The sequence below is a fragment of the Streptosporangium nondiastaticum genome, from assembly GCF_003011965.1.
In the GTDB taxonomy this organism is placed as follows: Bacteria; Actinomycetota; Actinomycetes; order Streptomycetales; family Streptomycetaceae; genus Streptomyces; species Streptomyces nondiastaticus.
In genome coordinates, this window is sequence record NZ_PXWG01000003.1 from 1 (window position 1) to 113,879 (window position 113,879).

97 protein-coding genes and 2 riboswitches are annotated in these 113,879 nt (G+C 73.9%); of the genes, 38 read left to right on the forward strand and 59 right to left on the reverse strand.

The genetic code is table 11. The features are described 5' to 3' along the window. From B7P34_RS02570 to B7P34_RS02590, 5 genes are all read left to right on the forward strand, one after another. Positions 1-357 (forward strand): class II glutamine amidotransferase (locus B7P34_RS02570; RefSeq protein ID WP_435693944.1); only part of this gene is annotated, 357 nt, incomplete at its 5' end. Next, positions 354-1,346 carry an L-histidine N(alpha)-methyltransferase gene (gene egtD, locus B7P34_RS02575; RefSeq protein WP_106674107.1) on the forward strand — a complete coding sequence of 331 codons (993 nt, stop codon included), beginning with the start codon at positions 354-356 and terminating at the stop codon, positions 1,344-1,346. The genes B7P34_RS02570 and egtD, both read left to right, overlap by 4 nt. Positions 1,347-1,355: 9 nt before the next feature. After that, positions 1,356-1,841 carry a universal stress protein gene (locus tag B7P34_RS02580; RefSeq protein WP_223267422.1) on the forward strand — a complete coding sequence of 162 codons (486 nt, stop codon included), beginning with the start codon at positions 1,356-1,358 and terminating at the stop codon, positions 1,839-1,841. Between the two features lie 70 nt (positions 1,842-1,911). Further along, positions 1,912-2,163 (forward strand): hypothetical protein, encoded by a 252-nt coding sequence (locus B7P34_RS02585; protein WP_106674108.1) that lies wholly within the window; start codon positions 1,912-1,914, stop codon positions 2,161-2,163. Positions 2,164-2,348: 185 nt separating this feature from the next. After that, positions 2,349-2,564, forward strand: a complete 216-nt coding sequence (locus B7P34_RS02590) for a dodecin (protein WP_106674109.1) — start codon at positions 2,349-2,351, stop codon at positions 2,562-2,564. Positions 2,565-2,688: 124 nt separating this feature from the next. On the opposite strand, the gene B7P34_RS02595 is transcribed toward B7P34_RS02590, so the two are convergent. Next, entirely contained in the window at positions 2,689-3,900 is a 1,212-nt protein-coding gene (locus B7P34_RS02595; protein ID WP_106674110.1) for an MFS transporter, read from the reverse strand. Positions 3,901-4,213: 313 nt separating this feature from the next. Here B7P34_RS02595 and B7P34_RS02600 point away from each other — a divergent pair, with 313 nt between their 5' ends. Both B7P34_RS02600 and B7P34_RS02605 read left to right on the forward strand, forming a co-directional pair. Further along, positions 4,214-6,541, forward strand: coding sequence for a GH92 family glycosyl hydrolase (locus B7P34_RS02600; protein WP_106674111.1), 2,328 nt, complete (start codon positions 4,214-4,216; stop codon positions 6,539-6,541). Positions 6,542-6,640: 99 nt separating this feature from the next. Next, on the forward strand, positions 6,641-8,083 hold the full coding sequence (locus tag B7P34_RS02605) for an amino acid permease (protein ID WP_106674112.1): 1,443 nt from the start codon (positions 6,641-6,643) through the stop codon (positions 8,081-8,083). Between the two features lie 29 nt (positions 8,084-8,112). Here the strand turns inward: B7P34_RS02605 and B7P34_RS02610 are convergent, their stop codons facing one another. The 3 genes from B7P34_RS02610 to B7P34_RS02620 all read right to left on the reverse strand — a co-directional run bounded on the left by B7P34_RS02610 (position 8,113) and on the right by B7P34_RS02620 (position 12,805). Beyond that, positions 8,113-8,979: an Fpg/Nei family DNA glycosylase gene (locus B7P34_RS02610; protein ID WP_106674113.1), complete on the reverse strand. Its 867-nt coding sequence runs from the start codon at positions 8,977-8,979 to the stop codon at positions 8,113-8,115. Positions 8,980-9,105: 126 nt separating this feature from the next. Next, positions 9,106-10,263 carry an FAD-dependent monooxygenase gene (locus tag B7P34_RS02615; protein WP_106674114.1) on the reverse strand — a complete coding sequence of 386 codons (1,158 nt, stop codon included), beginning with the start codon at positions 10,261-10,263 and terminating at the stop codon, positions 9,106-9,108. A gap of 142 nt (positions 10,264-10,405) precedes the next feature. After that, a complete protein-coding gene (locus B7P34_RS02620) occupies positions 10,406-12,805 on the reverse strand; it encodes an excinuclease ABC subunit UvrA (RefSeq protein ID WP_106674115.1) in 2,400 nt (799 codons plus the stop codon). 77 nt (positions 12,806-12,882) lie between these two features. On the opposite strand from B7P34_RS02620, the gene B7P34_RS02625 reads away from it, so the two are divergent. Beyond that, the gene (locus B7P34_RS02625; RefSeq protein ID WP_106674116.1) at positions 12,883-13,605 is read left to right on the forward strand and encodes a (2Fe-2S)-binding protein; all 723 of its coding nucleotides are present in this window, start codon (positions 12,883-12,885) and stop codon (positions 13,603-13,605) included. Here B7P34_RS02625 and B7P34_RS02630 read toward each other — a convergent pair. Further along, entirely contained in the window at positions 13,536-14,237 is a 702-nt protein-coding gene (locus B7P34_RS02630) for a PAS domain-containing protein (protein WP_223267423.1), read from the reverse strand. The two genes, B7P34_RS02625 and B7P34_RS02630, sit on opposite strands and share 70 nt — an antisense overlap. A 294-nt stretch (positions 14,238-14,531) precedes the next feature. Here B7P34_RS02630 and B7P34_RS02635 point away from each other — a divergent pair, with 294 nt between their 5' ends. After that, positions 14,532-15,854, forward strand: coding sequence for an NAD(P)/FAD-dependent oxidoreductase (locus B7P34_RS02635; RefSeq protein WP_223267424.1), 1,323 nt, complete (start codon positions 14,532-14,534; stop codon positions 15,852-15,854). Between the two features lie 52 nt (positions 15,855-15,906). On the opposite strand, the gene B7P34_RS02640 is transcribed toward B7P34_RS02635, so the two are convergent. Beyond that, a complete protein-coding gene (locus tag B7P34_RS02640) occupies positions 15,907-17,019 on the reverse strand; it encodes a HoxN/HupN/NixA family nickel/cobalt transporter (RefSeq protein WP_106674118.1) in 1,113 nt (370 codons plus the stop codon). A gap of 29 nt (positions 17,020-17,048) precedes the next feature. Continuing rightward, positions 17,049-17,268, reverse strand: a riboswitch (cobalamin riboswitch). Between the two features lie 250 nt (positions 17,269-17,518). After that, a complete protein-coding gene (locus tag B7P34_RS02645; RefSeq protein WP_106674119.1) occupies positions 17,519-18,748 on the reverse strand; it encodes an FAD binding domain-containing protein in 1,230 nt (409 codons plus the stop codon). 173 nt (positions 18,749-18,921) lie between these two features. On the opposite strand from B7P34_RS02645, the gene B7P34_RS02650 reads away from it, so the two are divergent. Both B7P34_RS02650 and B7P34_RS02655 read left to right on the forward strand, forming a co-directional pair. Next, complete coding sequence (locus B7P34_RS02650) at positions 18,922-20,496, forward strand: APC family permease (RefSeq protein WP_106674120.1); 1,575 nt, start codon at positions 18,922-18,924, stop codon at positions 20,494-20,496. A gap of 11 nt (positions 20,497-20,507) precedes the next feature. Next, entirely contained in the window at positions 20,508-21,107 is a 600-nt protein-coding gene (locus B7P34_RS02655; protein ID WP_106674121.1) for a hypothetical protein, read from the forward strand. Between the two features lie 133 nt (positions 21,108-21,240). On the opposite strand, the gene B7P34_RS02660 is transcribed toward B7P34_RS02655, so the two are convergent. The 4 genes from B7P34_RS02660 to B7P34_RS02675 all read right to left on the reverse strand — a co-directional run bounded on the left by B7P34_RS02660 (position 21,241) and on the right by B7P34_RS02675 (position 24,992). Further along, positions 21,241-22,452 (reverse strand): cytochrome P450 family protein, encoded by a 1,212-nt coding sequence (locus tag B7P34_RS02660; protein ID WP_106674122.1) that lies wholly within the window; start codon positions 22,450-22,452, stop codon positions 21,241-21,243. A gap of 200 nt (positions 22,453-22,652) precedes the next feature. Next, a complete protein-coding gene (locus B7P34_RS02665) occupies positions 22,653-23,864 on the reverse strand; it encodes an MAB_1171c family putative transporter (RefSeq protein WP_106674123.1) in 1,212 nt (403 codons plus the stop codon). Beyond that, positions 23,857-24,513: a hypothetical protein gene (locus B7P34_RS02670; protein ID WP_106674124.1), complete on the reverse strand. Its 657-nt coding sequence runs from the start codon at positions 24,511-24,513 to the stop codon at positions 23,857-23,859. The genes B7P34_RS02665 and B7P34_RS02670 overlap by 8 nt, the downstream gene beginning before the upstream one ends. Further along, positions 24,510-24,992, reverse strand: a complete 483-nt coding sequence (locus B7P34_RS02675; protein WP_106674125.1) for a helix-turn-helix domain-containing protein — start codon at positions 24,990-24,992, stop codon at positions 24,510-24,512. The genes B7P34_RS02670 and B7P34_RS02675 overlap by 4 nt, the downstream gene beginning before the upstream one ends. A 408-nt stretch (positions 24,993-25,400) precedes the next feature. Here B7P34_RS02675 and B7P34_RS02680 point away from each other — a divergent pair, with 408 nt between their 5' ends. Further along, entirely contained in the window at positions 25,401-26,336 is a 936-nt protein-coding gene (locus tag B7P34_RS02680) for a trypsin-like serine peptidase (RefSeq protein WP_106674126.1), read from the forward strand. A 40-nt stretch (positions 26,337-26,376) separates the two neighbouring features. Here the strand turns inward: B7P34_RS02680 and B7P34_RS02685 are convergent, their stop codons facing one another. The 5 genes from B7P34_RS02685 to cobN all read right to left on the reverse strand — a co-directional run bounded on the left by B7P34_RS02685 (position 26,377) and on the right by cobN (position 33,156). Continuing rightward, on the reverse strand, positions 26,377-27,147 hold the full coding sequence (locus B7P34_RS02685; protein WP_106674127.1) for a hypothetical protein: 771 nt from the start codon (positions 27,145-27,147) through the stop codon (positions 26,377-26,379). After that, positions 27,147-28,418, reverse strand: a complete 1,272-nt coding sequence (locus tag B7P34_RS02690; protein WP_106674128.1) for a VWA domain-containing protein — start codon at positions 28,416-28,418, stop codon at positions 27,147-27,149. The genes B7P34_RS02685 and B7P34_RS02690 overlap by 1 nt, the downstream gene beginning before the upstream one ends. A 10-nt stretch (positions 28,419-28,428) precedes the next feature. Beyond that, complete coding sequence (locus B7P34_RS02695; RefSeq protein WP_106674129.1) at positions 28,429-28,638, reverse strand: hypothetical protein; 210 nt, start codon at positions 28,636-28,638, stop codon at positions 28,429-28,431. A 125-nt stretch (positions 28,639-28,763) separates the two neighbouring features. After that, entirely contained in the window at positions 28,764-29,474 is a 711-nt protein-coding gene (locus tag B7P34_RS02700) for a Crp/Fnr family transcriptional regulator (protein ID WP_106674130.1), read from the reverse strand. A 10-nt stretch (positions 29,475-29,484) separates the two neighbouring features. Further along, positions 29,485-33,156 (reverse strand): cobaltochelatase subunit CobN, encoded by a 3,672-nt coding sequence (gene cobN, locus B7P34_RS02705; RefSeq protein WP_106674131.1) that lies wholly within the window; start codon positions 33,154-33,156, stop codon positions 29,485-29,487. 112 nt (positions 33,157-33,268) lie between these two features. Next, positions 33,269-33,342, reverse strand: a riboswitch (cobalamin riboswitch). Positions 33,343-33,502: 160 nt separating this feature from the next. On the opposite strand from cobN, the gene B7P34_RS02710 reads away from it, so the two are divergent. From B7P34_RS02710 to B7P34_RS02720, 3 genes are read left to right on the forward strand one after another with little or no spacing between them, the layout of a single operon-like run. Continuing rightward, positions 33,503-34,894: a precorrin-3B synthase gene (locus B7P34_RS02710; protein WP_223267425.1), complete on the forward strand. Its 1,392-nt coding sequence runs from the start codon at positions 33,503-33,505 to the stop codon at positions 34,892-34,894. After that, positions 34,891-35,541 carry a precorrin-8X methylmutase gene (locus tag B7P34_RS02715; protein WP_106674133.1) on the forward strand — a complete coding sequence of 217 codons (651 nt, stop codon included), beginning with the start codon at positions 34,891-34,893 and terminating at the stop codon, positions 35,539-35,541. Before B7P34_RS02710 ends, B7P34_RS02715 begins: the two co-directional genes overlap by 4 nt. After that, positions 35,538-37,061 carry a precorrin-2 C(20)-methyltransferase gene (locus B7P34_RS02720; RefSeq protein WP_223267426.1) on the forward strand — a complete coding sequence of 508 codons (1,524 nt, stop codon included), beginning with the start codon at positions 35,538-35,540 and terminating at the stop codon, positions 37,059-37,061. The genes B7P34_RS02715 and B7P34_RS02720 overlap by 4 nt, the downstream gene beginning before the upstream one ends. A 218-nt stretch (positions 37,062-37,279) precedes the next feature. Here the strand turns inward: B7P34_RS02720 and B7P34_RS02725 are convergent, their stop codons facing one another. After that, entirely contained in the window at positions 37,280-38,038 is a 759-nt protein-coding gene (locus tag B7P34_RS02725; RefSeq protein ID WP_223267427.1) for a cobalt-precorrin-6A reductase, read from the reverse strand. 99 nt (positions 38,039-38,137) lie between these two features. Here B7P34_RS02725 and B7P34_RS02730 point away from each other — a divergent pair, with 99 nt between their 5' ends. After that, positions 38,138-39,313: a cobalt-precorrin-5B (C(1))-methyltransferase gene (locus tag B7P34_RS02730; RefSeq protein WP_106674135.1), complete on the forward strand. Its 1,176-nt coding sequence runs from the start codon at positions 38,138-38,140 to the stop codon at positions 39,311-39,313. A gap of 9 nt (positions 39,314-39,322) precedes the next feature. Here B7P34_RS02730 and B7P34_RS02735 read toward each other — a convergent pair whose 3' ends face one another. From B7P34_RS02735 to cbiE, 3 genes are read right to left on the reverse strand one after another with little or no spacing between them, the layout of a single operon-like run. Further along, a complete protein-coding gene (locus tag B7P34_RS02735) occupies positions 39,323-40,567 on the reverse strand; it encodes a serine hydrolase domain-containing protein (protein ID WP_106674136.1) in 1,245 nt (414 codons plus the stop codon). Between the two features lie 47 nt (positions 40,568-40,614). Beyond that, positions 40,615-41,370 (reverse strand): precorrin-4 C(11)-methyltransferase, encoded by a 756-nt coding sequence (gene cobM, locus B7P34_RS02740; protein ID WP_106674137.1) that lies wholly within the window; start codon positions 41,368-41,370, stop codon positions 40,615-40,617. Then, on the reverse strand, positions 41,367-42,623 hold the full coding sequence (gene cbiE, locus B7P34_RS02745) for a precorrin-6y C5,15-methyltransferase (decarboxylating) subunit CbiE (RefSeq protein ID WP_106674138.1): 1,257 nt from the start codon (positions 42,621-42,623) through the stop codon (positions 41,367-41,369). Before cbiE ends, cobM begins: the two co-directional genes overlap by 4 nt. 131 nt (positions 42,624-42,754) lie before the next feature. On the opposite strand from cbiE, the gene tsaD reads away from it, so the two are divergent. Continuing rightward, the gene (gene tsaD / locus B7P34_RS02750) at positions 42,755-43,819 is read left to right on the forward strand and encodes a tRNA (adenosine(37)-N6)-threonylcarbamoyltransferase complex transferase subunit TsaD (RefSeq protein WP_106674237.1); all 1,065 of its coding nucleotides are present in this window, start codon (positions 42,755-42,757) and stop codon (positions 43,817-43,819) included. A gap of 323 nt (positions 43,820-44,142) precedes the next feature. Here tsaD and B7P34_RS02755 read toward each other — a convergent pair whose 3' ends face one another. Beyond that, positions 44,143-44,817, reverse strand: a complete 675-nt coding sequence (locus tag B7P34_RS02755; RefSeq protein WP_106674139.1) for a PhzF family phenazine biosynthesis protein — start codon at positions 44,815-44,817, stop codon at positions 44,143-44,145. A 10-nt stretch (positions 44,818-44,827) separates the two neighbouring features. After that, the gene (locus B7P34_RS02760) at positions 44,828-46,237 is read right to left on the reverse strand and encodes an SDR family NAD(P)-dependent oxidoreductase (RefSeq protein WP_223267453.1); all 1,410 of its coding nucleotides are present in this window, start codon (positions 46,235-46,237) and stop codon (positions 44,828-44,830) included. A 350-nt stretch (positions 46,238-46,587) separates the two neighbouring features. Here B7P34_RS02760 and B7P34_RS02765 point away from each other — a divergent pair, with 350 nt between their 5' ends. After that, entirely contained in the window at positions 46,588-46,830 is a 243-nt protein-coding gene (locus B7P34_RS02765; RefSeq protein ID WP_106674141.1) for a chaplin, read from the forward strand. Between the two features lie 64 nt (positions 46,831-46,894). Here the strand turns inward: B7P34_RS02765 and B7P34_RS02770 are convergent, their stop codons facing one another. After that, positions 46,895-47,095, reverse strand: a complete 201-nt coding sequence (locus B7P34_RS02770) for a hypothetical protein (RefSeq protein ID WP_106674142.1) — start codon at positions 47,093-47,095, stop codon at positions 46,895-46,897. A 47-nt stretch (positions 47,096-47,142) separates the two neighbouring features. Further along, positions 47,143-47,970 carry a SigB/SigF/SigG family RNA polymerase sigma factor gene (locus B7P34_RS02775; RefSeq protein ID WP_223267429.1) on the reverse strand — a complete coding sequence of 276 codons (828 nt, stop codon included), beginning with the start codon at positions 47,968-47,970 and terminating at the stop codon, positions 47,143-47,145. A 373-nt stretch (positions 47,971-48,343) separates the two neighbouring features. Here B7P34_RS02775 and B7P34_RS02780 point away from each other — a divergent pair, with 373 nt between their 5' ends. From B7P34_RS02780 to B7P34_RS02810, 7 genes are all read left to right on the forward strand, one after another. Then, complete coding sequence (locus B7P34_RS02780; RefSeq protein ID WP_106674143.1) at positions 48,344-50,764, forward strand: phosphoketolase family protein; 2,421 nt, start codon at positions 48,344-48,346, stop codon at positions 50,762-50,764. Positions 50,765-50,901: 137 nt separating this feature from the next. Then, on the forward strand, positions 50,902-51,903 hold the full coding sequence (locus tag B7P34_RS02785; protein WP_106674144.1) for a LacI family DNA-binding transcriptional regulator: 1,002 nt from the start codon (positions 50,902-50,904) through the stop codon (positions 51,901-51,903). Between the two features lie 27 nt (positions 51,904-51,930). Then, on the forward strand, positions 51,931-53,499 hold the full coding sequence (locus tag B7P34_RS02790) for a sugar ABC transporter ATP-binding protein (RefSeq protein ID WP_106674145.1): 1,569 nt from the start codon (positions 51,931-51,933) through the stop codon (positions 53,497-53,499). After that, positions 53,489-54,469 (forward strand): ABC transporter permease, encoded by a 981-nt coding sequence (locus tag B7P34_RS02795; RefSeq protein ID WP_106674146.1) that lies wholly within the window; start codon positions 53,489-53,491, stop codon positions 54,467-54,469. The genes B7P34_RS02790 and B7P34_RS02795 overlap by 11 nt, the downstream gene beginning before the upstream one ends. Further along, a complete protein-coding gene (locus B7P34_RS02800; RefSeq protein WP_106674147.1) occupies positions 54,466-55,383 on the forward strand; it encodes a D-ribose ABC transporter substrate-binding protein in 918 nt (305 codons plus the stop codon). Before B7P34_RS02795 ends, B7P34_RS02800 begins: the two co-directional genes overlap by 4 nt. Further along, positions 55,376-56,311 (forward strand): ribokinase, encoded by a 936-nt coding sequence (locus B7P34_RS02805; protein WP_106674148.1) that lies wholly within the window; start codon positions 55,376-55,378, stop codon positions 56,309-56,311. Before B7P34_RS02800 ends, B7P34_RS02805 begins: the two co-directional genes overlap by 8 nt. A gap of 169 nt (positions 56,312-56,480) precedes the next feature. Then, entirely contained in the window at positions 56,481-56,945 is a 465-nt protein-coding gene (locus B7P34_RS02810) for a hypothetical protein (protein WP_146166715.1), read from the forward strand. Between the two features lie 36 nt (positions 56,946-56,981). Here the strand turns inward: B7P34_RS02810 and B7P34_RS02815 are convergent, their stop codons facing one another. The 7 genes from B7P34_RS02815 to B7P34_RS02850 form a co-directional block, all read right to left on the reverse strand. Continuing rightward, entirely contained in the window at positions 56,982-59,102 is a 2,121-nt protein-coding gene (locus B7P34_RS02815) for a SpoIIE family protein phosphatase (protein WP_106674150.1), read from the reverse strand. Between the two features lie 108 nt (positions 59,103-59,210). Continuing rightward, positions 59,211-59,798, reverse strand: coding sequence for an ATP-binding protein (locus tag B7P34_RS02820; RefSeq protein ID WP_106674151.1), 588 nt, complete (start codon positions 59,796-59,798; stop codon positions 59,211-59,213). A 180-nt stretch (positions 59,799-59,978) separates the two neighbouring features. After that, positions 59,979-60,629: a DUF4360 domain-containing protein gene (locus tag B7P34_RS02825; protein ID WP_106674152.1), complete on the reverse strand. Its 651-nt coding sequence runs from the start codon at positions 60,627-60,629 to the stop codon at positions 59,979-59,981. 616 nt (positions 60,630-61,245) lie between these two features. Beyond that, complete coding sequence (locus B7P34_RS02835) at positions 61,246-63,264, reverse strand: ABC transporter ATP-binding protein (RefSeq protein WP_106674154.1); 2,019 nt, start codon at positions 63,262-63,264, stop codon at positions 61,246-61,248. 506 nt (positions 63,265-63,770) lie between these two features. Further along, the gene (locus B7P34_RS02840) at positions 63,771-64,715 is read right to left on the reverse strand and encodes a D-alanyl-D-alanine carboxypeptidase family protein (RefSeq protein WP_106674155.1); all 945 of its coding nucleotides are present in this window, start codon (positions 64,713-64,715) and stop codon (positions 63,771-63,773) included. 218 nt (positions 64,716-64,933) lie between these two features. Then, a complete protein-coding gene (locus tag B7P34_RS02845; RefSeq protein ID WP_106674156.1) occupies positions 64,934-65,695 on the reverse strand; it encodes a CbtA family protein in 762 nt (253 codons plus the stop codon). Positions 65,696-65,716: 21 nt separating this feature from the next. Further along, positions 65,717-65,944, reverse strand: a complete 228-nt coding sequence (locus B7P34_RS02850; protein ID WP_106674157.1) for a CbtB domain-containing protein — start codon at positions 65,942-65,944, stop codon at positions 65,717-65,719. A gap of 297 nt (positions 65,945-66,241) precedes the next feature. Here B7P34_RS02850 and B7P34_RS02855 point away from each other — a divergent pair, with 297 nt between their 5' ends. From B7P34_RS02855 to fes, 3 genes are read left to right on the forward strand one after another with little or no spacing between them, the layout of a single operon-like run. After that, positions 66,242-66,865: a histidine phosphatase family protein gene (locus B7P34_RS02855; protein WP_106674158.1), complete on the forward strand. Its 624-nt coding sequence runs from the start codon at positions 66,242-66,244 to the stop codon at positions 66,863-66,865. A gap of 14 nt (positions 66,866-66,879) precedes the next feature. Further along, positions 66,880-69,072, forward strand: a complete 2,193-nt coding sequence (gene fhuB, locus B7P34_RS02860) for a Fe(3+)-hydroxamate ABC transporter permease FhuB (RefSeq protein WP_106674159.1) — start codon at positions 66,880-66,882, stop codon at positions 69,070-69,072. Between the two features lie 50 nt (positions 69,073-69,122). Then, positions 69,123-70,352, forward strand: a complete 1,230-nt coding sequence (gene fes, locus B7P34_RS02865; protein ID WP_106674160.1) for an enterochelin esterase — start codon at positions 69,123-69,125, stop codon at positions 70,350-70,352. Between the two features lie 75 nt (positions 70,353-70,427). Here the strand turns inward: fes and B7P34_RS02870 are convergent, their stop codons facing one another. Genes B7P34_RS02870 through B7P34_RS02880 form a run of 3 tightly spaced genes read right to left on the reverse strand, consistent with a single transcriptional unit; the run spans position 70,428 to position 79,259 of the window. After that, complete coding sequence (locus tag B7P34_RS02870) at positions 70,428-71,846, reverse strand: DHA2 family efflux MFS transporter permease subunit (protein WP_223267430.1); 1,419 nt, start codon at positions 71,844-71,846, stop codon at positions 70,428-70,430. Then, positions 71,843-72,046 carry an MbtH family protein gene (locus tag B7P34_RS02875; RefSeq protein WP_106674161.1) on the reverse strand — a complete coding sequence of 68 codons (204 nt, stop codon included), beginning with the start codon at positions 72,044-72,046 and terminating at the stop codon, positions 71,843-71,845. The genes B7P34_RS02870 and B7P34_RS02875 overlap by 4 nt, the downstream gene beginning before the upstream one ends. Before the next feature lie 4 nt (positions 72,047-72,050). After that, positions 72,051-79,259: an amino acid adenylation domain-containing protein gene (locus B7P34_RS02880; RefSeq protein WP_106674162.1), complete on the reverse strand. Its 7,209-nt coding sequence runs from the start codon at positions 79,257-79,259 to the stop codon at positions 72,051-72,053. 142 nt (positions 79,260-79,401) lie between these two features. On the opposite strand from B7P34_RS02880, the gene B7P34_RS02885 reads away from it, so the two are divergent. Beyond that, a complete protein-coding gene (locus B7P34_RS02885) occupies positions 79,402-80,532 on the forward strand; it encodes a M20 family metallopeptidase (protein ID WP_106674163.1) in 1,131 nt (376 codons plus the stop codon). Between the two features lie 83 nt (positions 80,533-80,615). Here the strand turns inward: B7P34_RS02885 and B7P34_RS02890 are convergent, their stop codons facing one another. Beyond that, positions 80,616-81,617, reverse strand: coding sequence for an ABC transporter substrate-binding protein (locus B7P34_RS02890; RefSeq protein ID WP_106674164.1), 1,002 nt, complete (start codon positions 81,615-81,617; stop codon positions 80,616-80,618). A 173-nt stretch (positions 81,618-81,790) separates the two neighbouring features. Here B7P34_RS02890 and B7P34_RS02895 point away from each other — a divergent pair, with 173 nt between their 5' ends. Next, complete coding sequence (locus B7P34_RS02895; RefSeq protein WP_106674165.1) at positions 81,791-82,594, forward strand: ABC transporter ATP-binding protein; 804 nt, start codon at positions 81,791-81,793, stop codon at positions 82,592-82,594. Positions 82,595-82,667: 73 nt separating this feature from the next. On the opposite strand, the gene B7P34_RS02900 is transcribed toward B7P34_RS02895, so the two are convergent. From B7P34_RS02900 to B7P34_RS02910, 3 genes are all read right to left on the reverse strand, one after another. Continuing rightward, positions 82,668-83,216: a cupin domain-containing protein gene (locus tag B7P34_RS02900; RefSeq protein ID WP_106674166.1), complete on the reverse strand. Its 549-nt coding sequence runs from the start codon at positions 83,214-83,216 to the stop codon at positions 82,668-82,670. Between the two features lie 135 nt (positions 83,217-83,351). After that, the gene (locus B7P34_RS02905; RefSeq protein WP_106674167.1) at positions 83,352-84,020 is read right to left on the reverse strand and encodes a hypothetical protein; all 669 of its coding nucleotides are present in this window, start codon (positions 84,018-84,020) and stop codon (positions 83,352-83,354) included. Further along, positions 84,020-84,604 (reverse strand): RNA polymerase sigma factor, encoded by a 585-nt coding sequence (locus tag B7P34_RS02910; protein ID WP_223267431.1) that lies wholly within the window; start codon positions 84,602-84,604, stop codon positions 84,020-84,022. Before B7P34_RS02910 ends, B7P34_RS02905 begins: the two co-directional genes overlap by 1 nt. A gap of 201 nt (positions 84,605-84,805) precedes the next feature. Between B7P34_RS02910 and B7P34_RS02915 the strand changes: the two genes are divergently transcribed. After that, complete coding sequence (locus B7P34_RS02915; protein WP_106674168.1) at positions 84,806-85,639, forward strand: SAM-dependent methyltransferase; 834 nt, start codon at positions 84,806-84,808, stop codon at positions 85,637-85,639. A 184-nt stretch (positions 85,640-85,823) separates the two neighbouring features. Here B7P34_RS02915 and B7P34_RS02920 read toward each other — a convergent pair whose 3' ends face one another. The 5 genes from B7P34_RS02920 to B7P34_RS02940 all read right to left on the reverse strand — a co-directional run bounded on the left by B7P34_RS02920 (position 85,824) and on the right by B7P34_RS02940 (position 90,121). Beyond that, a complete protein-coding gene (locus B7P34_RS02920; RefSeq protein WP_223267432.1) occupies positions 85,824-87,032 on the reverse strand; it encodes a hypothetical protein in 1,209 nt (402 codons plus the stop codon). Positions 87,033-87,099: 67 nt separating this feature from the next. After that, the gene (locus B7P34_RS02925) at positions 87,100-87,486 is read right to left on the reverse strand and encodes a GntR family transcriptional regulator (RefSeq protein ID WP_223267433.1); all 387 of its coding nucleotides are present in this window, start codon (positions 87,484-87,486) and stop codon (positions 87,100-87,102) included. A gap of 51 nt (positions 87,487-87,537) precedes the next feature. Next, positions 87,538-88,524, reverse strand: a complete 987-nt coding sequence (locus B7P34_RS02930; protein ID WP_106674169.1) for an ABC transporter permease subunit — start codon at positions 88,522-88,524, stop codon at positions 87,538-87,540. Continuing rightward, a complete protein-coding gene (locus B7P34_RS02935; RefSeq protein ID WP_106674170.1) occupies positions 88,521-89,474 on the reverse strand; it encodes an ABC transporter ATP-binding protein in 954 nt (317 codons plus the stop codon). The genes B7P34_RS02930 and B7P34_RS02935 overlap by 4 nt, the downstream gene beginning before the upstream one ends. Positions 89,475-89,590: 116 nt before the next feature. Beyond that, positions 89,591-90,121 carry a CGNR zinc finger domain-containing protein gene (locus B7P34_RS02940; protein WP_189382397.1) on the reverse strand — a complete coding sequence of 177 codons (531 nt, stop codon included), beginning with the start codon at positions 90,119-90,121 and terminating at the stop codon, positions 89,591-89,593. Between the two features lie 134 nt (positions 90,122-90,255). Here B7P34_RS02940 and B7P34_RS02945 point away from each other — a divergent pair, with 134 nt between their 5' ends. The 3 genes from B7P34_RS02945 to B7P34_RS02955 all read left to right on the forward strand — a co-directional run bounded on the left by B7P34_RS02945 (position 90,256) and on the right by B7P34_RS02955 (position 92,110). Then, entirely contained in the window at positions 90,256-90,978 is a 723-nt protein-coding gene (locus B7P34_RS02945; protein WP_106674172.1) for an AzlC family ABC transporter permease, read from the forward strand. Then, positions 90,975-91,286, forward strand: coding sequence for an AzlD domain-containing protein (locus B7P34_RS02950; RefSeq protein ID WP_030365004.1), 312 nt, complete (start codon positions 90,975-90,977; stop codon positions 91,284-91,286). The genes B7P34_RS02945 and B7P34_RS02950 overlap by 4 nt, the downstream gene beginning before the upstream one ends. Positions 91,287-91,366: 80 nt before the next feature. Further along, the gene (locus tag B7P34_RS02955; RefSeq protein WP_223267434.1) at positions 91,367-92,110 is read left to right on the forward strand and encodes an RraA family protein; all 744 of its coding nucleotides are present in this window, start codon (positions 91,367-91,369) and stop codon (positions 92,108-92,110) included. A 283-nt stretch (positions 92,111-92,393) separates the two neighbouring features. On the opposite strand, the gene B7P34_RS02960 is transcribed toward B7P34_RS02955, so the two are convergent. The 14 genes from B7P34_RS02960 to B7P34_RS03025 form a co-directional block, all read right to left on the reverse strand. Then, positions 92,394-94,187 carry a prolyl oligopeptidase family serine peptidase gene (locus B7P34_RS02960; RefSeq protein ID WP_106674173.1) on the reverse strand — a complete coding sequence of 598 codons (1,794 nt, stop codon included), beginning with the start codon at positions 94,185-94,187 and terminating at the stop codon, positions 92,394-92,396. A gap of 135 nt (positions 94,188-94,322) precedes the next feature. After that, complete coding sequence (locus B7P34_RS02965; RefSeq protein ID WP_146166717.1) at positions 94,323-95,393, reverse strand: hypothetical protein; 1,071 nt, start codon at positions 95,391-95,393, stop codon at positions 94,323-94,325. Positions 95,394-95,840: 447 nt separating this feature from the next. Further along, the gene (locus B7P34_RS02970) at positions 95,841-96,827 is read right to left on the reverse strand and encodes a hypothetical protein (RefSeq protein WP_223267435.1); all 987 of its coding nucleotides are present in this window, start codon (positions 96,825-96,827) and stop codon (positions 95,841-95,843) included. Positions 96,828-97,456: 629 nt separating this feature from the next. After that, a complete protein-coding gene (locus B7P34_RS02975) occupies positions 97,457-98,863 on the reverse strand; it encodes an MFS transporter (protein ID WP_106674175.1) in 1,407 nt (468 codons plus the stop codon). Positions 98,864-98,971: 108 nt separating this feature from the next. Then, complete coding sequence (locus B7P34_RS02980) at positions 98,972-99,541, reverse strand: hypothetical protein (RefSeq protein ID WP_106674176.1); 570 nt, start codon at positions 99,539-99,541, stop codon at positions 98,972-98,974. Between the two features lie 247 nt (positions 99,542-99,788). Beyond that, positions 99,789-101,015 carry a cytochrome P450 gene (locus B7P34_RS02985; protein WP_106674177.1) on the reverse strand — a complete coding sequence of 409 codons (1,227 nt, stop codon included), beginning with the start codon at positions 101,013-101,015 and terminating at the stop codon, positions 99,789-99,791. 32 nt (positions 101,016-101,047) lie between these two features. Beyond that, entirely contained in the window at positions 101,048-101,230 is a 183-nt protein-coding gene (locus B7P34_RS02990; RefSeq protein ID WP_373300557.1) for a rubredoxin, read from the reverse strand. Beyond that, entirely contained in the window at positions 101,227-102,090 is an 864-nt protein-coding gene (locus tag B7P34_RS02995; RefSeq protein WP_106674178.1) for an alpha/beta fold hydrolase, read from the reverse strand. The genes B7P34_RS02990 and B7P34_RS02995 overlap by 4 nt, the downstream gene beginning before the upstream one ends. Continuing rightward, positions 102,087-103,190 (reverse strand): fatty acid desaturase, encoded by a 1,104-nt coding sequence (locus B7P34_RS03000; RefSeq protein ID WP_106674179.1) that lies wholly within the window; start codon positions 103,188-103,190, stop codon positions 102,087-102,089. Before B7P34_RS03000 ends, B7P34_RS02995 begins: the two co-directional genes overlap by 4 nt. A 14-nt stretch (positions 103,191-103,204) precedes the next feature. Continuing rightward, positions 103,205-103,504 (reverse strand): acyl carrier protein, encoded by a 300-nt coding sequence (locus tag B7P34_RS03005; RefSeq protein WP_106674180.1) that lies wholly within the window; start codon positions 103,502-103,504, stop codon positions 103,205-103,207. Positions 103,505-103,586: 82 nt separating this feature from the next. Continuing rightward, positions 103,587-104,534, reverse strand: a complete 948-nt coding sequence (locus B7P34_RS03010; RefSeq protein WP_223267436.1) for an acyl-CoA desaturase — start codon at positions 104,532-104,534, stop codon at positions 103,587-103,589. 15 nt (positions 104,535-104,549) lie between these two features. Further along, entirely contained in the window at positions 104,550-105,527 is a 978-nt protein-coding gene (locus B7P34_RS03015; protein ID WP_106674181.1) for an acyl-CoA desaturase, read from the reverse strand. Between the two features lie 12 nt (positions 105,528-105,539). After that, complete coding sequence (locus B7P34_RS03020; protein ID WP_223267437.1) at positions 105,540-107,273, reverse strand: fatty acyl-AMP ligase; 1,734 nt, start codon at positions 107,271-107,273, stop codon at positions 105,540-105,542. A 154-nt stretch (positions 107,274-107,427) separates the two neighbouring features. Beyond that, positions 107,428-108,237: a thioesterase family protein gene (locus B7P34_RS03025; protein ID WP_223267438.1), complete on the reverse strand. Its 810-nt coding sequence runs from the start codon at positions 108,235-108,237 to the stop codon at positions 107,428-107,430. Between the two features lie 307 nt (positions 108,238-108,544). Between B7P34_RS03025 and B7P34_RS03030 the strand changes: the two genes are divergently transcribed. The 4 genes from B7P34_RS03030 (at position 108,545) to mtnB (ending at position 111,930) form a co-directional block, all read left to right on the forward strand. Beyond that, complete coding sequence (locus B7P34_RS03030; protein ID WP_106674182.1) at positions 108,545-109,543, forward strand: beta-ketoacyl-ACP synthase 3; 999 nt, start codon at positions 108,545-108,547, stop codon at positions 109,541-109,543. 132 nt (positions 109,544-109,675) lie between these two features. Continuing rightward, positions 109,676-110,374, forward strand: coding sequence for a 2OG-Fe dioxygenase family protein (locus B7P34_RS03035; protein WP_106674183.1), 699 nt, complete (start codon positions 109,676-109,678; stop codon positions 110,372-110,374). Positions 110,375-110,572: 198 nt separating this feature from the next. Next, positions 110,573-111,298, forward strand: a complete 726-nt coding sequence (gene mtnC / locus B7P34_RS03040) for an acireductone synthase (RefSeq protein ID WP_106674184.1) — start codon at positions 110,573-110,575, stop codon at positions 111,296-111,298. Continuing rightward, a complete protein-coding gene (gene mtnB / locus B7P34_RS03045; RefSeq protein WP_106674185.1) occupies positions 111,295-111,930 on the forward strand; it encodes a methylthioribulose 1-phosphate dehydratase in 636 nt (211 codons plus the stop codon). Before mtnC ends, mtnB begins: the two co-directional genes overlap by 4 nt. Positions 111,931-111,949: 19 nt before the next feature. Here mtnB and B7P34_RS03050 read toward each other — a convergent pair whose 3' ends face one another. Together B7P34_RS03050 and B7P34_RS03055 are read right to left on the reverse strand one after the other, a co-directional pair. Next, the gene (locus B7P34_RS03050) at positions 111,950-112,576 is read right to left on the reverse strand and encodes a trimeric intracellular cation channel family protein (protein ID WP_223267439.1); all 627 of its coding nucleotides are present in this window, start codon (positions 112,574-112,576) and stop codon (positions 111,950-111,952) included. Positions 112,577-112,663: 87 nt separating this feature from the next. Then, complete coding sequence (locus B7P34_RS03055; RefSeq protein ID WP_106674187.1) at positions 112,664-113,686, reverse strand: terpene synthase family protein; 1,023 nt, start codon at positions 113,684-113,686, stop codon at positions 112,664-112,666. Between the last annotated feature and the right edge of the window lie 193 nt (positions 113,687-113,879).

Here is a 113,879-nt window from a genome sequence, read left to right on the forward strand (position 1 = left end):
GCCGAGGCGCTGCTGCGGCTCGCGGCCCGCTGCGACGCGGCCTTCGTGTGGGCGCTCGTCGAGCACCGGCTGCGCGGCGGCGACGCGCCCGGCGGCGCCCTGGCCGACACGGTCGCCGAGCTCGCCGAGGCCGCGCCCGGCTCGCGGCTGAACCTGCTGCTCACGGACGGCACCTCGATCGCTGCCACCACCTGGGGCGACACGCTCTGGTACCTGGCGGACCCGGCCGGCCGGACCGCGGTCGCCTCCGAGCCCTACGACGACGACCCCCGCTGGACCGAGGTCCCCGACCGCACCCTGCTCACCGCGACCCGCACCGCCGTCACCCTGACACCGCTCAAGGAGCCCTGCCCGTGAGCCCGTTCGCCCTGACCCGCACCCTCCCCGCCGACGCGACCGCGGCCGCCCTGCGCGCCGACGTCGCCACGGGCCTGACCCGCACCCCCAAGGAGCTCCCGCCGAAGTGGTTCTACGACGCGCGCGGCAGCGAGCTGTTCGACGAGATCACCCGGCTGCCCGAGTACTACCCGACGCGCGCGGAACGCGAGATCATCGTCGCCCGTGCCGGCGAGATCGCCGCGGCCACCGGCGCCCGCACCCTCGTGGAGCTCGGCTCCGGCTCCTCCGAGAAGACCCGCCACCTCATCAGCGCCCTGGCCGCCCGCAACTCCCTCGACCACTACGTGCCCGTCGACGTCAGCGAGAGCGCCCTGACCGGCGCTGCCGAGGGCCTGCTCGCCGACCACCCGGCCCTCACGGTGCACGCCCTCGTCGCCGACTTCCAGTACGGCCTGCACCTGCCCGCCACCCCCGCGCCGCGCCTGCTCGCCTTCCTCGGCGGCACCATCGGCAACCTCCGCCCGAAGGAACGATCCGCCTTCTTCGCCGCCGTCCGCGCCGAGCTGGCCCCCGGCGACGCCCTGCTCCTGGGCACGGACCTGGTCAAGGACGAGCGGACGCTGGTGCGGGCCTACGACGACGCGGCGGGCGTGACCGCCGCCTTCAACAAGAACGTCCTCACCGTCATCAACCGCGAACTGGAGGCCGACTTCGATCCGGACGCCTTCGACCACGTGGCCCTGTGGGACGCGCGGGAGGAGTGGATCGAGATGCGGCTGCGGGCCCGCGGCGCCCTCGTCGCGAAGATCCCCGCGCTCGACCTCGCCGTCCACTTCGCCGCGGGCGAGGAGTTGCGCACGGAGATCTCCGCGAAGTTCCGCGAGCCGGGGGTACGGGCCGAGCTCGCGGCGGCCGGGCTGGAGACCACGCACTGGTGGACGGACGAGGAGGGGCGGTTCGCGCTGTCGCTGTCGGCGCCCGTGCCGGTGCCGGGGCGCGCCGGTTAGCCTCGCCGTGTGAAGGATGAGGTGAACGAACCGCAGAACCAGGGTCTGCCGGCCGGCTTCGAGCGCGGCACGGACGGGCCCAAGGTGATCGTCGCCGGCGTCGACGGCTCCGACACGTCCTGGCGTGCCGCCGCCTACGCCGCCGGCCTGGCCCGCCGTCAGCGCGCGCTGCTCGCCGTCGTCTACGTGCAGCCGCTGCTGACGGGCGGCGCGGCGCTGGGCGCGCCCGTGGCGGAGACGACGGAGGAGGTCGCCGAGGAGCTCCTCGCCGAGATCCGCGACGCGGCCGAGCGGCTGCGCGGCGAGCCCGGGGTGCGCTGGGAGTTCCACACCTTCCGCGGCGATCCCTACCAGGGCCTCGTCCAGGCCGCCGACGACCTCAAGGCGGACGCGGTGGTGGTCGGCGCCTCGGAGCGCGCCGGCCACCGCATCGTCGGCTCGGTCGCCGTGCGCCTGGTGAAGGCGGGCCGCTGGCCCGTGACCGTGGTCCCGTAGGAGACGGAGGGGTGTCCCCGCGCGCAGGGGCGGGTAGCCTGCCGCTGCCCGCAGACAAGGAGGTCCGGCCATGGCCGACGAGGAAGAGGAAACGGAAGAGACGGAGGCGTCCGCCGCGGCGGACGGGGCGCTGGAGCTCACGGACCACGAGGGGGTCCTGGCGCTGCGCCTGTCCGGCGGGGACGTCATCCCCCGGGCCATCCCCGTCCTCGACGAGTCCGGGAAGCTCCTGGCCGTCTACACGGCGGGCCCGCCCGTCCCGCCCGCGGCCGCCTCCGCGCCCGACGTCCTCGCGGAGCGCTCGGTGGTCGAGTTGCGGTGAGCCGGGCGCCCGCGCTCGCCTCGCGGGGGCGCGGGGTGTCCCGGAGCGCCTGTGGGAGCCTCACCCGGCTCGTCCCGGGGGCGCGTGGCCGGTGCCACGCCAACGGCGGCGCTCGTCTCGCGGGCCGGCTTCCGGTCGGCCAGGGTGGTGACGGCAGGGCACCTCAGCCGTCTGGAGAAACAACGATGACGAACCACACGTACCGCGTGACCGAGATCGTCGGCTCGTCCCCCGAGGGCGTGGACCAGGCCGTCCGCAACGGTCTCTCCCGTGCGTCGCAGACGCTGAGGAACCTCGACTGGTTCGAAGTGGTCCAGATCCGGGGGCATCTGGAGAACGGTGAGATCGGGCACTACCAGGTCGGCCTGAAGGTCGGTTTCCGCCTGGAGAACGGCGACTGAAGGCCCTCGGAGCACGGTCAGGCCCCGCCTCCTCCGCGAACAGCGGGGCAAGGCGGGGCCTCGTGTCGGCCCGGGAGAGCAGCGAAGCGCTCGTGGACGTCCGCGCCGGGCCCGGCGTGGCGGCTCATGAGGCGGTGCGGGCGGGCGTGTCCCCGGCCCCCTCCCGCGCCGCCGCCGGCACCAGGTGCGCCTGCCCGGCGAGGATCACCAGCGTGCCCACGGCGACCCCCAGGACACCGCACGTCGCGGCCCACGCGGCCCCCGCCTCCTCCAGGACCGTGCCGGTGACCGCCGATCCCAGCGCCACGCCCGCCGTCATCAGGGTCACCAGCCACGCGAACGCCTCGGTGACGGTGCCCGCCGGGGCGAGCTCGCCCACCAGCACGAACACGACGGTGAGCACGGGCGCGAGGAACAGCCCGGTGAAGAGCATCAGGCAGGCCATGTACGGCGGGGCCGGCAGCAGGCACAGCAGCCCGTACCCGGCGGTCAGGCCGAGCATCATCAGCAGCGTCCGGCGCGGCGGCGCCACCCGCCAGCGCCGCACCGCCCCGTAGGCCAGGCCTCCGGTGAGCGCGCCGAGCGCGTTGAGGGAGAGCAGCGCCGGGGCGCCGCCGGGCAGCCGGTGTCCCTCCGCGTAGGAGACGACGAGGACGTTGAGCGTGCCGATGGCGACGCCCACGCCCGTGAGGCCCGTGATCAGGACGACGAAGCCCCGGCTGCGCAGCGGCCCCAGCCAGTCGGCGGACCTGGCGGGCGCCCGCCAGGCGCGGGCGGGCGGGGCGGTGACGACGACGAGCACTCCGGCGACGCCCAGGAGCGCGCCCGCCCACAGCGCCGCCGCGGGCGAGGCGACCGCCACGCCGCCGGCCACCACCAGCGGCCCGCCGACGAAGACCAGTTCCTGGGACGCGGAGTCCAGCGCGTAGGCCGACTCCAGCCTCCCGGGCGCGACGATGTCGGGCCACAGGGCCCGCAGGCACGGCTCCAGCGGAGGAGTGGCCGCACCGGCGAGCACGACCCCGCCCAGGACGGCCGCGGTGCTGCCGGGCGCGACGGCGACGACGGCGAAGCCCACGGCCGCCACGAGGGCAGTCGGCAGCAGGACGCGCGGCTGGCCCACCCGGTCCACCAGCCGGCCCAGCAACGGCCCGCCCACGGCGGAGGCGACCGCGAACGCCCCGACGGCCACGCCCACGAAGCCGTACGACGCGCCGGCCTGACGCAGCGCCAGCGGCACCGCGACGGCGGCCATCGCGCTCGGCAGCCGCCCGACGAGCGTGCCCAGGAGCAGTCTGACCACATGGGGGCCGCGCAGCAGGTCCGCGTACCTCACGGGGAGACCTCCCCGTCCGCCGAAGTCTCCGGCCGCAGGGCCCTGTCCGGTGGCGAGGTGCTCGCGGGTGGGTTCACAAGGCGATGGTTATACGTAACACCCGACCCGTCAAGGAATTTCCGGCAGGCTCGCACAGGGCCCGGCGGGGGGTGCGCGGAGTGGAGGCGCTCACTCCGGCCGGAGCGAGCCGCCAGTGGCCGTCGTCGCCACACCTGCCGCGCGGGGCATCATGACAGCACGTCAACCACTCGCTACCCTCGGCGCTGACAACGATGTCGGCATCCTACGTGGCGTCACCCGAGGGGCGTGGACGATGAGATGGACCGGACACCTGCGCTCGCGCACCTGCGCGGCCGCACTCGCACTCGCGGCGGCAGTGGGCGGGACCTCGCTCACCGCCCCGGAGCCGGCCGCGGCGGCCGGCGGGCTCACCGGCCTGGTGAACCCCTTCATCGGCACCCAGAACGAGGGGAACACCTTCCCCGGCGCCGCCGTGCCGTTCGGCATGGTGCAGCTCTCCCCCGACACCGGCCACAGCACGGGCTACGACTACAAGCACGACCACATCCGCGGCTTCAGCACCGTGCACCTCTCCGGCGTGGGCTGCCGCATCGGCGGCGACCTGCCCGTCCTGCCCACGACGGGTGACGTGCAGCAGACCGACAACGCCCGCTACGCGGCGCGGTTCAGCCACCGCGACGAGACGGCCCGCCCCGGCTACTACCGGGTCGGCCTCTCCTCCTACGGCGGCATCACCGCCGAGCTCACCGCGGGCTCCCGCACGGGCCACCAGCGCTACACCTTCCCCGCCACGGACAAGGCCAACGTCCTGCTCAACACCGGGCAGTCACTGCACCGCACCGTCTCCACGACCGTCGAGGTCCTCGACTCCCGCACCGTCCGTTCCGCCATCACCGGCCGCGGCTTCTGCCAGGACACCCGCCCGTACACGGTCCACACGATCACGCGCTTCGACCGGCCCTTCACCGCCTTCGGCACCTGGAACGGCGATCAGGTCTCCCAGGGGACCCGGAAGTCCACGTCCGCCGGCCGCAACGGCGCCTGGGTGCGCTTCGACACCACCCGCGACCGCACCGTGGAGGCCACCACGGCCATCAGCTACGTCGACGCGGCCGGCGCCGCCGGCAACCTCCGCGCGGAGGACGACGGCTTCGACCGCACCGCCCGCGCCGCGCGCGACGCGTGGGAGCGCCGCCTGGGCGCCGTCCGCGTCCAGGGCGGTGGCGAAGGACTGCGCCGCACCTTCTACTCCTCGCTGTACCGCGCGTTCCTCGCGCCCAACACCGGCAGCGACGCCGACGGCCGCTACACCGGCTGGGACCAGCGGATCCACCGCGCCCGCGGCTTCACCTACTACCAGAACTGGTCGCTGTGGGACACCTACCGCACCCAGGCGCAGCTGCTCGCGCTGCTCGCGCCCGAGGAGTCGCGGGACATGGCCCTGTCGGTGCTGCGGGTGGAGGCCGACGGCGGCTGGCTGCCCAAGTGGGGCTACGGCACGGTCGAGACGAACATCATGACCGGCGACCCGGTGACCCCCTTCCTCACCAACGCCTACCAGCACGGGCTGCTCAAGGGCCACGAGGAGGAGGCCTACAGGGTGCTGAAGCGCAACGCGGACGGCGTCCCGCCCAAGGACTCCCCGTACGTGGGCCGCGACGGCAACGACCGCTACATCAAGGACGGTTACGTCCCCTGCACGCCCTCCAGGCCCAAGGACAAGCCGGGCGACTCCGACCTGCACCAGGGCGGTTCGGCGACGCTGGAGTACGCGCTGGCCGACGGCGTGCTCGCGAAGATGGCCCGCTCGCTCGGCCACCGCGCGGACGCCGAGCGCTACGCAGCCCGCTCCCGGAACTACCGCAACGTCTTCGACCCGGAGACGGGGTTCTTCCGGGCCCGCGGCGCCGACGGCGCGTTCACCGGCCCGGCCGACCCGGCGAAGAGCATCTGCTTCCACGAGGGCACCGCGTGGCAGTACCAGTGGCTCGTGCCGCAGGACCTGCCCGGGATGGTGGACCTGATCGGCGGCAGGGCGCGGGCGAACTCCCGGCTGGACTCCTTCTTCGCCTACGACCGGCTCGTCCGCGACCCCGCGCGCACGGCCCGCGAGGTGTGGGTCCACGGCCCGTACGACTACTACAACGCCGACAAGTACAACCCGCAGAACGAGCCCGACCTGATCGCCCCGTACACGTACCTGTCGACCGGGCAGCCGTGGAAGACGACCGACGTCGTGCACGCCGCGCTCACCCTCTTCACCGACGCGCCCACCGGTATGACCGGCAACGACGACCTGGGCACGATGTCCGCGTGGATGGTGCTCTCCGCCATCGGCGTGTTCCCCGTGCAGCCCGGTGCGGACGTGTGGGGGCTCAGCACACCGGTGTTCGATCGGGTGGACGTCGACCTCGACGGCAGCCGGTTCACCGTGACCGCCCCGGGCACCTCGGACCGCGACCGCTACGTGCAGTCGGTCCGGCTGGACGGGGAGCGCTACGGGCGGACGTACCTGACGTCACGCCAGATCACCGGGGGCGGGCGGCTCGACTTCACGGTCGGCGCCGACCCCTCCGACTGGGGCACCGGGGCCGCCGCCGCGGCACCCGCCATCGGCTGAACCCCGCCCGCCGGCGCGGGGCGGCGCCTTCCGTCGCCGCCCCGCGCGGTCCATGATGACCGCGATGATCCGCCGTCAGCGCCGACGAGAGGACATGACATGGCCGGGCTCCGGACGGGACAGGGCATTCTGCGCCGCAAACCGATCGAGACGATCGAGGAGGCGGAGGAGGCCGAGGCGCACGGCGAGCACCTGACCCGGGCCCTGGGGCTCTGGCAGCTCACGGCCATCGGGGTCGGCGGCATCATCGGCGCGGGCATCTTCAGCCTCGCCGGCACCATCGCCAACGGCGTCGCCGGCCCGGCCGTGCTCGTCTCCTTCCTCATCGCGGGCGTCGCGAGCGCGGCGGCGGCCTTCTCGTACGCCGAGTTCGCCGGCCTGATCCCGCGGGCCGGATCCGCGTACACCTACGGCTACGCGGTCCTCGGCGAGATCGGCGGCTGGTTCATCGGCTGGGACCTCCTGCTGGAGTACACGGCGATCGTCGCGGTCGTGGCCATCGGCATCTCCGGGTACATCAACTTCCTGCTCGGCGAGACGAACGCCCACCTGCCGGCGTGGATGCTCGGCGCGCCGGGCACCGGCACCGGGCACCGGGTGGACCTGTTCGCGGCGCTGCTGTGCCTGCTGATCGCCTGGCTGCTCAACATGGGCATCAAGAGCGCGGCCCGCTTCGAGACCGTGGTCGTGGTCCTGAAGGTCCTCGTCGTGCTGCTGGTGATCGGCGTCGGCTTCTTCCACATCAACTCGGACAACTACACCCCCTTCTTCCCCTTCGGTCTCAGCGGCGCGTTCACGGGCGCGGCCACGGTCTTCTTCGCGGTCTTCGGCTACGACGCGATGTCCACGGCGGCCGAGGAGTCCAAGGACGCCCAGCGCCACATGCCGCGGGCCATCCTCTACTCGCTCGCCATCTCGATGGTGCTGTACGTGCTGGCCTGCCTGGTGCTCACCGGCATGCAGAACTACAAGGACATCGACAAGGCGAGCGGCTTCTCCACCGCCTTCAAGTCGGTCGGGCTCGGCGGGATCGCCGACGTCATCGCCGTGGGCGCCATCATCGGCATCCTCACCGTCATGTTCACCTTCATGCTCGGCGTCACCCGGGTCTGGTTCGCCATGAGCCGGGACGGCCTGCTGCCGAAGTGGTTCGCCAAGACCCATCCCACGCGGCACGTGCCGACGCGCGTCACCTGGATCGTGGGGGTGGCGTCGGCGGCCATCGCGGGCCTCGTCCCGATCGGGGAGGCGGCGGAGCTGACCAACATCGGCATCCTGCTGGCCTTCGCGGTCGTGTGCACGGCGGTGATCGTGCTGCGCTACCGGCGGCCCGAACTGCCGCGCTCCTTCCGCTGCCCGTGGGTGCCGGTCGTGCCGGGGATCGGGGTCGCCGCGTCGATCTGGCTGATCACGTACCTCGCGTGGCAGACGTGGGTGCGGTTCGCGGTGTGGTTCGTGGTGGGGCTGGTGGTGTACTTCGCGTACTCGTACAAGCACTCGGAGCTGAGGCATGCGGACGCGCGAGGGATCCCGCAGGACTAGCCGGCCGGGGGGAGGTTCCGGCGGATCTGCTACTTCAGCAACCGGGACAGCCGGCGGTCGGCGAGCGGCTTGCCGCCCGTCTGGCACGTGGGGCAGTACTGCAGCGAGGAGTCGCTGAAGGACACCTCGCGGATGGTGTCGCCGCACACGGGGCACGGGTGCCCGGCCCGCCCGTGCACCCGCAGGCCGCTCTTCTTCTCCGCCTTCAGCTCGGCCGCGGCGTGCCCCCGTGCCCGCTCCACCGCCTCGTGCAGCACGGTGCGCAGCGCCCCGTACAGGGCGGCGGTCTCGTCCTCCGTCAGGCTCGCGGCGAGCTTGAAGGGCGACATGCGGGCCGCGTGCAGGATCTCGTCCGAGTAGGCGTTGCCGATGCCCGCGATCACGCCCTGATCGCGCAGGACGCCCTTGAGCTGCCGCCGCTCGTCGCGCAGCAGGGCGGCGAAGACGTCCAGGGTGAAGTCCGGGGAGAGGGGGTCGGGGCCCAGCCGCGCGATGCCGGGCACCGCCGCGACGTCGTGCACGCAGTAGGCGGCCAGCCGCTTCTGCGTGCCCGCCTCGGTGAGGTCGAAGCCGCCGCCCCCGGCGAGCCGCACGCGCAGCGCGAGCGGGCCCTTGCCGGGGCGCGGGGGTGCCTCCGGCAGGGTGTCCTGCCAGCGCAGCCAGCCGGCGCGGGCCAGGTGGAGGACGAGGTGCGGTCCGTCGTCGCCGGTGGAGACGGCGAGGAACTTGCCGCACCGGCGCACGCCGGTGACCTCCCGGCCCTCCAGGGCCGTGAGCGGCGGGTCGTAGGTCTTGAGGACGCTCACGGCCACGGGCAGCACGCGCTCGACCGTACGGCCGACGAGGTGCCCGGTGAGGAACCCGGCGAGCGCTTCGACCTCCGGCAGCTCAGGCATGGCTCCAGTCTGCCGCAGGGCGGGGGCCCGGCAAGCGGGGCACGTGACGGGACCGCCGCAACGGTGATCGACCACTACGGCGCGTTCCGGCGGTGCCGGACCCGCCTCGGCCGGCACGCGGCGCGGTCAGCTGACGCGCGCGTCCCACTCGACGCGGTACGACGTCAGCCAGTCGTCGGCGCCGTCGGACGCCGCGGGGGTCCGCGGCTGTTCCGGCGGGGTCGCGACGCGCTCCGCCATCGCGGCGCTGAGCGCCACCACTCGCTCCACCCGCTCGCGCCGCAGCCGCTCGTACGCGGCGAAGGCCTCCGCCGGGCCGGGCAGGTCGCGCAGGCAGCGCGCGAGGACCACGCCGTCCTCGATGGCCATCGACGCGCCCTGCGCGGCGTTCGGCGCCGTGGCGTGCACGGCGTCGCCGACGAGGACGGCGCGGTCGCCGTGCCAGACGGGCAGGGTGGGGATGTCGTACGCGTTCACGCCGACGACGGCGTCGCCGGTGGCGGAGACGAGCTCGGTCACGGGCGTGTGGTCGCCGGCGAAGGCCGCGAGGACGCGCTCCCGCCAGCCGGCGGGGCTGATCGCGGCGAGCGCCGGGCGGGGCTGCTCGGGCGCGGGGATGTTGGCGAACCAGTACGTGGAACCGTCGGGCGCGCTCGTGCAGCCGAAGAAGGCGCGCTGGCCGTAAACCATCCGGTACGTGCGGTCCGGGACGGCGTGGGCGGCGTCGTGGGTGCGGCCGCAGACCGTGAGCTGGCCGGTGTGGCGGGGCGGGGGCGCCGCGGGGTCGAGGAGGGTGCGGGTGCGGGAGTGGATGCCGTCGGCGCCGATGAGGACGTCGCCCTCGGCGCGAGTGCCGTCCGCGAAGTACGCCACGACGCCGTCCGGTCCGGTCGTGGCGTCCACGAGCCGCTTTCCGTACGCGACGCGGACGCCCCGCCGGACGGCCTCGTCGCGCAGCGCCCGGTAGAGGGCGGCGCGCTGCAGGGTGCGCGGGCTGAGGCCGTCGTCGCCCGCGCCGGTGAGGGGCCGTGCGCCGAGCCGGGCTCCGGTGGGGCCGAGGAACTCCACGGTGTCGGCGGCGAAGGAGCAGGCGAGGACGGGCTCGTCGGCGCCGACGGCGCGCAGGGCGGCCAGGCCGTTGGCGAAGAGGACGAGGAACGCCCCGAGGTGGTCCGCACCGGTCGGATGCGCCTCGTGGACGGTCGCTTCGATGCCGGCGCGCCGCAGCGCCATCGCGGTGACGGGTCCGGCGATGCCGCCGCCGATGACCAGGGCGTGGGTCATGCTCCGAGCGTAAGGGGGAAGGGGGGCGGTGCGTCCAGAGCGCGTGGGGCGCTGCGCTGCCCAGCGCGGCGCCGGCGGGCGGCCGCACCGACGCGGCTTGACCGCCCGTCACCTCCGCGCCGCCCGGGCCTCCGTGCGGAGCTCAGCCCTCGCCCCCTCCCCCGGCCAGCGCCTGCGTCAGGTACCGTGCCGTCACGCTCCCGGCGGCCCCGGCGACTTCCCGCGGCGTTCCGGCCGCCACCACGCGGCCGCCCTCGGCGCCGCCTCCGGGGCCGAGGTCCAGGACGTGGTCCGCGCCCGCGGCGACCGTCATGTCGTGTTCCACCACGACGACCGTGTTGCCGGCGTCGACCAGGCCGTGCAGCTGCCGCATGAGCAGCTCGGTGTCGGCCGGGTGCAGGCCGGTGGTGGGCTCGTCCAGGACGTAGAGGGTGTGGCCGCGGTGGGTGCGCTGGAGCTCGGTGGCGAGCTTGATGCGCTGCGCCTCGCCGCCGGAGAGCTCGGTGGCGGGCCGGCCCAGCCGCAGGTAGCCGAGGCCGACGTCCTGGAGGGTGCGCAGGCCGCGGCGCGCGGCGGGCACGTCGGCGAGGAAGTCCGCGGCGGCGTCGACGGTCATGCCGAGGACTTCCGCGATGTTCGCGCCCCGGTAGGTGATCTCCAGCGTCTCGGGGTTGTAGCGCGCGCCGGCGCACGCCTCGCAGGGGGCGTACGAGCCGGGCAGGAAGAGCAGTTCGACGGCGACGAAGCCCTCGCCCTGGCAGGCCTCGCAGCGGCCGGCGGCGACGTTGAAGGAGAACCGGCCCGCGGTGTAGCCGCGTTCGCGGGCGCCCTCGGTGGCGGCGAAGACCTTGCGCACGGCGTCGAAGAGGCCGGTGTACGTGGCGAGGTTGGAGCGCGGGGTGCGGCCGATCGGCTTCTGGTCGACGCGCACCAGGCGGTCGACGGCGGCCAGGCCCTCGGCGGCGAACTCCGGCCCGCTGCCGTCGAGGTGGGCCGCGACGGCGTCGGCCAGGACCTGCCCGACGAGCGTGGACTTGCCGGAGCCGGACACGCCCGTGACCGCGGTGAACACGCCGAGCGGGAACTCGGCGTCGAGGCCGCGCAGGTTGTGCCGGGTGACGCCGCGCAGGCGCACCGCGCCGGAGGGCTCGCGGGGCGTGCGCGGCGAGGGGGCCTCCTCGGCGAAGACGAAGCGGCGGGTCATGGATTCCTTGACGTCCGCGAGGCCCTCGACCGGGCCGCTGTAGAGGACCTGCCCGCCGTGCTCCCCGGCACCCGGGCCGACCTCGACGATCCAGTCGGCCCGGCGCACGACGTCCATGTGGTGCTCGACGAGGAAGAGGGAGTTGCCCGCGGCCTTGAGCCGGTCGAGGACGGTCAGGAGGGCGGCGCTGTCGGCGGGGTGCAGGCCCGCGGAGGGCTCGTCGAGGACGTACACGACGCCGAAGAGGCCCGAGCGCAGCTGCGTCGCGAGCCGCAGCCGTTGCAGCTCGCCCGCGGACAGGGTGGGGGTGGGCCGGTCCATGGCGAGGTAGCCCAGGCCGAGCTCCGTGAGGACCTCGATGCGGGCCACGAGGTCCCCGGCGAGGGTCGCCGCGGCGCCGTCGCCGCCGAGGGCGGGCCGGAGCGTCTGCGCGAGGGCGGACAGCGGCAGGGCGGCGAGCGCGGCGATGTCCTGCCCCGCGAAGGTGACGGCGAGCGCCTCCGGGCGCAGCCGCCTGCCGCGGCAGGCCGGGCAGTCGGCGCTGACGAGGTGCCGCTCGGCGCGGGCGCGCAGCGGGGCGCTCTTGGAGTCGGCGACGGTGTGCAGGACGTAGCGGCGGGCGCTCATGTACGTGCCCTGGTAGGGGCGTTGGATGCGCTCGGCGTCGCGGACGGGGTGGACGGTGACGACGGGCTGCTCGTCGGTGAAGAGGATCCAGTCGCGGGCCTCCTGCGGGAGCTCGCGCCAGGGCCGGTCGACGTCGTGGCCGAGGGCGTCGAGGATGTCCCGCAGGTTCTTGCCCTGCCAGGCGCCGGGCCAGGCGGCGATCGCGCCCTCGCGGATGGACAGCGAGGGGTCGGGGACGAGCGACTCCTCGGTGACCCGGTGCACGACGCCGAGGCCGTGGCACTCCGGGCAGGCGCCGGCGGCGGTGTTCGGCGAGAACGCGTCGGAGTCGAGGCGCGCGGCGCCCTCGGGGTGGTCGCCCGCGCGGGAGAACAGCATGCGCAGGGAGTTCGACAGCGTGGTGACCGTGCCGACGGAGGAGCGCGAGGTGGGCGCGGAGCGGCGCTGCTCCAGGGCCACGGCCGGCGGCAGCCCGGTGATCGCCTCGACCCGGGGCGCACCCACCTGGTGGATCAGCCGGCGCGCGTACGGGGCGACGGATTCGAAGTAGCGGCGCTGGGCCTCGGCGTAGACGGTGCCGAAGGCGAGGCTGCTCTTGCCGGAACCGGAGACCCCGGCGAAGACGACGAGCGCGTCGCGGGGGATGTCGACGTCCACGGCCTTGAGGTTGTGCTCGCGGGCACCGCGCACCCGGACGTAGGGGTCGTGCATGAGGGGCTCCGGGGGCGCGCGGGCGGGGATCGGTGCCGAGTTTATGTCCCCGCCCGGCAAAATGGGATCATCGCCTCATGCGCCTGACCGAACTCGCATCCGTGGGACCCTTCTTCGCCCTGCGGACCGGCGAGGCGCCCGCCGGCGCCGCGGAATACGGGCCGCTGCTCGACGAGCGGACGGTGCGCGCCCGGGTGGAGACCGTCGCGGAGCGGCTGGGGACTCAGGACCGGCGCGTGGCCGCTTCCGTCGCCTACCAGGGCATCGCGGGGCGGCTGCTGTCGGTCGCCCTGGGCTCGGGGGTCCTCACCGGCGAGGTGCCCGCACTCGCCGGCGACCGGCTGCACTGGCACCCGGCCCGCACCGCGCCGGACGACCTGTGGCTGCCCGGGCCTGCGGCCCTGCCGCAGCCCGCGGACGGCGGGCTCGCGGACCTGATCCGCGCGCACGTCCTGCACGGCCCCCTGGCCGACCTGCACCGCATCACGCGCGCGGTCGTCCCGGTCTCCGGCCGCCTCCTGTGGGGCAACGCCGCGTCCTCGCTCGCCGGCTCCCTGCGCGTGCTGCACGCCTGGTGCCACGATCAGGGCCGGCCCGGGGACGCGGCCCGCGCGACCGCCCTCGCCCGCGCCGTGCTCGGCGACCCGCTCCTGCGCGGCACCGGCACCCTCGCGGCGGGCGGCCCGCCGCACGCCGCGCCGTCCTTCGTGCGCAGCACCTGCTGCCTGTACTACCGCGTGCTGCCGGGCGGGATGTGCGGCGACTGCGTGCTGCGGCACGCGCCGCCCCGCGTGCGCTGAGGGAACGTGGCGGGCGGCCACTCGCGCGTCGAGAGCACTCCGAGGACGTACGCCTTCGCCACGAGCGCCGTGCGGTTGGGCACGCGCCAGCGCCGGGTGAGCCGGGTCAGGTGGTAGTTGACCCCGTCCACGGTCAGCCCGACCGCCTTGCCGATGGCGGCCGTCGTCGCCCCCGCGGCGGCCAGGGCCAGGATGTGCCCCTCCACCACGCTGACCTCGGCGACCGGCTCCGCCGGCCGGGGGATCGTCTCGGTGGCGGCGGCCCGCACCCGCAGCACCGCCAGCAGCATGGGGCTCGGCGGGAAGCCGTCGCCGACGGGGTCCACGAGCAGCTCGCCCTCCCGTTCGACGCCGCCCGCGCCCGCCAGCCAGCGGACCTCGATCGGGTGACGCGGGCGGCGGCCGAGCCGCAGCGCCTCGATGTGCCGGTCGAGCCGGCCCGGCAGCCGGGGCCGGAACAGCTCGTGCAGGTTCCGGCCGCGCAGCCGGCCCGGTGACGTGCCCCACTCGGCGGCCATGGCCGGGTTCGCGACCGTGACCTCGCCGTCCGGCCGGCAGACCGCGATCGGCGTCGGGATGCGGTCGAGGAGCAGCAGGAAATGATTGCGCCAACTGATGTATTCGTCGCTCACCACGGTATGCCCGGCCCCTCGCTCGTCCCGTGCCCGTCCAAGGGCCTGTCCAGTGCTTGCCCGGCGGGCCGGGCCCGGGAGCGTCGGGCCGCGAACCACTGCACAATCGTGCAGTTCTGTATACGACCGGAATAAGCGACTTGCAGCGGGGCGGGTGACGGCGTCCGCGGCCGGCCGGTCGCGGCGTCCGGAGGCCCCGGCATCCGGCCGGCCCCGTTTGGACCGCTGCCCGGCGGACACCCGGAGAACGCGGACCACCGGAGAACCCACGCAACCGGAACCCAGGAGGCGGTCGTGAACAGCCGACCCCGGATCGTGATCGTCGGAGCCGGATTCGCCGGCTACCAGGCCGCCCGCGAGCTGTCCCGCAGGGCGCGCGGCGCCGCCGAGATCGTGCTCGTCAACCCGCACGACCACTTCCTCTACCTGCCCCTCCTCCCCGAGGTGGCGGCGGGCCTGCTCGAACCGCGCAGGGTGACGGTGTCCCTGACCGGGACGCTGCCGCGCGTGCGGCTGGTCCTCGGGCAGGTGGACACGGTCGACCTCGACGGGCGGCGCGTCGGGTACACCGGCCCCGAGGGCGACCGCGGGTCCCTGCGCTACGACCGGCTCCTGCTGACCGTGGGCAGCGTCAACAAGCTGCTGCCGGTGCCCGGCGTGGCCGAGCGCGCCCACGGCTTCCGCGGTCTGCCCGAGGCCCTCTACCTGCGCGACCACGTCGTGCGCCAGACGGAGCTGGCCGCCGCCGCGGCCTCCGCGGAGGAGTGCGCCGCCCGGCTGACGTTCGTGGTCGCCGGCGCGGGCTACACGGGCACCGAAGTGGCCGCGCACGGCGTGCTGTTCACGGACTCCCTCGTACGCCGCAACAGCGCCCTGCGCGCGGCGGGCGCCCGCCCCCGCTGGCTGCTGCTCGATCTGGCCCCGCGCCTCCTCCCCGAGCTGGACGAGCGCCTGTCGCGCACCGCGGACCGCGTGCTCCGCCGCCGCGGCGTGGAGATCCGTACGCGCACGTCCGTCAAGGAGGCCACGCGCGAGGGCGTGCACCTGGACGACGGCGAGTTCGTCCCCACCCGCTCCCTGGTCTGGTGCGTGGGCGTCCGCCCGGACCCACTGGTCGCAGGCCTCGGCCTGCCCACGGAGCAGGGCCGGCTGTGCGTGGACGAGTACTTGGCCGTCCCCGGCCGGCCGGAGGTCCTCGCCTGCGGCGACGCCGCGGCCGTGCCCGACCTCACCCGGCCCGGCGAGTACACCCCCATGACCGCCCAGCACGCCCAGCGGCAGGGCCGGACCGCCGGCCGCAACATCGCCGCCTCCTTCGGGCGCGGCGAGCGCCGCCCCTACCGCCACCGCGACCTGGGCTTCACCGTCGACCTCGGCGGCGTCCAGGCCGCGGCCGACCCGCTGCACGTCCCGCTGTCAGGGCCGCTGGCCAGTGCCGTCACCCGCGGCTATCACCTGGCGGCGATGCCCGGCAACCGCGTCCGGGTGGCCGCCGACTGGCTCCTGGACGCGGTCCTGCCCCGCCAGGGTGTGCAGCTGGGGCTCGTCCGCGCCGGGTCCGTCCCCCTGGACACCGAGAGCCCCGAGGTGGCCCGCACGCCCGGGTGGGAGGCGTAGGGCCGCCGGCCGCCGCGGGCCGGTCCCCGTCGTCGCAGGCGGCAGCCCGCCTTCAGCTCTCGGCCGCGGCCGCCGTGCGGGCCGCCCAGCGCTGTTCGACCTTGCCGAAGCGCCAGTAGCCGAGGGCGGCCGCCCACACCACCACGAACAGGCCGACGATGACGAAGCCGACGTTGTCGAGGTTCAGGCCGGCGATCCAGCCGGTCACCGCGTCGTCCAGGCCCAGCTTCTCGTGCAGGACGCCGACGAGTTCGATGGTGCCGATGAGGAAGGCGACGGCGATGGACAGCCCGGTGATGGTGAGGTTGTAGTAGACCTTGCGGACCGGGTTGGAGAACGCCCACTGGTAGGCGAAGTTCATGAACGTGCCGTCGAGGGTGTCGAAGAGGCTCATGCCCGCGGCGAACAGCAGCGGCAGGCACACGATCGCGTACCAGGGCAGGCCCGCGGCGGCGCCGCTGCCCGCCATCACCATCAGCGTGACCTCGGTGGCCGTGTCGAAGCCGAGGCCGAAGAGGAAGCCCAGCGGGTACATCTGGCCGGGGCGGGTGATCGAGCGGGTGAAGCGGCCGAGGATGCGGTTCATGAAGCCGCGCGAGTCCAGGTGCTGCTCCAGCTCGGCCTCGTCGTAACGGCCCTCGCGCATCGCGCGGAAGATCCGCAGGATGCCGGCGAGGGCGACGAGGTTGAGCGCGGCGATGAGGTAGAGGAAGCCGCCGGAGGCGGTCGTGCCGACGATGCCGAGCGTCTGGTGGGTGGTGGACTCCTCGTCCATCAGCGTGCCGGCGAGCTGCGTTCCGCCCGCCACCAGCAGGGTCAGCAGCACGACGACGCTGGAGTGCCCGAGGGCGAACCAGAAGCCGACGGAGACCGGGCGCTTGCCGTCGGCCATCAGCTTGCGGGTGGTGTTGTCGATGGCGGCGATGTGGTCGGCGTCGAAGGCGTGCCGCATGCCGAGGGTGTAGGCGGTGATGCCGAGGCCGACGCCGTAGACCTTGGAGCCGACGGTGTAGTGGTTGGGGACGACGAGCAGGTACAGCACGCCGAACGCGACGACGTGCAGGGCGGCGATGACGGCCAGCAGGCCGGCGGTCCGCACGGTGTCCTGGCGGCGCCAGCGGAAGGCGGGCACGGCGCCGCCGGGAGAATCGGTGGGTCGGGACATGGGGTTGAACGCTCCAGCACCTCGTGGACCATTTGCGAGATGCCGTGGCCGGTCTCCTGGCTTACGGGTCCGTTCGCGCCCGTCCCCGCCTTCCCGGCAGCCGGCTGCGGCCAGTGGCTCCGCGCGCCCGTGGGGCGGCGCGCGGAATGGGACGGTCACTCCCCGATCACAGTGGCGAGGGCCGCTCCGGACTGGGACCTCGACGGTCCGTCACCGGTCTTCCCGAACACCACGGCCGGGTCACTTTAGCGTCCGGGGTACGCGAATGCGAAGGGATCGCAGCTGCGGGGTCTTTGCAAGTGCGTTGCCGGGTGCCCCGGGCGCCGAGCGCGCCGCGCCTGCGGTCCCGGGCGCCCGGCCCGGTGTCCGCTCGGCACCGCCGGACTCCAGCATTTCGGCTCGACGCCGTTGCGGCGGAGGAGCGGGTTGCGGCCCTGCGGCCAGGGCGAGCGGGGCCCGGCCCCGTGCAGGCCGGGCGCCGCCCCGGGCCCGGCCCCGCTCAAGGCTCCCGCGGGCCCTCCAGCGCCTGGCCGCCGAAGTTCCCCTCGCCCTCGGCCGCCCGCTGCCACCAGGCCTCCAGGGCGGCCTGGTCCATGGCCGCCCAGTCGGGCGCGGCCTGCACCTGGGCGCGGCCGAGGCGGCGCCCCATTTCGACGACGGCGCGGCCGGCGGGCGTCCGCGCCGCGTCGTACGTGGCCACGGCCTCCGCCCAGCTCCCGGCGGAGGCCAGGCAGCGCTCCAGCACGGTCGCGTCCTGCAGGGCCTTCACGGCGCCGCTGCCGGAGTGCGGGCGGGCGACGGCGGCCGCGTCGCCGAGGAGGACGAGCCGGCCCTCCCCGTAGCGCGGCACGCACAGGTCGTGGACGGGCTGCACGTAGGTGGCGTCCTTGGGCGTGCGCCGGACGACCTCCTGCCAGTACGGCGGGAAGTGCGCGTCCACGACGGCGCGGTGATGCGCCGTCAGCGCCTCGGGCACCCGGCCGGGCGGGAGGCCCGCCGCGTCGTCGACGGACAGGGCGTGGGCCGGGTCGGCGGGCGCGGTGTAGAAGACCCAGTTGGCGCTGGTGCCGGTGCCGCCCGGCCCGGGAATGCGGTAGACGATCATGTGGCCGCCGGGGAAGGCGACGTTCGCGGCCTCCTCGCGGGCCCACGCGCCGGCCGGTCCCGGAAGATCCTCCTCCGGAAGGGCGCCGCGCCACGCCAGGTATCCGGCGTAACCGGGCACGGTCGCGTCCCGGGTTGCGGCCCGGACGACGGAGCGGTATCCGTCGGCGCCGACGACGAGGTCGAAGCGCTCCTCGCGGCCGCCGGCCAGGCGCAGCACGGCTCCGCCGGGCCCGGGCAGCACCCGCTCGACCGCCGTGCCGCGCTCGTAGGCGACGGAGGCGGGTATGCGGGCCCGCAGCGCGCTCCACAGCGACCCCCAGTTGTACGAACGGAACCCGAATGGCAGCGCCCCCACCCGCCGCCCGGCCCGGCTGCCGTCCTCCCGCACGATCCAGGGGCGCGAGGTCAGCCGCACCCACGGGATGCCCGGGTCCAGGTGCCCGGCCGCCTCCAGCTCGGCGTACCGCCGGTCGTGGACGGCGAGGCCGACGCCCCGCTCCGCGAGCCCTCCGGCCGCCCGCTCGAAGACCACCACCTCGCCGGCGCCCGCGCGCGCCACGGCGAGCGCGGCCGCGCATCCGGCGATCGAGCCGCCCACGACCGCCACCCGTCCTGTAAGCATCTCCCACCCCTTTCGTCACACCCGTCACTGACGGAACCTACCCGGCCGTTTGCAGCCGCAGCCGCCGGGCGTGTCGTAACGGTGGACGGGGCCGACACGCCGGTGCTACCAGTGCATTGAACGCATAATCAGGTCAGCCGGACCCCATCCGGCACGAGAAGGGGCTGACCGCCATGGCAGGTACGGGAAGACCGCCGACGGATCAGGTCGGCTTCGTGCGCCGGATCGGCCTGTTCCAGGCCACCGCCATCAACATGAGCCAGATGTGCGGCATAGGCCCCTTCGTCACCATCCCCCTGATGGTCGCGGCGTTCGGCGGCCCGCACGCCGTCATCGGGTTCGTCGCGGGCGCCGTGCTGGCCCTGGCCGACGGGCTGATCTGGGCCGAGCTCGGCGCCTCGCTGCCCGGCGCGGGCGGCAGCTACGTCTATCTGCGCCAGGCCTTCCAGTACCGCACGGGAAAGCTGATGCCGTTCCTGTTCGTCTGGACGATGATGCTCTACTTCCCGGTGGCCCTGTCGACGGGCGTCATCGGCTTCGTGCAGTACCTCACGTACCTCTGGCCCGGCATGACGCAGACGCAGGGCGACCTGACGGGCCTGGGGCTCATCGCCCTCGTCGTCGCGGCGCTGTGGGGGCGGGTGGAGAACCTGGCGCGGATCACCGCCGTGCTGTGGTGCGTGATGATCGCCTCCGTCCTCCTGGTGATCGCCGCCGCCTACACCCACTTCAGCCCGGACCTGGCCTTCACCTACCCGTCCGGCGCCTTCGAGCTGACGTCGAGTCACTTCTGGATCGGCTTCGCGGCGGGCCTGACCATCGGCATCTACGACTACGGCGGCTACAACACGACCGCGTACATGGGCGCCGAGATCAAGGACCCCGGGCGCAACATCCCGCGCTCCATCATCTACTCCGTCCTCGGCATCATGGCCATCTACCTGCTGCTGCAGATCGGCACGCTGGGCGTGGTCGACTGGGAGGACATGCTCGACCCCGAGAACCCCGCGTCCTCGTCCATCGCCTCGGCGGTGATGGAGACGACGTGGGGCAAGGGCGCGGCGGACGCCGTCACCGTGCTGGTCCTCGTCACGGCCCTCGCCTCGGTCTTCACGGGCCTGCTCGGGGCCTCCCGGATCCCGTACAACGCGGCCCGGGAGAGGGTGTTCTTCCGGCCCTTCGCCGTCCTGCACCCGCGCCACCGCTTCCCCGTGCTGGGCCTGCTGTCCATGGGCGGCATCGGCTGCGTGGCGTTCCTGATAGGGCGTCACACGGATCTGGCGACGCTCATCCAGCTGCTGCTGACGGTCATGGTGCTCGTCCAGGCGCTCGGTCAGATCGCGGCCGTCACGGTGCTGCGGCGGCGCCAGCCCGGGCTGCGGCGCCCGTACCGGATGTGGCTCTACCCGCTGCCGAGCGTGGTCGCGCTCGTCGGCTGGCTCGTCATCTACGGCTACGCGGACCGGAATTCGCCCGGCCGGCACCCCATCGAATGGTCCCTGGCCTGGGTCGGTGCCGGCTGCGTGGCGTTCCTGCTGTGGGCGCGCTACGAGAAGGTGTGGCCGTTCGGGCCGCGGGAGATCAGCGAGGAGTACCTGCACGGCGCCGACCCCGACACGGACCCGGGCGCGGGGGCGGGCTCGGTGCCCGATCCCCGCCCGGACGCCGAGGGCGGCACCGGTCCGGACGCCGGTCCCGGCGCCGACCCCGACGCGGACCCCGGCACCGGAGTCCCCGCCGAGCGGTGATACTTGCATTCATGCCTGTTTCTGCCTCCCCGCACTCACCTCCCGCCCCACGCACACCTGCCGCACGCCGCAGGCTGTACTGGCACCGCCTCTTCTTCGGGCTGTGGTTCCGCCCGGTCGAGATCCTGGACGAGGCGCGGGACCGGAGCGTGTGGGGGGCGGCGGCGTTCCTCTGCGTGCTCTGCGGGGTGCTGGGCACGATGGGCCGGGACTCCTTCTGGGAGGGGTGGCGGGTGGGCCCCGCGTTCGCCCTGGAGGCCATGGCGATAGCCGACGCGGTCCTCGTCCTCGCGAGCCTGCTGCTGGGCATCGCCACGCAGGCGATCGCGCGCCGGCTCGGCGGCAACGGCAAGTTCGGCCCGACGGTCACCCTGTTCGTCGTGGTGTTCTGGGCGACGGACCTGCCGCGGCTCGCCCTCGACGCGTGCCTGCCCGGGGACTCCTTCCCCGTGCGGGCGGCCGCCTGGATCACCTCGGCCTTCGGCTACGCCTTCGCCACGCTGCTGATCCGCGGTCAGCACCACCTGCCCACGCACAAGGCCGTGGCGGCGGTGAGCATACAGATGCTGGCGGCGGTGGCCCTGCTGAAGTTCCCCGCGGCCACGGGCTGACGCGCCCGGAGATCCCCTCGAGGGAGTCGACGGCCCGCCCGGTGCGACGGGGGATGCACACCGGGCGGGCTCGAAGACAGTTCTACCTCATCAAGGATGGGTCATGCACCAAAAACCTGTTCGGCCTTGCCGGCTACCAGCGGACAGGGAGCGAAATCAGGCCACGTGCCCGCACCGAGGGCCGCCACGCCAGCTCCTTCCGCGCCACGTCGAGCGCGAGCCCCGGGAACCGCTCCAGCAGCGCTGCCAGCGCGGTTTCCGTCTCCATCCTGGCCAGCGGGGCGCCGAGGCAGTAATGGATCCCGTGACCCAGCGCGAGATGACCGGAACGATCACGGTTCAGATCCAGCCGATCCGGCTCGGGAAAGTGATGAGGGTCACGATTGGCGGCGGCGATGGACAGCAGGACGGTCTCCCCGGCCGGTACGGTCACCCCGCCGATCTCCACGTTCTCCAGCGGAAACCTGCGGATCGCGAGCGGCGAGGGCCCGTCCCACCGCATGAACTCCTCGACGGCCGCTGCGAGTCCGGCCGGATTCGCTCGCAAAGACTCCATCAAGGCCGGGCGGTCCAGCAGCCCCAGCACGGCGTTGGCGATCAGGTGGACGGTGTTCTCGTAGCCCGCGAAGAGGATCAGGAAGGCGAGCGAGGACAGCTCGTCCTCGGAGAGCCGGTCCTCCCCCTCGCCCCCGTCGCCGTCGCGGACCGCGATGAGGTCGGAGAGCAGGTCGTCGCCGGGGGCGGCGCGCTTGCTCGCGATGAGCCCGGTGAAGAAGCGCATCAAGCTGCCGATGGCTTCCTTCATCAGCTCCGGCCGGGACGGGTCGGGGGCGATGAGCACATCGGTCCACGCCCGGAAGTCCCGCCGCTGGTCCTGCGGCACGCCCAGCAGGTCGCATATGACGGTGATGGGCAGCGGGCCCGCGTAGGACGCCAGCAGGTCCGTACGGCCCTCGGCCTCGACCGCGTCGAGGAGTTCGTCGGCGACCTTGCGCACCGGTTCGCGGAGTTTGTCCACGCGGCCGGGGGTGAAGGCCTTGACGACGAGGCGGCGGATGCGGGTGTGGTCCGGGGGATCCATGTTGAGCAGGTTGGCGTCGAGCGCCGGAGGCAGTGCGAATCCGGCGTAGTTGCCGGGGGCGGCGTTGGCCTTGTCCAGCGACATCCGCGGGTCGGCGAGCGCCCGGCGGACGTCCTCGTAGCGGGTCACCAGCCAGGCGGGCCGGCCGTCGGGGCCGGTGAAGCGGTGGACCGGGCCGGCCTCGCGCAGTCTGGCGTAGGTGCCGTACGGGTCGTTGATGAGCGCGCTGACGTCGAAGGGCGCGGAAGGGGTGGGGTTGGGCATGGGACCCGACTCTAGAAGATCGGCCGATGAGGGGTCGGGGAACGGGTGCCGCGTCGGGCGCGGCCCTTCGCCGGATCCCGCCGGAGGCGGACGCGCACGGGCGGCGCCGGGACCGTCGTGGTGACGGACCCGGCGCCGGCCTGTGGCGCAGGCGGCCTTGACCCCCGTCCAGGGCCGCCTCGTCCATGGGCCGCACGCCGTCAGGGACGGCGTGCCGCGCTCATCTCCCGTAGTTCTTCGAGGACCGCGTCGACCACCGGGTCGTGGTAGACGTCCGCGACGAGGGCCAGGTGCTCGTGCTCCTCGGCCGGATCGGCGCTGACGGTGATGACGACGCTGTCGGCGTGCGGTGCGGGCACGTGCCCGGTGACCTGGTTCTGCAGGCCGCGCCGGAGGGCCGCGGCCTCCACGACCGCGGCGAGCCGGCGCGGTTCGAGCGCGGCGCCGGTCGCCTTGCGGCGGGCGATGTCCAGGACGGCGGGCTCGACGTGGCGGCGGATGCCGCGCTGGATGTCGCGGATCTCCGCCATCTGCCGGTTCGCCCGCCACTCCAGGTCGGCGAAGGGCCAGCGGCCCGTCAGGCCGTGCCCGGTGAGGGTGACCTCGGGGGCGTGCGCGGTGACGTCCTGCCAGAGCGGCTGCAGCCGGCGGAGCCGGCGCCACGCGGCGGCCCGGGGACCCGCGGCGGGCAGCGAGAAGCCGAGCAGGACCAGCAGGGCGGCCACCGAGGCGCTCATCGGGGCGACGCCGTTGGACAGCCAGTAGGCGTCGTGGCCCGCCCAGCTCAGCACGAAGCCGGCGAGCTTGCACAGGCAGTAGAACAGACCGAGCCAGCAGCCCGCGGCGAGCGTCCGCAGGCCCTTGGCGAGCCAGCCCGGGCCGAGCTGGGTCGCGTAGCGCGGGCAGAGGGCGCCGAGGCCGGCGAGGCTCGTGCCGAAAATGGCCAGATACAGCACCAGGAAGGCGACGACTCCGGGCGCGTCGGCGTAGGCGGTGCTGAAGTCGCGGGGGTGCTCCACGGCGTCGGGGCGGCCGACGGCGAAGCACACGACGGCCGCGGCCCAGGCGGTGGTCACGACGGCCACGGCGACCCGGGCGCGCGTGGCGGCCCGGGCGCGGGCCGCGGCGTCGCCGCGGCTGGTCCAGCGCAGCAGCAGGATCGTGGCGCCGGAGGCGAACAGGACCACGGCCGAGTAGAGGAAGACCATGGCCAGGTTGGCGACGCCGGTCAGCCGGTCGAACGCGCGGTAGACGCTCGGCGCGGAGAACAGGAAGACGACCGGAACGCCGGCGGTCATCAGGGCGGTGAGGCCCAGGTCGACGTTGCCGCGGTCGCGGAACCACGCGCGGGTCTTGTAGCCGACGATGGCCCAGGTGATCGCGCTGAAGGTCAGGTAGAGGGCGTCAAACAACGTCGCCTCCGCTGCTCGCGCCGGCTCCGCCGTGCTCCCTGATGGCGCGCCGGACGTGCTGCAGGGCGGGGCCGAGGGAGGCCGCCAGCTCGGCGGCCTCGCCCTCCAGGCGGGCGTCCTGGCCGGGCGGCGGGGGCACGACCTTCTCCATGAGGAGGGTGCCGAGGATCTCGGTCTCGCGCTCGGTGAGGTTGTCGTAGCAGTGGTGGCGGGCGAGGCCCGCGGTCAGGCCCATGCGGCGCATGGCGGTCGCCACGTCGACCGAGGGGGTCCACACCTTGAGGGCGTCCTCGGTGACGGCCGGGTCCTGGTCGTGGCCGAGGAGCAGGTGGCCGATCTCGTGCAGCACGATGTGGACCTGGTGCCAGGGGGACGTCTTCTGCTCGTAGATGACCCAGTACGCGTCGTCGGTGGTCGCGGTCATGCCGGAGACGACGCCGTCGAGGCTCATGGGGACCAGGCGGATCGGGCGGCCGACGCGGCGCGCGACGACGTCGCACAGGCCCTGCAGGTCGGTGGACGCGGGCAGCGCGAGCTCCTGGATGAGCTGCTTGCACCGGCGCCGTATGCGCCCCACTCGCATGCCTGCACCGTCCTCGTCCTCGGTACGCCGCCAGTACGTGAAGAGCCGGTCATCCGTGACGGTCACGGGCGCCCCTCACCACCCGCGTCGGGCGGGTCGGACGGAAGGTTCATCTGCTGCCGGAACTGGCTGATGATGGTGGTCAGGCTGTCCTGCACCTCGGGCGGCAGGCCGACCGAGCGCAGGGCGATGGCCCGCACCCGCTGGTCGCGCATGGCGACGAGGAAGCGGACCTCCTCCTCCACGCGCTCGGCCTGCGAGGCCGTCAGGTCGCCCATCAGATAGCCGACGGGCACCGCGAAGAACTTGGCCAGGGCGCGCAGCACGTCCGGGCTGGGGTTGGCGCGGCGGCCGTTGCGCAGCATCGACAGATACTGCTCGGTGAGGCCGGTCTCGCCGTACTCGTCGCCGTTGGTGATCTCGTCGGCGACGTGGCTGTTGGTGTAGGGCGCACCGGGCGGGTGCATGTTCGCGAACAGGTAGTTGAGCCGCGCCGCGAGCGTGCTGCGCGCGTCGCCTGCTGCCCTGTCGCCCCCCGCTGCCATATGCTCCCGTCCTCACCGGCCGACGTTCCCCCGCTCACCTCACGGCCAGTTAAGCCGGGGGGTGACTGCGAGACGCATCCTGTCACGGCCTAGGCCTGTAGCACTAGTCCCCCCTTGGTTTCAGCTCGGTGACGGACTTAACCACGAGTTGATGGAGCGATGAACGACCGGGTCATTCCGGGGCGCGGGCGTTCCGCTTCCCCGTGGGAAAGCGCTCGGACCGCCGCAGGAATTCCGCCGGATCCTCGGGGGCGGGCCCGCCCGGCGGGCGAATTCCGCCGGGGGGAGGCACACTTGCCGGCCCGCTCCGGGTGTCCCACGTCCTCGTGAATCCTGTCGCGTCCTGGCCTTTCACCCCGGTCCCGCCCGTAGGACGATGACACGCTCGCCACGAGGAGGTATCCGACCATGCCCAGACCTCACAGACCCCGCACCCTGCACGGCCTGGCCGCCGCCCTGCTGTCGGGGCTGCTGGTCGCCGCCGCGTCCGGCACCGGCGCGGCCGCCGCCGGCGGGCCTTTGCGGCGCGCCGCGGCCGAGGCCGACGCGTACTGGACACCGGAGCGCATGGCGGCCGCCCTGCCGGCCGGGCAGCGCGCGGGAGGCGCGGGCCGGGCGCACGCCGGTGACGTGCCGCCCAGCCATCCGTTCGACGGGCTGCCGCAGGTGGGCACGTTCTTCTGGACCGACGGGACCAACACCGGCCGCTTCTGCGGCGGCACGGTCGTCCGCAGCCCGCACCGGGACCTGGCCGTGAGCGCGGCCCACTGCCTGCGCTCGCCGGACCCCAAGAAGCGGCTGACGTTCGTGCCCCAGTACCACGACGGGCTCAAGCCCCACGGCGTCTTCCCCGTGGAGGAGATCCACATCGACCAGCGCTACTACGACCTGGGGACGGACCGCGGCGCGCGCTGGGACTACACGGTGCTGCGGCTCGGGCAGCGCGACGACGGCGAGAACGTGCAGGACGTCGTCGGCGGCTTCGGGCTCGGGATCCGCCCGGGGTACGCGCACCGCGACGTGCGGCTGATCGGCTATCCGGGCAGCAGCGACGCCAAGTACCCCAAGCCGCTGGACTGCTCCTCCTCGACGCACCGCTACACCAGCACGGACCCGAACGCCCCGGGCGACTTCCTGGAGATCGCCTGCGCGGGCTACGTCGGCGGCACGTCGGGCGGGCCGTTCCTCGTCCGCGGGGAGTACGGGTACGAGGTCATCGGGGTGATCGGGGGCTACCACACCGGGGGCGACACCCCGGACATCTCGTACAGCTCGTACTTCACGACCGATCTGCTGGAGCTGTACCTGGACGCCGTGGACGGCGACCGGCCCGCGGGCCGGTGAGCGGGGCGCCGTAGCCCCGCCCACCGGCCGCGCGGGGCTGCTACTGCCGTGCGGGGCGCCGCGGGTGGCGGGTCAGCACGTAGCCGCCGATGGCCGCGAGCGCGCCGAGGACGGCGCCGCCGACGGTCCACGCCCAGCGGTCCGACCACCAGCTGCCGTTCCAGCCGTCCTCGGGCTCCCCGACGGCGGCGGCGTGCAGCGGTGCCACCTCGCCGCCCTCGGCGCGGGCGCCGCCCGCGTCCTTCGCCGTCGCCTCGACCTCCGCCTTCACGGGCAGGCCGTGGTCCCGGTCGGGGCCCTCGGTCAGCGTGAGGCGGATGTAGTACGCGCCGGGCAGCGGGTCGTTCGCCCAGCGCTCGGCCCACGGGCGGACGGTCCGCAGCGTGCAGGTCAGGGTCACCGAGGCGTCCCGCTCGGAGGCCCGCTGCGTGGGCTCGCCGGAGGCGCAGGCCTGGCGGCGGCGCAGCCCGTCGTAGACGTCGATCTGCCAGACGGCGGCACCGTGCCGGGCGGACGCCTCCGGCAGGTTCACGGTGGCCTTCACCTGCGGCTGCTGCCCGGCGCCGGCCGGGAACTGCCAGTAGAGGTAGTCGCCGGTGGAGGCGTCGGCCGTGGCCTTCTGGCCCTGCTTGAGGACGGTGGCCGTGCGGAAGCCCGTGCCGGCCTCCGTGGGCGCGCTGTCCTCGGCGGCGGAGGCGCTCGGGCTCGGGGAGGCGGCAGCGGCGGCGCCGGCCGAGGTGAACAGTGCGGCGGCGGCGAGCAGTCCGGCCGCGGCCGCGCGGGCCGCGGGGGCCCTCAGGGGAAGCCTCATCAGTTCGCCCTCCACACCGTGACGCGCCAGCGGGAGACCCAGCCCCACACCAGCCCTGTGATCAGCCCGGTCAGGGCCAGGACGCCCAGCAGCACCCAGCCCCGGCCGAGGCCGAAGGCGGCCAGGTCGGAGGGGTCGTCCGGGGCGTCGGCGAGGTCCACGGCCAGCTCGACGGGCAGGCCCGGGTCGCGCTTGACGTTCGCGGGGGCCGAGAAGGAGCTGGAGACCTCCAGGCAGACGGTCCGCGGCTCCTTGCCCTTCTCGTCCTCGTCGCCGGACTGGCCGTTGGCGTAGCGCAGGCCGGACGAGACGACGTCCGTCCGCCCGCTGCCCGCCTCGGCGCCGCGGACGAGCTCTTGCCCGCCTTCGCTCACGGCGCGCACCAGCACGCCGTAGTCACGGTCGACGGCGCGGTCCGCGCCGATGCTCACCGACGTGCGCAGCTCCTGGCCCGGCTTCACCTTGACGCGGTACCAGCGGTGCTCGGAGAACGTCTCGCGGTCGGTCCACAGGCCGGCGCCGAGCTCGGGGGCCTTGGCGCAGGAGTCCGTGCCCTGGACGGGCTTCGGGGTCTCGACGGGCGTCTCGGACCGGCGCACGAGCTGCTTGATCCGGCCGGACAGCTCCTTGGTGTGCCGCACGGTGCTGTACGTGCCGCCGGTGGCCTCGGCGATGCAGCTGAGCTGCTCGCGCGTCTTGTCGTCCTGGGCCAGGCCCAGGGTGTCGATCGTCAGGTGCGTGCCCTTGGCCGCGAGTTCGCGGGCCACGTCGCACGGGTCCGGCTGGCCGCAGGAGTCCTCGCCGTCGGTGATGAGGACGATGCGGCGGGTGCCGCCGTCCGTGCCGAGGTCCTGGTCGGCGCCGCGCAGGGCGTAGCCGATGGGGGTCCAGCCGGTGGGCCGCAGCGTCGCGACGCGGGTCTTGGCCTCGGTGCGGTCGACGCGGCCGACGGGGTAGAGCTGCTTGCTGTCGCGGCAGCCGAGCTCCTTGTTGTCACCGCCGTAGTCGGCGCCGAGGGTGCGGATGCCGAGCCGCACGCCTTCCGGGACCGCGTCGATGACCTCGTTGAACGCCTGCTGTGCGGCCGCCATGCGGGTGCGGGTGCCGCCGTCCACGTCCTGGGCGCGCATCGAGCCGCTGACGTCCAGCACCAGCTCGACCTTCGGGGAGTCCTTCGGGGGGCCGTCGGCGGCGTTCGCCGGCGCGATCCCCCCGGCCAGGGCGGCGAGGAGGGCGCACGCGCCCGCTGCCAGCCGTTTTCTGATGATCATCCAAACGATCCTACTGACCGCCGGAGGCCGAGATTCCTGGGGACGGCCGCCGCACCGGCTCACCGTGCGGATCGCCGTGCTCCTGACCGCCGTTCAGCAGCCCCCAGCCGAGGAGGGCGGCGACGGCGAGCGCGGTCCAGCCTCCGCCGCGCCCGCTGCGCGCGGGCGGCTTCGTACAGGCGCAGCCGGCGTGCCGGCAGCAGCAGGTGTGGTCGGTCATCGGGCCCTCCGCCCCTCGGTCCGGCCGGTGCCCCCTCCCCCCGCGCGGGGGCACCGGTACGGTCAAGGCTCGGCGCTGCGGCCGGGAAGGAGTGCACCGCGCGTGCACAGCACGAGTGGCGCGCGTCACACGTTCCGGGGACCGCTGCGGGCGAACGCGCGCAGCCCGGCCAGGTCGTGGACGACGACGCACCCGCGTCCCGCGCCGACGACGCCGTCGCCGATCTCGCGCAGCCGGGCGCTGACGGTGTTGCGGGAAACGCCCAAGTACTGGGCGAGCTCGGACCTGGTGACGGCCAGTTCGACGCCGGGACCGGCGGTGTCCCCGCCCATGGCGGCCACGAGCGCGAGCAGCGCCTGCGCGACCCGCTCGCAGGAGCCGCCGCGGCCGGCCCGCGCGCGGTCGGACTCCCCGAGCCGGATGAGGGCGTGCTCGTGCAGGACCGGCGACAGCCCGTGCCGCTCGACGAACCGCCGGAAGCGGTCCTTCTCCACCACGGCGACCTCGCAGGCGGAGATGGCCTCGACCGTGGCCAGCCGGGCCGCACCGCTCCGGGCGACCGCGGCTTCGCCGACCACGTCGCCCGCGCCGCGGAACGCCAGCACGCGCACCGTGCCGTCCCGCTCCGCGTAGGTCACCTTGACGACCCCGCAGGCCAGGGCGAGCGCGTGCGTGCCGGGGTCGCCCTGCCGCAGCAGCACGTCCCCGGCGCGGTGCGCGCGCCTGCGGCCCTCCGCGAGCAGCGCCCCCCACAAGGGGGCGCCGATCAGGCCGGCGAGGGTCACGCCCAGGGCATGCCCGGGCGGTTCCTCCGCCGCGTACGACCGTCCGCCCATGGGGCAGACCCTAGCCCTCCGTCCCCTCCTCCAGGGATCCCTCGGTCTCCAGGAAGACCTGCCGCAGCGCTTCGAGCGTCTCCGCGTCGGGCTTGGCCCACATGCCGCGGCTCTCCGCCTCCAGGAGGCGCTCGGAGATGCCGTGCAGGGCCCAGGGGTTGGCCTCCTGCAGGAAGGCGCGGTTCTCCGGGTCCAGCACGTAGGTCTGGGCGAGCTTGTCGTACATCCAGTCCGCGACGACGCCGGTCGTGGCGTCGTAGCCGAACAAGTAGTCCACCGTGGCGGCGAGTTCGAACGCGCCCTTGTAGCCGTGGCGGCGCATGGCCTCGATCCAGCGCGGGTTGACCACGCGGGCGCGGAAGACGCGGGAGGTCTCCTCGACGAGGGTGCGGGTGCGGATCGTCTCGGGGCGGGTGGAGTCGCCGATGTACGCCTCCGGGGCCCTGCCCCGCAGCGCCTTGACCGTGGCGACCATGCCGCCGTGGTACTGGAAGTAGTCGTCGGAGTCGGCGATGTCGTGCTCGCGGGTGTCCGTGTTCTTGGCCGCGACCGCGATGCGCTTGTACGCCGTCTCCATCTCCTCGCGGGCCGGGCGGCCTTCGAGGCCGCGGCCGTAGGCGTAGCCGCCCCAGACCGTGTAGACCTCGGCGAGGTCGGCGTCGGTGCGCCAGTCGCGGCTGTCGATCAGCTGGAGCAGGCCGGCGCCGTACGTGCCCGGGCGGGAGCCGAAGATGCGGGTGGTGGCGCGGCGCTCGTCGCCGTGCGCGGCGAGGTCGGCCTGGGCGTGGGCGCGGACGTAGTTGCCCTCCGGGGCCTCGTCCAGGGAGGCCACGAGCCGGACCGCGTCGTCCAGGAGGCCGATCACGTGCGGGAAGGCGTCGCGGAAGAAGCCGCTGATGCGGAGGGTGACGTCGATGCGGGGGCGGCCGAGCTCCTCCGGGGAGACGGCCTCCAGGCCCGTCACGCGGCGCGACGCCTCGTCCCACACGGGGCGGACGCCCAGCAGGGCGAGGGCCTCCGCCACGTCGTCGCCCGCCGTGCGCATCGCGCTCGTGCCCCACAGGGACAGACCGACCGACTGCGGCCACTCGCCGTTGTCCGTGCGGTAGCGCTCCAGGAGGGAGTCCGCGAGGGCCTGGCCGGTCTCCCACGCGAGGCGGCTGGGGACGGCCTTGGGGTCGACGGAGTAGAAGTTGCGGCCGGTCGGGAGGACGTTGACGAGACCGCGGAGCGGCGAGCCGGACGGGCCGGCGGGGACGAAGCGGCCGGCCAGGGCCTTCACGGCGTTGTCAAGCTCGCTCGTCGTCCCCGCGAGGCGGGGGACCACTTCGCGTGCCGCGAAGTCCAGGACGGCCTCGACGGGGTCGGGGACAGCCATGTCGGTGCCCCGCACCAGGGGCTGTGCCCACCCGTCCCGCCCCGCGGGACGATTGCCCACAGTGGCCGAGACGGCTGCCGGGTCCCAGCCGGCCGCTTCCATGGCCTCCACCAAAGCGCGGGCCTCGGCTTCCGCCCGGTCCGCCGTCATCCGCGTCGCGGCCGACTCGTCCAGGCCGAGGGCCTCTCGCAGGCCCGGCAGCGCCGTTTTGCCGCCCCAGATCTGACGGGCTCGCAGAATCGCCAGGACCAGGTTCACGCGATCGGCGCCCACCGGGGCGGAGCCCAGGACGTGCAGGCCGTCGCGGATCTGCGCGTCCTTGACCTCGCACAGCCAGCCGTCGACGTGCAGCAGGAAGTCGTCGAAGCCGTCGTCGTCCGGGCGCTCGTCCATGCCGAGGTCGTGGTCGAGCCTGGCGGCCTGGATGAGGGTCCAGATCTGGGCGCGGATCGCCGGCAGCTTGGCCGGGTCCATCGCGGAGATCTGCGCGTACTCGTCGAGGAGCTGTTCGAGGCGCGTGATGTCGCCGTACGACTCGGCACGGGCCATCGGCGGCACGAGGTGGTCGACGAGCGTGGCGTGGGCGCGGCGCTTGGCCTGCGTGCCCTCGCCCGGGTCGTTGACGAGGAAGGGGTAGACGAGCGGGAGGTCGCCGAGCGCGGCGTCGGGGCCGCAGGCGGCGGACAGGCCGGCGTTCTTGCCGGGCAGCCACTCCAGGTTGCCGTGCTTGCCGAGGTGCACCATGGCGTCGGCGCCGAAGCCGCCGTCCTCGCGGGCGGCCGCGATCCAGCGGTACGCGGCGAGGTAGTGGTGCGAGGGCGGCAGGTCGGGGTCGTGGTAGATGGCGATGGGGTTCTCGCCGAAGCCGCGCGGCGGCTGGATGAGGATCAGCAGGTTGCCGCGGCGCAGGGCGGCCAGGACGATGTCGCCCTCGGGGTTGCGGCTGCGGTCGAGGAACATCTCGCCGGGCGCCGGGCCCCAGTGCTCCTCGACGGACTCGCGCAGCTCCTGCGGCAGCCGTGCGTACCAGCGCTTGTAGTCGGCGGCCGGGATGCGGACGGGGTTGCGGGCGAGCTGCTCCTCGGTGAGCCAGTCCTGGTCGTGGCCGCCGGCCTCGATGAGGGCGTAGATGAGCTCGTCGCCGTCGCCGGACTCCAGGCCGGGCACGGCTTCGTCGCCGAAGTCGTAGCCCTCTTCGCGCAGTCGGCGCAGGAGCGCGACGGCGCTGGCGGGGGTGTCGAGGCCGACGGCGTTACCGATGCGGGAGTGCTTGGTGGGGTACGCGGAGAGGACGAGCGCGATCCGCTTCTCGGCGGCGGGGACGTGGCGCAGCCGGGCGTGGCGGACGGCGATGCCGGCGACGCGGGCGGCGCGCTCGGGGTCGGCGACGTAGGCGGGCAGGCCGTCCTCGTCGACCTCCTTGAAGGAGAACGGGACGGTGATGATGCGGCCGTCGAACTCGGGCACGGCGACCTGGGTGGCGGCGTCGAGCGGCGAGAGGCCCTCGTCGTTCTCCTCCCAGGCGCTGCGCGGGCCGGTCAGGCACAGGGCCTGCAGGATCGGCACGTCGAGGGCGGCCAGCGCGCCGGCGTCCCAGGACTCGTCGTCGCCGCCGGCGGAGGCCTCGGCGGGCTTGGTGCCACCCGCGGCGAGCACGGTGGTGACGACGGCGTCGGCGCCGCGCAGGGCGTCGATCAGCTCGGGCTCGGGGGCCCGCAGCGAGGCCACGTACAGCGGCAGGGCACGGCCCCCGGCGTCCTCGATCGCGCCGCACAGGGCCTCGACGAACGCGGTGTTGCCGCTCATGTGGTGGGCGCGGTAGTAGAGCACCGCGACGAGCGGGCCGCTCGCGCCGGGCCGGGGGGTGCGGTCCAGCTCGCCCCAGGCGGGGGCGGCGGCCGGGGGCTCGAAGCCGTGGCCGGTGAGGAGCACGGTGTCGGAGAGGAAGCGGGCCAGCTGTTCGAGGTTGGCCGGGCCGCCGTGGGCGAGGTAGGCGTGGGCCTCGGCGGCGATGCCGACGGGGACGGTGGACGCCTCCATCAGCTGGGCGTCGGGCGCCTGTTCGCCGGTCAGCACGACCACGGGGCGGTCGCCGGCGAGCAGCAGGTCCAGGCCCTCCTGCCAGGCGCGGATGCCGCCGAGGAGGCGGACGACGACGAGGTCGGTGCCCTCCAGGAGCTCCGGGAGGTCGTCGAGGGCGAGCCGGGCCGGGTTGGCGAGCCGGTACGTGACCGGGCCCCCGTGAGCAGCAGCCGCGCGGGCGCTGAGCAGGTCGGTGTCGGACGTCGACAGGAGAAGGATCACGCGGCGCTCCCCAGGGCATCGTGGGTCGCCCGGGATGCCCGGCACCGGAATGTGCGCATGCGGCGGCAAGCCTTCCTCGGGGTCCGCGCCCCGGGCGGTTGGAGGACGGCGGGAGTTCCTGACTCGCCCGGCGCGAGGGCCGGGCTCACAGTGGCGGGACCGTGCCGGAGTCTCACCGGCTTCCTCCCCTGTCGCCGTCGCTGGCGTTTGGCGGAGCGGCGCTCGCGGAGCGAGCGCTGTTCCACCGTGGAGCATAGTAAAGCCCAGGCAGGCGGCGGTGCGGGAGTGTCCGGGGCGTGCGGCAGGCGGCCGTGCGCCGGGCAGGGGCGTCGGTATGCTCGCGGCCATGTCCACCACCCCCGCACCTCCCCCGGACCGGGCCGCCGCCACTGCCGGCACGCCCTCCGCGGGGCCCGTCCGCGAGCGGGGCGACGCCTGCCCCGGCGCGCTGCGGCTGCACGCCGCGGACGACGGGACGCTGGCCCGGATCCGGCTGCCCGGCGGTGTTTTGACGTCCCGTCAGGCGAGCTTGCTGGCCGGCCTGGCGGAGACCCTGGGCGACGGGCACCTCGATCTGACCTCGCGCGGCAACGTCCAGCTGCGGGGTCTGCCCGCCGATTGCGGCGGCCTGCTCGCCGAGCGGCTGCGGCTGCGCGGCCTGCTGCCGTCGGACCGGCACGACCGGATCCGCAATGTGGCGGCCTCGCCGCTGTGCGGCCTGGACGGCTTTTCTCCTGATTCCGCTTCGGGTTCGGAGAGGGCGCCGGCCGATGTCCAGGCATGGGCCCGTGAACTGGACGGACTGCTCTGCGCCGACGACGGCGCCGAGGCCCTCACGGACCTCTCCGGAAGGTTCCTCTTCGGACTGGATGACGGGCGGGGCGACATCGTGGCCCTGCGGCCCGATGTGACATTGATCGCAAGCGGCGCCGGGCGGGCCGGCCTGTGCTTCGGCACCACCGGGCCCGGCCTGCGCGTCGCCGCCGCGGACGCCCCGCGCGCGGCCGTCCTGGCGGCGGCCGAGTTCCTGGCGGTGCGGGAGGCCTCCGGCAGCACGGCGTGGCGCGTACGAGAGCTGGCGCCCGGAGCGCGGCCGACCGCCGCGCGGCTCGCGGAGCGGCTCACGGAGGCGGGCATCGCCTCCACTCCGCTGCCCGGCCTCCGGCTCCCTCTCGGCGAACCGCCCGTACCGGGCGTCGTCACCGGCCCCGACGGCACCAGCGCCCTGTCCGTGACGGCACCCCTGGGCCGGCTGACCGCCGCTCAATGGCGGCTCGCCGTCCGCATGGCCACCAAGGAGGGGGAGCAGACGATCCGGGTCACCCCCTGGCGCGGCCTCGTCCTCCCCGGCTTCCCCGCGGAGGAGGCCCCCCGCCTGCTGGCGGACCTCGCGGACAGCGGGTTCGTCACCTCCGCGGAATCCGCCTGGCACCGCGCGGGCGCGTGCGCCGGGCGGCCCGGATGCGCCAAGTCCCTCGCCGACGTGCGGGCGGACGCGGCGGCCTGCCTCGCGAGCGGGCAGGCTGCTGGTGCGACGGCGCTCCCGGTCTACTGGTCCGGGTGCGAGCGGCGCTGCGGGCACCCCGGGGGCGGCCCGTGGGTCGACGTCCTGGCGACGGGCGACGGCTACCGGGTGACGGTGCGGGACGAGAGCGGCGGCCGGCAGGGCGCCGGGCCCCGGACAGTGACGACGGCAGGACTCGCCGGCGCGGTGGCGGCGGCACGTACCACGACATGAACGAGGACAACGAGGCCACAGTGTTCGACTACGACAAGGACGGCGCGTCCATCTACCGCCAGTCCTTCGCCACCATCCGCGCCGAGGCGGACCTCGGCGGGCTGCCGCCCGACGTCGGCCGGGTCGCGGTGCGCATGATCCACGCCTGCGGGATGACGGACCTCGTCAAGGACCTCGCCTACTCCCCCGGCGTCGTCGCGAAGGCGCGCGCCGCGCTCCTCGCCGGGGCGCCGGTCCTGTGCGACGCGAACATGGTCGCCAGCGGCGTCACCCGCAAGCGCCTGCCCGCGGACAACGAGGTGCTGTGCACCCTCGCCGACCCGGCGGTGCCCGAGCTGGCGCAGCGCATGGGCACGACCCGCAGCGCCGCGGCCCTGGAGCTGTGGCGCGACAAGCTGGACGGCGCCGTCGTGGCGGTCGGCAACGCGCCCACCGCGCTCTTCCGGCTGCTGGAGATGGTGGCCGAGGGCGCGCCCCGGCCGGCCGCCGTGCTCGGCATCCCGGTCGGCTTCATAGGCGCCGCCGAGTCCAAGGACGCCCTGGCCGGCAGCCCGCTGGGGCTGGAGTACCTGGTGGTGCGGGGGCGGCGCGGCGGCAGTGCCATGGCCGCGGCCGCGATCAACGCGATAGCGAGCGAGGAAGAGTGAGCGAGCAGCATCCGCATCCGCAGACGACGACGGGCCGGCTGTACGGGGTGGGGCTCGGCCCCGGCGACCCGTCGCTGATGACCGTACGGGCCGTCGAGGTCATCGCGGCGGCGGACGTCGTCGCGTACCACAGCGCCCGGCACGGCCGCTCCATCGCGCGCTCCATCGCCGAACGCCACCTGCGGCCCGGCCACATCGAGGAGCGCCTGGTCTACCCGGTCACCACCGGGACCACGGACCACCCCGGCGGCTACCGGGGCGCCATGGAGGAGTTCTACGAGGAGGCCGCGGCGCGGCTCGCCGCGCACCTGGACGCCGGGCGCACGGTCGCCGTCCTCGCCGAGGGCGACCCGCTCTTCTACAGCTCGTACCAGCACATGCACAAGCGCCTCGCCCACCGCTATCCGACGGAGGTCGTGCCGGGCGTCACGTCGTTCAGCGCGGCGTCGGCCCGCCTCGGCGAGCCCCTCGTCGAGGGCGAGGAGGTCCTGACGATCCTGCCGGGCACGCTGCCCGAGGAGGAGCTCACGGCGCGGCTCGCGGCCACGGACTCGGCCGTGGTGATGAAGCTCGGGCGCACGTTCCCCGCCGTCCGGGGCGCGCTGGAGCGGTCCGGACGGCTGGACGACGCCCGGTACGTCGAGCGCGCGACGATGAGCGGCGAGCGCACGGGGCGGCTCGCCGACGTGGACCCCTCGTCGGTGCCGTACTTCTCGGTCGCCGTCCTGCCCAGCCGCGTGGACGCCGAGCCGCGCGCCGGGCGCGGCGAGGTCGTGGTCGTCGGCCTCGGCCCGGCCGGCCCGCTGTGGCTCACGCCCGAGGCGCGCGGCGAGCTCGCGGCCGCGCAGGACGTCGTCGGCTACAGCACGTACGTGGACCGGGTGCCGGCCCGCCCCGGCCAGCGCCGCCACGCCTCCGACAACAAGGTCGAGTCCGAGCGGGCCGAGTTCGCGCTGGACCTGGCGCGGCAGGGGCGGCGCGTCGCCGTCGTCTCCTCCGGCGACCCCGGCGTCTTCGCCATGGCCACGGCGGTCCTGGAAGTGGCCTCCGAAGGTCCCTACCTCGACATCCCGGTCCGGGTGGTGCCCGGCATGACGGCCGCCCACGCGGCCGCCTCCCGCGCGGGCGCCCCGCTGGGCCACGACTACGCGGTCGTCTCCCTCTCCGACCGGCTCAAGCCGTGGGAGGTCATCGCCGAGCGGCTGCGCTCCGCCGCCTCCGCGGACCTGGTCCTGGCCCTGTACAACCCCGGCTCCCGCAGCCGCGTCTGGCAGGTCGGCAAGGCCCGCGAACTGCTCCTGGAGTTCCGCGCCCCGGACACGCCGGTGGTCGTCGCCCGCGACGTGGGCGGCCCGTCGGAGTCCGTCCGCATCGTCCCCCTCGGCGAACTCGACCCCGCGGAGGTCGACATGCGCACGATCCTCCTCGTCGGCTCGACACAGACGCAGGTGGCGACCCGCACGGCGGACGGCTCCCCGGAGAGGATCGTCTGGACGCCGCGACGGTATCCGGAGGCGTGACGCACGCGTGACGGCGGGCCGGCACCGCCGGGCCGGTGCGCGACGGTTGCTCGCCGTCGCGGCGGAATGCCCTGCGGGGCCCGCAGCTTGGATGCGGCCTCACCGCGGCAGGAGCGGGCTGCGCGGCGGCGGCGAGCCGCGTCCGCGGTGCCGGCACGGTGTCCGCCGCGCGGCGGCGAGCAGCCGCCGCCTGCGTCGCCGACGGTGCCGGACCCGGCTCAAGCGTTCCGGAACTGCCGGTCCAGCCACTCCCGGGCCTCCGCCGGGTCCGCGGCCGTCGGGACGCCCTCCGGTGTCGGCGGCCGTCGGACCACCACGACCGGTATGCCCGCCTCGCGGGCCGCCGTCAGTTTGGCCGCCGTTGCCGCCGCACCGCTGTCCTTCGTGACCAGGACGTCGATCCGGTGCCGCCGGATCAGTTCGCGCTCGGCCTCGACCGTGAAGGGACCTCGGTCCAGGACGACTTCCATACGGGGCGGGGCCGGCGGCTCGGGGGCGTCCACGGAGCGGACCAGGAACCACAGCCGGCCGAGGTGGGCGAAGGCCGCCAGGCCCATGCGGCCCGTGGTCAGGAACACCCGTTCCCCCAGGGCCGGCAGCGCCTCCGCCGCCTCGTCCAGCGAGCCCACGTCGTGCCAGTCGTCCCCCGGTCCCGCGACCCACCCGGGACGGCGGACGGCCAGCAAGGGAACATGGACCTCTGCGGCGGCCTCCGCCGCGTTGAAACTGATCGTGCCGGCGAAAGGATGGGTGGCGTCGATGAGCGCGTCCACCTGCTGCTCGCGCAGCCACCGGGCGAGGCCCTCGGGGCCGCCGAACCCCCCGATGCGGACCTCTCCGGCGGGCAGGCGCGGCTGCGCCACGCGGCCCGCGAGGGACGTGGTCACGCGCAGCCCGGGAAGCGCATCGAGTTCGCCGGCCAGCCGGCGCGCCTCCGTCGTGCCGCCCAGGATCAGGATGTGGCGCTCGGCTCCCACGTCGTGCCTTTCCGTTCGCTTCGCGGACGGTTCCGCACCGCCGGTCCCCCGCATTGTGGTCGCTCGCCGCCGCGGCGGGAAAATCTTGGGGAGCACCCCGTGACCGATGTCACCGAAGCGGCCGGCGCCACGGCCGGCAAGGCCGCCGGCGGGCGGGCCGCCCAGCTGCAGCACACCGGTCTGCGCCACGGCTGGACGACCGGCGCGTGCGCGACCGCCGCCACCACCGCCGCGTACACCGCGCTCCTCACGGGCGAGTTCCCCGACCCCGTGACGATCACCCTGCCCAAGGGGCAGACGCCCGCGTTCGCGATCGCCGCGGAGCGGCTGATCTCCGGGGACGCCGGTCCCTCCGCCATGGCCGGCATCGTCAAGGACGCCGGTGACGATCCGGACGTCACCCACGGCGCGCTGATCCGCGCGACGGTGCGGATCCTCCCGCCCGGTTCCGGGGTCGTGTTCCGGGCCGGCCCGGGCGTGGGCACCGTCACGCGCCCCGGGCTGCCCCTGGACGTGGGCGAGCCCGCCATCAACCCCGTGCCCCGGCAGCTCATGCGCGACCACGTCGCCGAGGTCGCGGCCCGGCACGGCGGCTCGGGCGACGTCGAGATCGAGGTCTCGGTCGACCACGGCGCGGAGATCGCCCGCTCGACCTGGAACCCCCGGCTCGGGATCCTGGGCGGCATCTCCATCCTCGGCACCACGGGCATCGTCGTGCCGTACTCGTGCTCCGCCTGGATCGACAGCATCCGGCGCGGCGTGGACGTGGCCCGCGCGGCGGGCCGCCGCCACGTCGCGGGCTGTACGGGGTCCACGTCGGAGAAGGTCGCGGTCGCCGTGCACGGCCTGCCGGAGGACGCCCTGCTGGACATGGGCGACTTCGCGGGCGCCGTGCTCAAGTACCTCCGTCGGCACCCGGTGGACCGGCTCACCGTCGCGGGCGGCTTCGCCAAGCTGTCGAAGCTGGCCGCCGGCCACCTCGACCTGCACTCGGGACGGTCCCAGGTCGACAAGGGGTTCCTCGCGGAACTGGCCCGGCGCGGCGGCTCGGGCGAGGAGCTGGCGGCCGCCGTCGCCTCCGCCAACACCGGCCTGGAGGCCCTGCGGCTGTGCGAGGCGGCCGGCGTCCCGCTCGGCGACCTGGTCGCCGCCACCGCCCGCGACGAGGCGCTCGCCGTGCTGCGCGGCGCGCCCGTCGCGGTCGATGTGATCTGCATCGACCGCGCGGGCGCGATCGTGGGACGGGCGGGGCCGGTGGGGCCGCGCGGGAGCTAGCGGCTTCGGCTAGCGGAGGGTGTTGACCGCCGCGGCGGCCGCCGCCGGCTTGTCCTTCACCGGCTTCGGGATCGCCCCGCAGAACTCGCCCTCAAACATGTTCTCGAACGGCGGGCTGTCGTTGAGCCAGTCACCGTTGATGTTGAAGGTGAGCATGTGCTTGCCGTCGCGCGTGCCCGCGGACCCGCTGAGGGAGCCCCAGACGACGCCGTCGTGCCCGTACACCTGCACGCCGCAGGTCAGCTTGCGGGAGATGATGCCGAGGCCGTAGGTGTAGTGCTCGCCCGTCTCGACGGTGGTGAGCATCTCGTCCAGCTGCTTCTTCGGCAGCAGCTTGCCCTGCAGGAGGCTGCTGTAGAAGCGGTTGAGGTCGCCGCTCGTGCTCACGACCTCGCCCGTGGCGCCGGACCAGGACGGCCGGTACTCGGTGGCGTCGTAGATCTCCGGGCCCGGGTCGGGCACGTAGAGCTTGGAGTAGCCGACCGGGTGCGGCGCCGGCAGCTTCGGATCCGTGCCGGGGAAGGTGGTCTCCTTCAGGCCCAGCGGCTTGACGATGCGCCGCTCGGCCTCGCGGGCGTACGGCTTCCCCGTCGCCTTCTCGATGATCATGCCGCCGAGCACGAAGTTGGTGTTGGAGTACCGCCAGCCCTTGCCGGGCTCGAAGTCCGGGCCGTACTTGATGCCCATGGCGACGATCTGCTCGGGCGTCTTGATGTCGTACCGGTGCTCGAAGAACCCCTGGCCGTTCATCTGCTCGTTCCACTCGGGCGTGGACACCATGTCGTGCACGCCGCTGGTGTGGTTGAGGAGGTGACGGATCGTGATCTTGTCGGCGTCGTAGCCGTTGCCCTTGACCACGCCGGGGAGCCACTTCTCGACGGAGTCGTCGATGCTCAGCTTCCCCTCCGCTTCCAGCTGCAGCAGGACCGTCGCGACGAAGGACTTGGTGATGCTGCCCGCGCGGAAGTGGTCGGCGGCCGTGCGCTTGCGCTTCGTGGCGGTGTCCGCGTAGCCGGCGGAGCCGGACCAGGTGCCCTTGGGCGTCAGCGTCCCCGCGGCGACGCCGGGCATGCCGGCGGCGGCGAGGCCGTTCAGGGCCTCCTGGGTGGCGGCGTGGCTCTCGGCGCCGGCCGGGGCGTCCGCCGCGGCGGCGGCCGGGCCGATCGCGGTGGCCGCGAGCGTGGTGGCCGTGAGGGCCACGAGGGCCGCTCGTACGGTCTTTGACGCGCGCTCGGGCATACGGGTCTTCGGCATGCGGGTCCCCCCTGGGATGATCATGTGCAGGTAAGCATAGGCTAACCTCACTTAGCGCAGGGGTCACGGTGGCGGTCCACCGAGTACAGGTAGCTGTCCGGGAACTGCTCCGCCGCCAGCGTCCGGCCCACGATGATGACCGCCGTGCGGACCACCCCCGCCGCCGCGACCTTCTCCGCGATGTCGGCGAGCGTCCCGCGCAGGACCAGTTCGTCCGGGCGGCTGGCCATCGCGACGACGGCGGCCGGGCAGTCGGCGCCGTAGTGCGGGAGGAGCTCCGCGACGACCTCGCCGGTGTAGCGGGCGGCGAGGTGCAGGACGAGCAGGGCGCCGCTGCGGCCCAGGGTCGCGAGGTCCTCGCCGGGGGGCATGGGGGTGGCCTGGCGGGCGATCCGCGTGAGGATCACCGTCTGACCGACCGTCGGCACGGTCAGCTCACGGCCGAGGGCGGCGGCCGCCGCGGCGAAGGCGGGGACGCCCGGCACGATCTCGTACGGGATGCCGGCCGCGTCCAGGCGGCGCATCTGCTCGGCCACGGCGCTGAAGACGGAGGGGTCGCCGGAGTGCAGGCGCGCCACGTCGTGACCCGCCTCATGAGCCCGGGTCAGCTCCTCGGTGATCTGGTCGAGGGTCAGGCCGGCGGTGTCCACCAGACGGGCGTCCGGGGGGCACTCGGCGAGGAGTTCGCGCGGGACGAGGCTGCCCGCGTAGAGGCAGACGCCGCAGCGGCCGAGGGTGCGGGCGCCGCGCACGGTGATGAGGTCGGCGGCGCCGGGGCCGGCGCCGATGAAGTACACGGTCACGGGGCGGGGTCTCCTGTCGGTGGGGAAGTCGGTGCCGGGGCGGGTTTCACCACGGACCACTGAGTCACCGGCATGGCCTGCCTCCAGCCCGTGAAGCCGCCCACGGGGACCGCCTGGGCGACCGACAGGCGGGTCAGCTCGCCGCCGGCGCGGCCGTACCAGTAGGTGAGCAGCGTCTCGGATTCGAGGGTGACCGTGTTGGCCACCAGGCGGCCGCCCGGGGGCAGCGCCTCCCAGCACGCGCCCAGCAGGCCGGGTGAGGTGAGGCCGCCGCCGATGAAGACGGCGTCGGGGACTTCCAGTTCCGCCAGTGCCGCGGGGGCCGCGCCGGTGACGACGCGGAGGCCGGGGACGCCCAGTTTCTCGGCGTTGCGGGTGATGCGGGCCGCTCTTGCGGGGTCGCGCTCGATGGTGACGGCGCGGCAGGTGCGGTGGGTTCGCATCCACTCGATGGCGATCGAGCCGGAGCCGCCGCCGATGTCCCAGAGGAGTTCGCCGGGGGCGGGGGCGAGCGTCGCGAGGGTGACTGCTCGTACGTGTCGCTTCGTCAGCTGGCCGTCGTGCTCGTAGGCGTCGTCGGGCAGGCCGGGCGTGAGGGGGAGGCGGGGCGCGCCGGGGGCGCGCCGGCAGGTGACGGCGATGACGTTGAGGGCGTCGCCGGGTGCGTGGTGCCAGTCCTCGGCCGTGCCGTCGAGGCGCCGTTCGGCCGGGGAGCCGAGCTGTTCCAGGACGGTCATGCGGCTCGGGCCGTAGCCGTGGTCGCGGAGGTGCGCGGCGACCTCGGCGGGGGTGCCGGCGCCCGAGCTGAGGACCAGCAGGCTCCGGCGGTCGTGGAGGGCCGCGGTGAGCGTCGCCGGGGGGCGGCCGACGAGGCTCACCACCTCCGCCTGCTCCAGCGGTATGCCCAGGCGGGCGCAGGCGTACGAGACGGAGGACGGGTGCGGGAGCACGTGCAGCCGGTCGGGGCCGACGGTTTCGGCGAGGGTGCGGCCGATGCCGAAGAACATGGGGTCGCCGCTGGCGAGCACGCAGACGCGGCGGCCGGCGTGCGCCGCGAGCAGGCCCGGGACGGCCGGGCGGAGGGGGGAGGGCCAGGGGACGCGTTCGGCGGGGCAGGCGGCGGGCAGCAGGTCCAGCTGGCGGGGGCCGCCGATGATCACCTCGGCGGCGCGCAGCGCCTCCTGGGAGGCGGGGGCGAGGCCGGACCAGCCGTCGGCACCGATGCCGACGACGGTGACGGGGGCGGGGCTCACGGGGCTGTCACCTCGGCGTTCGCTGCGGGCTGGGGCACGGGAACTCTACTGACCGCGGGCGGCGGCGCGGCATGCGGGCCCTTATTGCATATGCTGTGCAATTGCGAGAAGAAAGCAGGAGGTGCGGCGTGGTGCGTTCGCCGGTGGTGCTGGGGATCGAGTCGTCCTGCGACGAGACCGGCGCCGGTCTGGTGCGGGACGGGAAGCTGCTGGGCCACGCGGTGGCCTCCAGCATGGACGAGCACGCGCGCTTCGGCGGCGTCGTCCCCGAGATCGCGGCCCGCGCGCACGTGCACGCGGCCGCGCCCGTCGTGCACGCCGCCCTCGCCGACGCCGGGCTGACGATGCGGGACATCGGCGCCGTCGCCGTGACCACCGGGCCCGGCCTCTCCGGCGCGCTCCAGGTGGGCCTGGCCGCGGCGAAGGGGCTCGCCTACGCCCTGGATGTGCCGCTGTACGGGGTGCACCACCTCGCGGGGCACGTGGCCGCGGACACGCTGGAGCACGGGCCGCTGCCCGACCCGTGCATGGTGCTCATCGTCTCCGGCGGGCACACGTCGCTGCTGCTCGTACGGGACCTCGCGCGCGACCCGATCGTGCACCTCGGCGACACGCTGGACGACGCGGCGGGCGAGTGCTTCGACAAGGTGGCCCGGGTCTTCGGGCTGCCCTACCCGGGCGGGCCCGCCGTGGACCGGGCGGCCCGGGAGGGCGATCCGGGGGCGGTGCCGTTCCCGCGGCCGCTCACGGGGCCGCGGGACGATCCGTACGCCTTCTCGTTCTCCGGGCTGAAGACGGCCGCCGCGCGGTGGGCGGAACAGCACCGCGCTGCCGGGCGGGCGCTGCCGGTCGCGGACGGGGCGGCGTCCCTGCAGGAGGCGGTGGCCGACGTCCTCACGCGCAAGGCGGTGGCCGCCTGCGTCGAGCACGGGGTGGGAACGCTGGTCGTCGTCGGCGGCGTCGCCGCCAACTCCCGGGTGCGGGCCCTGGCCCGGCAGCGGTGCGCCGCCGCGGGCGTCGAACTGCGGGTGCCGCCGCTGCGGCTGTGCACGGACAACGGCGCGATGATCGCCGCCGTGGGCGACCTCCTGGCCCGCGCGGGCGCCCCGGCGGCTCCCCTGCACGTCTCGATCGACCCGTCGGCCCCGCTGGAGTACGCGACGCTCCATCCGGTCGCGCGACGCGTCATGGCGTAGCCGGGGCGGAGGGTCCGGCACCGCGGCGGTGCCGCCCGGCGGCAGGCCCGTCCGGCACCGCCGGCCCCCTGCGTGGGGGCTCATCGCCGCCGCGGCGGAAAAGCTGTCGAGCTCCGGCCGCATCACTTCCGCCGCTACGGCGAGCAACCACGGCTGTGATCTCCGGCAGTGCCGAACCCGCAGTTCACTCCGGAGCGAGCCCCGAACCCACGACCGGCCCCGGCCCGCGCACTTCTTCCGCCGCCACGGCGAACAACCACCACGGCGGCAATCGGCGGTGCCGAACCCACAAGGCGCCCGCGGCAACCCGCCGCGCCCCCGGGTCACTCCCCGATCGTTCGGACCCCGGCGAAGCCGACCCCGCCGCCGAGCGTGACGCAGTCACCCTCGTACCGCGTACGGATACACGAAGCCGCGCCCTGCGCGATGGTGAGGTCGCGCTGGAGCGCCGCGGTGAGGGAGAGCGCCGCCGCCCCCGTCGCCTCGTCCTCCGCGATGCCGTCGCCACGGCGCGGGAAGCCCCGGGCGCGGACGCGGCCCGTCGGCTCGTGCTGCCAGGACCAGGCGTAGAGCCAGCCGTCGCCGGGCGGCGGGGCGGGGAGGGCGTCGACGTCCGCGGGCAGGGCGTGCTGCTGGAGGAGGCGGCCCGCGGCCCAGGAGGCGCGGGCGCGGATCCACGTGGCGCCGTCCGCCGTCCAGGACGGCACGTCGCCCGCGGACGGCCGCAACACGTCGGCCGCGTACCCGTGCTGCCGCAGGTGCCGGGCCACGCCCACGAGCGGGTGCCCGGCGAAGGGCAGGCGCCCGCTGGGGGTGAAGATGTCGACGACCCCGCGCGCGGCGTCGTCGACGAACACCGTCTCGCTGAAGCCCAGCCCGGCGGCCAGCCGCTGCCGCGCGGCGGGGCCGGGGACGGCCGGGCCGTCGTGGACGACTCCGAGGAGGTTGCCGCCGGAGCCGTCCGGGCCGGTGAAGACCCGCAGGACGCGGACGTCCACGGCCGGCGCCTTACCAGCCCGCCGGGCGGTAGTCCTTGAGGAAGCAGCCGTACAGGTCCTCGCCCTGTTCGCCGCGCACGATCGGGTCGTAGACGCGGGCCGCGCCGTCGACGAGGTCGAGGGGGGCGTGGAAGCCGGCCTCGGCGAGGCGGACCTTGTCCGGGTGGGGGCGCTCGTCGGTGATCCAGCCGGTGTCGACGCTGGTCATGAGGATGTTGTCGGCCTGGAACATCTCCTGTGCGCTGGTGCGCGTGAGCATGTTGAGCGCGGCCTTGGCCATGTTGGTGTGCGGGTGGCCCGCACCCTTGTAGCCGCGGCTGAAGACGCCTTCCATGGCGGAGACGTTGACGACGTACTTGCGGCGGGCGGCGGACGCGGCCATCGCCGGGCGGAGCCGGCTGATCAGGATGAACGGCGCGGTCGAGTTGCACAGCTGCACTTCGAGCAGTTCGACCGGGTCGACCTCGGAGACCGTCTGCACCCAGCTGTTGCTGTCGTGCAGGTCGGGTACGAGCCCGCCCGCGTCGATGGCCGTGCCCGCCTCGATACGGGCGAGCGAGGCCGAGCCGCTGACGAGCGCGAGATCGGTGACGTCCTGCGCGCTCAGGCCGCCGTCGCGGGCCGACGGCAGCGCGGCGACGGAGTCCACGGAACCGCTGCCGAAGGTGCCGATCACCTCGGCGGCGGGCAGCTCGCCCGCGGGCAGCGGCGCGGACTCGGCGGCGACCAGCTCGCTGTACGCGCGCGGGGAGCGGCGTACGGTCTGGGCGGCATTGTTGATCAGGATGTCGAGGGGGCCCTCGGCCGCCACGGAGTCGGCGAGGGCGACCACCTGCGCGGGGTCGCGCAGGTCTATGCCGACGATCTTGAGGCGGTGCATCCACTCGTCGCTGTCCGGCATCGCCTTGAAGCGGCGGATGGCGTCGTTGGGGAAGCGCGTGGTGATCGTGGTGTGCGCGCCGTCGCGCAGCAGCCGCAGCGCGATGTACATGCCGATCTTGGCGCGGCCGCCGGTGAGCAGTGCGCGCCGGCCGGTCAGGTCCGCGCGGGCGTCGCGGCGGGCCCGGTTCTCGGCCGCGCACGCGCGGCAGAGCTGGTGGTAGAAGGCGTCGACCTCGACGTAGCGGGACTTGCAGGTGTAGCAGGAGCGGGGGCGCTCCAGGATGCCCGCTATCTCGCCGAGCGTGCTGGAGCTGGGCAGGATGCCCTGCGTCTCGTCGTCGATGCGGTCGGCGGAGCCGGTGGCGGTGGCCTCGGTGACGGCGCGGTCGTGGGCGGTCTTGGCGGCGCGCCGCTCCTGGCGGCGGCGCTGCTTGACCGTGCGGTAGATGCCGGACGTGGCGCGGCGGATCGCGATCGCGTCGGGGTGGTCGACGGGCAGTTCGTCGAGCTCTTCGAGCACGCTCAGGCAGATCGCCATGCGCTCGGGGTCGATGCCCGACCCGTACTCCTCCGTTGCGTCCACGCCTTCGCGGCTGCCTTCAGTGACCTCGGTGACCGTCATCGCCGCTGTTGTTTCCCGGTTCGTCTGTTCGAATGAAGCTTCCAGGAAACTGTACGTACGCAGCCACGGTGGCACCAAACGTGCAGGCGTGAGCCGTGCGACACAGGCTCCGCACCCGGCACCCGCGCCCCACTCGCGCCTCAAACATCACATACCACTTATTGGGTCTTCCGGGTTAATTACCTCTTTCAGTGTCGATAACGCCTCAACCCCCCTCGTTACACCGGACACAATTGCCGCTCACCACCCATGAGAAAGGTCTAGCCATGTCGCGTATCGCCAAGGCCGCCGTCCTGACCGCTGCTGCAGGCGTCGCCGTCACCGGCGCCGCCGGAGTCGCCTCCGCCAGTGCGGGAGCGAGCGGCGCGGCCGTCGGCTCGCCCGGCGTCATCTCCGGCAACACCATTCAGATCCCGATTCAGGTCCCGATCAACCTGTGCGGCAACACGATCGACATCATTGCCCTCCTGAACCCGACCTTCGGGAACACCTGCGTCATCGCCGGCTAGTGAACCCCGCGCCCAGGTGGGACCACCGGACCCACCTGCGCGGTAGGCGCGGGAGGGGTCACAGTCAGCCGCCGGAATCCTGACCTGCGCTTTCGTGGCGCCCATCACGCTCGTCGTGGTGGGCGCCACGGCCGTTCCCGGCGTCCTCCCGCCCGCTCTCGCCGTCCTCCGCCACCGCGCGGCCGGACCGCTGGGCGCCGGGGAGGTCGGGTATCTCCACGACCGGCGGGAGGTCGGGGGTCAGGTGCGTGTGGCCTGCGGTCATCGTCGGTGCCTGCCTTATGAGGGGGAACGGGAGAGGGGGGCGAGGGGTCAGCCCGGGGCCGGGGTGTGCCGGGCCGTCGCGGGGGCGAGGAGTTCCTCGCGCAGCCGTGCGCAGGTCCGGCTGAGGATGCGCGATATCTGCATCTGGGAGACGCCCAGCCGCGCGCCGATCTGTTTCTGGGTGAGGTTGCCGAAGAACCGCCAGTACAGGACGTACCTCTCCCGCTCGGAGAGCGTGCCGAGCAGCGGCTTGAGGGACTGCCGGTCGACCACCAGGTCCAGCGCCGGGTCCAGCCCGCCGAGGGTGTCGGAGAGCGGGAGGTCGCCCGCGCCCTGCACGGGGTGGTCCAGCGACAGCGTGTTGTGCACGCCCTCGGCGGCCAGGCCCCGGAGCACCTCGTCCTCCGTCAGGCCGCACTCGGCGGCGAGCTCGGCCGGGCGGGGCCGGGTGCGGGCGTCGCGCTGGCCGAGGGCCGTCTGCGCGGCCCGCACGGCGGTGCGGAGCTCCTGGTCCCGGCGGGGGATGTGCAGCGACCAGGCGTGGTCGCGGATGTGCCGCCTGAGCTCGCCGGCGATCGTGGGCACGGCGAAGGTCTCGAAGGCGTGGCCGAGCCGCGGGTCGTACCGGTCCACCGCGTTGACCAGCCCCAGCGCCGCGACCTGCCGCAGGTCCGCGGGGGTCTCTCCGCTGCTGCGGAAACGCAGGCTGATGCGCTCCGCCATGGGCAGCCAGGCGGCGATGAGCTCCTGCCGCAGCCGGTCGCGCTCGGCGCCGGCCGGCAGCTCCGCCAGGCGGGCGAAGGAGGCGGCGGTGTCGGGGGCGTCGCGGTTGCGCCGCCGCGCGGCCCCCCGGTCCATGGTCGTCGTCCGGTCCATGGTCACAGTCCTCCTCGCTCCTGAGCAAAAGGAGTGCCTGCCGGCCGGAAGCACCTTCCGGATAGTTGCGGCTGCCCTCGCGGGACATCCGCAAACAGGTCGGCGGATCACCTCCGCGGGGCCGCGGGGGCGGCGGCCGGGAGGCCGGCCACATGCCCAAGGATCACCCGGGCGGACCGGTTCCGCGACTTGGCGCAGCCAATGCGTGACGGAGGGTGACACTTCGCCCGGGGCAGGGCCCATCGGCGCCCAAAGGTGGCCGGACCGGCCCTACGCGCCGTCCGCCGGCGGATGGCAGCGTGTCCGGTGCCCGGCCGCGGGCGTTTGGCGCGCCCGGCGGCGGGTACCCGGCACCGCGTCCCGAGGAGGCCGTATGCCCGAGCACGCCGACCGCACCGCCGGACCGGGAACGGGCGGGCCTCCGGGCCCGCAGCCGGACGGACCCTCCGACGCCGAACTGACCGCGCTCGACGCCCACTGGCGCGCCGCCAACTACCTGGCGGCCGGACAGATCTACCTGCTGAGCAACCCGCTGCTGGCCGTCCCCCTGGAGCCCGAGCACATCAAGCCCCGCCTGCTCGGCCACTGGGGCACCTCGCCCGGCCTCAACCTGGTCCACACCCACCTCAACCGCGTCGTCAAGGCGCGCGGGCTGAACGCCGTCTGCATCTGGGGGCCGGGGCACGGCGGCCCCGCCGTGCTCGCCAACGCGTGGCTGGACGGCAGCTACGGCGAGGTCTACCCGGACGTGAGCCGGGACGCCGACGGCATGGAGCGGCTGTTCCGGCAGTTCTCCTTCCCCGGCGGCGTGCCCAGCCACGTCGCCCCGGAGACCCCCGGCTCCCTCCACGAGGGCGGCGAGCTGGGCTACTCCCTCGCCCACGCCTACGGGGCCGCCCTCGACAACCCGGATCTGCTCGTGGCCTGCGTGGTCGGCGACGGCGAGGCCGAGACCGGCCCGCTGGCCGCCTCCTGGCACGCGAACAAGTTCCTCGACCCGGTCCACGACGGCGCCGTCCTGCCGGTCCTGCACCTCAACGGCTACAAGATCGCCAACCCCACGGTGCTCGCCCGGCTGCCCGAGGCCGAGCTGGACAAGCTCCTGCGCGGGTACGGCCACGATCCGGTCCACGTCACCGGCGACGACCCCATGGAGGTGCACCGCGCCCTCGCCCGCGCCATGGACCGGGCCCTGGACCACATCGCGACCGCCCAGCGCGTCGCCCGCGAGGAGGGCGTGACCGGCCGGCCGCACTGGCCGCTGATCGTGCTCCGTACTCCCAAGGGCTGGACGGGCCCGCGCGAGGTCGACGGCGTGCCCGTGGAGGGCACGTGGCGCTCCCACCAGGTGCCGCTCGCCGGCGTCCGCGACAACCCGGCGCACCTGCGGCAGCTGGAGGCCTGGCTGCGCTCGTACCGGCCGGAAGAGCTCTTCGACGAGGAGGGGCGGCCGCGCCCCGAAGTCCTCGCGCACGTACCGGAGGGCGGCCGGCGGCTCGGCGCCAACCCGCACGCCAACGGCGGCCTGTTCACGCGCTCCCTGCCCGTCCCGCCCCTGGAGCACTACGCGGTGCCCGTCGACAAGCCGGGCGCCGCCCTGCACGAGCCGACCCGGGTCCTCGGCGGGCTGCTGGCCCAGATCATGGCCGACACGGCCGGCAGCCGTAACTTCCGCGTCGTCGGGCCGGACGAGACCGCCTCCAACCGGCTCGACGCCCTCTACGCCGCCACCGGCAAGGCGTGGCAGGCCGAGGAGCTGCCCACGGACGAACACCTCGCCCACGACGGCCGGGTGATGGAGGTGCTCTCCGAACACCTCTGCCAGGGCTGGCTGGAGGGGTACACCCTCACCGGCCGCCACGGCCTGTTCTCCTGCTACGAGGCGTTCGTCCACATCGTCGACTCGATGGTCAACCAGCACATCAAGTGGCTCAGGACCGCGCGGACCCTGCCGTGGCGCCGCCCCGTCCCCTCCCTCAACTACCTGCTGACCTCACACGTCTGGCGCCAGGACCACAACGGCTTCTCCCACCAGGACCCCGGCTTCGTCGACCACGTCCTCAACAAGTCGCCCGAGGTCGTGCGCGTCTACCTGCCGCCGGACGCCAACACGCTGCTGTGCGTGGCCGATCACGTGCTGCGCAGCCGCGACTACGTCAACGTGGTCGTCGCCGGCAAGCAGCCCTGCTTCGACTGGCTCGGCCTGGAGGCGGCCCGCGCGCACTGCGCCCGCGGCGCGGGCGTGTGGGAGTGGGCGGGCACCGAGACCGGCGACCGGCCCCCGGACGCCGTCCTCGCCTGCGCCGGCGACGTCCCCACCCAGGAGGTGCTGGCCGCCGCCGACCTGCTCCGCCACGAACTGCCCGGGCTGGCCCTGCGGGTCGTCAACGTCGTCGACATGACGCGGCTCCTGCCGCAGGAGGAGCACCCGCACGGCATGCCGGACCAGGAGTACGACGCGCTGTTCACACCCGACAGGCCCGTCGTCTTCGCGTACCACGGCTATCCGTGGCTGGTCCACCGCCTCGCCTACCGGCGCGCGGGCCACGCCAACCTGCACGTCCGCGGCTACAAGGAGGCGGGGACGACGACCACCCCCTTCGACATGGTCGTCCGCAACGACCTCGACCGCTACCGCCTCGTCATGGACGTCATCGACCGGGTGCCGGGCCTGGGCGTGCGCGCGGCGTCCGTACGGCAGGCGATGGCCGATGCGCGGACGCGGCACCACGCGTGGATCCGCGAGCACGGGGTGGACATGCCGGAGGTCGCGGAGTGGAGCTGGCGAGGCTGACGGGGGCGGCCCGCCGGCGTCCGTGACGTGCGTCACCGCGGCGAAACCTTGACGCCCCGGTCGTGTAATCGATTACCTGACCCGCACAGCAGCCGCACGAAATCGATTACACGACCGGGGCCGGGAGGCGCAGCGCCATGGCGAACATCAAGGACGTCGCCGAGCGGGCCGGCGTCTCGGTCGCCACCGTCTCCCGCGTCCTCAACGGCCGCTCCCCCGTCGCCGAGACCCGCGAGCGCGTGCTGGCCGCCGTGGCCGAGCTCGGCTACCGACCCAACGTCGTCGCCCGCTCCCTGCGCACCGCGCGGACCCGCACGCTCGGGCTCGTCATCAGCGACCTGCGCAACCCCTTCTTCACCGAACTGGCCGACGCCGTCGAGCAGGAGGCCCGGCGGCTGGGCTACAGCCTGATCATCGGCAACGCCGGCGAGAGCACGCGGCAGCAGGACGACCACATCCGCACCCTCCTCGACCGGCGCATCGACGGCCTGCTGGTCAGCTCGGCGGGCACCGGCTCGCCGATGCTCCGCGAGGCCGCCGAGGCCGGCACGCCGCTCGTGCTCCTCGACCGCACGGTGCCGGGCGTCGCCGCCCCCTGCGTCCGGGCGGAGGGCCGGGCCGCGCTGACGGAGCTCGCGGCGCACCTGGCGGCGCTGGGACGGCGCCGGCCGGCCGTCATCGTCGCGCCGGCCGGGACGCCCGTCGGGGACGAGCGCCTGGAGGTGTTCCGGGCGGCCCTCGCCGCCCACGGCATCGCCCTGCCCCCGGAGCGCGCCGGCGCCTCGCCGGACCTGCGCCCGGAGGGCGGCCGGCAGGTGATGCGGCGGCTGCTGGACCTCCCGGAGCCGCCGGACGCCGTGCTGGCCACCGACAACCTGATGGCGCTCGGCGCCCTGGACGAGATGCGGGCGCGGGGGCTGCGCGTCCCCTCCGACGTAGCCCTCGTCGCCTTCGACGACGTGGCGTGGTTCGCCCACCTCGACCCGCCGCTCACGGCCGTCGCCCAGCCGACGCGCGCGCTGGGCGAGGCCGCCGTCCACGCGCTGCTGGAGCGGATCGAGGGGCGCGAGGCCCCGTCCGTGCTGCTCCCCGCCCGGCTCGTGAAGCGCCGCTCCTGCGGCGAACCGGCAACCCACTGACATCAGGAGACAGGAGAGGGGCAGCGCATGACCGGCGTCAACGACGACGTTCCGGACGGCCGCGAGCTACTGCGGGTCGAGGGCGTCACCAAGGCGTTCCCGGGCGTCCGGGCCCTGGACGGCGTCGACCTGACCCTGCGCGCGGGCGAGGTGCACGTGCTCCTCGGCGAGAACGGCGCCGGCAAGAGCACCCTCATCAAGATGCTCGCCGGCGTCCACCGGCCCGACACGGGCCGCGTCCTGGTGGCCGGCCGCGAGGTCGCCGTCCGGTCCGCGCAGGACGCGGAACGGCTCGGCATCGCCACCATCCACCAGGAGTTCAACCTCGTGCCCGGCCTGACCGTCGCCGAGAACATCTTCCTGGGCCGCCAGCCGCGCACCCGCCTCGGGCTGATCGACCGGCGCGCCATGCGGGCGCGGGCCGCGGAACTCCTGCGCCGCGTGCGCCTGGACGTCTCCCCCGCCGCCCCGGTCGCGGAGCTCGGCATCGCCCGCCTGCAGATGGTGGAGATCGCCAAGGCCCTGAGCCTCGGCGCCCGCGTCCTGATCATGGACGAGCCGACGGCGGTGCTCACCTCCGAGGAGGTGGGCACGCTCTTCGACATCGTCCGCGAGCTGCGCGACAGCGGCGTCGGCATCGTCTTCATCACCCACCACCTGGAGGAGATCGCGGCGCTCGGGGACCGGGTGACGGTCCTGCGCGACGGCCGCTCGGTCGCCGAAGTGCCCGCCACCACCGGCGAGGACGAGCTGATCCGGCTGATGGTCGGCCGCGACATCGCCGAGCAGTACCCGCGCGAGCGGCCCGCGGAGCCCGGCGCGCCGCTCCTGCGCGTGCGCGGGCTGACCCGCGAACCCGCCTTCCGCGACGTCGGCTTCGACGTCCGGGCCGGTGAGGTCGTCGGGTTCGCGGGCCTGGTCGGGGCGGGCCGCACGGAGGTGGCGCGGGCGCTGTTCGGCGTGGACCGCTATGACGCCGGGACCGTCGAGGTCGACGGCCGGGCACTGGCGCGCGGCGACGTCCGGGCGGCGATGCGGGCCGGGCTCGGGCTCGTCCCCGAGGACCGCAAGGGCCAGGGCCTGCTGCTGGACGCCTCGCTGGGCGACAACCTCACCCTGGCCCGGCTGGAGCGGGACACCCGGGGCGGCTTCGTGGACCGGCGCGGCCAGCGGCGGGAGGCGGCCGCGGTCGCGGAGCGGCTGAAGGTGCGCATGAGCGGCCTGGAGCAGTCCGCGCGCACCCTCTCCGGCGGCAACCAGCAGAAGATCGTCATCGGCAAGTGGCTGCTGGCCGGGGCCCGGCTGCTGATCCTCGACGAGCCGACGCGCGGCATCGACGTCGGCGCGAAGGTCGAGATCTACCGGCTCGTCAACGAGCTGACGGCGGCGGGCCACGCGGTGCTGATGATCTCCAGCGACCTGCCCGAGGTGCTCGGCATGAGCGACCGGGTGCTGGTCATGGCCCAGGGCCGGATCGCCGGGGAGCTGGCGGGCGAGCGGGCCACGCAGGACGCCGTGATGGAGCTGGCCCTGCGGCCGGCGAACGAGGGCAACACGTACGAGGCGAGCGCGATGGAGGGCTCCGATGTCGGCTGAGGTGCTGCGGGCGCCCGGGAGCAGTGCCCCCGGGCAGTGGTTCGCGAGGGCGGTGCTCCGCAACGGCCCGCTGGGCGGGCTGATCGCCCTGGTCGTGGTGATGGCGGTGCTGTCCCGGGACTTCCTGAACGGGCAGAACCTCCTCAACGTGGGCGTGCAGGCGTCGGTGACGGCGATCCTGGCGTTCGGCGTCACGTTCGTGATCGTGTCGGCGGGCATCGACCTGTCCGTCGGCTCGGTCGCCGCCCTCTCGGCGACCGTCGTGGCGTGGTGCGCGACGAAGGAGGGCCTGCCCGTCTGGCTGTCGGTGCTGCTCGGCCTGGCCGTGGGCGCCGCGGCGGGGCTGGTCTCCGGCGCGCTCGTCGCGTACGGGAGGCTGCCCGCGTTCATCGCCACCCTGGCGATGCTCTCGGTCGGCCGCGGCCTGGCCCTCGTGATCTCCGGCGGCTCCCCCATCGCCTTCCCCTCCGCCCTCGGCGGGCTCGGCGGCACGCTCGGCGGCTGGCTGCCCGTGCCGGTCCTCGTGCTGGCCGCCACGGGAGCGCTCGCGGCGCTGGTCCTGGCCCGTACGTACACCGGCCGGGCGATGTTCGCGATCGGCGGCAACGAGGAGGCGGCCCGGCTGTCGGGGATCGACGTCCGGCGCCGCAAGCTCGTCATCTACGCGCTGTCCGGGCTGTTCGCGGCCGTGGCCGGCATCGTGCTGGCCGCCCGGCTGACCTCCGCGCAGCCGCAGGCCGCGGTGGGCTACGAGCTGGACGCCATCGCGGCCGTGGTGATCGGCGGGGCGAGCCTGTCGGGGGGCTCCGGCAAGGCGTCCGGCACGCTGATCGGCGCGCTGATCCTCGCGGTGCTGCGCAACGGCCTCAACCTGCTGAGCGTGTCGGCGTTCTGGCAGCAGGTGGCGACGGGCCTGGTCATCGCGCTGGCCGTGCTGCTGGACACGCTGCGGCGCCGGAGCGCGCGATGAAGCGCGTCCCGGCGGTGACGGCGGCGCTCACCGCGGCCCTGGCCCTGTCCCTGTCCGGCTGCGACCGCGGCGGGAACACCGACCTCGGGCTCGCCCTGTCGACGATGAACAACCCCTTCTTCGTCGGCATCAAGGAGGGCGCCCGGGCGGAGGCGGAGGCCCGCGGCCTGAAGATCAACATCACGGACGCGCAGAACGACCCCATCCAGCAGATCAACCAGGTGGAGACGTTCACGAGCCAGAACGTCAAGGCCGCCGTCATCAATCCCGTCGACTCCGACGCGGCGGTCCCGGCCGTGGGCGTGGCCAACCGGGCGAAGGTGCCGGTGATCTCCATCGACCGGGGCGTGAACGGCGGCCGGGTCGGCTCGACGATCGCCTCCGACAACGTCGAGGGCGGGCGGCTGGCGGCCAGGACGCTCGCCGAGTCCCTCGGCGGCCGGGGGAAGGTGGCGTTCCTGGAGGGGCAGCCGGGGACGTCGGCGGCGCGCGAGCGCGGCAAGGGCTTCGAGGAGGGCATCAGGGCCTACCCGGGCATCGAGGTCGTGGCGCGGCAGCCCGCCGACTTCGACCGCACCAAGGGCATGGACGTGATGGCGAACATGCTCCAGGCGCACCGGGACCTCGTAGGCGTCTTCGCCGCGAACGACGAGATGGCGCTCGGCGCGGCCAAGGCCCTGGGCTCCGCTTCGGGCAAGAGGGTGAAGGTCGTGGCCTTCGACGGCACGCCGGACGGGATCGCCGCCGTCCGGACCGGGACGCTGACCGCGACCGTCGCCCAGCAGCCGCGGCTGCTGGGCCGGCAGGCGGTGGACTGGGCGGTGAAGGCGGCGCGGGGCGAGCGGCTGCCGGCCCGGGTGAAGGTGCCGGTCGTGCTGGTGACCAAGGAGAACGCGGACGGATTCGATGGGTGACGAGAAGATGTACGACGTACTGGTGGTGGGGTCGGCGAACGCGGACCTGACGGTCCGGGTGGAGCGGCGGCCCGGCGCGGGCGAGACCGTGCTGGGCACGGATCTGGTCGAGTCGGCGGGCGGCAAGGGCGCCAACCAGGCCGCCGCGGCGGCCCGTCTCGGCGCCCGGACGGCGCTGCTGGCCAAGGTCGGTGACGACGCGTTCGGCGAGCTGCTGCTGGCCGGGCAGCGCGAGGCCGGCACGGAGCTGCGGCACGTGCTGGTCGAGGCGGGCGCGCGGACGGGCACGGCGATGATCGTGGTCGGCCCGGACGGGGACAACAGCATCGTGGTGTCGCCGGGCGCGAACGCCCGGCTCCTGCCGGAGGACGTCGAGGCGGCGCGGGACGTCATCGCCGCCTCGGCCGTGGTCTCCCTGCAGCTGGAGGTCCCGCCCGCGACCGTGCGGGCGGCCGCCGAGACGGCCCGGGACGCGGGCGCGCGCGTCGTGGTCAACCCGTCGCCGGCGCCGGACCGGCTGGACACCGAGGTCCTCACGGCGGCCGACCCGCTCGTCGTCAACGAGCACGAGGCCCGGCACCTGACGCAGCTCGTCGACGGCACGCCGGAGGCGTGGGCCCGTGCCCTGCGCGACCAGGGCGCCCGCTCGGTCGTCGTCACCCTCGGCGCCGAGGGGGCGCTCGCCCTGGAGGCGGGGGCCGGGGAAGCGGTGGCGGTGCCCGGCGTCAAGGCCGAGGCCGTGGACACCACGGGCGCCGGGGACGCCTTCACGGGCGCGCTCGCGGCCCGGCTGGCGGCGGGCGCCTCGCTGGCGGAGGCGGCGCGCTTCGCCGTACGGGTCGGCGCCGCGTCCGTGACCCGGCCGGGTGCGCAGCCGTCGTACCCGACCCTGGCGGAACTGCCCCCGGAGCCGGGACAGTTCACCTGATCCCGGGCACGAGTCCGTCACCCGCCGGGTGAACCGCCTGCCCCGGCGGGTGAAGCATTTGTGACGGGAATTGTGCGGGCGCCATAGGCCGGGTGGGGTGAACGCACCAGGAGCGGGGTACGTGGGTGCCCGACCTGTCCGTACGAGCCGGAGGTGCCCGATGCGCCTGATGCGCCGCCAAGTCGCCGCCGTGGCCGCTGCCGCCGCCGTGGCCGCCACTGCCGTCGCCGTCGCCCTGCCGTCACCGCAACCCGCCGCGGCCGACGGGGAGAAGGCCCTCGCCTGGACCGCGGTGCACCGCACCGGCAGCCCGCCCGAGCACCCCAGGGAGGGCGACACCTGGGCCGTCTACGCCGACTTGAAGGGCCCGTCCGGCGAGTCCGCCGGGGACGGCAGCGCCGTCTGCACGGTCGTCCTCACCCGGTACGAGGGCGTGGTCGCCCAGTGCCGGTACGTGCTGCGCGGGACGGACGGCACCCTGGTCCTGGAGTCCATGGAGAACCGCTTCGGCCGCGGCCCGTACAGCGCCGACGCAGCCGTCGTCGGCGGCACGGGAGCGTACGCGGGCGCCAAGGGCGAGGTGCGGCTCACCGTCGAGAGCCGGCGCACGCTCTACCAGGTCCGCCTGAAGTAGCCCGGAACGTCCGTGAGACGGCCCGGCGAGGCCCTGTCACGGTCCCGGGACGGCAGGAGGCGCCGGGACCGCGCGGGCGATGAGGAGGGCCACGTCGTCCTGGTCGTTGCCGGGGCGCAGGGACGTCAGGAGGAGGTCGCAGGTGGCCTCCAGGCCTGCGGGGGCGTCCTCCAGGACGGTGAGGAGGGCTTCGAGGCGGGCGTCGATGGCCTCGTCGCGGGTCTCCACCAGGCCGTCGGTGTAGAGGACGAGGCCGTCGCCGGGCGCGAGGTCGACGGCCGTGTTCTCGAAGGGGATGCCGCCGACGCCCAGCGGGGCCCCGGCGGGGAGGTCGACGAGGGCCGGGGGCCGGCCGGGGCGGAGGTGGACCGGGGGGAGGTGGCCGGCGTTGGCCACGCAGCAGCTTCCGCTCCGCGGGTCGTACACGGCGTAGAGGCACGTCGCGATCATCTGGTCGAGACCACTGGCGGTGTGGTCGAGGTGGTGCAGCACCCGGGCCGGGTCGAGGCCGAGCTGGGAGAGGGTGCGGGCGGCGGTGCGCAGCTGTCCCATGGCGGCCGCGGCGTTGATGCCGCTGCCCATGACGTCGCCGACGACCAGGGCGCTCTTCTCGCCGTCCTGCGGGATCACGTCGAACCAGTCGCCGCCGACCCTGCTGGCGGTGCCGGCGGGCTGGTAGCGGCAGGCGATCTCCAGGCCGGCGGGGTCCTGGGGCCGCTGGGGCAGCAGGGTGCGCTGGAGGGTGAGGGCGGTGGCGCGCTCGCGCTGGTACCAGCGGGCGTTGTCGATGGAGACCGCGGCGCGGGCGGCGAGCTCGGCGGCGAGGGCGGCGTCGTCCTCGCCGAAGGGGAGCGGGTTGGCGATGCGCTTGAGGTCGAGGGCGCCGAGCACCTCGCCGCGGGCGATGAGGGGCACGGCCATGTAGGAGTGCAGGCCGGCGCGGGCGAGCAGGCGGGCCGCGTCGGCGTCGCGGGCGATCTCCGGCAGGTCCTCGGCGTGCACGCGGGAGACCCTGACCGGGCGGCCGGTGCGCACGCAGCGGGCGACGAGCCGGTCGTGGTCGTACTTGGCGATCCGGCCGGGCGGGTCGGCGGCCCGCACGGCGTCGGCGCAGGCGGCGGCCGTCGTGTCGTCCGTGCCGCGCGCGGCGGCGACGGCCAGGGCCCGGAAGACCGCGGCGCGGCCCGCCGGGGTGCCGGCGCGGTCGCCGTCGACGACGCTGTCGAGGACGTCGACGGCCGCGACGTCGGCGAGCCGGGGCACCACGACCTCGGCGAGCTCGCGCGCGGTCTGCTCCAGCTCCAGGGTGGTGCCGATCAGCACGGAGGCGTCGGCGATGAGCGCGGTGCGGCGGCGGGCTTCCTCAAGGGTGCGGTGGCGGTCGGTGACGTCGACGAGGGAGGTGGCGACGCCGAGGACCTGGCCGCCCGGGTCCTCCAGGCGGTAGTACGAGATGAGCTGGGCCTGCTCCTCGCTCGCGCCGCCGCCCTCGTGGCCGACGGCGAACCGGTCGAGCAGCGGGGTGCCGGTGGCGAGGACCTCGCGCATGGCCGCCTCGATGGCGCCGGTGTCCGCGCGGGGCAGCACCTCGCGGACGGTGCGTCCGGTGCACTGCTCGGCGCGCAGGCCGTAAATGCGTTCGAGGGCGGGGTTGACCATGACGTAGCGGAAGGAGGTGTCGAGGACCGCGAGGCCGATCGGGGACTGGGTGACCAGGCCGAGGGACAGGGCGAGGTCCTGCTCGACCTTGCGCAGGACCTCCCGGTCGGTGGCGATGCCGAGGGCGAAGAACTCGCCGTGCCGGTCTTCCAGGCGCACGTTGCGGAACTCCACCAGCCGGGTGCCGCCGTCCTTGTGGCGGGCGGGGAAGACCACGGCGAAGGTCTCGCCCTCGCCCATGACCTCGGCGAACAGCTGCAGCACCGCGTCGACGTCGTCCTCGGCGACCAGCAGCCGGGCGGCGTACTGGCCGAGGGCCTCGGCCGCGCTCCAGCCGAAGAGCTGCTCGGCCTGCGGGCTCCACAGCACGATCCGGCCCTCGCGGTCCAGCACTCCGGCGGCCACGCCGAGCACGTCCAGCAGGCTGCCCGGGACGTACGGCGCACGGCCGGAGGTCTGCTGGACGGGGCGGGCCCGGAATGCGTCGGTCGCGCCCATCGAGGACCTCCTTCCGCCCGCCGCAGCGACTCCATGGTCTCTCCGAACCGGGCGGGCGCGCAGCCGCGGGCGGCCGGGCGGCGGCCCGCGGGGCCGCGGCGGGGCGCGCTAGGGGAGGCGGAGGGTGAACCAGACGGTCTTGCCGTTGCCGGAGGCGTGGTGGCCCCACTGGGCGGCGATCTGCTCGACGAGCCACATGCCGCGCCCGTTCTCGCTGTCGGGGCCGGCCTCGCCGCAGCGGGGCAGGTAGCCGCCCGGGTCGGTGACCTGGGCGACGAGGTGGCCCTCGCCCCGGCTCAGGACGAGCTGGATGCCCTGCGGCGTCCCGGGGACGTGCACGACGGCGTTGGTGACGAGCTCCGAGAGCAGGAGGGCCGCGTCGTCGGCGAGCTCGTGCAGGCCCCACTCGGCCAGCAGCGCCCGGGAGAACCGGCGGGCGGCCGCGACGGAGCGCTCCGTCGCCGGGAGGGAGAGGGCCTGGGTGGCGCGGCCGGGGGGCCGGGCGCCGGGCGGCAGGCCGGGGTGGGCATGCCGCCGGGAGAGCGGGCCGTGCATGCACAGCGGGATGTGGGGGCCCCAGGGAGCGGGAAGCTTCCGCGGGGAGGCGGCCCAGAGGGCGATCGCCGGGTCGGTGGCGCTGGTGAGGGCGTCAGCCGAATGCAAGGTGCTCGCGGTGTCGCGGCTGGTCGCATACATGTGGCTCACGTGCAATCGGGATAGCGCTCGCTGGCGCTGGATGTGGTTCCCCCCACAGTCGCCTGCTTTTCGCCAGAGGTCTATACCCACTTGGTCACGGTGTCCGTGCGGAGTGCGATCCCCGCAGGTCGGGGGCGGTGGGGGCGGCGCAAATTCGCGCCGCCCCGGTGAGCGGCGCCGCTAGTTTCTGGGGCACTCCTTCCAGGCCAGGTGGTAGATGGTGTTGAGGTCGCCGTCGGTGGAGTCCATCGTCATGAAGCTGGTGGTCTTGGACGGGTCGGAGGTGCCCGCGTTGACCCGCAGCTCCGTGTTGATGTTGAAGTTCCGCTTCTCGCCGCAAGGGGCCCAGACCAGCGCGGCCACGTCGACGCGGTCGGTGGCCTGCCAGTTGTCCGCGTAGTTGCCGCGGAAGGTGTGGCTGATGGGCGTGGTCACGGAGGACCCCTGGAAGTAGTACGAGGCCTTCTCCGTGCCGCTCGCCCCGGGCTCCAGCTTCGCGTAGCCGCGGTAGTCCGCGCTGGCGATGGCGTACGTGAAGCCCTGGGGGACGTGCACGATCAGGTTGAGCTGGCAGTTCTTGCGGAAGTCGGTCGGCTTGGACCCCACGCCCACCTGGGCGAGGTAGTCGCTGTAGGTGACCGTGAAGGCCGTGTTGTCGGGCGCGACGGCCACCGCGGCCGTGCCCGCGGGGCAACCGGAGCCGTTGACCGTGGCGATCTCGATCACGATCTTGTCCGGGGGCGGATTGACGATGATCGACGCGTCGTACGTGGATATCGGTGAGGCGAACAGTGCCGCGAGCGCGGCTCCTGCGATAAGGCCGCCGGGCATGGCTCTCCAATCGGTTGTCCTCGGAATGAGCGACTTCATTTCGGCCGGGATCCCGGAGGACGCCGGACCGGAATGGGTGGGAGCATGGTTCGGTTAGGACATGGACATGCCATGCCCTGCCTCCCAAGAACCCCTGGGGACGGGGAGCGTTCGAATGGTAGGAGGCGCCACCCGAGTGCGCCAGACTCCGCGTAGGACAACCGTTCCCCGGTTCCCGTCAGCCGGTGGAAGCCCAGGTGAGCGGGGCCGACGGACCGTCACAACCCCGCTGCGCCTGTAGACACATGCTCAATACAGGGAAAACGGCGGCACCGGGCCGCACCCGGAACCGTGAATTCACCCCGATTTTCCCGGCGCCCGCCGGCGCCCGCGGAAGCGTTCCGGAATTCGGGCGGGCGCCGGGCGTAACCCGGAAGGGCCTCAGGGCGTTCCCCTTAGCCCGGGAAAGGCCTGGCCGAGATGGACACAGAGCAGGGAGATGAGAACCGCGGCCGTGATCACACCGAGGCACCCCAGCACATCGCGCAGGGTGCTCGCCAGCGGGCCCAGCGGCTCCTGCGGGGCCGGCAGCGGCGCGGGCGGTACGGGTGCGGTGGGCGGGACGGCCGCGCGGTCCTCAGGTCTGGGCGGGCTGTGCATGGGGCGAACTCGTGCGCCGTGCGGTAGCGGGAGCCGGTCCGGGCGCGGCACCGGCGGCGGGCTGCTGCGCGCCGGCGCCGTACTGGGCGGCCTGGAGCTCGTACATCGACCGGTACAGGCCGCCCTCGACGGCCATCAGCTCCTCGTGCGTGCCCTTGCCCACCACCCGCCCGTGGTCGAGGACGTAGATGAGGTCGGCGGTGGCCGTCGCGGCGAGCCGGTGGGTGATCAGCAGGACGGTCGTGCCGTCGTCGGTCAGCGTCCGCAGCGACTGGAACGCCTCGGCCTCCGCGCGCGGGTCGAGGGCCGAGGTCGGCTCGTCGACGATCAGCAGGGGCGCGCGGCGGTAGCGCGCGCGGGCGCTGCCCAGGCGCTGCCACTGGCCGCCGGAGATCTGCGTGCCGCGCTCGAAGCCCTTGACCACGAGGCTGTCCCACTGGTGCGGCAGGGACGCGACGACGCCGGTGGCGCCGGACTCGGCGGCCGCGCGCTCGATGCGAGCCTGGTCCGGGGGCGTCCCGGGGCGGCCGATGTGCACGTTGGCGCGGGCGGTCATCGGCCAGCGGGGGAAGTCCTGGGAGAGGACGGACACGTGGTCGAAGAGCTGGTCGCGGTCGGCGTCGCGAATCTCGACGCCGTTCCAGTACAGGTGCCCGGAGGTGGGCAGGTAGAGCCCGGCGACCAGCTTGGACAGGGTGGTCTTGCCGGAGCCGTTCGCCCCGACCAGGGCGACGACCTTGCCGGGCGGGACGGTCAGACTCACGTCGCTGAGCGCGGCCGCCGGGGCGCCGGGGTAGACGAAGGTGACCTTCTCCAGCCGGATCTCCTTCACGCCGCACGGCAGCGGCGTGCCGCCCGCGGGGATGGCGTGGCGCTCGGCCTCCGCGCAGGCGCGCTCCAGGTCGCCGAGGTACATGGCCTCCTCGTAGAGGCGGTTGGTCTGGGTCACCAGCGCGGTGAGGCTCGCGCCGGCGGCCCGTACGGCGATGACCGCGGTGCCCGCGACGGCCAGCGGCATCCCGCCGGAGGCGAGCAGCAGCCACAGCACGCCGTAGACGGCGAGCGCACCGCCCCCCGAGAGGGCGGACGCGGCGCTGCACGTGACCGCCTCGGCGCGGGCGAGGCGCTGCTGCTCCTTCTCGACGGTGGCGGCCATGTCGTCGTAGGCGCCGACGAGCATGCGGCCGGCGCCGTGCACGCGGATCTCGGCGGCGGTGTCGTGGCCGGTGAGTGTGGAGGTGATGACGGAGATGGCGCGCCGGTGCTCGATCCAGGCGTGCCGGGAGGCGTACTGGCGGCGGGCGGTGACGACCGCGCCCCAGCCCTTGGGGGCCGCGACGAGGACGAGCATGAACACGAGCGAGGGGTGCAGCAGGGCGAGCACCCCGGCCGAAGCGGCCAGTCCCACGAGGGCGTTGACGACCGTGACGGAGGAGCCGATCATCAGGCGGACCGAGTCGGTGCCGAACCGGCCCGCGTCGAGGAGGCGGTGGAAGTCCTTGTCCTCCAGCACCGCGAGCTCGACGCGGACCGCACCGCGGTAGAAGCGGGCGGTGCACACCCGTTCCACCTTCGGCTCCAGCTGCCCGGCGGCCGCCAGGGAGACGGCCGAGAGCAGGGCGGTGGCGGCGGCGACGGACGTGACGGCGAGCAGCGAGGGCAGGGCTTCGCGCAGCCGGGCGGGGGTGGGGCCGGCGGTGAAGAGGGCGGTCAGGGCCCGGTTGGCGGCGACCAGCCCGAAGGCGCGCGTCAGGCCCTGGCCCAGCTCGGCGCCGAGCAGCGTGCACAGCGCCCGGGGGTCCTCGCGCCAGGCGGCCCGGGCGACGGTGGCGACCATGGCGGGCAGCTGCCGGGCCATCGCCCAGAAGGAGAGCCGCAGCAGCGGCCGTTCGTGGGTGACGAAGGCCTTGTCGGGCCGCAAGGCGCCGCCGAACAGCAGGAGTTCGCTCTCCGACACGGGGAACGTGCGCGGCGGCCGCCGCGCGAAGGGCGTCACCGTGGCTCCGGTGCGCGGTAGGCTCGCGGGCCGGTCGGGGGCGCGGTGGGTGGCGCGCCGCGGGACGCCGCGGGGGACGCGGGGCGGGACATGGAAGCCTCCTGGGGGCGGTGGGGCTGGCCGGCGGGTGCGGGCAGGAGGGCGCTGGTGCTTGGCGGCGAGACGCGTCGGTGAACCGATCCGTGCCAAGGGCATGGCCGAGAGACACGCCGGGGCTGCGGTACGCGGCGGCGTGCCGTGGGAGTCGGACTGAGGGTGGTGGACGGGACTCCGGCGGACGGCTGCTCGTCCGGTGCCGTCGGGGTGTCCGCGGCTTTCCGGTGCCCGTTTCCGGACAGGTAGGACTCTAACCGGCCCGGCCCGCGGGAGCGTTCGCCAACCCGCAGTTCCCCGCAGACTGTTCACTCGTTCAGGTATAAATCATCGCCGGTTCCCGGGAGTTGGTACAACGCGAGCCCGGACCCCACCGACGGGGTCCGGGCTCGCGGTCCCGCGCGGGGGCGCGGTCAGTCCTCGTGCGCCGCGGAGGGGAGCCGGCGCAGGTTCAGGGGCGTGTGCTTCTTGAAGGCGTAGTCGAGCATCTCGGCGGCGTCCGGGTAGCGGCTCGCGGCGTCGTTGAGGATGACGCCGACGACGCTCCGGCCGCCGCTCCGCGCGGCGAACACCAGGCAGGGGCCCGCGGCGGAGGTGGTCCCGGTCTTGACGCCGGTGACCCCGCCGTACGAGCCGAGCAGCTTGTTGGTGTTGTACCAGGTGTAGAGCCGGTTGACGTTCTTGGCCTTCTGCTGGGTGTTCAGCGCGCCGGTGACCGTGCGGAACGTGCTGTTGCGCAGCGCGTGCAGGGAGAGGACGGCCAGGTCCTGCGGGGTGGAGTAGTTCCGGCCCGCGGAGGAGATGCCGTCGAAGGAGTCGTAGTTGGTGCCGCCCAGCTTCAGCTGCCGGGCCTTGGCGTTCATCTTGGCGATGAACGACTTCGTGCGGGCCGCCTCGTCGGAGCCGGTGCCGAAGGCGTCGGCGAGGGCGTAGGCGGCGTCGCAGCCGGAGGGGAGCATCAGCGCGTAGAGCAGCTGACGTGCGGTCAGCTTGTCGCCGGTGCGGAGGTCGGCCGTGCTCGCCTCGGTCCGCTGGACGTAGTCGCGGTAGGACTGCTTGATCTCGATCTGCCGGTCGAGGTCCGCGCCCGGGGTGTCGAGGACGACCACCGCGGTCATGATCTTCGTGGTGCTGGCCATGGGCCGCCTGACCGTGGCCGCCTTGCCCCACAGGGAGCGCCCGGAGCGGGCGTCCATCAGGTAGGCGCCCTTGGCGCCGACCGAAGGGCCGGGCGCGGCCTGCGCGGCCGGTGCCGGGAGGGCGGCGGCGACCGCCGCGGCCGTCGCCGTCACCGTTGCCGCCAGGGGCGCTCCCCACGCTCCCCGGCGGCGGTCCTGCTCTCCCCCACGTCGCTGCATCAAGGCTCCATTCCTCGGGTGTCGGGTCGGGGCGAGCGGCATCGTCGCACCGGCCCGCGCGAGGGAAGAAATCCGAACCCCTCACGGGTGAACGGGACTTCAGATGCTGACGGGACGCGTGGAGGCGGGTGTGGTACGAGGAAGAGCCCGCCCGGGTGACCCGGGCGGGCTCTTCCTCTCAGTGCGGCGGTTCGGGGCGGCCGGTCGCGGGCCGCCGCTCAGCCTGCCGGCGCCGCCGTCCGCGCCTTCTCCCCCGGCGCCCCGGCCCGGGGGGCCAGAAGCCGCTCGGCGAAGCGGCCGAAGACGAGGCCGAAGCCCGTCCACAGCACGAGCTGGATGGCGAGGGACGACAGGCGGAACTTCCAGAGCAGGTCCGCCGGGAAGTCGTCGGGCAGTTCGTTGACCGAGGGCAGGAAGGCGTACGCGAGGCCGACCGCGGCCACGAAGGCCGCGCCCGCCGCGACGGTCGCGTTCCAGTTGCCCAGGCGGGGCGCGAGGCGCTTGCCGAGGATGACCGCGGCGACCGTCAGCAGGATGCTGAGCGCGATCATCAGGAAGAACAGCGCGGTGCGCTTGTCGAGGGAGTCGGGGTCGCCGACGGACGGCGGGTTCGCCGGGTACTTCAGGAACGGCACGACGTAGAGGGTGAGGAGCGCGCCCAGCGAGACCAGGGCGGCCGTCGCCCGGGGGCCGAAGCGGCCGATGCGGCCCAGCGCCGCGCAGAACACCAGCGAGGCGATGCCGCCCAGGGCGACGCCGTACACGAGGACGCCGGTGGCCAGGCCGGCCGTGGACTGCAGGGTGCGGCTGACCGGCTCGTCACCCCCGCCGTGGTCGTGGCTGTGCGCCTCCTCGAAGGCGATGGCGGAGTCCACATGGGGCTCGCCCAGCAGATAGGCGACGACGAGCGCCAGGACGCCGGCCGCGAGGCCCGCGAGCATGCCGCGGACGAGCAGGGCTCTGACGGAGATCGAGTTCACGGTGGTACCCCCGGCCGGTCGTCAGTGGCAGGGGAAGCCGAGCAGGTGGCGCCCGTCGTGGACCCACTCGTGCACGTTCTCTCCGGAGATGACGGAGGTGGCGCCCTGCTCGGCGCCGACGAAGTAGAGCAGGACGAGCATGAGGATGCCGGCGAAGAGCGCCCACGGGGCGATCTCCTTCAGCGAGATGGGCGCTACCGCGGGTATGGCGGTGGATGCGGCGGGGGCCGGAGCGGTGGACTGGGCCATGGCAGAACCTCCTGGGAAAACACGCGTCCCAATAGTCGGGGCCTAGGACGACAGTGCGGGGTCTGACTTCCCTGCGGACTTCCGCCGGGTACACAGTGGCGCGACCGTGCCGGGTTCTCACCGGACTTCCGTCACACCGTCGTCGTTGCCACGCGACCGTACCGCGCACCGGTGGACTGCGCCACGGCGTACGGATGCGCACCCCGGCGCGCGCCCCCGGCGGTGTCCGTGATCTGCTGATTCGCGGCGGGCACCGCCCGTTGACAGGCCCGCCGGCCAAGGGAGATGACGACTGCCATGACCGTCCGTGTGATGCTGATCTCACCCGCCGCGGCCGCCGCGCACGAGGCCCGGTTCGGGGACGACGGCCCGCTCGACGCGGCGGCGCTGCGCCGTACGCGGGCGGCCGGACCGCTGCCCGCGGCGGGCCGGGTGCTGACCGCGCCGTCCCCCCGCTGCCGGGAGACGGCGGCGGTCCTCGGCGCGGACGCCGCCGGGGACGAGCCCGCCCTCCGCGACCTCGACGCGGGGCGCTGGCGGGGCCGGGAGCTGATGGAGCTCGGCGCGTCCGAACCGGAAGCGCTCGCCGCCTGGTTGACGGACCCGGACGCGGCGCCGCACGGCGGCGAGTCGGTCCGCGACGTCATCGCCCGCGCCGGGGAGTGGCTGGACGGCCTGGAGGACGGCAGGGTGCTGGCCGTCGCGGCCCCGGCCGCCATCCGCGCCGCGGTGGTCCACGGCCTGGCGCTGCCGGCGCAGTCGTTCTGGCGCCTGGACGTCCAGCCCCTGTCCCTGACCGAACTGACGGGCCGCGGCGGCCGCTGGAACCTGCGCTGCGGGGTTCCGCTGGCGCGGGAGCACGACGGGACCCCGGGCGACCGAGCTCACCCCACCTCGCCTGCGGGAACACAAAGTTCTTAGGCTAGCCTTACCTTATGACTGTCTCGCAAGTGGGCCCCCCGGAGGTGCAGCCCGCCGGCCAACAGGCCCCGGCGGGGCGCGTGCACGGCAACCGGGCCGTCCTGACCGCCTCGGCCGCACTCGTGCTGGCGGTCCTCGTGCTGTCCGCCCTGTCGCTGTCCGTCGGGGCCGGCGAGGTCGGGGCCGGGGACGTGCTGGACTACGTCCTCGGCCGGCACGGAGCGCGGGACAGCTCCCGCCTGTCGCTGGTCGTGGGCGACCTGCGCCTCCCCCGCACGCTCACCGCGCTGGCCGTCGGCGCCGCCCTCGGCACGGCCGGCTGCCTGCTGCAGGCCGTCACCCGCAACCCCCTGGCCGAGACGGGCCTGCTCGGCGTCAACGCGGGCGCCTCGCTCGGCGTCGTCGTCGGCATCGCCTTCCTCGGCGTGCACAGCGGCTACGGCTATCTGCTGTGGGCGTTCGGGGGCGCCGTCCTCGCCAGCGCCCTGGTGCTGCTCATCGCGAACCGCCGCGGCGGCGGCTCCCCGATGCGCCTGGTGCTCGCCGGGTCCGCGCTGGGCGCCACCTTCGGCGGCATCACCAGCGTGCTCATCGTGAACTCCGCCGAGACCTACGACCGCTTCCGCTTCTGGGTCCTCGGCTCGCTCGCGGGCGTCGAGGGCTTCACCAAGCTGACGAGCCTCGCCCCCGTCCTCGCCGCCGGCTTCGTCGTGGCGCTCCTCATCGCCCGCCCGCTCTCCGCCCTCGCCCTCGGCGACGACCTCGCCAAGGGGCTGGGCCACCGGCCCGGCGTCATCCGCGTCGTGGTGGCCGTTGCCGTGACCCTGCTCACCGCCGCGTCGGTGGCGCTCGTCGGCCCCATCTCCTTCCTCGGCCTGCTCGCCGGATTCCTCGCACGGGCCGTCACCGGGCCCCGCCTGACGGCACAGCTCGTGCTCGCCGGCCTCATCGGCGCGGGCGTGCTCACCGGCTCCGACGTCCTGGCCCGCGTGGTCTCCCGACCGTTCGAGGCGCCCGTCTCCGTCATCATCGCGCTCTTCGGCGCCCCCGTCCTCATCGGCATCGTCCGCTCCCGCCGGATGGCCTCGATGGGCATGACCGACCCCGCCGCCGACGAGGGCCCCAAGGGCGGCCGCACGGCGCCCGTCCGGCTGCCGCTGCCCCGCAAGGGCGAGGGCGGCGGCGACAGCCTCGTCGTCCGCACCGGCTCCCTGTCGCTGCTCGTGCACCGCCGCGCCGCCGTCGCCGCGTTCGCCCTCGCCGCCGTGCTCGTCGGCGCCGTCGTGCTGTCCGCGTACGCCGGGCAGAGCGAGATGGGCCTGGGCCGCACGTTCAGCGCCGTCTTCGGGTCGGGCGACCGCTTCGACGTCCTGCTCGTCCAGAAGTTCCGGCTCGGCCGGATCGTGGCCGGGCTGGCCGCGGGCGCGGCCCTCGGGCTCGCCGGCTGCCTGACGCAGACCCTCGCCCGCAACCGGCTCGCCACGCCCGAGCTGCTCGGCGTCAACGACGGCGCCACTGCCGCCGTCCTGCTGTCGGCCACGCTCAGCGGCACGTTCGGCGCCTGGTGGGCCGGTCCGCTCGGCGCGCTCGCCGCCGTCCTCGTCGTCACCGCCGTGTCCGGGGGCCTCGGGCAGCGCGGCTACCGCGTCCTCGTCGTCGGCCTCGCCATGTCGGCGCTCGCCTCGGCGGTCACCCAGGTCGTGCTCTCGCGCCGCTCCCTGAACTCGGCCAGTTCGCTGTACGTGTGGACGTCCGGCAGCCTCAACGGCCGCAGCTACTCCGTGGCCGTTCCCGTCCTCATCGGCCTCGCGGTGCTCGTGCCGCTCGCCCTCGTCGTCGCCCGCCACCTCAACGTGCTGCGGTTCGACGACTCCACCGCCGCCTCGCTCGGTGTCGCGCCGGGGCGGGTGCGGCTGGTGTGCATGCTGCTCGCGGTCGGCCTCGCCGGCCTCGCGGTCGGCATCTGCGGCCCGGTCGGCTTCGTGGCCCTCGCCTCCCCCGTGATCGCGGGCCGGCTGGCGGGGCCGCTGCGGGTGCCGGTCGTCGGCTCGATGCTGGTCGGCGCCGCGCTCGTGGTCCTCGCGGACACGGTGGGGCGGGTCGCGCTGGACGGGGCGGAGATCCCGGTCGGCATCGTCACGACGGTTCTCGGCGGACCGTTCCTGCTGTGGGTGCTGCTGGGACGGTCGGCGGCGACGCGGGTGTAGCCCTCCCTCCCCCAGCCCCCTGGTTTCACCTGCTTGAGACAAGGAAGCCCATGGAATTGCAGAGCCCTGCCCTCCGCGAGCTCGCCCACGCCGTGCGCCACGGCATACCCGACGCCCTCGGCGTCTTCTGGCGGCACGCCGCCACCCGGGGCACGCCCCTCGTCGAACCCGACCCCGAAGGCGACCCCGCCCGGCGGCTCGTCACCTTCCTCTGGCGCGACGACGCCGCCCGGCCCGCCACGGACGTGCTGGCCCTCCTCCACACCGTCACCGACAAGGACCGGCACGCGAAGAACCTCGCGCCGCACCTGATGGAGAAGGTGCCCGGCACGGACGTGTGGGCCATCAGCCACCGGCTGCGGGCCGACCACCGGGCCTCGTACCAGTTCTTCGTCGCCCACGGCCCGCGCGAGGAGACGCTGCGCGCGGACCGCGGCTCCTGGCTGCGCGTCCTGGACACGGCGGTGCCCGACCCGCTCAGCACCCGCCCGCAGCTGCCCTCGCGCGACGGGCGCAACCCGTCCTCGGTGATGGAGCTCCCGGACGCGCCCGTCCAGGAGTGGGCCGCCCCGCGCCCCGGGACGCCGCGCGGTGAGCGCACCGAAGCCGTCGTCGACGGGCGGCGCGTCCACGTGCACCTGCCCGCCGGGCACCGGGCGGACGGCGGCCCGTACCCCGTCGTCGTGCTCCTGGACGGCGAGATGTGGGGGCCGGTCCTGGACTTCGGCACGGCGCTCGACAACCTGTACGCGGACGGGCGCCTCCCGGGGGCCGTCACGCTGATGGTGGACACCATGGGCCGCGCGCGCCGCGTTGCGGACCTCAGCTGCAGCGAGGAGTTCGTCGACTGGCTCGCGGACGTCCTGCTGCCGTGGGCCGCGCGGTCCTACGGGGCGGCGGACGACCCGGCGCGCACGGTCGTCGCGGGCCAGAGCGCGGGAGGGCTCACGGCCGCGTTCGCCGCGTTCCGGCGGCCGGAGCGGTTCGGCAACGCCCTGTCCCAGTCGGGCTCCTTCTGGTGGCCGGACGGCACGGAGTTCGACAGCGGCAGCGAGTGGCTGACCCGGCAGTTCGCGGTCGCCGAGCAGCGGCCGGTGCGGATCCGGCTGGAGGTCGGCCTGCAGGAGTGGATGCTCCTCCCGCAGAACCGGCACCTGCGCAACGTGCTGGAGGCCCGCGGCTACGACGTCGCCTACGACGAGTTCAACGGCGGGCACGACTACGCGTGCTGGCGCGGCGGGCTGGCCGGGGGGCTGGCCGCGCTGCTGGGCGGCTCCTGACGCGGACGTACAGCGGGCCGGGACCGACGCCGATGCGCCGGTCCCGGCCCGCTGTACGTCCAGGGACAGCCCCCGTCAGGCCGCGACGGCCTCTTCCTCCCGCGGCTCGTCGTCGAACGGCGGCGGCGCCGGCGCCTCCTTGGGCATCCGCAGCGCGGCGAACGCGCCGAGGGCGACCAGCCCGGCCGTGACCAGGATCGCCGCCCGGTACGGGCCGGGGTCCGTGTCCTGGCCGTGCGCGCCGCCGGAAGCGGCGATCACCGCGGCGGTCGCGGCGATGCCGAGCGCCCCGCCGAGCGTGCGCACGATGGTGAACAGGGCCATCGCCCCGCCCATGGCCGGCGGCGGGACGTCCGCGAACCCGGCGATCTGGACGGTCAGCACGGCCGTGCCGAGCACGAGGCCGACGCAGAACATCAGTCCGCGCACCGCCCACGCGCTCTCGGCCACGCCCGGCACGGCCAGCGCGGCGAAGACGCCCGTGGCCAGCAGCAGGGCGGGCACGGCGAGCAGCCGCGGGCCCAGCTTCGGCATCAGCCGGTCGGCGACCTGGGAGGCCAGCATCAGGCCGAGCGCCTCGGGGAAGACGCTCAGGCCCGCGTCCAGGGCCGAGGCCCCGAGCGCCGCCTGGTAGAGCAGCGGGAACGCGAAGAGGACGCCCATGAGGCCGGCCGAGGTGACCAGGGCGAGGACCGTGGCCGAGGCGAAGACCTTGTCGGCGAGCAGCCGCAGCTCCAGGAGCGGGTTCTCCGTCCGGAGCAGGTGCACGCAGCCGGCGACGAGCAGGACGAGCCCGAGCGGGCCCGCCACGACGACGGACGGCGAGGTCCAGCCGTGCGCGGGGCCGAAGCCGAGCGCGTAGGTGAGCAGGCCGAGCGCGGGGGTGGCGAGCAGGAAGCCCCTGAGGTCGAACCCGCCCTCCACGTCCTCCTTCTCCTCGCGCAGTCCCACGACGCCCAGCAGCACCGCGGCCGCGCCGATCGGCACGTTGACGAAGAACAGCCAGTGCCAGGAGAAGTGCTCGGTGAGGAAGCCGCCGAGCGGCGGGCCGAGGGCGGGCATCAGGGCCGTCGGCACGATGAGCACCTTCGACAGCTTCATCCGCTCGTGCGGCGGGAAGGCGCGGAAGAGCAGCGTCATGCCGACGGGAGTGAGCAGGCCGCCCGCGACGCCCTGCACGACGCGCGCGAGGACCAGCGCCGTGAGGCCCTGGGAGAGCCCGCAGGCGGCCGACGCCGCGGTGAAGACGGCGAGGGCGCCGAGGAAGACGCGTTTGGTGCCGAAGCGGTCGCCGAGCCAGCCCGCGACGGGCAGGGCGACGGCGAGCGCCACCAGGAAGGCCACCTCGACGGTGTTGGCGGCCGAGACCGGCTCGCCGAAGTCCCGGGCGATGGTGAGCAGCGCCGGATTGACGATGGTGGAGTCGAGGCCGTTCATGCACATCGCCGCCGTGTACACGATCACGACGGCGATGCGCGGGTTGATGCCCTTCACCCCTGGGCCGCCGGGGTCAGGTCGGTCCAGTGCTCGGTGATCCAGTCCACGGCCTGCTGCCGCTCACAGGGGCCGTGGACGGTGCTCCAGCCGTCCGGCACGGCGGCGAAACCCGGCCAGAGGCTGTGGCGGCCCTCGGCGTTGACGAGGACGAGAAAAGGACCGTCGCCGTCGAAGGGGTTGGCGGGTGCGTCGCTCATGGGGTCAGTTCTCCAGGTTCTGCAGGCGGTCGGCGATCACGCTCGCGATGTGCGCGATCGGCTCGGGCAGGGTCATGTCCTTGTGCGAGCAGGCGACGTCGGTGTTGTCGATGCGCCCGGTCACGTACGGGGTCCAGGTGTCGGGGGTGAGCTCGTCGTCGATGGTGTCGACGGTGGCGCGGAAGAAGAGCACGTCGCCGTCGTAGACGCGGTGGTCGAAGGCGCGCACCAGGAAGTTGGTGTTGAGGTAGGTGCGGTTGAGGGCCTCGATGGTGGCGTCGTCGAGGCTGGCGAGCGGGGAGCCCTCGCGGCGCAGCACCTCGGTGACGTGGGCGAGTTCGAAGGGCTTGCCCTCCAGGCTGTCGGGTCCGTAGCCGCCCATGGCGAGGAGTGCTTCGAGGGCCTCGGCCTGGTCGGGCACGGGCAGCTCGCGGAAGCCCTCGGCGGGGTAGGCGTCGAGGATGGTGAGCAGGGCGACTTCGTGGCCGAGGTCCTGCAGGCGGGTGGCCATGGCCTGGGCGATGATGCCGCCGGTGGACCAGCCGAGCAGGCGGTACGGGCCCTCCGGCTGGACTTCGCGGAGCCGGTCGACGTAGTGCGCGGCGAGCTCCTCCAGGGTCTTCGGCAGCGGCTCGGCGGCCGTGGCCGGGCCGACGCCCTGGGCCTGCAGGCCGTAGATGGGCACGTCGGCGGGGAGGTGGCGGATGAGGCCCGCGTAGCACCAGCTGAGGCCGCCGGCGGGGTGGACGCAGTACAGCGGCGCCTTGTCACCCTCGGCGGCCGGGCGCAGTGGCAGCAGGACGTCGAGGGCGTCCGTCTGCCGGGAGGCCTCGACGGCGGCGTCGAGGGCGGCGACGGTGGGCGCCTGGAAGATCGTGCCGATGCCGACGTCGGCGCCGAGGGCGTCCTTGACGCGTCCGGCGAGGCGGACGGCGAGGAGGGAGTGGCCGCCGAGGTCGAAGAAGTTGTCGTCGACGCCGACCCGGGGCAGGCCCAGCACGTCGGCGAAGATCGCGCAGAGCTGTTCCTCGCGGGGGCCGCGGGGGGCGCGGCCCTCGGTGACGGCGGAGGCGAGGTCCGGGGCGGGGAGGGCCTTGCGGTCGAGCTTGCCGTTGGCGGTGAGCGGCAGCCGGTCGAGGAGGACGACCGCGGACGGGACCATGTGGACGGGGAGTCCGCCGGCGGCGTGCTCGCGCAGTGCGGCCGGGGTGGTGTCGCGGGCGGGGACGGCGTAGGCGACGAGGCGCTTGTCGCCGGGGGTGTCCTCGCGGACGACGACGGCCGCGTCGGCGACGTCGGGGTGGTCGGCGAGGACGCCCTCGATCTCGCCGAGCTCGATGCGGAAGCCGCGGATCTTGACCTGGTGGTCGGCGCGGCCGAAGTAGTCGAGGTTGCCGTCGGGGCGGCGGCGGGCGAGGTCGCCGGAGCGGTACATGCGGGTGCCGCTCTCGCCGAAGAGGGCGGCGTACGGATCGGCAACGAAACGTTCCGCCGTGAGGGCGTGGCGGCCGAGGTAACCGCGGGCGAGGCCCTCGCCGGCGACGTACATCTCGCCGGTGACGCCGGGCGGCACGGGCTGCAGGTACGGGTCGAGGACGTAGACGCGCAGGTCGGGGATGTTGACGCCGATGGTGCTGGAGGCGCCGGCGGCGGCCTTCTCCCGGTCGAGGGCGATGTACGAGACGTGCACGGTCGTCTCGGTGATGCCGTACATGTTGACGAGGGTGGGCGCGTTCTCGTCGTGGCGCTCGTACCAGTCGGCGAGGCGGGCCAGTTCGAGGGCTTCGCCGCCGAAGACGACGTAGCGCAGGGCAAGTTCGCTGCCGGGGCGATCCTTGTCGGCGGCCATCAGCTGATAGAAGGCCGACGGCGTCTGGTTGAGCACCGTGACGGATTCCGCGGCGAGCAGGCGCAGGAACGCGGCCGGGTCGCGGCTGACGAGGTGGGGCACGACGACGAGGCGGCCGCCGTGCAGCAGGGCGCCCCACATCTCCCACACGGAGAAGTCGAAGGCGTAGGAGTGGAAGAGCGTCCAGACGTCGGTGTGGTCGAAGCCGAACCACTGGTCGGTGGCGGTGAAGAGCCGCACGACGTTGTGGTGGGTGACGGGCACGCCCTTGGGACGGCCGGTGGAGCCGGAGGTGTAGATGACGTAGGCGACGTCGTCCGGGCGCACGGGCCGGACGCGCTCCTCCGGGGTGAGGTCGCCGGTCGCGTGCGCCTCGGCCTCGGTGCCGTCGACGAGAACGACCGGCAGGTCGTGCGCCGGGATGCGGGCCGCGGTCGCGCTGTCGGTGACGACGGCGGCGGGGGCGGCGTCCTGGAGCATGTACGCCAGGCGGTCGGCCGGGTAGTCGGGGTCCATCGGGAGGTAGGCGGCGCCGGCCTTGGCGACGGCCAGCAGGCCGGTGACCAGCTCCAGGGAGCGGGGCAGGGCGAGGGCGACGATGGAGCCGGGGCCGATGCCGCGGGCGGCCAGCAGCCGGGCGAGGCGGTTGGCGCGGGCGGACAGCTCCGCGTAGTCCAGCGACGCGCCGTCGCAGGTGACGGCGGTGCGGTCCGGGTGGCGGCGGGCGGCGTCCTCGTAGAGCTCCACGAGGGTCTGCTTCGAGGGCGCGGGGGCCGGGGTGCCGGTGTTCCACTCCACCAGCAGCTGACGGCGCTCGTCGTCGCCGAGCAGCGGCAGCAGGCCGATCGGCGTGCCGGGGTCGGCGGCGGCAGCGGCCAGCAGGCGGGCCAGGTGGGCAGAGAGGCGCTCGGCGGTGGCGCGGTCGAAGAGGTCGGTGCGGAACTCCAGGAAGCCGGCGATGCCGCCGCCGGGCCGCTCCCCCGCGTTCAGGGTGAGGTCGAACTTGGCGGTGCCGGACGGGGTGGCCGCCATCGCGGCGGTCAGGCCCGGGCCCATGGCGAACGTCGCGTCGGGCAGGGACTGCCAGGCGAGCATCACCTGGAAGAGGGGGTGCCGGGCGAGCGAGCGCGGCGGGTTGAGCTCCTCGACGAGCCGGTCGAAGGGCAGGTCGCCGTTCTCGTACGCGCCGAGGGTGGCGGTGCGGACGCGGCCGAGGAGGGTGCGGAAGTCCGGGTCGCCGGAGGTGTCCGCGCGCAGCACGAGGGTGTTGACGAAGAAGCCGACGAGGCCGGCCGTCGCGTCGTCGTCGCGCCCGGCGACGGGGGTGCCCAGGGGGATGTCGGTGCCGCAGCCGTAGCGGGTCAGGAGGGCCGCGAGGGCGGCCTGGACGACCATGAAGACGCTGGTGCCGGTGGTGCGGGCGAGCGCCTCGACGGCGGCGTGCGCGTCGGCCCCGAGGTGGAAGGGGACGGTGTCGCCCGCGTACGAGGCGACGGCGGGGCGCGGCCGGTCGGTGGGGAGTTCGAGCTGGTCGGGCAGGCCGGCGAGGGCCTGCTTCCAGTGCTCCAGCTGGCGGGCGGCGAGCGCGGTGGGGGCGTCGGCGGTGCCGAGGAGCTGCTGCTGCCAGGCGGTGTGGTCGGCGTACTGGACGGGCAGGGGCGCGAGTTCGGGCGCGCGGCCGGCGGCACGCGCGGTGTAGGCGGCGGCGAGGTCACGGGCCAGCGGCGTGGTGGAGGCGCCGTCGCCGGCGATGTGGTGCAGGAGGAGGAGCAGGGTGTGCTCGGTCCCGCCGTCGCTGAACAGCGTGACCCGCAGCGGGGGTTCGGCCGCGAGGTCGAAGCAGTGCCGGACGGCGGCGGTGACGTCGGCCGTCAGCGGGGCGGTGTGCAGCTCGGGGTACGCCTCGGCCGCCGTGAGGATCCGCTGGTAGGGCTCGTTGTCAGTGGCCGGGTATACGGTCCGGAGTGTTTCGTGACGCTCGGTGAGGTCGCGCAGGGCCAGGCGGAGTGCGTCCTGGTCGAGCGGGCCGGTGAGGGTGAGGAGCAGGGGGATGTTGTACGTGGGGCTGGGGCCTTCGAGCCGGTGCATGAACCACAGCCGCTTCTGGGCCGGGGAGAGCGGCATCCGCTCGGTGCGGGGCGCGGGCACGAGGGCGGGGCGCTCGTCCACGGGGGCGGGCGTCGCGGAGGTGCTCTCCAGAAGGGCGGCGAGGGCCGCCGGGGTGGGGTTGCGGAAGACGTCGGCGAGGCCGAAGCCCTCGTCGAGGGCCTCGCGGATGCGGGCGGCGAGGCGGCCGGCGAGCAGCGAGTGGCCGCCCAGCGCGAAGAAGTCGGCGTCGGGGGAGGCCGGGGCGTCCAGGCCGAGCACGTCCTGGAAGAGGCCGCAGAGCGCGGCTTCCCGCGGGGTGCGGGGCTCGCGGGCGGCCGGGCCCGCGGTGGGCTCCGGGTCGGGCAGGGCGCGGTGGTCGAGCTTGTCGTTGGCGGTGCGGGGCAGGGCGTCCAGGGCGAGGATCGCGGCGGGCACCATATGGGCGGGCAGCTGCCCGGCGAGGTGGGTGCGCAGGGCCTCGGTGTCGAGCGCGGCCGGGTCGCCCTCGGCGGGGACGGCGTAGCCGAGGAGGCGCTTGCCGTGCGCGGTGTCGCGGGCGATGACCGCGGCCTGGGAGACGGCGGGGTGGGCGGCCAGCGCGGCCTGGATCTCGCCCGGTTCGATGCGGAAGCCGCGGATCTTGACCTGGTCGTCGGCGCGGCCGAGGAATTCGAGGGTGCCGTCGGGGCGGCGGCGCACGAGGTCGCCGGTGCGGTACATGGCGGCGCCCGGGTCGCCGTGGAGGGCGCCGAAGGGGTCGGCGGTGAAGCGCTCGGCGGTGAGGTCGGGGCGGCCGAGGTAGCCGCGGGCCAGGCAGGCGCCGGCGATGTACAGCTCGCCGGTGACGCCGTCGGGCGCCGGGCGCAGCGAGTTGTCGAGGACGTAGGCGCGCGAGCCGCGGACGGGGCTGCCCTGCGGGGTGCCGTCCTCGCCGGGCAGCCAGTAGTAGGCGTCGACGGTGGTCTCGGTGGGGCCGTAGAGGTTGACGGGGCCCACGCCCTCGGCGCCGGCGAGGCGGCGCCAGAGCGGGTCGGGCACGGTCTCGCCGCCCACGACGACGACGGCCGGGCGGTGCCGGCCCACATCCAGCAGGCCCTCGGCGAGGAGGGCTTCGGCGTAGGAGGGGGTGACGTCGAGGTAGTCGAGGCGCTCGTCGTGGACGTAGGCGGCGAGGGCGGCGGGGTCGCGGTAGCCGGCGTCGTCCAGCAGGTGCAGCTCGTGGCCGTGGACGAGCCAGATCAGCGGGTCCCAGGAGGCGTCGAAGGCGAAGGAGGCGCTGTGGCCGATGCGCAGGCGGTCGCGGCCGGTGCGGGCGGTGGCGCGGGCGATGTGGTCGCTGCCGTGCCCGGCGTGGAGGTTGGCCAGTGAGGCGTGGGTGACGACGACGCCCTTGGGGCGGCCGGTGGAGCCGGAGGTGTGGATGATGTACGCGTCCTGGCGGAGCGCGGGCGCGGCCGGTGCGGTGGCCGGGCGGGCGTCGATGCGGGCGCGGGTCTCCGGGTCGTCCAGGAGCAGGACGGGGACGTCGTGCGGGGGCAGTCCGCGGACGGCGCCGACGGTGCCGACGAGGCAGCCGGGGCGCGCGTCGTCGAGGACGGCGGTGAGGCGCTGGGCGGGGTGGCCGAGGTCGAGCGGCTGGCACACGCCGCCCGCCTTGAGGACCGCGAGCAGGGCGACGACGGTCGAGGCGCTGCGGGGCAGGGCCAGGGCGACGGCGGTGCCGGGCGTGATGCCGGCGGCCGCGAGTTCGTGGGCGAGGCGGTTGGCCGCGGCCTCCAGCCCGGCGAAGGTGAGGGTCTCGCCGGCGCTGCGGACGGCGGTGGCGTCCGGGGTGCGGGCGGCCTGCGCGGAGAAGAGCTCGGGCAGGGTGTGCTCGGCGGGCGGCTCGCCGCGGCCTGCGGTGGCCCGGCGGATCGCGTCGGCGTCCAGCAGGTCGAGGGTGCCGACGGGCCGCTCCGGGTCCTCCAGGAGGAGGGTGGTGAGCGCGTCGAGGTAGCGCCGGAAGGCCTGTTCGTGGGCGGCGAGGTCCTCGGCGGTGTAGCGGCCGGGGTTGGCGTCGAGGCCGAGGATCAGGGAGTCGCCGGGGCCGGGGACGACGGTGACGGCGAGGTCGTCGACGGGGCCGGCGGCGAGGTTGCGGACGGTGCCGGGCAGGCCCGCGAAGTCCAGGCCGCCGTCCTCGAACGGCTTGATGTTGACCATCGGGCCGAACAGCGGCCGGTCGCTGCCGGCGAGCCCGAGGTCGCGGCGCAGGTCCTCCAGGCGGTAGCGCTGGTGGCGGCCGGCGGCGCGCACTTCGAGGACGACGCGGCGCACGAGTTCGGCGCCGGTGTCGTGGGGCCGGACGGCGAGGCGCAGCGGCATGACGTTGACGGTCATGGCAGGGGTGCGCAGGGCGGCGCGGCTGCGCCGGTTCTTCAGCGGCAGGCCCAGGAGCACGTCCTGGGCGCCGGATATGCGGTGCACGTAGCCGGCGGTGGCGGCCATGACGAGCTCGGCCCACGTGGCGCCCTTGGCGGCGGCCGCGGCCTTCTCCAGGCGGGTGCGGGTGCCCGCGGGGAGCGCGGCGGTGCGGCGCAGGACCGTCGTCGCGGGGGCGGCGGGGCGGGAGGAGAGGGAGGCGGGCTCGGGCCGGTCGGCGAGCCGGGCGCGCCAGAAGTCGCCGTCGGTGGCGTGCTGGGCGCTCGCGCGGTAGTCGGCTTCCTCGTCGGTGAGTTCGCGCAGGGGGGCGAAGTCCGCCGCGGCGGGCTCCTCGCCGGCGGCCAGCGCGGTGTAGACCTCGGCGACGCGGCGGCCGATGAGGGTCAGGGCGTACGCGTCGACGGCGAAGTGGTGGACGCGCTGGTACCACCAGTGCAGTCCGTCGTCGATGCGGAAGAGGGCCTGGGTGACGAGCGGGCCGCGGGTGAGGTCCACGGGGCGGTCCAGGTCGGTGCGCATCCAGGCCTCGGCCTCGGCCCAGGGGTCGCCGGAGGTGCGCAGGTCGATCCGGTGGAGCGTCAGTTCCCCGTCCGCGGCGAGGCGCTGGGCGGGGACGGCGTCCTCGTCGGCGGGGCCGGCCGGGACGGCGAGGAGGGAGAGGGTCTGCGCCTCGGCGGCGGTGCGGAGCAGGGCGCGTTCGAAGAGCTCCGCGTCCAGGGGGCCCCGGATCTCCACGCAGTCGCCCGTGTTGTAGACGGGGTTGTCAGGGGCGAGTTCCTGGGCGTACAGGATTCCGGCCTGGGCGGCGAGCAGGGGAAGCTCGGCCTGATCGGTCTCGGCCTCGTGGTGACGCATGGCGTGGGGACTCCCGTTGTAGGACAGCGATCTGGCCACACCGGTACCCCCCGGTATGTCAGCTTAGGTAAGCCTAAGCTATTTTCTGCCTATCCGTGAGAGTCTCCCACCCCAGCGTGCGGATCGAACAGGAGCATCGAACATGACCGCGGCCGACGGCCTCAAAACCGCCCTGCGCGAGCGCGTGCTCGCCCATCGCGACGACCTCCTGTCGCTGAGCCGGCGCATCCACGCGCACCCCGAGACGGCCTTCGCCGAGCACCGCGCCGCCGGCTGGTGCGCCGAACTCCTGCGCGGGCACGGCTTCGACGTGACGGCGCCCGCGTACGGCCTCGACACCGCCTTCGCCGCCACGACGGGCTCGGGCCCGGTCACGGTCGCCGTCGTCTGCGAGTACGACGCCCTGCCGGGCCTCGGGCACGCCTGCGGCCACAACCTGATCGCCGCAGCCGGCCTCGGCGCCGCCCTGGCCCTCGCCCCGCACGCGGACGAACTGGGCCTGACCGTACGGGTCCTGGGCACGCCCGCCGAGGAGCGCGGCGCGGGCAAGGCGCTGATGCTTCAGGCCGGAGCCTTCGACGGGGTCGACGCCGCGATGATGGTGCACCCGTGCCCGTTCGAGGTGGCCGAGTTCCGCTCGTTCGCGCTCGGCACGCTCTCCGTCGCGTACACCGGCAAGGCCGCCCACCCGAGCCTCAACCCGCACGAGGGCCGCAACGCCGCCGACGCGCTCACCGTCGCCCAGGTCGCCCTCGGGCTGCTGCGCCAGCAGCTGCCGCCGCAGTGGAAGGTGCACGGGGTGACGACGGGCGCGGGCACGGCGCCCAACCTGATCCCCGACCGGGCCACGGCCGAGTACGAGATCCGCGCCTCGGCCGCGGAGGACCTGCGGGAGCTGCGCGAGCGCGTCGAGGCGTGCTTCCGCGCGGGCGCCCTCGCCACGGGCTGCGAGGTCGAACTGACCCGCCCCGAGCCGGACTACCTCGACTTCCGCACCGACGCGGAGCTCATCGCGCTCTGGCAGGACAACGCCCGCGCGCTGGGCCGGCCGGAGCCGCTGCGGCGGGACGCCTTCGCCTGTACGGACATGGGGAACGTCTCCCACGTCGTCCCGTCGATCCACCCGGTGCTCGACATCAGCGGGGGCGCTTGCGGGCCGCACGAGGCGGAGTTCGCCGACGCGGCGGTTTCGCCTCGCGGCGAGCAGGCGATCCTCGACGGAGCGGTCGGGATGGCGTGGACGGCCGCGGACTTCGCTGACGCGCGCCGCTGATCCCGGGGCTCCGCCCCGGACCCCGGTCCTCAATCGCCGGACGGCTCTTTTTCCTGCCTGTCCGGCGATTGAGGGCGAGGGGGTTACTTCGCCGCCAGCGCCTTCGCGATGTCGTCCACGACGACGCCGCTCGCGATCGGGCCGCCGCGGGTCGACCACACCGAACCGTCCACCGTCACGGCGTGGTTCTTCTTGACCGCGTTCAGGTCCTTGTACGCCGGCTTCTCCTGGACGTCCTTGAGCGCCTTCTCACCGTCGGAGGTGAGGGTCGACAGGAACAGCCAGTCGCCGTCGATCTCGTTGATCTTCTCCAGGCTCAGCGCCGGGGTGTGGGCGTTGCCGTCCTTGTCCTGGTTCTTGGGCCGCTTGAGGCCCATGTCCAGGGCGACGCCGCTGGCGAACTGCTTCTTCTCCATCCAGCTGGGGCCGTCCGGGTTCCAGCGGACGATGCTGACCTCGGCGCCCTTGTTGCCGCCCAGGCCCTCGCCGGCCTTCTTGGCCTTGGCCTCGTAGTCGCCGATGACCTTGTTGGCCTCGTTCATCTTGTTGAGGGCGTTGCCGATGCCCCGGAAGGAGAGCTTCCAGTCGTCGGTCGGGGCCATGGTGACCAGCGTGGCCGGGGTGATCTCGCGCAGCTGCTTCAGCATCTGCTCGTCCTGCATGTCACCGGCCAGGATGAGGTCGGGCTTGGCGGCGACGACCTTGTCCATCACCGGCTGCAGCAGGTTGCCGACGACGTTGATGCCCTGGACCTTGTCGGCGAGGTAGGCCGGCGGCTTGCTCAGGCCCTGGCCGTTGGTGATGCCGACCGGCTTGACGCCGAGCGCCAGCACCGCGTCCAGGTCCTCCTGGGTGAGCGTCACGATGCGCTTGGGGTTGGCCGGGACCTTCACCGCGGTGCCGGTCGCGTCCTTGACGGTGCGGGTGCCGCCGCCCGCCTCGGCCGCGCTGTCGGACTTCTTGTCCGAGCCCTTGTCGGAGTCGGAGCCACAGCCGGTGACCAGCAGCGCGGCCGCCCCCACGGCGGCGAGCACCTGCACCGCGCGGCGCGGGGCGAAGGGGAGGAGGCGGGTGGGTGTGGTCATGGAGAGCTCCGGACGTGGCGAAAGAAGGGAATGGAAAAGAAAGGACAAAGGGCGGCGGGAAGCGCGAGGAACCCCTCGCACGGACCCGCAATAGACATTAGGTTAGCCTTACCTTAAAGCTCTCCCCCCGGGAGGGTCCACAAGAACCGGCGATCTTCTGGAAAGGCCCGCCCGTGGAGCTCCGCGTCGAACAGCTCGTCGCCGGTTACCCCGGCCACCGCGCCGTGGCAGGGGTCGACCTGACCATCCCCTCCGGTCAGGTCGTCGCGATCGTCGGGCCCAACGGCTGCGGCAAGTCGACGCTGCTGCGCTCCGTCGCCCGGCTCCACCAGCCCGAGTCCGGCCGGGTGTACGCGGGCGACGCCGACATCTGGCAGCTGAAACAGCGCCAGGCCGCGCACCGCATCGCCCTCCTCCCCCAGTCGCCGCTGGCCCCCGAGGCCGTCACCGTCGCCGGGCTCGTCCGCTACGGCCGCCACCCGCACCAGGGCCTGTTCCGCCAGTGGTCGCGCGACGACGAGCGGGCCGTCGCCGAAGCCCTGCGCGCCACCGGCGTCGCCGCGCTCGCCGACCGCCGGCTCGACCAGCTCTCCGGCGGCCAGCGCCAGCGCTGCTGGCTCGCGATGGTCCTCGCCCAGGAGACGCCCGTCGTCCTCCTCGACGAGCCGACCAGCGCCCTCGACATCGGCCACGCCGTCGAAGTCCTCGACCTCGCCCGTGAGGTGGCCCTGGCCGGGCGCACGGTCGTGATGGTCCTGCACGACCTCGCGAGCGCCGCCCGCTACGCCGACAGCATCGTCGCCATGAAGGACGGCCGCGTCGTCGCCCACGGCGCCCCGCGCGACGTCGTCGACACCGCCCTCGTGCGCGAGCTCTACGGCATCGACGCCGACATCCTGGAGGCCCCTGCCGACGGCTCCCCCGTCGTCGTCCCGGCCCGCCGCGCCCCGGTGGCGGCCGCCGCGGGCGTCTCGTAGGCCACGCGCGCCGCCGGGCCGGCGGGCGCGTTCCAGCAACTCGGCGAGTGCCGCGACGGGAAGCGCAGGCCCGTTACGAATCCGCCGCGGGCCCGGCCGTCCGCAGCGGGGTGATCTGCTCGATGTCGTAGCGGACGCGCAGCGCAGCGATGGCCTCCTGGTCGACCGGCGGGCCCGCCTCCAGGATCTCGAAGAGCTCCTCGAAATAGCGCTCGTGGTCGGGCGGCGGCGAGGCCTGGAAGAACATCCGCACCGGCTCGGACGTCGGATTCGCGAAGGCGTGCGGGCAGCCCGGCGGGACGAGGATCACCGTGCCCGGAGTGGCCCGTGCGTACTGCTGCCCGGTGGCGGAGCGCCACTCCCGCCAGTGGTCCGGCGTCCGGACGAGCGGTTCAAAGGCGAGCACGTCCACCTCGCCCTCCAGGACGTAGAAGAGCTCCTCGCTGCGGGTGTGCAGGTGCGCGCCGACGTCGAAGCCGGGCGGGACGACGACCTCGAAGCTGGAGGCGGCGCGCGAGTGCTCCCCCGTGACCTTGAAGGTGACCTGCTGGGCGGGGGTGACGAGGGTGCGGCCGCCGCCGGGTGGCACGACGAGACCGTCCTGGGCGGAGATCAGGGTCATCGCGGCGGTCCTTCCCGGCGGTGCGTCACGGCGTGTCGGAATCACGCCCTCCGATACTCCGGAGATTTCCCGTTCGCAGCGCGCGGCACCCGTGCCCTCACCCGTACGGCTCACACCTCGCGGGACCCGTACGGCTCACACCTCGCGGGACAGGCGCTCCACGAGCCCGGGGTCGGGCTGCGGCACCTCGCCGAAGTCCGCGTCGTCGCCCTCGACCGTGAGGCGGTTGACGACGCTCTCCAGGGCAGCGGGCAGATGGGGCGTCAGGCCGCTGTGCCACTGCACGAGGAGTTCGTGGCGGGCCGCGTCGGAGAGCAGCTTGCGGCGGCTGTCCACCCGGGAGGCGGGCCGCGGCGGCTCCTGCGGGTCGTGGGCGGCCTGGGCGCGCCAGAACGCGGCGTCGCGGAACTCGCCGTTGCGGCGGTGCGAGAGGTGCAGGCAGTACGCGGCGGTCCGGCTGCCGCCGCCGGCGGCGAACTGCCACCAGAAGTCGGCGGCCCCGGTGTGCCCGGTGACGTGCAGCAGGCAGGCGAAGACGAGGGCGCCCTCGGGGTCGATGCCCCGGTCGTCCGCGAACCGTTCCAGGCTCGCCGCGGCCTCGACGGCGTTGATCACCAGCACACAGGCCAGGTCGAGCTCGTCGCCGGCCTCGTCGCGGGCGCTGGGGCCGTCGGCCAGGACGGCCTTCCCGGGCCGGCGGCGGCCCGGCCTGCGCCGGCTCTCGAACGCCACGGCGATGGCGCGGGCGTCCGAGGTGAGCATGGCTTCGATGACGTCACCCTCGGTGTCGTGGCTGCGCGGCATTACTTCCCCCTGCCGGAGTGCTGGACCTCTAATGCGGACAAGGCCGCGGAGACCTTGCGTTTGGCGTGGCCGACGAGGGAGCGCACGGCCGCCCCGTCGACGCCGAGCAGGTCCGCCACCTGGCCCATGCTGTAGCCGATCACCAGGTGGAGGACGAGCGCGTCGCACTGCCGCTCGGGCAGCCGCGCGATCGCCGCGTACAGCGCGATGCGGCTCTCCAGGAGCCGGAACCGCTGCGCCCGCTCCGGCCCCCCGGCGTGCGCCGCGCGGTGGAAGGCGGCCGTCGCCAGCGCCGTGCCGCGCCGGTGCCGGGCCAGCCAGCCGGCGACGTGCTCCTTCAGCAGCGACCAGGCGTACGAGTCGGCGCAGGGCTGGCGCAGGGCGTGCGGCCACTGCGCGCACAGCCGCTCGAAGGCCGCCTCCGTGATGTCCGCGGCCGCGTCGGCGTCGCCGGTGTGCAGATATGCGTAGGCGCCCCATCTGTGCTCGTGCAGTTCCCGGAAGGCCGTGAAGGCGATCTCCATCCGGCGCTCGGCCGGGACCGCGGTCCCGGTGGGCGCGGGCGTCCGACCGCTGTCCGTCATGGGCGCCTCTCGCGTCGAGTCCCTCAGATTCTTCCGCGTCTTCTTCCGCGTCTTCTTCTGTGTGGTTCCAATGAACCGGAAAAGCAGGCCCCGCCGTGCCGCAACCGCGCAAATTGCCGGACTCTCCGCACCCGCGGGGTTACCCGCCGGTGGCCGGGGACAGGTATGGGGCAGCCGTAACGCGACGGGAAGGCAGAGAAGATGGGCGAGACCCGCGAGGATCCCGTGGTCGACCTCCGGCTGGACCGGGCCCACTCGGCCCGCATCTACGACTGGTTCCTGGGCGGGCGGACGAACTTCGCCGCCGACCGCGAGGCCGCCGGTCAGGTCCTCGCCGTCTTCCCGTCGGCCGGGGAGGCGGCCCGGATGAACCGCGCGTTCCTGCACCGGGCCGCGCGCCACCTCGCGCGCGAGGGCCTGACCCAGTTCCTCGACATCGGCACCGGCATCCCCACCTCGCCCAACCTGCACGAGACCGTGCAGGCGGTCGTCCCCTCGGCCCGCGTCGTCTACACCGACAACGACCCGATCGTCCTGGCCCACGCCGCCGCGCTGCTGCACGGCCGCCCGGAGGGGCGCACGGCGTACGTGGAGGCCGACGTCACCGACCCCGACAGCGTGCTGCGGGCGCCGGAGCTGCTCGCGACGCTCGACCTCGGCCGGCCGGTGGCCCTCACCCTCAACGCCCTGCTGCACTTCATCACCGACGACGGCCGGGACCGCGCGCACGCGGTCGTCGAGCGCCTCAAGGCCGCGCTGCCCAGTGGCAGCGCGCTCGTGGTCACGCACGGCACCTCCGACTTCTCCCCGCTGGCGACGGGCCGGATCATGGACATCTACGCGCGGGCCGGGACGCCGCTCCAGCTGCGCGGCAGGGCCGAGTTCCGCCGCTTCTTCGACGGCTGGGAGCTGGTGGAGCCGGGCATCACGCTCGCCCACCGCTGGCGCCCCGACGAGCCCGGGGAACCCGGGGAGAGGGGCCGTCCCACGGCTGCGGAGGCGGTCTGTTACGCGGCGATCGCCGTCAAGCCGTAGGCCCTTCAGGCGGATCGTGAGGGACATACGGGTTCCTGTGCCGGCACATCCCGCCGGACCCCCGCCGCGGTGGCTCATCGCCGTTGCGGCGGGCAAGTTCCTTCCGCCGCAACGGCGCGGGACCACGACGTGGCGGACCGGCGGTGCCGGACCGGGCCCCGGCCCGGCAGGGTCCGCGCCCCGCTCAGATCGCGTACTTCCACACCGTGAGCATGAACGCGCCGTACCAGCAGCCGAACAGCGTCGCCGCGCACAGCACGATCAGGGCCGTACGGGTGCGGGCGGCCGCCAGGGCGCGGGCCGCGGGGACGAGGAAGAGGACCGCGGGTATGAGCAGCCGCAGCTTGGAGTGCGAGTAGTTGCTCTGGGCCAGGGTCAGGACCACGATGCCCGTGCCGTACACGAGCAGCGGCGGCCAGGTGCCGCGGTGCCAGGTGAGGAAGGTGGCGCAGAGGAGGGCGAGGAGGAGCACGGCGGTGCTCACCGAGACCCAGCCGTCGCCCCGGCGCAGCGTCTCGCCGAGGAAGTCGAGGAAGGCCGCGCCGTTGTCCCAGTGGGTGCCCCAGCCGGCTTCCTGGATGCGGAACCAGGCGCCGGGGTCGCCGGCGCGCTGCCCGACCCACCACAGGTAGAGGGGCGTGCCGAGGCAGCCGAGGGCGACGGCCGCCAGGGGCCGCGGGCGAAGGCGGCGTTCGCGCAGCAGGTGCGCTCCGGCGGCGACGGCGAGCGCGGCGACCACGGCCGCGGCGGCGGGCCGGGTGAGCCCGGTGAGCAGGGCCAGGGCGCCGGCGGTGAGCCAGGCCCGGCGGTGCGCGGCCAGGAGCGTGCCGGCGGCCAGGGCGAGGAAGAGCGACTCGCTGTAGGACATGAGGAAGGACAACGACATCGGCTGTGCGCCGGCGAGCAGCACGATCGCGATGAGGGCGGTGCGGGTCCCGTGGAGCGCGGCGATCAGGCGGTGCACGGCGATCAGCGCGGCGATCAGCGCGAGGTGGGCGGCGACGATGCCGGAGGTGCCCCAGCCGAGGCCGGTGACGGCGTGGACGGCGCGGATCAGCATCGGGAACAGCGGGAAGAACGCGAGGTTGTTGCCGGTGAGGCTGCCGTCCTCGGCATAGGAGTAGCCGGGGGCGTAGCCGCCCTGGGCGATGCTCACGTAGAGGTTGCCGTCCCAGGCGAGGAGGCGCTCGCGGAGGCCGGGCCCGTCCGGGTCGCTCATGGCGGACAGGACGAGCAGGTGGAGGACGGTGGTGACCGCGTACACGGCGAGCGCGGGCAGCGCCAAACGGAAGATACGTTTCCCTCGCTGCCGCACGGCCGGGGCCGACGGGTCGCGCGGTGCCGGTATCGCGCCGGGGCCGGAGGGGGCGGGGTCGGGGGCGAGTGCCGTCATGGGCGGTCATGCCATTTCGTCGGGGGCGTACGGGAGTACGCGGCGGGGTGGTGCGTGGGGCGGGCCGTCAGACGGCGGGGTAGTGCTCCGCGCGGGCGGCCGTGATGAGCGCGGAGACGTCCGTCCAGTCGAGGCCCTCCCGGCGGGCCCGGCCCATCCAGTCCGCGAGCTCGCCGCGCAGCGGGGAGTCGGCCAGGGCGCGGGGCCGCGCGGGGGCGGCGCTCACGAACGTGCCGACCCCCGGCCGGGCTTCGACGAGCCCGAGGTGTTCGAGCTCGCGGTAGGCCTTGAGCGTCGTGTTCGGGTTGAGTTTGGTGACGGCGGCGACGCGGGCGGCGGTGGGCAGCTGGTCCCCGGCGGTGAGGATGCCGAGGCGCAGCGCCTCCTGGACCTGCTGGACGATCTGCAGGTAGGCGGCCATGCCGCTCTGCCGGTCGATCCTGAACTCGACCACGGTGCGGCCCCCCTCATCCCGTCCCTGCGTGCGGCGACCGTGCGGCGCGGGTCACAGCGGGCGCCTGCGGCCCCACCACAGGGTGAGGGCGAGGATCGCGAGGGCCGCGGCCAGCACGAGCGCCGCGTGGGTCCACTGCATGCCGGGCATCTGGTCGTACCCGAAGTATTCCAGGCGCTCGGCGACGATGCCCTTGTTGGTCCTGCACTCTGCGGGAGTGCTCTCGTTGAAGCACGTGCCGAAGCCGTGGAGCCCGCCGCGGGCGTCGACCGTCCAGTTGTCGTACCGCACGGCGCCTTCGGGCAGCGCGGGCTGTCCCTCCTCGACGGGGTTGACGAGCACGCGCGGTTTCGCGAAGCCGTGCGGGACGTGACTGAACAGGGCGAGGTTCCAGACCACGGCGAAGCCGAGGGTGAGTCCCATGGCGAGCAGGGTGCGGCGGACGAACAGGCCGAGCGCGACGCCCACGGCGAGGTGGAGCAGGGCCACCGCCACGGGGACGGGGCCGGTGTTGGAGAAGACGTCGTCCGAGCTCCAGTCGCCGGCGTTGAAGAGGTCGTGCGCGGGTTCCCACCAGGCGGTGAAGGCGGCGGAGAGGGCCGCGGAGCACGCGACGGTGATCAGCACCGCCACGCCGAGCTTGACGGCGAGCCAGCGGCCGCGGGTGACCGACTGGGTGGTGACCAGCTGCACGGTGCCGCGCTCGCGGTCCCCGGAGATCAGCGGGGCGCCGAGGAAGACGCCCGCGACGACAGGGACCAGGGACATCAGCCCGGCGGCGTTCTGGAAGGACTCGGCGTACGCCTGCCCGGAGGCCTCCACGATCTTGAAGGGACCGTGGGCGCGGGCGGGGCCGAGCCAGGCGAGCGTCACGTGGCGCTGCCAGAGCATGTGGACGCAGCCGGCCGCGGTCAGCAGCAGGCAGGCCACGAAGGCCACCCGGTGCTGCCGCCAGACCAGCCAGGGGAGGCCGCGCAGGATGCGGGGCGGCTGCTTGCCGGTCCGCTCGGCGAGGGGCTCTTCCACGGCCGTGCTCATGCCGTCACCTCTTGGTCTTCCTGTTCCTGGCCGTGCGGGCCGTCGATGCGGGCCGCGGCGGTGAGCAAGGGGGGCGCCGCGGGCGAGCGCAGGTAGCCCAGCAGGACCTCTTCCAGACCGGGTTCGACGATCTTCCAGTCGCCTTCGACCGGGCCGCGGGGCCGGATGAGGGCGGTGAACTGGCGGCCTGTGGTGCGGGATTCGACGACGGTGTGCCGGGCGATCTCCGCGGGGACGCCGTCGGTGAGGCGGACGCCGGTCACCAGCCGGTGGGCGGCGAGCAGTTCGTCGGTCTCGCCGGCGAGGCGGACCCGGCCGCCGGCGACGGCGAGGAGGTGGTCGCACATGGTCGCCACGTCGGCCAGCCGGTGGGAGGACATCACGACGGTGGCGCCCTGTTCGGCGGCCTCGGCCAGCAGGAGGCCGGCGACCTCGTGGGCGGCGAGCGGGTCGAGGTCCGCCATCGGCTCGTCGAGGAGCAGGAGGCGGGGGCGCTTGCCGAAGGCCAGCGCGAGGGCCACGCGGGAGCGCTGCCCGCCGGAGAGGCTGCCGACGCGGGCGCCGAGGGGCAGCTTCCCGGACCGGACGATCCGCTCGGCCACCGCCTGGTCCCAGCGCGGGTTCAGCTCGCGGCCCATGCGGAGGGTGTCCTCGACCGTGAACTGCGGGAAGAGCGGCTTGTCCTGGGCGAGGAAGGCGGTGTCGGCCAGACCCGCGGGGTCGGCGACCGGCGAGCCGAAGACGCGCAGACTCCCCTCCGTCGGCCGGAGGATCCGTGCGGCCATGCCCAGCAGCGTGCTCTTGCCCGCGCCGTTGGGGCCGACGAGCCCGCAGACCGCGCCGGCCGGGATCCGGACGGAGAAGTCCTGGACGGCCCGGACCCGCCGGAAGCGCTTGCCCAGTCCCCGCGCCTCCAGGGCCCAGCGGCTCGCGCCGTCGGCTGTTGTCATCCCACCCCACCTGCCCCGCCTGCTAATTCACTAGTCAGCTAGTGGAATGAGCATATAGGCCACCCCCGCACTGTCAATATCCGGTTCAGAAAGGGGCAAACAGCAAGATTGCGGACTTATGCCGTCGCTCCCGCGGCCTTGCGGCGGGCCCGGTGGGCGGCCGCCGTCGCGCGGTTGCCGCAGATCTGCGGCGAGCAGAAGCGCCGCGACAGGTTGCGGGAGGTGTCCACGAAGACCTCGGCGCAGCGGTTGCCCACGCACACGTGGAGCCGCTCCACGCCGCTCGTGGTGACCACGGTCAGCAGGCCCATGGCGGCGTTGACCGCGTACTGATCGACGACGGGGGCGCCGGGCGCGGCGACGTGCAGGTGCCACGAGCCGTCGTGGTCGGTGTAGTGCGGGACGGCGCCGCGGGCGGCGAGGAGGTCGTTGAGCAGGGTGACGGCCGTCGCCGCGTCCGGGGCGCCGAAGACCTCGCGCAGCACGGGCCGGAGCTCGCGCGCGGCGGCGAGGTCCGCCTCGTCCGGGGCGGCGGGCGGGCGGATGCCGTGGGCGTCGAGCAGGGCGGACAAGGCCGCAACATCGGGCATCTTCTCCACATTGCGCACGATGTTGTAGGTATTGACCAGGTCCTCAGCCAGGGTCACCGAACCGTCTGAGTAACTAGTAAACCTCACCATGACTCCGTACTATTGCTGCTCGTGGACGCCACCGCATCACCTGCGGCGGCACTGTTTCCTGTTGCCCGCACTTGTTGCCCGCATGTCCGCGGAGGACGTCGATGGACTCGCAAGAGGCATTACCCGCCGAGGGGTCGGCGCCACCGCAGGAAACGCCCGCTCCCGTCCGCGGATTCCGGGAGGAGGCACTCTACGGTCTGCGGGCCGCCGTTCCCCTGGCCGTCGCGGTCTTCGGATTCGCGGTCTCCTTCGGCATCGTGGCCCGCGCGGCGGGCATGGGCGTGCTGGCTCCCGTGGTGATGTCGCTGACCACGTTCGCCGGGTCCGCGCAGTTCGCCGCCGCCTCGGTGCTCGGCACCGGGGGCGGGGTCGCCGCCGCGATCGTCGCGGCCGTCCTGCTCAACTCCCGCTATCTGCCCATCGGGATCAGCGTGGCCCCCGCCATGACCGGCGGCGTCGTCAAGAGATTCCTCTCCGCCCAGCTCGTGGTGGACGAGTCCTGGGCCGTCGGCCACATCGGCAACGGCCGCTACTCCCGCGGCCGGCTGCTCGGCGCCGGCGTCCTCGTCTACGCGGCCTGGGTCGGCGGCACCGCCGTCGGCCTGCTCGGCGCCCACTACCTGGGCGATCCCGAGCGCTTCGGGCTCGACGTCGTCTCGCCCGTCCTGTTCATCGCCCTCCTCAAGGGCCAGATCACCAGTCGCAAGGCGCTCGCCGCCTCGATCCTGGGCGTGGCCATCGCCCTGGCGCTGGTCCCCTTCGCCTCGCCGGGCGTCCCGCTCATCGCCGCCACCGCCGCCTGCCTGTTGGGACTGAGGAAATGACCGGACTCTGGCTCGCCGTGCTCCTGGTCGGCGCCGTCTCCATGGCGCTCAAGGCGACCGGCCCCGTCCTCCTGGGCGGCGAGGAACTGCCCGCGGCCATGCAGCGCGTCGTCACGCTCATGGCGCCCACGCTACTGGCCGCGCTGATCGCCACCCAGATGTTCGGCCAGGGCAGGTCGCTCGTCATCGACGCCCGCGCCGTCGGGCTCGTCGTGGGAGCCTTCGGCGTCTGGCGCAAGTGGCCCACCCTGCTCGTGGTGGTGCTCGGCGCCGCGGCCACGGCCCTCACCCGGCTGGTGACCGGCTGACCGGGACCGCGGGCCGCCCCCGCACCCCCTTTGACGTTCCCCCGGACCATCCCCCGCTCCCCGACCGGAAGGAGGCACCCATGACCCCCATGGCACCCCCGCCGCCCCTCGACAGCACCGGAGTAACGGCCGCGGCGGACGGCACGGACGCCGGCACCCCGGCACCGCTGCCCACCACGGCCCTGTGGGACGCGGGCGTCCGCCTGGGAGCCGCCGTCGAGCTGCCGCCCCTGCCGCTCGCGCCGGCCGCGGCGGGCATGCGCTGCGCCGGGCCACTGCGCCGCGTCGAGCACAGCGAGGGCGTGGTCTCGGTCTTCGCCGGGATCGACGCGGCCGCCCCGGGCGACGTCCTCCTCGTCGACAACTCCGGCCGCACCGACGAGGCCTGCGTGGGCGACCTCGTCGCCATCGAGGCCCTGCAGGCCGGCATCGCGGGCATCGTGGTGTGGGGCTGCCACCGCGACAGCGACGACCTGGCCGCCATCGGCCTGCCGGTCTTCAGTCTCGGCCCCTGCCCCGCCTCGCCCCGGCTCGGCCCCGGCCGCCCGGCACCGCCCGCCCTCCCCCGGATCTCCGGGCGGGACGGCGACGTCCTGGCGGCCGACGCCGACGGCGTGCTCCTCGTCCCGGCCGCGGCCCGCGACGAGGTGGCGGCCCTCGCCGGGCGGATCGTGCGGGCCGAGCGCTCCCAGGCCGAACTGGCCCGGCAGGGCGTCAGCCTGCGCGAGCAGCTCGGCTGGGACCGCTTCCTGGAGCGGCGGCGCACCGACCCCGGCTACGCGTTCCGCTCCCATCTGGCCCAGGTCGACGGAGCGCTGGAGTAGGAGGGCCCGGGGGCGTACGAGAGAAGGCCCCGCCGCAGCAGCAGGTGCCGGCGGGACCAGGGGTGGGGCTCCGGAATCCCGTCCCGGAGGCGCGACGAGAACGCGAGCACGGCGAGTCCGTTCACGAAGCCGTTCAAGGAGGTCTCCTCTGCTCATGTCGTCGAGGTCGGTACAGGCACAGCGGGCTCCGGCCCGGTTCCCGGTGGACCCCCGCCGCCGGGGACCGGACCAGAGCCCGCTGCGCCGCGCCCCCGGCCGGGCCGGGGGCGGCTCGTGGGACCGGCTACGGCCCGGCCGGCGGCAGATGGGCCCGCGCGAACTCCAGCTGCCGGCGGAACAGCGCCACCCGCTCCTCCACGCCGGTCACGCTGTGGCCCCCGTCGTGCACGTGCAGGCCGTGCGGGACGCCGCGCCGCGCGAGCCGCTCGGCGTAGTCCTTCGCCTGGCCCACGGGGCAGCGGGCGTCGTTGGCGCCGGCGAGGATGAGCACCGGCGCGCGGACGGCGTCGACGTAGGTCAGCGGCGAGGACTCCCGGTAGCGCTCGGGCACCTCCTCCGGCGTGCCGCCGAAGAGGCTGCGGTCGAGGGCCTTGATCTCCTCCATCGCGCCGTGGTGCGCCGCCGCGCAGTCGGCGACCGGCGCGCCGGCGAGCCCCAGCGCCCACTCCCCCGGCCGGGTGCCGAGCGCGAGCAGCGTGAGGTAGCCGCCCCACGACCAGCCCGCCACGACCAGCCGGGCGGGGTCGGCCACGCCGTGGTCGACCGTCCACTGCCGGACGGCGGACACGTCCTCCAGCTCGGTGAGGCCGACGCGGCGCCGCAGCGCCTCGGTCCACTCGCGCCCGTAGCCGGTGGAGCCGCGGTAGTTGACGCGGACGACGGCGAAGCCGTGGTCGGTCCAGGCGGCGACGGCCGGGTCGAAGGCGTCCTCGTCCTGCTCGTCGGGGCCGCCGTGCAGCAGGAAGACGGTGGGGTACGGGCCCGGGCCCGCGGGCGTGTTCAGCAGGGCGTGGATGCGGCCGCCGGGGCCGTCCACCCACAGGTCGCGGGCGTCGGCGGCCGGGGGCGGCGGCTGGTCCGGCAGGGGCAGCGCGGGATCCTCCAGCAGGCCGCGGAACTCCGGCGGGCGGGCCGAGCTCGACCACAGCAGCCAGGCGTCGCCGCCGGGCCGGGTGCGCGCGTGGGCGATGACGCCGGCCGGGGTGCCGATCCGCTCCAGCCGCCCGCTGCCCAGGTCGTAGCGGTGGAGGGTGGAGCGGGCCTCGTGGTCGTGGACGACGAGCAGCGAGCCGGCGTCCTGGAACCACTGCACGGACACGTCGCCGGGCAGGCCGAGGCGCAGTGCGGTGCGCTCGCCGGTGCGCGGGTCGAAGAGGACGGGCTCCCAGCGGTCGTCGCGCTGGTGCGTGAGCAGCAGCCGCGGGTCGCCGCGCACGGGCGAGAAGCCGACGGCCTCCAGGCCGCCCTCGTCGTCGGCGAGGTCGGCCACGGTCGTGCCGTCGTCCGTGGTGAGGACGCGCACGCCCAGGTCCCAGAGGTCGCCGCGCTCGCTGTGCGCGATGACGGCCAGATCGAGGGAGCGGGAGAGGTCGACGGCGTAGGCCGGTTCGTCGTGCCGGTAGAGGGGACGGGCCGCGCCGCCGGGCAGGACGAGGTGGACGGCGGCGCCGTCCTCGGTCGAGCAGCCGAGCAGGGCGTGCCCGTCGAGGCCGACGGCCAGGCCCGAGGGCCAGTACCGGCCGGCGGACGGGACGGCCGGGGTGTCGGGGCCGCCGGTGAACGGCTGGCGCATCCAGCGGCCGTACTCGTCGCCGTCGCCGTCGTCGAACCACCACACCGCTTCGCCGGAGGCCTCGATGGCGCACTGCTGGGTGCCGGCGGGCCGGTCGGTGACGCGGCGGAGGGTGCCCGCCGCGCGGTCCCAGGCGTGGACCTGGGCGATGCCGGAGAGATCGCTGACGAAGACGCAGCGGTCGGGCGCGCTCTTGGCCCAGGCCGGGAGGGTGTGGCGAGGGGCGCGGAAGCGCCGTTCCCACACGGGCCCGTCGGCGAGGTGCCGGGGTGCGGTCGTGGTCATCGAGGGGGTTCCTCCTGTGGCTGCCTGAGGTGTGCGCCCCCGGCCCGCGCGCAGCGAACGGCCGCCGCCGGCGGTGGGCCGGGGCGGCCGGCGGGCGGCGTCGGCCGCCCGCCGCGTGGGGTGGTGGCCCGTGTGTCAGTGGCAGCCGCAGCTCGCCGAGGTGACCCGGTTCATCCGGCGCCTGGGCCGCTCGCCGCCGCTCTCCGTGCCGGCTCCGGCCAGGGCCTCGGTGCTGCCGGGGGCCGTGACCGTGCTGGTGGAGCAGGCCAGGGTGAGCTGGTACGGGGTCTGCGGCAGGGCGCCGAGGACGATGTGGACGGAGACGGCGGCCTTGCCCGCGGCCGCCGAGTTGGCCTCGGTGTTGAAGGGCAGCGGCTGCGTCCCGCTGCTCAGGCCGAACTCGATCCCGGAGACCAGCGCGTGGTCGGGGTGCTCGGCGAAGAGCCGCTCCAGCTCGGCCGCGGCCGTGCCGGAGCCGGTGGCGGCGGCCTTGAGGTCGGTGACCGCGCCGTTGTCCACGGTGAGGACGAGCGGGTAGTGCGAGAGCCCGGTCAGCTGCTCGTAGATCTCGTGGCGGCGGTCGGCGCTCGCGCTGCGGGCGCGGACGACGGGCCAGCCCTTGACGGTGATCTGCCCGGACAGCGCGGTGCCGGTGACGTCGGTGGCGAGGCGCAGCCTGCCGGTGGGTGCGGTCCGCACGGCGCCCGGCTGGAAGAGGCCGGGGTCGGTGCGCGACCAGGTCGGCCCCGCGTAGGTGAGCTCGGCGACGGAGCCGGTGAGCGCCTCGGTGAGCTGCAGCCCGCCGGAGGCGGCGAGGGCCGAGACGAGCCGGTCGGCGCGGGCCTGCACCTCCGCGGGGTCGGCCTTCTCCAGGGCCGCCAGGACGGTGCCGGCCTGGTCGAGGGCGAGCGGGCCCTGGCCGGCGCGGATCGCGGCGACGGTGCGGCCGGGGCCGATGTCGGCGGACGGTGCGGTCAGCAGGGCGTCGGCGGTGGCGATCACGAGGACGTCGCAGGTGTCCGGCACCTCGGTGCGCAGGATGTCGCCCAGGGTGCGGCCGGGGGCGGCCGTCACGACGGCGCTCTGCTCGTACCGGCCGCCGCCGTCGAGGCGGAAGAACCCGGCCAGTGCCTCTTCCAGGACCAGTACGAAGTGTGTGCGGCCGACCGGATACTGTCGGTAGGCCTCGGGGCGGACCATAATCATCGCGACACCACTCCCAGTTATGCGTGTTGCGTGTCGGCGAGGCGGGTCGAGTCAGCACCTCGACCCGCCTCGCACCAGGGCTGTGGAATTCAGCCCGTCACCCGGGTTCAGCCCAGCAGGGTCCCGAGGTAGTTGCTGTTCTTGCGGACCTTGATGGTCTTCTTCATGGGAACTCACCTCCCGCCAATGGCCGTTGTGCTCGGATGGATTGCGGGGCGATTAGCCCAGCAGGGTCCCCAGGTAGTTGCTGTTCTTACGGACCTTGATGGTCTTCTTCACGGGAACTCACCACCCTCCATCGGCTCGGATCCGGCCGGGTACCGGGCGTTCAGCCCAGCAGGGTCCCGAGGTAGTTGCTGTTCTTGCGCACCTTGATGGTCTTCTTCATGGGGAATCACCTCCCGTCGTCGTGGATTTCGCGCTCCCGTCGCGTCCGCCGGCGGCCGCTCAGGCGGCCGGCGCGATGCGGACGCTCGGGGCGCCGCCCTTGTTGCCGAGCACCACTTCACCGCTCTCGGTGTAGACGGTGGTGTCGGGCGAGATGATGTCGAGGTGGTACTGGGTGAAGGGCGTGAGCCCGAGCCCCCAGTGCAGGCAGCCGCGGTCGCCGCCGTAGACCTCGTTCATCGCGTGGTTGCCCCGGACGATGTCCAGGCTGGTGTTGAGGGCGTGTCCGATCTCCCAGACCAGGGTGTAGCGGGAGTCGATCTCGAACATCGCCTCGAAGACGTCGGCGACCGGGGCGCCGGCGGGCCGGTGCGGGCGGAGCGAGGTGATCGCGCCCTTCCGCACCTCGGCCACCACGGCCTCGTGCTCCAGCCCGGCCAGCTTGCCCTGGAGGCGGGCCTGGTCCTTGCGGAGGAAGGAGGGCGTGCCGTTGTGCAGGATCGGGAAGCCCCGGAAGGCGATGCTGCCTTCCAGCGGGAGGTGCAGCGATTCGTCGAACTCGACGATCTGCATGGGCAGGACGCTGATCTCGCCGGAGGGCACGATCTGCTGCTCGCCCCATTCGAGGGGGCCGGCCTGCTGGTTCCAGACCAGGTCGTCGGCGAGGTGGTCGAGGACGGCGCGGGTCCCGTGCCGCTCGTCGACGTACACCAGGTGGTCGGTGGATTCCGCGAGTTCGAAGAACCGGTCGCTGAACTCCGCCTGCTCCTGGGCGGAGGTGCGCTCGATGACGCCCAGGAAGTGCCGGATGATGCCGAGGTCCGTCGGCGTCGAGTTGCACGCCATGCCCATGAGCTTGCGGCGCGGGCCGAGCGCTTCCTCGGACGGGGACTCGAAGAACCGGTAGGGCGAGATCACCAGCGAGTGCGAATTCTGCGGAACCGTTTCATCGGCGAGCATCTTCTCGAAGTCGTCGCCGGGCTTCAGGATGATCGTCCGGTACTCCGCATAGGGGGCGTCCTTGACGATTTCAAATTCCTGCACCATCTCCTGATTGGTGATGAGGCAGAAGATGCTTCCGTCGGCCGGGCCGAACTGACTGAATCGCGCCGGGTTGATCTTGATTGCCATAATCGGCGATACCCCCAGGTGGCTGATTACCTGGCCGCAAGAAAACAGCACCCGGCGAACCCCGCGCAATATGCCGTGGGGCAATGGCCGGAACATATGCCGGTTTGAAGAGCGAACCTGTCCGTTTTGCAAGGCTGGTGACGCTTGACCGGGTCTGCGGGCGTCTCGCGGTAGATAAATCCACGAAAGCCGGGTTTCCAGGCCGTCCCGCGGGCCGGCGAACCGACCGTATGCCCGCTTCGCCCTCCACTTCTACCGCACCCCTCCCCACCCGCCCACCCCCGACCGGGGGAGGCTTCAGGACCTCCGAGGCAAACCAGAATTCCCTCCGCCGCACACTTCCGGCCATGATCGACGGGCAATTTGCCGCCCCGCTCGGCGTCATAGGCCGGAATCATCGGCTCCACCCTTCTGTGATCTGAATCACTCCGGACACCGAACCACGGATTCCGGGCACAAGAACGCCGGGCGGTCGCGCGCAGTCGGGGGTGTCTGCGCGGACCGCCCGGCTCGTGTGCCGCGGTTGTCCTGTGAGCGTCAGGGCATTACGCGGCTGGCTTCTTGGGGCGGGGGATGAACAGGCAGGCGATGGCCGCCAGGGCCGTCGCGACGAGGACGAAGTCCCAGCCGTGGTCGAAGGCCGTCACGGCGGCGTCGGCGCCCTCCGGCGCGCCTATGAAGGCGACCAGCAGGGCCACGCCGAGCACGGAGCCGACCTGACGGGCCATCGTGACGACCGCCGAGCCCGTGGAGAAACTCTGCGGGGGCAGCGCGGACACGGCGGCGCCGACCAGGGTCGGGACGACCATGCCGACCCCGACGCCGGTGAGCAGCATGCCGGGGAGCAGGCCCGCGGCGTACTCGTGGGCGGTGTCGAGCCGGTAGACCCACCAGCCGATGCCGGCGCCGAAGAGCACGCTGCCGACCGCGGAGACCGCCGCCGCGCCGAACCGCTTGATGACGGGGCCCACGCCCATCGCGAAGGCCGGCACGAGGACCGGTCCGGGCGCGATGGCCAGACCCGTCTTCAGCGGCGACCAGTGCCACACGTTCTGGCACCAGAGCACGGCGGACAGCAGCATCGCGCCGAAGGAGATCGCGAACAGGAGGTTCGCGAAGGTGGCCGGGCCGACCCCGGGGATCTTCAGCAGGCCCAGCGGCAGGACCGGCGAGGGGTGCCGGGCCGAGCTGGCGACGAAGGCGGCCAGGAGGACGACGGCGGCCAGCAGGGAGCCCAGCACCTTGCCGGACGTCCAGCCCCAGTCCTCGCTCTTGACCAGGCCCAGCGCGAGGACCGCGATGCCCAGCGTGAGCAGGACCGCGCCCGTCAGGTCCAGCCGCGCGGCGGCGGGACGGGCCGCGATGCGCGGCAGCACCCGGGCGCCCAGGAGGAGGGCGAAGACGCCGATCGGCAGGTTGACGAGGAAGACCCACCGCCAGTCGAGCTGCGTGAGCAGGCCGCCGATCACGGGGCCGAGCGCGGCGGCGAGGCCGCTGATCGCGGTCCAGCCGCGGACGGCCGGGATCCTCTTCTCGGGCGGCGCCGCGGCGAGCAGCAGGCCCAGGGAGGACGGGATGAGCATGGCCGCGCCGATCGCCTGCACGACACGGGCCGCGACCAGGAGCCAGACGCCCGGCGCGACGGCGCACAGGGCGGAGGCGACGGTGAAGACCGCGATGCCGAGCAGGTACGCGTTGCGGGGGCTGGTGCGGTCCGCGAGGCTGCCCGCCGGGACGAGCAGGGCGGCGAACACCACCGCGTAGGCGTTGAGGATCCACGACAGCGATGCCAGGGAGGACCCGGAGAACTGGGTGCCGATGTCCGGCAGCGCGACGTTGACGATGAACATGTCGAGGTTCGACATCGCAACCCCGGCCACCACGACGGCGAACACCGGGCCGAAGGCGGGCTTCGTCACGCTGACCGCCTGTCCGGCGGCAGTCTGAGTCATCGCTCTCCTCGCTAGTGAGTTGGCTTTTCCAACTCACGTGAGCATACAGCGTTCCCCCGGGGGGTGGCGGTGTGATGTGAGCGTCACCTCAACATGGCTGAGGGTTTGTCAGTTCGCGACGGCCCGGTAGGCCGGCACCCCCGCGACCACGAGGAGCACACCAGCGACCGGGCCGAGGCAGCTGCCCCCCAGCAGCCACAGCGGCAGCCGCCACGGGTTCCGGGCCGTGGCCGCGCGGCGGTCGGCGAACAGCGTCAGCAGGCCGGCGGGCACGATGGCCGCGGCGACGCCCAGCCACCAGTACAGGCAGGCCGCCGGATGCTCGGCGAGGGCGTACGCGTGGCCCGACGCCACCAGCACGGCCAGGACGGCCGCCCCGGCGACGGGCAGGGCGAGCACGGGCAGCCACCGGGGCGCCGTGCGGCGGGCCAGCACGGCGGTGGGGACGACCAGGGCGGCGGCCAGGAACGCGGCCACGAGGGTCCAGAAGGCCAGGAAGAACGGGAGGAACACGATGCCGAAGGCACCGCTGTCGTCCTCGGAGGGCGAGACCGGCTGCGCCGGCGCCCAGAGGGCCAGGACGACTGCCGCGAGGGCCGTCTCCGCGACCAGGGCGCTGGTCGCTGTGACGAAGGTGGACGGCGCCCAGAGGCTACGACGTGCGGTTTCTTGCTTCACGGCGCCATCATGTAAGGGGCGCGCGCACCACGCAGTGCCGGGGTGCCGGTGACGTGCGTACGAACTGCGCCGCCCGCACCTTCCCTCCGCCGCAGCGGCGTTCAACCACCCACTACGCAATCGGCGGTGCCGCACCCACCTGAGGTGAGCACGGCACCGCCGGAGACCGCCATGGGGGCTGAGCACCACCCCGGCGGAAGGAGGGCCCGGGGCACCCGAAGATGCCGGGCGCCCTCGGAGAGACCTGTCAGCCCAGCTTCACCGGGAGCGTGGCGAAGCCGCGCTGGACCAGCTGGTCGCGGAACGTGGGCTCCGCGGCGAGCGCGAGGCCCGGGAAGCGCCGCAGCACCGCCGGCAGGGCGAGCTCCGCCTGCATCCGGGCGAGGCCCGCCCCGAGGCAGTAGTGCGCCCCGCCGCTGAGGGTCAGCGCGTGGTTGCCCTTGCGGTACGGGTTGAACGTGCCGGGGTCGGCGTACTGCCGCGGGTCGCGGTTGCCGGCGGCGATCAGGAGCGTGACCTTCGTGCCCGCGGTCAGCGGGACCCCGAAGAAGTCGAGGTCCTTGACGGCCATGCGGTTGAGGGCTTGCGCCGCGGGGTCGAAGCGCAGCACTTCCTCCACGTAGCCCGGCGCGAGGGAGTCGTCCTCGCGGAGGGCGTCGGCGTGCTCCGGGTGCTCGATCGCGAGGCGCAGCGCGTTGCCGATGAGGTCCATCGGGGCCTCGGTGCCGGCGACGAGCAGCAGCATGAAGTTGGCGACGAGCTCCTCCTCGCTGATGCCGCCCGTCGTGTCGAGCTGCCGGACCATCTCGCTGACGAGGTCGTCGCCGGGCTCGGCCCGCCGCTTGGCGACCAGGTCGCGGAAGTAGACGGCGAGTTCCTCCATGGCGGCGTCGCCCGGCAGGAGCTGCGCGAGGTCCTGGATGGGCTCGAGCGCGGTGGTGATGGCGCCGATGTGGCCCCGGAACCCCGCCTGCTCCTCCTCGGGTATGCCCAGCAGCTCGCCCATGATCGCCATCGGCACACGGAAGGCGAACTCGGCCATGAAGTCGACGGGTTCGCCGCCCTCGCCGAGGCCGGCCAGCCGGTCGACCAGGCCGCCGACGAGCCGCTCCACCGCCGGCTGCAGCGCCGCGATCCGGCGCGGTGTGAAGCCGACGCTGAAGAAGCGCCGGTAGCGGTCGTGGTCGGGGTTGTTGCTGAAGAGCATGTTCTTGGTGAGCCACACCCAGGAGGAGTGCTCGCGCCAGCCGGGCATCATCGTGTCCTGCACGGCACCGTCGGTGGACAGGAGGGCGGGTTCCCGCAGCGCCCGGGCGCACTCGGCGTGCCCGGTGACCACCAGCTGCCCGGGGCCGAGCGGCAGCAGCGGCCCGTAGGAGCGCAGCGCCTCGTAGAGCGGGTAGGGGTCCCGCTTCCCGGCGGGGCTCAGCAGCGTCATCATCGCCGAGCCGGGGTCCATCACCGGTGTGGTCATGTCACTTCTCCTAGAGGTCTACAGCGGGCGGTCTACAGCGGTGCCATGACGAAGTCGGCCTTGGTGGTGCCGCAGTCCGGGCACTCCCAGTCGTCCGGGATCTCCTCCCAGGGCGTGCCGGGTGCGATCCCCTCCTCCGGCAGCCCGAGGGACTCGTAGTAGACCCAGCCGCAGACGAGGCACATCCATGCCCTTTTGCCGGCGTCTTCGCTCACGGGATGGTCTCTCCAGTTCTCGTTCCGTGTTCGGCGACGAACGCGGAGATGGCGCTTTTCGCTTCGGGGGACATGAGGATCCCCATGTGGCCGCGGCCCGGGGCCTGCTGGAGCCGCACGTCCTTGAGGCCGGCGGCGATGGCCTCGGCCTCGCAGTACGGGACGACGGGGTCCCCGGGGTCGTGGAGGGCCAGCACCGGGATGTCGAGCTCGCGGCCGAGGCCGACGACGTCCCAGTGGCTGACGGGCACCCCGTTGCGGCGGTGCAGTTCGCGGTAGATGCGGTCGACGATCGCCCGTGACAGCATCAGCTCGCCCCTGGACCACCGCTCCAGGACGGCGGTGAGCGTGCAGGTGGGGGCCACGAGCGTGATGCAGTCGACGTCCGGCCGCTCCTCCATGGCCACCGCGCCGACGGCGGCGATGGAGCCCAGCGAGTGGGCGACGATCACCTTCGCGCCGCCGAGCGAGTCGAGCGCGGCGCGGACGGCGGCGGTGTACTGGGTCATGGTGGCCTGGTCGCCGCGGTTCACGCCGTGGGCCGGCGCGTCGAAGGCGGCCACGCGGTAGCCGAGTTCGCGCAGCGGGGCGATCAGCGAGTACATGCTGCTGCTGTCGGCGCCCCAGCCGTGCACGAGGAGCGCGGTGGGCCGGTCGTCGTCGCCCCACAGGTAGCCGCCGTGCACGTCGGGGTTGCCGAGGACGTCGAATCCGCGGGCGCCGAGCGGCAGGACGTTGTCGGGCTGCGTGCCGAGGGCGCGGGTCTGGCTGAAGACGTCGGTGGCCCAGCGGCCGCCGGGGCCCGGGGCGAGGGCGCCGGCGGCCGCGTGAGCGAGCCTTCTCAGGAAGAGGGGCGTCATGAGGGCGTCTTCACCGTCACCGGCTTGGCGTCCGCCGGGGCGATCCGCGTGCGGTTGAAGTCGGTGTAGAAGCCCGACTCCGTGTCGTAGAAGTGCAGCCGCCGGATGATGGTGCTCAGCTGGCGGACCTTCACGCGCTCCTCGCGGACCATGCCCGGGTAGGCGTCCTTCAGGGCGCGCTGCGCCTTCTGCAGGTTGTAGAAGGGGACGACCGGGGCGACGTGGTGGGCCGTGTGGATGGAGATGTTGTGCGTGAGGAACAGCAGCCACTTCGGGTACACGAAGTCGGTGGTCACCAGCAGCCGGCTGGCGTTGCGCGTCCAGTGCTCGTTGGTCAGGTACGGGATGTCGCTGGAGCTGTGGTGCATCAGCGTCGTGGCGCTGAACCAGGCGTGGGTCGCGAGCCACGGGGCGACGAAGTAGATCAGGAAGCCGGTGAAGCCGGTGAACCAGATCAGCGGCACGAAGTAGGCGACCATGACGGCCAGGACGAAGGCCATCGACCGGCGCACGTCGCGGCGCGCCTCCCGCTTGGGGAAGTAGCTCGGCCGGAAGCCGGACTCCCGCCAGTAGTTGATGGTGCCGCCCCAGAACGCCCAGGTGCGCGTCCCGTGGTAGATGATCTTCTCGTGCAGCGGCATCCGGTCGTAGAGCGCGGCCGGGACCGGGCGCCAGTCGGTGTCCAGCTCCAGGTTGTTGGTGTGGCTGTGGTGCAGGTTGTGCACGTGCCGCCAGGCGTGGAACGGGTAGATCAGCGGCAGCAGCGAGACGTGCCCGATCGCGAAGTTGAACTTGCGCGAGCGGGAGAAGGAGCCGTGGCCGCAGTCGTGCGCGATGCAGTGCAGGCCCCAGCCGCCCAGGCCGGCGACGATCCACAGCGGGATCCACAGCAGCCAGTGCGGTGAGAACGCGATGCCGACCAGGGCGCCGATGTACAGCACCCAGCTGACGGCGAAGCCGAGCAGGCCGCGGCCCACTCTCGGTTCGAAGTACTCCCTCGGGATGGCCCCCGCGAGCCTTTCGCCCTCGATCTGCTCCGACTTGCGCTTGAAGTCCTCGAACGCCCGGTCCGGAGCGGACGGAAAGTTGTATGCCCCCATCGTCGTGGTTCCCTTCAGCCGGTCCGGCGGGACAGCCTGAGTTCCTGAGCCAGATAGCCGCTCAGGTCGTCGATGGTCTGGTGCTCGTAGAGCAGGCCCGGCGAGAGGCGGCGCTCGACGACCTTCTCCAGGGCGCCGGAGACCTGGACGGCGACGCGCGAGTCGAGCCCGTAGGACTCGAACGACTTCTGCGTGTCGATGTCGGCGGCCGGCACCTCGATCCGCTGGGCCAGGTGCTCGACGAGCCACTGGCGCAGGGATTCCTCCGTGAGCGGGCCCTGGATCTGCTGGGCGTCCTTCTTGCGTCCGAACATGGTGGTTACGCTCCTGCTGGTGTGCGAGGGTGAAAGCTCTTGCGCTCTTGCGGGTGCTGCTCTGCTGTGGGGGCGGTCGCGGTCACGCGGCCTGCTTCATGGCGCGCTTCCGCTCGATGGTGGCCTTGTCCGGTTCCCGCAGGTCCCAGACGACGCCGGCCTTGCCCAGGCCGAAGAGGAGCCAGCCGCTCAGATCCGGCTCCCACCAGGTCACGCCGTGGCGGTACGAGCCCGGGAAGGCGTGGTGGTTGTTCTGCAGGCCCTCGCCGAAGGTGAAGGCGGCGACGGGCCAGTTGTTGGCGCTGCGGTCCTTGTTGTCGAAGGGGCGGCTGCCGATCGCGTGGCAGATGGAGCCGACGCACCAGGCGGCCTGGTTGGCCACGAAGATGCGGGCGAACCCGCCGAAGACCAGGCCGGTCAGCAGTGACATCGGCGTCTGTTCCACGGCGAAGCCGACGACCGCCGGGATCAGCAGGCCGGTGAGGACCCAGGCCGGGTAGGTGCGGCTGTACCACATCAGCCGGCGGTCGCGCAGGACGTCGGGGGCGAAGACGCTCCACTTCGAGGTCTCGTCGCTGAGCATCCACGGCATGTGCGCGTACCACAGGCCGCGCAGCCGGGCCTTGATGCTCCAGCCGTGCAGGTTCGGCGAGTGCGGGTCGCCCTCGCGGTCGCTGAAGCGGTGGTGGCGGCGGTGCGTGGTGACCCAGAACATCAGCGGGCCCTGCGCCCCCATGGACCCGGTGATCATCATGATGCCCTCGAACACGGCCGAGGTCTTGAACGCCTTGTGCGAGAGGTAGCGGTGGAAGCCGATGGTGATGCCGCCCATGTGCACGAAGTACATGACGACGAACAGGACCAGGTCGGTGGTGGTGTAGTTGCCGGTCCACAGGAACCAGGCCGCGGCGGCGGTGCCGATCAGCGGCAGCGTCATCGTGGTGAGCGCGGAGAAGCGCTTGATCCGGGCGCTGGCGGGGTCGAGCTTGACGATCGCCGACGCGAGCGGGTCGGCGGTAACGGAAGACACGGGTCCGCTCCCTTTCTACTCGGATTGCTGCGCAGGCCGTGCGCGCTTGGGATAGCGCACGTTGGTGACCAGACCCAGCACGTCCAGCAGCCGGATGAAGCCGCCGGCGATGTCGATCTGCCAGAAGGTGTGCCGGTTGTGGGCCAGCGCGGGCTGGGCGTGGTGGTTGTTGTGCCAGGAGCCTCCGACCGAGAAGGGTGCGAGCGTCGCGACGTTGCGGCTGTTGTCCCGGGTGCGGTGGGGCCGGCTGCCCAGCGTGTGCCCGATGGAGTTGACGCTCCAGGTCACGTGGTCGAGCAGGAAGATCCGGGCGAGGCCGCCCCAGAGCAGGCCGCCGGCCGCGCCGCGGAGGCTGCCGCCGGTCAGCGCCCAGCCCAGCACGGCGGGCAGGGCGAGCCCGGCCAGGACCCAGACGAAGTAGTACTCGTTGATCTTCATCACGAGCCGGTTCTTCATCAGGTCCGGAACGTATTTGCTCCAGTTCTGCCGGCGGACGGTGAACAGCCAGCCGACGTGGCCGTGCCACAGGCCGCGCAGCCGGGGGTACTTGCGTCCGTCCTGCATCGGCCGGGGCGAGTGCGGGTCGCCGTCGCGGTCGGTGAACGCGTGGTGCTGGCGGTGGGTCGCCACCCAGAAGACCACGGGGCCCTGTGCGGCCATGCTGCCGGCGATGCCCCAGAAGGCGGTCACGCCCGGCTTGGCCGCGAAGGACAGGTGCGAGAAGAAGCGGTGGAAGCCGCCCTCGACGCCCAGGGAGGTCAGCAGGTACATCCCGATGAGCAGGCCGAGGTCGGTGCCGGTGAAGCCGTAGTGGTACGCGAAGACGACCGCTCCGGCGAAGCCCAGGGTGGGCACGCCGACCGTGAGGTAGGCGAGCCGGCGGGCCGAGGCGTCGGTGTCGGTCGCGGCCTGCTGCTGCGGGGCCGCGGCCGGGTGGGCCGTGCGCGGGGCGCCGGACGCGGCGGCCCGGGCTGACTCAGGCGAAGTGGTCATGGTGGGCTCCCGTCACCGCACGGCCTGCGGCGTGTCGTCGGCGACCGGGGACAGCGTCCTCAGCGTCCCCTGGAGGTAGGCCTTCCGGGTCGCGTCCCGGCGGACCTTGCCGCTGGTGGTCATGGGGATCGCGCCGACCGGGCCGAAGTGCACGGCGGCGGGCCGGACTCCGTGCTCGGCCGTCACCGCGGCGATCACCGCTTCCAGCACGGCCGCCCCCTCCGCGGCCAGCCGGCGGGCGGTGCCGCGGTACTCGGCGGCCACCACGAGCTGCTCGCCCCCCTCGCCGGGGACGGAGAAGGCGGCGCAGCCGCGGACCTGCTCGTGGGCCTGGCGGACGGTGAGCTCGATGTCCTGCGGGTAGAGGTTGCGGCCGGCGATGACGACGAGGTCCTTGAGCCGGCCGGTGACGAACAGTTCGCCGTCGAGCAGGAATCCGAGGTCGCCGGTGCGCAGGTGGGTGCGCCCGTCGTCGCCGGCCGTGCGCGCCGTGAAGGTGGCGGCGGTGAGGTCCGGCCGGCCGAGGTAGCCCTGGGCCACGTTGGGCCCGCTGACCCAGATCTCGCCGACCCGGCCGGCCGGCACCGGAAGCAGGGTCTCCGGGTCCACCACGGTGACGTCGTGGCCGTCGGCGACGGTGCCGCAGCTGACGATGTGCGCGACCTGCCCGGGCTCTCCGGTCGCGTCCCCGGCGGGGCGCACGATGCCGTTCTCCAGGGCTTCCCTGTCGAAGCGTTCGGTGCGCAGCGGGGTGCCCGTGGGCTTTCCCGAGACGTAGAGCGTCGCCTCTGCCAGGCCGTAGCAGGGAATGAGGGACGTCTCGTCGTAGCCGCGGGGCCCGAACCTCTCGCGGAACTTGTCGAGGGTCACCCGGGAGACGGGCTCGGAACCGCAGAAGACCTGGCGCAGAGTGCTCAGGTCGAGGGTTTCCAGCTCCTCGTCGGTGATGCCCGACGTACACATGTCGAAAGCGAAGTTGGGCCCGACGGAAATGGTGACCTTGTGGTCGGTGATCGCCTTGAGCCAGCGGTAGGGCTGCTGCACGAAGTGCGCGGGCGACATCAGCACCAGCGGCCAGCCGCCGTGCACCGCGAGCATGATCGTGCCCATGAGGCCCATGTCGTGGTACGGCGGCAGCCAGGTGCAGCCGACGCGGTCGGCCTCGTACCCCATGTTGTGTTCCAGGGCGCGGCAGTTGCTCACCAGGTTTTCGTGGGTGAGCACGATTCCCTTGGGGTCGCCGGTGGAACCCGAGGTGTACTGCAGGAGTGCCGGATCGGAAACGGCGTCGGGAATCTCCCGGCCGGGGGCGGTGCCGAGGAAGTACGCGTCGTCGACGAACAGCCATTCCGGCGCGCGTACCGTGGCGGGGAGTTCCGCCGCGAATTGCGCGACGCGGCCCTCCAGCCGGCGGTCGGCAATGATCACGTCCGGTGCGCTGTCCACGACGATGGAGGCGAAGCGGGCCACCGCGCGTTTCCCGGTGGGCGGGAAGGACGGCACGGCGGTGGCGCCGGCGCGGAATATCCCGAACAGGGCGGCCACGTAGTGCAGTCCGGGGTCCAGGGCCAGCACCACGCGGCGCCCGGTGAGTTCGCGGTCCAGCAGGTCCGCGGCAATGCGGCCGGCGTGTTCGTACACGTCGTGGTAGGTCCAGTCGACGGCCTCGTCGCTGGTACCGTCGACAAGAAAGCGGAATGCCAGGCGCCGGGGCCCTGCCGCACGTTCCTGGAGAATGCCCGGCAATCCCGGCAATGCGGGATGGGCCCGCCCCGCTATGTGGTCCACAACGCCCCCGTGAGTTTTAAGTTTCTGGGCGCGGGCCGTCGGCGCACCGGTGCCGTCACCGGTGCGCGACCCGCGTCATGCTGTGCTCCGTACCCTGCGGCTGTCGCCCTTGTCAGCCGGTACGGACGATGCGGAGCTGCTGTGCGGAGCCCAGGTGGGCGCCGTCCCTGCCCCAGGCGTCGATCTCCTCGTCGACCCAGCCCTCGGCGGTGGCCGAGCGGGTCCGTGCGCGCAGCAGGATCCACGGTGAGGACGCCTGTGCGAGGTTGCTGCCGGGCCGCACCGTGAGTTCCACGGTCGGGACCAGCGCCAGCGTCGACAGCACCGCTGCGTAGGACGGCGCCAGCGAATCCATCAGGAACACGAAGCGCAGGGCATCCGGAGGCCGTTCGTCCTCCAGGATCCTGATCCACGCGATCAGTTCGGGCTCGGCGCCGCCCGCGTACGGCCGGCTGACGCCGACCGGGCGGATCTCCAGATAGGTGGAGATGGCGACGAACTCGGGCGGAATGACGAAGACCTCGCACTCCTCCGGGGCCGGGGCCTTCGGAGCTGCCGGGGCGAACGTCTGCCATTCGGCCGGCTGCGGATTTCCGAAGACGGCCGATCCCGCTACGTGAATGCCCTTCTCGGTGACCGCGTCGGCACCGAGTGTAGTGAGCGTGCGCCCGGCGCGGATCAGCGACGTCTCCAGGCGGAAATCGTCGCCGATCGGCCGCAGAAAACGCGCCGTTGCGCTCTGCAGCCGGAGGCCGGGTGAGATCTTCTGTGCAGCGTCCTGCATGGCGGAAGCCATGAGCGCGAGCGTCAGGCCGCCGTGAAAGCCGCCGAAGCCGTGCAGATGACTTCCGGCGGCGATCCCGGCGCCGGTCGGCCCGTCCAGGAGCGCCACCGGGGAAATCGGTGAAACAGTGCTGGTCATACCCCCTCCGACCCGGTGGCCGGCAGCGCGGCACCGTCGCGGAAGAGGTGCGGATTAGTGTGGTGGTGCTCGGTTCCTGGCAACACGCCATTCAATGTTCCGAGTTGGATCACAGGGGTGACCGTAGAAGGGCCGTGCGTCACCAAGCAAGCGAAAAATTTTGTGACCCGCATCACCATGGATTCGAACCATGGATACGGCGTGACGTTCAACACTGACACTCTGTGCCGCAGTGGGTTGCGTCCTCCAACCCACCCGGAGATAGTCTCGCCGCCGACACGTTCGGATGTGGCTTGGGGGGGCCTGTATGCGCGGATTGACGCTGCGAACCGCCGTGGACGGCGCGGGAATTCTGGGGATCGGCGCGTACCGCCCGCACCGTGTGGTGGGCAATGCGGAAGTCGCCGCCCGCACCGGCCGCACCGCCGAGTGGATTGAACGCCGGACGGGCATCGTCGAGCGCCGATATGCCGCCGCGGACGAATCGGTGATCGATATGGCGGTGGAGGCCGCGCGGAAGGCCGCGGCCGATGCGGGCATCGCGCCGGGAAGGATCGGCGCGGTCGTCCTGGCTTCCATGTCGCATCTGCAGCAGAGCCCGGGCGGCGCCGCGGAGATCGCCGGCCGGCTCGGAATCCGCGCCGCCGCTTTTGATCTCAACGCCGCCTGCGCGGGGTTCTGTTACGGCCTGGCCGTCGCCGCGGCCATGGTGCGCGACGGCTCCGCGCGCTACGTCCTGGTGGTCGGCTCCGACAAGATGACGGACATCGTCGCGCCGGACGACCCGGCGGCGGCGATCCTCTTCGCGGACGGGGCGGGCGCCGTGGTGGTGGGCCCGCGGGAGGACGAGGGGATCGGTCCCGTCGTCTGGGGCTCGGACGGCAGCCGCTCCGGGCTCATCGCGCACGACGCCTCGTGGGCCGCGTTCCGGGACGACCCGGAGCGGTCGTGGCCAGTGATGCGGATGGCCGGCCCCGAGGTGTTCCGCTGGGCCATCGAGGAGATGCCCCCGGTCGCCCAGCAGGCCCTGGACGCCGCCGGAGTCACGGCCGGCGACCTGGACGCCTTCGTTCCGCACCAGGCGAATCTGCGCATGATCGAGACCGTCACGCAGCGGCTCGGCCTGCCCGCGCACGTGACCGTCGCCCGCGACGTGGTGCACAGCGGCAACACCTCCGCCGCCTCGGTGCCGCTCGCCGTGGCCCGCCTCAAGGAGCTGGGCGCCGTCGGCAGCGGCGGGCTCGCCCTCCTCCTCGGCTTCGGCGCGGGGCTCACGTGGGGCGCCCAGGTCGTCCGGCTGCCCTGACGGCCGCCGGCCCCCTCCCTACGGGAACACGCTTGCGGAACCCCGGCCGAACGATGCATTCCGGCCAGCTGAACCGGTAATCGGCCTAGTGTCGAGAGCAGGCGCATCCCCGTACGAAGGCAGGACACCACCATGACCCCCAGCCCGCCGTTCGCGCACTTCGGCCCCGACGTGCTGCAGACCGCCCTGGGCGCGCTCCCGGCGCGCGCCGTCGAGGAGTTCACGGGTTCGTGGGACGACCTGCCGGCGGACGCCCACCTCGGCACCGACACGCCGTACCGCTTCCGCCGCTACGGCCGCTTCCGGATCCACCCGGACCGGCTGGAGCGGCTGCCGCACACGGCGTTCTTCCAGGAGAAGTCGGTCAACAGCGTGCACGGCGGCGTGGAGCGGCTGTTCGCACCGCTCGCCGCGGCCGTCGCCGGCGGCGCGGTCCTGCGGACGGTCGTGCACACCCTCCGCCGCCACCTCCCCGGCCCCCGGGCCGGCATGGACACCTGCGGCGTGCACCAGATACGCGTCACGGCCACGCCCCGCGCCGAGGGCCACCCGGCGCCGGAGGGCATCCACCGGGACGGGCACTGCTACGTGGCCCAGGTGCTGATCCGGCGCGAGGACGTCAGCGGCGCGGAGTCCTGTCTGTACGACCTGCGCCGCCGCCCGGTCCACCGGGCGCTGCTCACGGCCCCGCTGGAGACGATCGTCCTCGACGACCGCCGGCTGCTGCACGGCGTCTCGCCGGTGCGGCCGGCGCCGGGAGCCGTGTCCGGCGTGCGGGACATGATGCTGGTCGACTTCTTCGCCGGTGCGGACCAGGTGCTCCGCAGGTGAGGCGGGAGCGCGCCGCTCCGGGCGTCCCGCCCCCTGCGCGTTACGATCCGTGAACAGGCAGTCCCTCCCGGCCGAACAGGCGGTCCTTCCCGGCCGGTCGGCCCCCGGACCGACCGATCCTGGAGCTCCCATGGCGCTGCTGCTGACCCGGCCGGGCTCCGGCCCGGGCACCGTTCTCCGCCGGAGGGGGCGGGCGGGGTGAGCCTGCGGTTCGACGCGGACAGCGTCGTCCTCGACATCGAGGGCACGACGAGCGCCACGGAGTTCGTCGTGGACGTCCTCTACCCGTACTCGCGCCGCCGGTTCGGGTCCCTGCTGACCGAGCGGGCCGGCGAGCCCGCCGTCCGGCGCGCGACCGAGCAGGTCCGCGCGCTCGTCGGGGAGCCGGCCGCGGACGCCCCGCGCATCGAGCAGGTCCTCAACGCCTGGCTGGACGAGGACCGCAAGGCCGCGCCGCTGAAGGCGCTGCAGGGCATCGTGTGGTCGGAGGGGTTCGCCCGCGGCGAGCTGGTCGCGCACTTCTACGAGGACGTGGTGCCCGCGCTGCGGCGGTGGCACGCGCGCGGGGTGCGGCTGCACGTGTACTCATCCGGTTCGGTGGCGGCGCAGCGCGCGTGGTTCGGGCACAGCGCGCAGGGCGACCTGCTGCCGCTGGTCGAGGGGTTGTACGACACGGAGAACGCCGGTCCGAAGCAGTCGCCGGGCTCGTACGAGGCGATCAGCCGGGCCATCGGCGTGCCGCCGTGCCGCACGCTGTTCCTGTCGGACCGGCCCGCGGAGCTGGACGCGGCGCGGGCGGCGGGCTGGCTGACGGCCGGGGTGCGGCGCCCGGGCGAGCCGTACTACGCGCAGGGCACGGGCGGCCATCCGGAGGCCGGGTCGTTCGCGGGCATCGAGGTCGCACGGACGGGAAACGGGCCGTGACCACCGGTGCCGGCGGGGACGTCCCGGCCCTGGCGGAGGCGGCCGCGGTGCTGGCCGCGGAGGCGGCGCGCTTCGCGTCGTTCGGCTGGATGCGCGGCACGTCGGGGAACCTGTCGGTGGTCACCGGCCGGGATCCGCTGCGGCTCGCGGTCACCGCGAGCGGCATCGACAAGGGCGAGCTCACGGCGGCGGACGTGGTGCTGGTCGACGGCGACGGCACGGCCGTTCGGGGCGGGAGGCCGTCGGCGGAGGCGGCGCTGCACGCGCGGGTGGTGCGGCTGACGGGTGCGGGCGCGGTCGTTCACGTGCACACGGTCGCGTCGGTGGCGATGGCCCGGCGCCGGCCGGCGGGCGTCGTCCTGCGGGGCCTGGAGATGCTGAAGGGCCTCGGGCTGCCGGCCGACGGCCCGGCCGTGGTCCTGCCGGTGATCGCCAACAGCCAGGACATGCGGGTGCTGGGCGACCGGCTCGCGGCCGCCCGCGAACCGGACGTGCCGGCGGTGGTCGTGGCGGGGCACGGCCTGTACGTGTGGGGCGCGGATCCGCGCGAGGCGCGGCACCGGACCGAGGTCGTGGAGTGGCTGCTGGAGCTGGCGCTCCTGGAGCCCCCGGACCCGGACGGCGGCCGCTGACCCCGCGCGGGCGAGCGCCCTACGCGGGCGGGCGCTGCGCGAGGCGGGGCAGGTGGAGGCCGAAGTGCAGGGCCCCCATCCGCACCGCGAACACGAGGGAAGCCGCGACGGCGGCGGCGGTCGTCGGGCCTGTGCCGAGGCGGTCCAGGGCCAGGTAGCAGACCGCGCCGAGCAGTGCCGCGGTGGCGTAGACCTCCTCGCGCAGCAGCAGCGGGGGGAACTCTCCGCACAGCACGTCGCGGATCACCTCGCCGGTCACGCCCGTGAGCACGGCCAGGATGACGGCGGCGAAGGGGGTGACGCCGGCGTCGATCGCCGCCCGTGCGCCGATCACGGTGACGACGGCGAGGCCGACGGCGTCGACGGCCATCAGGGAGCGGTGCGGCAGTTCGCGGTACCGCAGGAAGACCATGGTCACCACGGCCGTGACCGCGATGACCGTGAGCAGGAGCAGGTCGTGGGTCCAGTAGAGGGGGTGGCGGCCGAGGATCAGGTCGCGCAGGGTGCCGCCGGAGACGGCGGCGGCGAAGGCGAGGACCAGCCCGCCGAAGGGGTCGAGCCGGGCGCGGTGGGCGGCCAGCACGCCGCTGGCCGCGAAGGCGGCGATCCCGGTCAGGTAGAGCACGTGGAGCATCGCTCCAGCCAAGCACCCGCGGCTCCCCCGCCGCCTCGGCCGATCGGCCGGAGCCGCCTCGGCCGAAGGGACGAGCCCCCGGCCGCCGCGCGGCTGCCGTCACTCGGCGGTGCGGGCGACGACGTCCTCGATCCGGGGCGAGCGGTTGACGTGTGACACGCCGATCTCGCTGTAGCGGCCGGTGTCGTTGCTCCAGTCCAGGTTGCCGCGCATGCAGGCGCGGTTGGTGTCGAGGAAGAGGCGGGTGTTCTCGCGCTGTTCGGGGGTGAGGCCGAAGACGTCGCAGAGCCGGTCGGCCTCGGCCTCCAGTTGCAGGAAGCGGGCGGTGCGGCGGCGGACCATGCGCTGGACGTGGGCGATGGCCTCCGCGCGCGAGCACCCGTGCTCCAGGCCGAGCAGCAGCACGGCGTTGTTGAGCTCTCCGTTGGCCAGGTCCTTCTCCAGGGAGTGCAGGTCGTTGGTGAGGGTGACGACCTCGGCCGTGATGGCGCGGGCCTCCAGGACGGCCATGCTCTGGTGGATCTCGGGGGGCGCCTCGAAGTGGCCGCAGCGCTCGGAGACGTCGACGACGACCTCGCTGCCGATGCCGAGGCGGCGCAGCTTCATGTACGAGTCCATGCTGAGGATCGTCCCGCTGCGGCGGTTGACGGCCTCGGACACGTAGGTGAGGAAGTACTCCTCCCAGTGCCGTACGGAACGGGCGCGCCAGGCGGCGGACATGCCCAGCTGGGACTGCTGCCACAGCTCGGTCCACACCCGGGCGAGCGGGAAGGACGGGGTGACGTCCGTGGCGCCCGGCTCCTGCCGGGCGAGGGCCGCCATCTCGTGGCAGATCTCGTAGGTGGCGGCGGGGTCCTCGCCCAGGCCGCTGTCGAAGAGGTCGTCGAAAAAGAAGAAGAAGCTCTGTACGGCCAGTCCGAAGGTCAGCTCGTTGACGCTCGCTCCGGGCAGGAAGCCGGCGGCGAGCCGTTCGATCCGCCAGGTCCGGTACCGCTCGACGTTGTGCGGGCTGCTGAGCAGACCGGTGGATACCAGCCAGTGTTCGTTGCGTGCCCGCGCCACCTCCACGTAGGGGTTCAGCCGCTTGGGGAAAGGAATGTCCAGGGCGATGTCCTGTGGCATCGAGGCCAGCCTCCTTCAGGGCCGTGCTGAGCCGATCTCGATCCTTCCGCGGTGCCTGCCCCTGCCTGCACGCAGCGCTCGTTCCACCTCTGCGTTCCCGGCCCGGGCATGGCAGAGTGCTGCCCTGTTGGCACAGACATTAAAACGACAACCATATCTTCCGTGGTTGCATTGGGGCCGTCGGGCGCATTCA

Bases quoted from the DNA above. Each gene is read 5' to 3' on its own strand.
- B7P34_RS02585 (WP_106674108.1), top strand. From the start codon at position 1,912: ATGGCCGACGAGGAAGAGGAAACGGAAGAGACGGAGGCGTCCGCCGCG.
- B7P34_RS02590 (WP_106674109.1), top strand. From the start codon at position 2,349: ATGACGAACCACACGTACCGCGTGACCGAGATCGTCGGCTCGTCCCCC.
- B7P34_RS02600 (WP_106674111.1), top strand. From the start codon at position 4,214: ATGAGATGGACCGGACACCTGCGCTCGCGCACCTGCGCGGCCGCACTC.
- B7P34_RS02605 (WP_106674112.1), top strand. From the start codon at position 6,641: ATGGCCGGGCTCCGGACGGGACAGGGCATTCTGCGCCGCAAACCGATC.
- B7P34_RS02610 (WP_106674113.1), bottom strand. From the start codon at position 8,979: ATGCCTGAGCTGCCGGAGGTCGAAGCGCTCGCCGGGTTCCTCACCGGG.
- B7P34_RS02615 (WP_106674114.1), bottom strand. From the start codon at position 10,263: ATGACCCACGCCCTGGTCATCGGCGGCGGCATCGCCGGACCCGTCACC.
- B7P34_RS02620 (WP_106674115.1), bottom strand. From the start codon at position 12,805: ATGCACGACCCCTACGTCCGGGTGCGCGGTGCCCGCGAGCACAACCTC.
- B7P34_RS02625 (WP_106674116.1), top strand. From the start codon at position 12,883: ATGCGCCTGACCGAACTCGCATCCGTGGGACCCTTCTTCGCCCTGCGG.
- B7P34_RS02640 (WP_106674118.1), bottom strand. From the start codon at position 17,019: ATGTCCCGACCCACCGATTCTCCCGGCGGCGCCGTGCCCGCCTTCCGC.
- B7P34_RS02645 (WP_106674119.1), bottom strand. From the start codon at position 18,748: ATGCTTACAGGACGGGTGGCGGTCGTGGGCGGCTCGATCGCCGGATGC.
- B7P34_RS02650 (WP_106674120.1), top strand. From the start codon at position 18,922: ATGGCAGGTACGGGAAGACCGCCGACGGATCAGGTCGGCTTCGTGCGC.
- B7P34_RS02655 (WP_106674121.1), top strand. From the start codon at position 20,508: ATGCCTGTTTCTGCCTCCCCGCACTCACCTCCCGCCCCACGCACACCT.
- B7P34_RS02660 (WP_106674122.1), bottom strand. From the start codon at position 22,452: ATGCCCAACCCCACCCCTTCCGCGCCCTTCGACGTCAGCGCGCTCATC.
- B7P34_RS02675 (WP_106674125.1), bottom strand. From the start codon at position 24,992: ATGGCAGCGGGGGGCGACAGGGCAGCAGGCGACGCGCGCAGCACGCTC.
- B7P34_RS02680 (WP_106674126.1), top strand. From the start codon at position 25,401: ATGCCCAGACCTCACAGACCCCGCACCCTGCACGGCCTGGCCGCCGCC.
- B7P34_RS02685 (WP_106674127.1), bottom strand. From the start codon at position 27,147: ATGAGGCTTCCCCTGAGGGCCCCCGCGGCCCGCGCGGCCGCGGCCGGA.
- B7P34_RS02690 (WP_106674128.1), bottom strand. From the start codon at position 28,418: ATGATCATCAGAAAACGGCTGGCAGCGGGCGCGTGCGCCCTCCTCGCC.
- B7P34_RS02695 (WP_106674129.1), bottom strand. From the start codon at position 28,638: ATGACCGACCACACCTGCTGCTGCCGGCACGCCGGCTGCGCCTGTACG.
- B7P34_RS02700 (WP_106674130.1), bottom strand. From the start codon at position 29,474: ATGGGCGGACGGTCGTACGCGGCGGAGGAACCGCCCGGGCATGCCCTG.
- B7P34_RS02710 (WP_223267425.1), top strand. From the start codon at position 33,503: ATGTCCACCACCCCCGCACCTCCCCCGGACCGGGCCGCCGCCACTGCC.
- B7P34_RS02715 (WP_106674133.1), top strand. From the start codon at position 34,891: ATGAACGAGGACAACGAGGCCACAGTGTTCGACTACGACAAGGACGGC.
- B7P34_RS02735 (WP_106674136.1), bottom strand. From the start codon at position 40,567: ATGCCGAAGACCCGTATGCCCGAGCGCGCGTCAAAGACCGTACGAGCG.
- B7P34_RS02760 (WP_223267453.1), bottom strand. From the start codon at position 46,237: ATGGCGATCTGCCTGAGCGTGCTCGAAGAGCTCGACGAACTGCCCGTC.
- B7P34_RS02765 (WP_106674141.1), top strand. From the start codon at position 46,588: ATGTCGCGTATCGCCAAGGCCGCCGTCCTGACCGCTGCTGCAGGCGTC.
- B7P34_RS02770 (WP_106674142.1), bottom strand. From the start codon at position 47,095: ATGACCGCAGGCCACACGCACCTGACCCCCGACCTCCCGCCGGTCGTG.
- B7P34_RS02775 (WP_223267429.1), bottom strand. From the start codon at position 47,970: ATGGACCGGACGACGACCATGGACCGGGGGGCCGCGCGGCGGCGCAAC.
- B7P34_RS02780 (WP_106674143.1), top strand. From the start codon at position 48,344: ATGCCCGAGCACGCCGACCGCACCGCCGGACCGGGAACGGGCGGGCCT.
- B7P34_RS02785 (WP_106674144.1), top strand. From the start codon at position 50,902: ATGGCGAACATCAAGGACGTCGCCGAGCGGGCCGGCGTCTCGGTCGCC.
- B7P34_RS02790 (WP_106674145.1), top strand. From the start codon at position 51,931: ATGACCGGCGTCAACGACGACGTTCCGGACGGCCGCGAGCTACTGCGG.
- B7P34_RS02795 (WP_106674146.1), top strand. From the start codon at position 53,489: ATGTCGGCTGAGGTGCTGCGGGCGCCCGGGAGCAGTGCCCCCGGGCAG.
- B7P34_RS02800 (WP_106674147.1), top strand. From the start codon at position 54,466: ATGAAGCGCGTCCCGGCGGTGACGGCGGCGCTCACCGCGGCCCTGGCC.
- B7P34_RS02805 (WP_106674148.1), top strand. From the start codon at position 55,376: ATGGGTGACGAGAAGATGTACGACGTACTGGTGGTGGGGTCGGCGAAC.
- B7P34_RS02810 (WP_146166715.1), top strand. From the start codon at position 56,481: ATGCGCCGCCAAGTCGCCGCCGTGGCCGCTGCCGCCGCCGTGGCCGCC.
- B7P34_RS02815 (WP_106674150.1), bottom strand. From the start codon at position 59,102: ATGGGCGCGACCGACGCATTCCGGGCCCGCCCCGTCCAGCAGACCTCC.
- B7P34_RS02820 (WP_106674151.1), bottom strand. From the start codon at position 59,798: ATGTATGCGACCAGCCGCGACACCGCGAGCACCTTGCATTCGGCTGAC.
- B7P34_RS02825 (WP_106674152.1), bottom strand. From the start codon at position 60,629: ATGCCCGGCGGCCTTATCGCAGGAGCCGCGCTCGCGGCACTGTTCGCC.
- B7P34_RS02840 (WP_106674155.1), bottom strand. From the start codon at position 64,715: ATGCAGCGACGTGGGGGAGAGCAGGACCGCCGCCGGGGAGCGTGGGGA.
- B7P34_RS02850 (WP_106674157.1), bottom strand. From the start codon at position 65,944: ATGGCCCAGTCCACCGCTCCGGCCCCCGCCGCATCCACCGCCATACCC.
- B7P34_RS02855 (WP_106674158.1), top strand. From the start codon at position 66,242: ATGACCGTCCGTGTGATGCTGATCTCACCCGCCGCGGCCGCCGCGCAC.
- fhuB (WP_106674159.1), top strand. From the start codon at position 66,880: ATGACTGTCTCGCAAGTGGGCCCCCCGGAGGTGCAGCCCGCCGGCCAA.
- fes (WP_106674160.1), top strand. From the start codon at position 69,123: ATGGAATTGCAGAGCCCTGCCCTCCGCGAGCTCGCCCACGCCGTGCGC.
- B7P34_RS02875 (WP_106674161.1), bottom strand. From the start codon at position 72,046: ATGAGCGACGCACCCGCCAACCCCTTCGACGGCGACGGTCCTTTTCTC.
- B7P34_RS02880 (WP_106674162.1), bottom strand. From the start codon at position 79,259: ATGCGTCACCACGAGGCCGAGACCGATCAGGCCGAGCTTCCCCTGCTC.
- B7P34_RS02885 (WP_106674163.1), top strand. From the start codon at position 79,402: ATGACCGCGGCCGACGGCCTCAAAACCGCCCTGCGCGAGCGCGTGCTC.
- B7P34_RS02890 (WP_106674164.1), bottom strand. From the start codon at position 81,617: ATGACCACACCCACCCGCCTCCTCCCCTTCGCCCCGCGCCGCGCGGTG.
- B7P34_RS02900 (WP_106674166.1), bottom strand. From the start codon at position 83,216: ATGACCCTGATCTCCGCCCAGGACGGTCTCGTCGTGCCACCCGGCGGC.
- B7P34_RS02905 (WP_106674167.1), bottom strand. From the start codon at position 84,020: ATGCCGCGCAGCCACGACACCGAGGGTGACGTCATCGAAGCCATGCTC.
- B7P34_RS02910 (WP_223267431.1), bottom strand. From the start codon at position 84,604: ATGACGGACAGCGGTCGGACGCCCGCGCCCACCGGGACCGCGGTCCCG.
- B7P34_RS02915 (WP_106674168.1), top strand. From the start codon at position 84,806: ATGGGCGAGACCCGCGAGGATCCCGTGGTCGACCTCCGGCTGGACCGG.
- B7P34_RS02920 (WP_223267432.1), bottom strand. From the start codon at position 87,032: ATGACGGCACTCGCCCCCGACCCCGCCCCCTCCGGCCCCGGCGCGATA.
- B7P34_RS02930 (WP_106674169.1), bottom strand. From the start codon at position 88,524: ATGAGCACGGCCGTGGAAGAGCCCCTCGCCGAGCGGACCGGCAAGCAG.
- B7P34_RS02935 (WP_106674170.1), bottom strand. From the start codon at position 89,474: ATGACAACAGCCGACGGCGCGAGCCGCTGGGCCCTGGAGGCGCGGGGA.
- B7P34_RS02945 (WP_106674172.1), top strand. From the start codon at position 90,256: ATGGACTCGCAAGAGGCATTACCCGCCGAGGGGTCGGCGCCACCGCAG.
- B7P34_RS02950 (WP_030365004.1), top strand. From the start codon at position 90,975: ATGACCGGACTCTGGCTCGCCGTGCTCCTGGTCGGCGCCGTCTCCATG.
- B7P34_RS02955 (WP_223267434.1), top strand. From the start codon at position 91,367: ATGACCCCCATGGCACCCCCGCCGCCCCTCGACAGCACCGGAGTAACG.
- B7P34_RS02960 (WP_106674173.1), bottom strand. From the start codon at position 94,187: ATGACCACGACCGCACCCCGGCACCTCGCCGACGGGCCCGTGTGGGAA.
- B7P34_RS02965 (WP_146166717.1), bottom strand. From the start codon at position 95,393: ATGATTATGGTCCGCCCCGAGGCCTACCGACAGTATCCGGTCGGCCGC.
- B7P34_RS02970 (WP_223267435.1), bottom strand. From the start codon at position 96,827: ATGGTGCAGGAATTTGAAATCGTCAAGGACGCCCCCTATGCGGAGTAC.
- B7P34_RS02975 (WP_106674175.1), bottom strand. From the start codon at position 98,863: ATGACTCAGACTGCCGCCGGACAGGCGGTCAGCGTGACGAAGCCCGCC.
- B7P34_RS02985 (WP_106674177.1), bottom strand. From the start codon at position 101,015: ATGACCACACCGGTGATGGACCCCGGCTCGGCGATGATGACGCTGCTG.
- B7P34_RS02995 (WP_106674178.1), bottom strand. From the start codon at position 102,090: ATGACGCCCCTCTTCCTGAGAAGGCTCGCTCACGCGGCCGCCGGCGCC.
- B7P34_RS03000 (WP_106674179.1), bottom strand. From the start codon at position 103,190: ATGGGGGCATACAACTTTCCGTCCGCTCCGGACCGGGCGTTCGAGGAC.
- B7P34_RS03005 (WP_106674180.1), bottom strand. From the start codon at position 103,504: ATGTTCGGACGCAAGAAGGACGCCCAGCAGATCCAGGGCCCGCTCACG.
- B7P34_RS03015 (WP_106674181.1), bottom strand. From the start codon at position 105,527: ATGACCACTTCGCCTGAGTCAGCCCGGGCCGCCGCGTCCGGCGCCCCG.
- B7P34_RS03025 (WP_223267438.1), bottom strand. From the start codon at position 108,237: ATGACCAGCACTGTTTCACCGATTTCCCCGGTGGCGCTCCTGGACGGG.
- B7P34_RS03030 (WP_106674182.1), top strand. From the start codon at position 108,545: ATGCGCGGATTGACGCTGCGAACCGCCGTGGACGGCGCGGGAATTCTG.
- B7P34_RS03035 (WP_106674183.1), top strand. From the start codon at position 109,676: ATGACCCCCAGCCCGCCGTTCGCGCACTTCGGCCCCGACGTGCTGCAG.
- B7P34_RS03055 (WP_106674187.1), bottom strand. From the start codon at position 113,686: ATGCCACAGGACATCGCCCTGGACATTCCTTTCCCCAAGCGGCTGAAC.